80 protein-coding genes, 1 tRNA gene and 1 pseudogene are annotated in these 83417 nt (G+C 49.1%); 42 read left to right on the top strand and 40 right to left on the bottom strand.

The features are described 5' to 3' along the window. The first annotated feature begins 459 nt into the window (after window positions 1–459). Entirely contained in the window at window positions 460–2478 is a 2019-nt protein-coding gene (locus BN102_RS06485; RefSeq protein ID WP_156810946.1) for a fimbrillin family protein, read from the top strand. A gap of 754 nt (window positions 2479–3232) precedes the next feature. Here the strand turns inward: BN102_RS06485 and BN102_RS06475 are convergent. After that, window positions 3233–4444: an acetate kinase gene (locus tag BN102_RS06475; RefSeq protein ID WP_019208301.1), complete on the bottom strand. Its 1212-nt coding sequence runs from the start codon at window positions 4442–4444 to the stop codon at window positions 3233–3235. A gap of 67 nt (window positions 4445–4511) precedes the next feature. Next, the gene (pta, locus tag BN102_RS06470) at window positions 4512–5525 is read right to left on the bottom strand and encodes a phosphate acetyltransferase (RefSeq protein WP_019208300.1); all 1014 of its coding nucleotides are present in this window, start codon (window positions 5523–5525) and stop codon (window positions 4512–4514) included. A gap of 166 nt (window positions 5526–5691) precedes the next feature. Here pta and BN102_RS06465 point away from each other — a divergent pair, with 166 nt between their 5' ends. Continuing rightward, the gene (locus BN102_RS06465; RefSeq protein ID WP_019208299.1) at window positions 5692–6594 is read left to right on the top strand and encodes a DUF2156 domain-containing protein; all 903 of its coding nucleotides are present in this window, start codon (window positions 5692–5694) and stop codon (window positions 6592–6594) included. Next, window positions 6578–7600, top strand: coding sequence for a GNAT family N-acetyltransferase (locus BN102_RS06460; RefSeq protein WP_019208298.1), 1023 nt, complete (start codon window positions 6578–6580; stop codon window positions 7598–7600). Before BN102_RS06465 ends, BN102_RS06460 begins: the two co-directional genes overlap by 17 nt. Here the strand turns inward: BN102_RS06460 and cdaA are convergent. Both cdaA and folP read right to left on the bottom strand, forming a co-directional pair. After that, entirely contained in the window at window positions 7597–8358 is a 762-nt protein-coding gene (gene cdaA / locus BN102_RS06455) for a diadenylate cyclase CdaA (protein WP_019208297.1), read from the bottom strand. The two genes, BN102_RS06460 and cdaA, sit on opposite strands and share 4 nt — an antisense overlap. A gap of 10 nt (window positions 8359–8368) precedes the next feature. Further along, window positions 8369–9205 (bottom strand): dihydropteroate synthase, encoded by an 837-nt coding sequence (gene folP / locus BN102_RS06450; protein WP_019208296.1) that lies wholly within the window; start codon window positions 9203–9205, stop codon window positions 8369–8371. A 132-nt stretch (window positions 9206–9337) separates the two neighbouring features. On the opposite strand from folP, the gene BN102_RS06445 reads away from it, so the two are divergent. The 6 genes from BN102_RS06445 (at window position 9338) to BN102_RS06415 (ending at window position 20209) form a co-directional block, all read left to right on the top strand. Further along, a complete protein-coding gene (locus BN102_RS06445) occupies window positions 9338–10633 on the top strand; it encodes a UDP-N-acetylmuramoyl-tripeptide--D-alanyl-D-alanine ligase (protein ID WP_019208295.1) in 1296 nt (431 codons plus the stop codon). A gap of 215 nt (window positions 10634–10848) precedes the next feature. Next, window positions 10849–16614, top strand: coding sequence for an alpha-2-macroglobulin family protein (locus BN102_RS06440; protein WP_036787398.1), 5766 nt, complete (start codon window positions 10849–10851; stop codon window positions 16612–16614). 6 nt (window positions 16615–16620) lie between these two features. After that, window positions 16621–17181 carry an NUDIX hydrolase gene (locus BN102_RS06435; protein ID WP_019208293.1) on the top strand — a complete coding sequence of 187 codons (561 nt, stop codon included), beginning with the start codon at window positions 16621–16623 and terminating at the stop codon, window positions 17179–17181. 87 nt (window positions 17182–17268) lie between these two features. Further along, window positions 17269–17712, top strand: coding sequence for a Fur family transcriptional regulator (locus BN102_RS06430; protein ID WP_021311578.1), 444 nt, complete (start codon window positions 17269–17271; stop codon window positions 17710–17712). A 21-nt stretch (window positions 17713–17733) separates the two neighbouring features. After that, window positions 17734–18675 (top strand): cation diffusion facilitator family transporter, encoded by a 942-nt coding sequence (locus BN102_RS06425; protein ID WP_019208291.1) that lies wholly within the window; start codon window positions 17734–17736, stop codon window positions 18673–18675. A 787-nt stretch (window positions 18676–19462) separates the two neighbouring features. Next, window positions 19463–20209 (top strand): DUF6261 family protein, encoded by a 747-nt coding sequence (locus BN102_RS06415; protein WP_019208289.1) that lies wholly within the window; start codon window positions 19463–19465, stop codon window positions 20207–20209. A 158-nt stretch (window positions 20210–20367) separates the two neighbouring features. On the opposite strand, the gene BN102_RS11025 is transcribed toward BN102_RS06415, so the two are convergent. Then, on the bottom strand, window positions 20368–20844 hold the full coding sequence (locus tag BN102_RS11025; RefSeq protein ID WP_198006549.1) for a carbohydrate kinase family protein: 477 nt from the start codon (window positions 20842–20844) through the stop codon (window positions 20368–20370). Between the two features lie 171 nt (window positions 20845–21015). On the opposite strand from BN102_RS11025, the pseudogene BN102_RS11165 reads away from it, so the two are divergent. Further along, window positions 21016–21271 (top strand): annotated as a pseudogene (locus BN102_RS11165) (hypothetical protein); the annotation flags it as partial. Between the two features lie 113 nt (window positions 21272–21384). On the opposite strand, the gene BN102_RS06405 reads toward BN102_RS11165, so the two are convergent. After that, window positions 21385–21753, bottom strand: coding sequence for a winged helix-turn-helix transcriptional regulator (locus tag BN102_RS06405; RefSeq protein ID WP_019208287.1), 369 nt, complete (start codon window positions 21751–21753; stop codon window positions 21385–21387). Between the two features lie 240 nt (window positions 21754–21993). Here BN102_RS06405 and BN102_RS06400 point away from each other — a divergent pair, with 240 nt between their 5' ends. Beyond that, complete coding sequence (locus BN102_RS06400) at window positions 21994–22653, top strand: NAD(P)-dependent oxidoreductase (protein WP_019208286.1); 660 nt, start codon at window positions 21994–21996, stop codon at window positions 22651–22653. Window positions 22654–22861: 208 nt separating this feature from the next. Continuing rightward, entirely contained in the window at window positions 22862–23290 is a 429-nt protein-coding gene (locus BN102_RS06395; protein WP_019208285.1) for a cytidylate kinase family protein, read from the top strand. Here the strand turns inward: BN102_RS06395 and BN102_RS06390 are convergent. After that, window positions 23287–24195, bottom strand: a complete 909-nt coding sequence (locus BN102_RS06390) for a helix-turn-helix domain-containing protein (RefSeq protein WP_019208284.1) — start codon at window positions 24193–24195, stop codon at window positions 23287–23289. The two genes, BN102_RS06395 and BN102_RS06390, sit on opposite strands and share 4 nt — an antisense overlap. Before the next feature lie 199 nt (window positions 24196–24394). Between BN102_RS06390 and BN102_RS06385 the strand changes: the two genes are divergently transcribed. From BN102_RS06385 to BN102_RS06365, 5 genes are read left to right on the top strand one after another with little or no spacing between them, the layout of a single operon-like run. After that, entirely contained in the window at window positions 24395–25603 is a 1209-nt protein-coding gene (locus tag BN102_RS06385) for a TolC family protein (RefSeq protein WP_021311555.1), read from the top strand. A 32-nt stretch (window positions 25604–25635) separates the two neighbouring features. Beyond that, on the top strand, window positions 25636–26541 hold the full coding sequence (locus tag BN102_RS06380) for an HlyD family secretion protein (RefSeq protein WP_021311599.1): 906 nt from the start codon (window positions 25636–25638) through the stop codon (window positions 26539–26541). 36 nt (window positions 26542–26577) lie between these two features. After that, entirely contained in the window at window positions 26578–28053 is a 1476-nt protein-coding gene (locus BN102_RS06375; protein ID WP_019208281.1) for an ATP-binding cassette domain-containing protein, read from the top strand. A 3-nt stretch (window positions 28054–28056) separates the two neighbouring features. Next, a complete protein-coding gene (locus BN102_RS06370; protein WP_019208280.1) occupies window positions 28057–29118 on the top strand; it encodes an ABC transporter permease in 1062 nt (353 codons plus the stop codon). 2 nt (window positions 29119–29120) lie between these two features. After that, window positions 29121–30215 carry an ABC transporter permease gene (locus BN102_RS06365; RefSeq protein ID WP_019208279.1) on the top strand — a complete coding sequence of 365 codons (1095 nt, stop codon included), beginning with the start codon at window positions 29121–29123 and terminating at the stop codon, window positions 30213–30215. Here the strand turns inward: BN102_RS06365 and BN102_RS11285 are convergent. The 10 genes from BN102_RS11285 to BN102_RS06315 form a co-directional block, all read right to left on the bottom strand. After that, the gene (locus BN102_RS11285; RefSeq protein ID WP_390940156.1) at window positions 30177–30353 is read right to left on the bottom strand and encodes a heavy metal-binding domain-containing protein; all 177 of its coding nucleotides are present in this window, start codon (window positions 30351–30353) and stop codon (window positions 30177–30179) included. The genes BN102_RS06365 and BN102_RS11285 overlap by 39 nt on opposite strands. Before the next feature lie 149 nt (window positions 30354–30502). Continuing rightward, a complete protein-coding gene (locus BN102_RS06355; RefSeq protein WP_019208278.1) occupies window positions 30503–31270 on the bottom strand; it encodes an ABC transporter permease subunit in 768 nt (255 codons plus the stop codon). Beyond that, the gene (locus tag BN102_RS06350; RefSeq protein ID WP_019208277.1) at window positions 31254–31970 is read right to left on the bottom strand and encodes an ABC transporter ATP-binding protein; all 717 of its coding nucleotides are present in this window, start codon (window positions 31968–31970) and stop codon (window positions 31254–31256) included. Before BN102_RS06350 ends, BN102_RS06355 begins: the two co-directional genes overlap by 17 nt. Beyond that, on the bottom strand, window positions 31967–33163 hold the full coding sequence (gene nosD / locus BN102_RS06345; protein WP_198006551.1) for a nitrous oxide reductase family maturation protein NosD: 1197 nt from the start codon (window positions 33161–33163) through the stop codon (window positions 31967–31969). Before nosD ends, BN102_RS06350 begins: the two co-directional genes overlap by 4 nt. Window positions 33164–33279: 116 nt before the next feature. Then, on the bottom strand, window positions 33280–33822 hold the full coding sequence (locus BN102_RS06340; protein ID WP_019208275.1) for a nitrous oxide reductase accessory protein NosL: 543 nt from the start codon (window positions 33820–33822) through the stop codon (window positions 33280–33282). Between the two features lie 3 nt (window positions 33823–33825). Continuing rightward, window positions 33826–34431, bottom strand: a complete 606-nt coding sequence (locus BN102_RS06335; protein WP_019208274.1) for a hypothetical protein — start codon at window positions 34429–34431, stop codon at window positions 33826–33828. A 26-nt stretch (window positions 34432–34457) separates the two neighbouring features. Next, window positions 34458–36437 (bottom strand): Sec-dependent nitrous-oxide reductase, encoded by a 1980-nt coding sequence (nosZ, locus tag BN102_RS06330; protein WP_019208273.1) that lies wholly within the window; start codon window positions 36435–36437, stop codon window positions 34458–34460. Between the two features lie 558 nt (window positions 36438–36995). After that, on the bottom strand, window positions 36996–37511 hold the full coding sequence (locus BN102_RS06325; protein WP_019208272.1) for a metallophosphoesterase family protein: 516 nt from the start codon (window positions 37509–37511) through the stop codon (window positions 36996–36998). 22 nt (window positions 37512–37533) lie between these two features. Next, on the bottom strand, window positions 37534–38613 hold the full coding sequence (locus BN102_RS06320; RefSeq protein ID WP_019208271.1) for a metallophosphoesterase family protein: 1080 nt from the start codon (window positions 38611–38613) through the stop codon (window positions 37534–37536). A 310-nt stretch (window positions 38614–38923) separates the two neighbouring features. Beyond that, complete coding sequence (locus BN102_RS06315) at window positions 38924–39415, bottom strand: SPOR domain-containing protein (protein ID WP_021311538.1); 492 nt, start codon at window positions 39413–39415, stop codon at window positions 38924–38926. A gap of 217 nt (window positions 39416–39632) precedes the next feature. On the opposite strand from BN102_RS06315, the gene BN102_RS06310 reads away from it, so the two are divergent. From BN102_RS06310 to BN102_RS06255, 12 genes are all read left to right on the top strand, one after another. Next, a complete protein-coding gene (locus BN102_RS06310; RefSeq protein ID WP_019208269.1) occupies window positions 39633–39833 on the top strand; it encodes a YtxH domain-containing protein in 201 nt (66 codons plus the stop codon). Window positions 39834–39921: 88 nt separating this feature from the next. Next, the gene (locus BN102_RS06305; protein WP_035456183.1) at window positions 39922–40287 is read left to right on the top strand and encodes a phage holin family protein; all 366 of its coding nucleotides are present in this window, start codon (window positions 39922–39924) and stop codon (window positions 40285–40287) included. Continuing rightward, window positions 40280–40525, top strand: a complete 246-nt coding sequence (locus BN102_RS06300) for a hypothetical protein (RefSeq protein ID WP_019208267.1) — start codon at window positions 40280–40282, stop codon at window positions 40523–40525. Before BN102_RS06305 ends, BN102_RS06300 begins: the two co-directional genes overlap by 8 nt. Before the next feature lie 154 nt (window positions 40526–40679). Next, complete coding sequence (gene rlmN / locus BN102_RS06295) at window positions 40680–41720, top strand: dual-specificity RNA methyltransferase RlmN (RefSeq protein WP_019208266.1); 1041 nt, start codon at window positions 40680–40682, stop codon at window positions 41718–41720. 4 nt (window positions 41721–41724) lie between these two features. Further along, window positions 41725–42795 carry a DUF4837 family protein gene (locus tag BN102_RS06290; RefSeq protein WP_035456180.1) on the top strand — a complete coding sequence of 357 codons (1071 nt, stop codon included), beginning with the start codon at window positions 41725–41727 and terminating at the stop codon, window positions 42793–42795. A 28-nt stretch (window positions 42796–42823) separates the two neighbouring features. Continuing rightward, window positions 42824–43930, top strand: coding sequence for a PdxA family dehydrogenase (locus BN102_RS06285; protein WP_019208264.1), 1107 nt, complete (start codon window positions 42824–42826; stop codon window positions 43928–43930). 4 nt (window positions 43931–43934) lie between these two features. Beyond that, on the top strand, window positions 43935–44645 hold the full coding sequence (locus BN102_RS06280; RefSeq protein ID WP_036787505.1) for a nucleotidyltransferase family protein: 711 nt from the start codon (window positions 43935–43937) through the stop codon (window positions 44643–44645). Between the two features lie 6 nt (window positions 44646–44651). Beyond that, complete coding sequence (locus BN102_RS06275; RefSeq protein ID WP_019208262.1) at window positions 44652–45521, top strand: ATP-grasp domain-containing protein; 870 nt, start codon at window positions 44652–44654, stop codon at window positions 45519–45521. Continuing rightward, on the top strand, window positions 45505–46461 hold the full coding sequence (locus tag BN102_RS06270) for a CDP-alcohol phosphatidyltransferase family protein (RefSeq protein ID WP_019208261.1): 957 nt from the start codon (window positions 45505–45507) through the stop codon (window positions 46459–46461). Before BN102_RS06275 ends, BN102_RS06270 begins: the two co-directional genes overlap by 17 nt. Further along, on the top strand, window positions 46451–47524 hold the full coding sequence (locus BN102_RS06265) for a lysylphosphatidylglycerol synthase transmembrane domain-containing protein (RefSeq protein ID WP_021311605.1): 1074 nt from the start codon (window positions 46451–46453) through the stop codon (window positions 47522–47524). Before BN102_RS06270 ends, BN102_RS06265 begins: the two co-directional genes overlap by 11 nt. Further along, window positions 47514–48230: an HAD family hydrolase gene (locus tag BN102_RS06260; protein WP_021311594.1), complete on the top strand. Its 717-nt coding sequence runs from the start codon at window positions 47514–47516 to the stop codon at window positions 48228–48230. The genes BN102_RS06265 and BN102_RS06260 overlap by 11 nt, the downstream gene beginning before the upstream one ends. Window positions 48231–48234: 4 nt before the next feature. Then, a complete protein-coding gene (locus BN102_RS06255) occupies window positions 48235–49440 on the top strand; it encodes an MFS transporter (RefSeq protein WP_035456145.1) in 1206 nt (401 codons plus the stop codon). A 22-nt stretch (window positions 49441–49462) separates the two neighbouring features. Here BN102_RS06255 and BN102_RS06250 read toward each other — a convergent pair whose 3' ends face one another. Continuing rightward, window positions 49463–50359, bottom strand: coding sequence for a PfkB family carbohydrate kinase (locus BN102_RS06250; RefSeq protein WP_019208257.1), 897 nt, complete (start codon window positions 50357–50359; stop codon window positions 49463–49465). Window positions 50360–50730: 371 nt separating this feature from the next. Here BN102_RS06250 and BN102_RS06240 point away from each other — a divergent pair, with 371 nt between their 5' ends. From BN102_RS06240 to secG, 4 genes are read left to right on the top strand one after another with little or no spacing between them, the layout of a single operon-like run. Further along, window positions 50731–51987, top strand: a complete 1257-nt coding sequence (locus BN102_RS06240; RefSeq protein ID WP_019208255.1) for a sigma-54 interaction domain-containing protein — start codon at window positions 50731–50733, stop codon at window positions 51985–51987. A 28-nt stretch (window positions 51988–52015) separates the two neighbouring features. Beyond that, entirely contained in the window at window positions 52016–52489 is a 474-nt protein-coding gene (locus BN102_RS06235) for an LptE family protein (RefSeq protein ID WP_019208254.1), read from the top strand. Window positions 52490–52502: 13 nt separating this feature from the next. Next, on the top strand, window positions 52503–53330 hold the full coding sequence (locus BN102_RS06230) for a DUF8458 domain-containing protein (RefSeq protein WP_019208253.1): 828 nt from the start codon (window positions 52503–52505) through the stop codon (window positions 53328–53330). A gap of 8 nt (window positions 53331–53338) precedes the next feature. Continuing rightward, complete coding sequence (gene secG / locus BN102_RS06225) at window positions 53339–53743, top strand: preprotein translocase subunit SecG (RefSeq protein WP_035456171.1); 405 nt, start codon at window positions 53339–53341, stop codon at window positions 53741–53743. Between the two features lie 7 nt (window positions 53744–53750). Here secG and BN102_RS06220 read toward each other — a convergent pair whose 3' ends face one another. The 3 genes from BN102_RS06220 to BN102_RS06210 all read right to left on the bottom strand — a co-directional run bounded on the left by BN102_RS06220 (window position 53751) and on the right by BN102_RS06210 (window position 56133). Next, window positions 53751–54503 (bottom strand): exodeoxyribonuclease III, encoded by a 753-nt coding sequence (locus BN102_RS06220; RefSeq protein ID WP_036787502.1) that lies wholly within the window; start codon window positions 54501–54503, stop codon window positions 53751–53753. A 201-nt stretch (window positions 54504–54704) separates the two neighbouring features. Then, a complete protein-coding gene (ribH, locus tag BN102_RS06215; protein WP_019208250.1) occupies window positions 54705–55202 on the bottom strand; it encodes a 6,7-dimethyl-8-ribityllumazine synthase in 498 nt (165 codons plus the stop codon). A gap of 253 nt (window positions 55203–55455) precedes the next feature. Then, a complete protein-coding gene (locus tag BN102_RS06210) occupies window positions 55456–56133 on the bottom strand; it encodes a tetratricopeptide repeat protein (protein ID WP_019208249.1) in 678 nt (225 codons plus the stop codon). Between the two features lie 146 nt (window positions 56134–56279). On the opposite strand from BN102_RS06210, the gene recF reads away from it, so the two are divergent. Continuing rightward, window positions 56280–57401 (top strand): DNA replication/repair protein RecF, encoded by a 1122-nt coding sequence (recF, locus tag BN102_RS06205; protein WP_019208248.1) that lies wholly within the window; start codon window positions 56280–56282, stop codon window positions 57399–57401. Next, window positions 57388–57684 (top strand): DciA family protein, encoded by a 297-nt coding sequence (locus BN102_RS06200; RefSeq protein ID WP_019208247.1) that lies wholly within the window; start codon window positions 57388–57390, stop codon window positions 57682–57684. Before recF ends, BN102_RS06200 begins: the two co-directional genes overlap by 14 nt. Before the next feature lie 247 nt (window positions 57685–57931). On the opposite strand, the gene BN102_RS06195 is transcribed toward BN102_RS06200, so the two are convergent. From BN102_RS06195 to BN102_RS06175, 5 genes are read right to left on the bottom strand one after another with little or no spacing between them, the layout of a single operon-like run. Then, window positions 57932–59575: a S41 family peptidase gene (locus tag BN102_RS06195; protein WP_036787391.1), complete on the bottom strand. Its 1644-nt coding sequence runs from the start codon at window positions 59573–59575 to the stop codon at window positions 57932–57934. Window positions 59576–59577: 2 nt separating this feature from the next. Beyond that, window positions 59578–60030 (bottom strand): dCMP deaminase family protein, encoded by a 453-nt coding sequence (locus tag BN102_RS06190; RefSeq protein ID WP_019208245.1) that lies wholly within the window; start codon window positions 60028–60030, stop codon window positions 59578–59580. A 3-nt stretch (window positions 60031–60033) separates the two neighbouring features. Next, entirely contained in the window at window positions 60034–60498 is a 465-nt protein-coding gene (locus tag BN102_RS06185) for a DUF4847 family protein (protein ID WP_019208244.1), read from the bottom strand. Window positions 60499–60511: 13 nt separating this feature from the next. After that, the gene (locus BN102_RS06180; protein WP_019208243.1) at window positions 60512–62551 is read right to left on the bottom strand and encodes a M3 family metallopeptidase; all 2040 of its coding nucleotides are present in this window, start codon (window positions 62549–62551) and stop codon (window positions 60512–60514) included. A 28-nt stretch (window positions 62552–62579) separates the two neighbouring features. Beyond that, window positions 62580–63257, bottom strand: a complete 678-nt coding sequence (locus tag BN102_RS06175; RefSeq protein ID WP_019208242.1) for a Crp/Fnr family transcriptional regulator — start codon at window positions 63255–63257, stop codon at window positions 62580–62582. A 442-nt stretch (window positions 63258–63699) separates the two neighbouring features. Here BN102_RS06175 and BN102_RS06170 point away from each other — a divergent pair, with 442 nt between their 5' ends. Next, a complete protein-coding gene (locus tag BN102_RS06170) occupies window positions 63700–65115 on the top strand; it encodes a Gfo/Idh/MocA family oxidoreductase (protein ID WP_036787499.1) in 1416 nt (471 codons plus the stop codon). 326 nt (window positions 65116–65441) lie between these two features. On the opposite strand, the gene BN102_RS06160 is transcribed toward BN102_RS06170, so the two are convergent. Continuing rightward, window positions 65442–66842, bottom strand: a complete 1401-nt coding sequence (locus BN102_RS06160) for a putative oxidoreductase C-terminal domain-containing protein (RefSeq protein WP_019208239.1) — start codon at window positions 66840–66842, stop codon at window positions 65442–65444. A gap of 180 nt (window positions 66843–67022) precedes the next feature. On the opposite strand from BN102_RS06160, the gene BN102_RS06155 reads away from it, so the two are divergent. Next, window positions 67023–67943 (top strand): TolB family protein, encoded by a 921-nt coding sequence (locus BN102_RS06155; RefSeq protein WP_036787496.1) that lies wholly within the window; start codon window positions 67023–67025, stop codon window positions 67941–67943. A 147-nt stretch (window positions 67944–68090) separates the two neighbouring features. Here BN102_RS06155 and BN102_RS06150 read toward each other — a convergent pair whose 3' ends face one another. From BN102_RS06150 to BN102_RS06125, 6 genes are read right to left on the bottom strand one after another with little or no spacing between them, the layout of a single operon-like run. After that, the gene (locus BN102_RS06150; RefSeq protein ID WP_019208237.1) at window positions 68091–69113 is read right to left on the bottom strand and encodes an FAD:protein FMN transferase; all 1023 of its coding nucleotides are present in this window, start codon (window positions 69111–69113) and stop codon (window positions 68091–68093) included. Window positions 69114–69117: 4 nt separating this feature from the next. Continuing rightward, window positions 69118–69684: a manganese efflux pump MntP gene (locus tag BN102_RS06145; RefSeq protein WP_019208236.1), complete on the bottom strand. Its 567-nt coding sequence runs from the start codon at window positions 69682–69684 to the stop codon at window positions 69118–69120. A gap of 12 nt (window positions 69685–69696) precedes the next feature. Then, window positions 69697–70371 (bottom strand): DUF6048 family protein, encoded by a 675-nt coding sequence (locus BN102_RS06140; RefSeq protein WP_035456133.1) that lies wholly within the window; start codon window positions 70369–70371, stop codon window positions 69697–69699. Beyond that, on the bottom strand, window positions 70325–70876 hold the full coding sequence (locus BN102_RS06135; RefSeq protein ID WP_019208234.1) for a DUF6452 family protein: 552 nt from the start codon (window positions 70874–70876) through the stop codon (window positions 70325–70327). The genes BN102_RS06140 and BN102_RS06135 overlap by 47 nt, the downstream gene beginning before the upstream one ends. A 2-nt stretch (window positions 70877–70878) precedes the next feature. Then, window positions 70879–71832: a glycosyltransferase family 2 protein gene (locus BN102_RS06130; protein ID WP_019208233.1), complete on the bottom strand. Its 954-nt coding sequence runs from the start codon at window positions 71830–71832 to the stop codon at window positions 70879–70881. Window position 71833: 1 nt separating this feature from the next. Then, window positions 71834–72370 (bottom strand): DUF4199 domain-containing protein, encoded by a 537-nt coding sequence (locus BN102_RS06125; protein ID WP_019208232.1) that lies wholly within the window; start codon window positions 72368–72370, stop codon window positions 71834–71836. A gap of 256 nt (window positions 72371–72626) precedes the next feature. Between BN102_RS06125 and BN102_RS06120 the strand changes: the two genes are divergently transcribed. The 5 genes from BN102_RS06120 to BN102_RS06100 all read left to right on the top strand — a co-directional run bounded on the left by BN102_RS06120 (window position 72627) and on the right by BN102_RS06100 (window position 78107). Further along, window positions 72627–72700: transfer RNA gene (locus tag BN102_RS06120), tRNA-Thr, on the top strand. A 171-nt stretch (window positions 72701–72871) separates the two neighbouring features. Beyond that, window positions 72872–74278 carry an amidophosphoribosyltransferase gene (locus tag BN102_RS06115; protein WP_019208230.1) on the top strand — a complete coding sequence of 469 codons (1407 nt, stop codon included), beginning with the start codon at window positions 72872–72874 and terminating at the stop codon, window positions 74276–74278. A 99-nt stretch (window positions 74279–74377) separates the two neighbouring features. Then, window positions 74378–75598, top strand: coding sequence for a peptidase T (gene pepT, locus BN102_RS06110; protein WP_019208229.1), 1221 nt, complete (start codon window positions 74378–74380; stop codon window positions 75596–75598). Window positions 75599–75619: 21 nt separating this feature from the next. Then, entirely contained in the window at window positions 75620–76717 is a 1098-nt protein-coding gene (gene gcvT, locus BN102_RS06105; protein ID WP_021311570.1) for a glycine cleavage system aminomethyltransferase GcvT, read from the top strand. Between the two features lie 94 nt (window positions 76718–76811). Further along, window positions 76812–78107, top strand: a complete 1296-nt coding sequence (locus BN102_RS06100) for a S28 family serine protease (protein WP_019208227.1) — start codon at window positions 76812–76814, stop codon at window positions 78105–78107. Between the two features lie 131 nt (window positions 78108–78238). On the opposite strand, the gene BN102_RS10920 is transcribed toward BN102_RS06100, so the two are convergent. The 7 genes from BN102_RS10920 to BN102_RS11020 form a co-directional block, all read right to left on the bottom strand. Continuing rightward, a complete protein-coding gene (locus BN102_RS10920) occupies window positions 78239–78496 on the bottom strand; it encodes a hypothetical protein (protein WP_156810943.1) in 258 nt (85 codons plus the stop codon). 154 nt (window positions 78497–78650) lie between these two features. After that, on the bottom strand, window positions 78651–78923 hold the full coding sequence (locus tag BN102_RS06095; protein ID WP_019208226.1) for a type II toxin-antitoxin system RelE/ParE family toxin: 273 nt from the start codon (window positions 78921–78923) through the stop codon (window positions 78651–78653). A 13-nt stretch (window positions 78924–78936) separates the two neighbouring features. Next, a complete protein-coding gene (locus tag BN102_RS06090) occupies window positions 78937–79149 on the bottom strand; it encodes a hypothetical protein (protein ID WP_019208225.1) in 213 nt (70 codons plus the stop codon). A 186-nt stretch (window positions 79150–79335) separates the two neighbouring features. After that, a complete protein-coding gene (locus BN102_RS06085; protein ID WP_019208224.1) occupies window positions 79336–79632 on the bottom strand; it encodes a nucleotidyltransferase family protein in 297 nt (98 codons plus the stop codon). Further along, complete coding sequence (locus tag BN102_RS06080) at window positions 79611–80000, bottom strand: HEPN domain-containing protein (protein WP_019208223.1); 390 nt, start codon at window positions 79998–80000, stop codon at window positions 79611–79613. The genes BN102_RS06085 and BN102_RS06080 overlap by 22 nt, the downstream gene beginning before the upstream one ends. A gap of 169 nt (window positions 80001–80169) precedes the next feature. Further along, window positions 80170–82959: a fimbrillin family protein gene (locus tag BN102_RS06075; RefSeq protein ID WP_019208221.1), complete on the bottom strand. Its 2790-nt coding sequence runs from the start codon at window positions 82957–82959 to the stop codon at window positions 80170–80172. A 57-nt stretch (window positions 82960–83016) separates the two neighbouring features. Beyond that, window positions 83017–83181, bottom strand: coding sequence for a hypothetical protein (locus BN102_RS11020; RefSeq protein ID WP_021311567.1), 165 nt, complete (start codon window positions 83179–83181; stop codon window positions 83017–83019). Window positions 83182–83417 lie beyond the last annotated feature (236 nt).

The following is an 83417-nucleotide window of genomic DNA, read 5'->3' as shown; positions in this document are numbered from 1 at the left end:
CAGCTGTACCTGCATGCACTGATAACCGACGGCATCGGGCAGGGTACGCCTGCCCACTACGAAAATGGACCCACCACCAAGGCGGCGCCGGTGACTACCGCCACCATGTACGCCGACGCCACAGTGTTCGCCGCCGTGTACCCATCCACCGACACGTGGAACAACACCGTTGCGCCCTCTTACTTCTTCGACACACAGGTGAAGAAGACGGAGAATTGGGCGACGACCTACTACTGGCCGGGCACGAACAAGCGGGTGGCATTCTTCGCCTATGCCCCGCACCACTGTGCGGGCGTGACGCTCACCACAAGCGCCACCACGCCGGGAGCGCCTGTGTTCAGCTATACCGTACCGGCGGCCGTGGCCGACCAGACCGACCTGCTCACCGCCTCGTCGGTGGACGTGGCGGGCATACAGCACGCGCCGGCGCCGCTGACGTTCAAGCATGCGCTGACCGCTGTGCGCTTTGAGACAGGGACGGACTTACTGCCGGGAACGGTGACCAAGATAACGCTCAAGGGGGTGTATGGCACGGCGACGCATCGAATAGGTGAGACGGTCTGGAGCGCATACTCCAACGTGCGTAACTTCGAGCAGACATTCACGACGGTGACGCCTGACCCAAATGTGCCGGGCTCGCCCATAACGCAGCCTGCCGCCACCTTCATGATGCTGCCGCAGACGCTGCCCGCGGGGGCGCAGATAGAGGTGAAATACACCGACAAGCTGACCAACACGCAGCGCACGCTCACGGCGAACATCGCCGGAAAGACGTGGCCCATGGGCAAGACCGTGGTCTACCGCATCAGCACCAGCAGCATATCGGTGACCTCCACGCTGGAGGTAACGCCACCTGCGGAGTACACCTGTCAAGGAGGAAACAATACCTACACCGTGAAGAGCTACGCCTCCGTATCCGGAGGAGGAGCAACGGCCAACGTGCCCATAGCCTGGGAAGTGGAATACTCCACCGATGGAGGATCAAACTGGAGCAACACCAAGCCCACATGGCTCACGACCTTCACCGAAAGCGGAGCGGGAGGTACTTCGGCTGCATACTATACCGCCACCGTGGCGGCGCAGGTGAACAGCGCACCGGCCAATCCACACACCGAGGCATTGAAGAACGCAACACCGGTGACCAATTACGACCTCTCCACGCACAACTATCAGGGAAACACCGCACCCATGCGTACGGCCAACTGCTACATCGTGAACGCGGCGGGGAGGTACAGGTTGCCGTTAGTATATGGCAATGCGGTGGATTACGTCAAGGTGCCGGCAACGGGAAACAATACCTCCGCCTACACCTCCACCGCAGGCGGGGGCAATGTGCTGACACCTCTCATCAACCACCGCGGAGCACCCATTAGCAATCCTTATATCTACAACAACGCCGGCTGCGTGCCCGCCAACTGCACGCTCATCTGGCAGGACGCGCAGAACTTGGTGACGAACGTAGCACTATCTTCCGACCGCCATTTCCTCCAGTTTACCGTGGGGCAGGCCACCATCCGCCAAGGTAACGCCGTGGTGGCGGTGCGCGACGCCTCGAACACCGTGCTGTGGAGCTGGCATATCTGGGTGACGGACTACAGGCCGGGAACCATAGGAACAACCACACCCGACAAGGAAATCACCAACTACCAGAACCGGAAGTACAAGATTATGACTGTCAACCTCGGCTGGTGCGACGAAAAAGAGGTGATATATGCCGAGCGCACCGTGCAGGTACGCTTCAAGCAGAGACCTACAGCGGGGTACACATCGGCTGCCACAAAGACGTTTACTGTAAAGCAGAAAGCGCATACCATTACAGAGATTGGGAATAGCACTTATTACCAGTGGGGACGGAAAGACCCGTTCGTGGGGGCATTGGAAGGGCCGGGCGGAAGCAGCGAAGGCATTAACAAGACATGGTATGATGCCGGCGGGAACGTCAAAACCAACCAGATTCCTACAACAAGCAACTTCCCACACAATAATGCCTGCATCACTACCGGTATCACGAACCCCGGCACGTTCTCTACCAACTCTTACATGGACAACCAATATTATAACTTGTGGAGTGCAAACAACAACACTATCTCATTCAACGACAATCTCGTAGTAAAGACTATCTACGACCCTTGCCCCGCAGGATACAAGCTCCCGCCAAGCAACGCCTATACCGGCTTTACCACAACGGGAAACAACACAACTAATGTTAGCCAGTTCAATGTACAAGGAGCTTGGGCCAAAGGTTGGAACTTCTATTGCGACCCAAGCAAGACTACCTCCGTCTTTTTCCCTGCGTCGGGCTCGCGGTTCTACACTACCGCAGTGCCCTACTACGTGGGGAGCGGCGCCTACTACTGGACAGCGAGGCCGTACAGCCCGAGCATTGGGTGGTATCTGAGCTTCGGCTCGGGCGGCGTGTACCCGATAAACTACTACTATCGGAGCTACTGCTTCGTGGTGCGGGCGGCTCAAGAATAAGAGGGAGCGAGCCATGGAAGTACCGAAGACGACATAGGCATGCCACTACTCGTGAGATAGCATCTCGGCGAGAGGATGAGATGAACGGCTTTCGACCTCCCGGTAACTCGGGATCGGTGCGATCCGCCGTCGGTGTTCGATGAGTATCGTTCGGTGGTTAGCGTGGGTATGAAGGTCAGCGCGCCTGGACATTAGTTAATGAATCGTGAAAAGAAAAACAGTCGGCGCGTGAGCCTGACGAATGTATGCCCACTGCTAATCACCGAACGATGCTTTGCCGCTTTATTTTTCGATCTTCCTCGGGAGGGGCATTTCGGTTCTGCGAACGTGTCCGTCTACGTCCCGAACTCCGTCGGCGCGGTTGTTTATCCCGTCGGATAGGTTGTACAACGTATCCAGCGCGGTCCGGGACGTCGAATTTGAGGTTGTCTAACGTGTCTGGCGGGATTCGGGACGTAGATGGACAGATTACCCAACGTATCCGGTGGGGTTCGTGACGTCAAATTTGAGGTTGTCTAACGTGTCCGGCGGGATTCGGAACGTAGACGGACAGGTTACCCAACGTATCCGGCGGGATCCCTGTCCTGTAAAAGGCATATCTGCGTAGCGGATAAGCGCGTTGTCAGCGAAAATCTGGCAACGTAAAAGAGGCTGTACCATAAACTTAATTCTGACACGGCCTCTCCTGAACTGATCCGCTCCTGCAAATTTTTATTTTGACGCACCCTTTGAGTATGTCGTCTTATTTTTGCATTTACTTGTGCCCGAGAATGTGCATCGTATCGGTAGCGATCATCAATTCTTCGTCCGTAGGGATGACGACCACCTTTACCTTGGAGTCGGTGGCGGAGACGAGGCATTCTCGCAGTGTGCTCCGTTGGATGCTTCGGTTGAGCGCCTTGTCGAGTTTAACGCCCAAGTATTCCATCCCCTCGCAACTGTATTCGCGGGAGTTCCATTGGTTTTCGCCCACTCCGCCCGCGAATGCGATCACGTCGACTCCTCCCAATGCAGCAGCATAGGCGCCGATGTACTTGCGTATTCGATAGAAGTAAATTTTCTCGGCGAGTATCGCCCGTTGGTTTCCTTGGGCGATGGCCGTTTCGATTTCGCGCATGTCCGAAGAGATGCCCGTGATGCCCAACATGCCCGATTGCTTGTTCAGCAGGTTCGAAACGCCTTTGGCGTCCAAGCCTTCTTTCTCCATGATATAGGTTACCGCTCCCGCGTCGATATCACCGCTACGAGTTCCCATGACGCAGCCTTCCAACGGAGTCAGTCCCATCGTGGTATCGATGCATTGGCCGTCTTTGACGGCTGCGATGGAGACCCCGTTGCCGATGTGGCAGGTGATCAGACGGGTGCCTTTCGCCCGGATATCCAGGAATTCGCAGACACGCTGTGCGATATACCGATGGGATGTTCCGTGGAAACCGTAACGGCGGATGCCGTATCTCTCATACAGTTCGTAGGGGATGGCGTAGAGGTAGGCATAGTCGGGCATGGTTTGGTGAAATGCCGTATCGAACACGCCGACTTGCGGCACGTTCGGCATGGTCTCGGCAATGGCGGCGACACCTTTCAGGTTGGCCGGGTTGTGAAGCGGGGCAAGGTCGTTGCATGATTCGATGACTTTCAATGCCTGTTCGTCCAATAACACCGATCGGTTGAAATGTTCGCCTCCATGAACGATACGGTGCCCGACCGCGTCGATTTCGGTCAACGAGGCGATAGCTCCGTATTGCGGGTCGACCAAGGTCTTTAAAATGAATTCCACTCCTGCCGTATGTTCGGCCATTTCTCTTTTCAGCGTCTTCTTCTCGCCGCCGGGTAATTTGACTTGCAGAAAAGATCCCGGAAGTCCCAGCTTCTCTACGCCTCCGCTCGCTATCACTTCACCGGACGTCATATCGAACAGTTTGTATTTGATCGAGGAACTTCCACAGTTCAGAACTAAAATTTTCATAAGTTTCTTTCTATAAAAAGATGAAAGGAGTCGGTCTGCCGATTTCTTCCATCACCATGAGTATCGATTATTTGTTTTCTTTTGCAGCGATTGCCTGATTGGCGGTAATGGCGATCATCTTGTAGATATCGTCGACACAGCAGCCGCGCGAGAGGTCGTTGACCGGACGGGCGATGCCTTGAAGGATCGGACCTACGGCTATTGCATGCCCTAAACGTTCGACTAATTTGTAAGCGATGTTACCGACTTCCAGATTGGGAACGATCAAGACATTGGCTTTACCGGCCACGGGCGAGCCCGGTGCTTTTGTCGCACCCACTTTCGGGACCAGCGCCGCATCGGCCTGCAATTCTCCGTCGATCGACAAGTCCGGATCCATCTGTTTGGCAATGCTCAAGGCTTCCACTACTTTGTCGACGACCTCGTGCTTCGCAGAGCCTTTCGTGGAGAAGCTCAGGAGGGCGACACGCGGCTCGATGCCTGCGATGGATTTTGCCGTTTTTGCCGTACAAACGGCTATTTGTGCCAATTGGTCGACATCTGGAACCGGGGTCACGGCTACGTCCCCGATGACGACCAGGCCGTTTTCGCCGTATTCCTTGGCTTCGGTCACGAGGATCATACCTCCCGATACGCAGGTAATGCCGGGGACGGTCTTGATGATTTGCAGTGCGGGACGGAGCACATTACTCGTCGTGTTGCGAGCACCGGCCAGCTGTCCGTCGGCAGCGCCGGTCTTAATAATCATACAACCCAGGTAGAGCGGGTCGAGCATCTTCTGACGAGCCTCTTCGAGAGTCATTCCCTTGCTTTTGCGAAGTTCGGTCAGCAGTTGCGCGTATTCCTCTTTCTTCGGGTTCGTTTCGGGATCGATGATCGTCGCTTTGTCGATATGTTTCAGCTCCCATTGTTCCGCCAAACCTCTGATCGCCGTTTCGTTGCCGAGCAGGAACAGATCGGCGAGACCATCGGCCAAAGCGCGATCAGCGGCTTTCAAGGTCCGTTCTTCCGTCCCTTCCGGGAGAACGATACGTTGTTTGTCGGCCCTCGCGCATTCGATAAGTTGAGTAAATAAGTCCATGACAGGATATTTTTATATAACGGTTATACTTTTATACACGTACAAAAGTACGCAAATTTGTCATATACACCTTGCAAAACAAGGATTATTTTTCTTTTATTTATGTGAGTTCGTACGGTTATGAGAAATCTTTCGCTAACTTTACGCCCGTATTCAAGTCATCTGTATGCTAAGTTTTAAAGAGATCACTTTAGCTGATAAGGAAACGATTCAGCATTTCACCCTCCATAGCCCGCGGAGAAATTGCGATCTGCAATTTGCCAATCTCTGTAGTTGGACCTTTCTGTATCAGACCGAATTTGCCGTAATGAACGACTATCTGTTACTTCGCTTCTATTCGGGAGAAGTGCTTGCCTATATGTTGCCCGTCGGTACGGGCGACATACGTCCCGTGCTAAAGGCAATGGTTGAAGATGCCGAAGACCTCGGTTCTCCTTTCCGTTTGTTAGGCGTCTGCACGAATATGCGCGCGGATTTGGAGGCTGCCATGCCCGGGAAGTTTACTTTTACGGAAGATCGCGATTACTTCGATTACATCTATCTCCGCGAAGAATTGGCCTCCTTGAAGGGGAAGAAGCTGCAAGCGAAGCGAAACCATGTGAACAAGTTCAAACGCACCTATCCGGATTACGAATACAAAGAGCTGACTCCTGCGCTGGTATCCGAATGTCTGAAGTTGGAAGAAGAATGGTACAAAGACAGTCCGGAAGAAAACCGGATGGCCTTGCGGGCGGAACGCCGCTCGATGACGTATGCCTTGAAACATATCGACGCGTTGGGCATTAGCGGAGGAGTATTGCATGTGAATGGTCGGATTTGTGCTTTTACCTATGGAGGTGCCATTAACTACGAAACATGGGATACCTGCGTGGAAAAAGCTGATACGAACATCGAAGGAGCCTATGCAATGATTAACTATGAATACGCTAATCACATTCCCGAACAGTATGTTTATGTGAACCGAGAAGAAGATTTGGGCATAGATGGACTGCGGAAGGCGAAGCTGTCTTATAAACCCGTTATTTTGTTGGAGAAATACATAGCAGAGTACAATGACCATAAAAGATGAAGTCAGGGCGCTTTGGGAAGCATGTTTCGAGGATCCCGAAGCGTTTGTCGACCTGTACTTCGATCGTCGTTATTCAGACGATGCCAACATTGCTATCCGTAAGGATGGACGCCTTGTTGCCGCGTTACAGACGATTCCGTACGAAATGACGTTCTGCCATGCCGTCGTCCCGGTTTCGTATGTCTCGGGAGCGTGTACCCATCCTGCCTATCGCAAGCAGGGGTTGATGAGAAAACTGCTGAAGGAAGCTCATCGGAAAATGCGGGAGAATGAGGCATGGTTCAGCGTGCTCATACCGGCGGAAGAATGGCTCTTTCGCTATTATCGGGCTTCGGGCTATGCTTCCGTTTTCCGTTTCGATGCGGAAAAATTGGATCTGAATGTCTTCCTGAACGATGATGCGTGTTCGGATAGAAAGAACGATTATCGGATGGAATGTGCGAGAGGCAACCGAGAAGTATATGCTTATTTGAATAGAGGTTGGAGAAGTCGGAACTGTTGGGTTCAGCATTCGTATGAAGATTTTTTAGACATTACGGCAGATTTGTTTTTGGATAAGGGAGTATTACTCGTGGCGAAGCGTGATGAACGGATCGTCGGAGCGGCTATAGCCGTGCATAAGGGAGACGACTTGGTGTTGAAGGAATTGCTTTTCGACGATGAAAGGACAAAAACTGTTTTGTTGAGTGGCATCGCCCTTCATTTCGAAACGTTCTCCGCCCTATGGATCAAACCGGGCGCTTCTTATCGCCACGGAATGGCCCGGTTGTTGGATGTGGAAAAGGCGTATTCCGCCTATGCGGAGAACCATCCTGAGGAGCATCTGACCTTTTTTATCGACGACGATCAGGACTTGCCCGAAAACAACGGACTTTATGAAATACACGACGGAAAACTTTCCCATGACCGGAATATAGGGCGGGAGGCTTTTCCGTTTACGATAGAGAAAGCGACCGCCTACCTGTTCAGAGCGTATCTTCCCTATATGAGTTTGATGATGGATTAATCCGCTTTCGTCAACATCCTTTCCAGTTCCTCCGCATTCAACTGCAAATGGAATTGCCCCTTATAGGCGACGGAGATCCCTCCTGTTTCTTCGGAAACGATTACGGCCATTGCGTCGGTCTCCTGCGAGATGCCCATCGCCGCCCGATGGCGTAGCCCTAACTCCTTGGGAATATCCATATCGTGCGAAACGGGGAGAATGCATCCGGCGGCTTCGATCCGTTTATTGCGGATAACCATGGCTCCGTCGTGAAGCGGACTGTTTTTGAAGAATATATTTTCGATCAGGCGTTGATTGACATTGGCGTCGATTATATCCCCCGTTCGGATGATATCGTTGAGGGGCATTGACTTTTCGATGACGATCAGCGCTCCTACTTTCCCCTTGCTCATGCTCAGACAGGCCATGACGATGGGCATGATTGCAGAACGGTCGGTTTTCTCATGCCGATTCCCGGAGAGGTATCGGAAAAAGCTTCCCAATTTTTTATGGGAGCCTAACTGCACTAAAAACTTTCGGATGTCATCCTGAAACAGCACGATCAGGGCTAATGCGCCCACGCTGATCAGCTTGTCGAGAATAGCTCCTACCAAACGCATTTCTACGACTTGGGAGACGATCACCCAAATGCCTAACAAGATCAATATGCCGGTGAAGATATTGATGGAGCCGGAATCTTTCATGAGCCGGTAGGTCTGATATAGCAGATAGGCTACCAGCAGAATATCGATCAGGTCTTTAATGCTGAATGCAAACATAGTTCGTTATTTATGCGTCAATCATCTTCTTCACAAGCTTGACCGCTTCCGTCGCCTCCTTTACGTCGTGCACGCGTAGGATATTTGCTCCTTTCATGAGCGAGATGGCATGGATGACGGTAGTGCCGTTTAATGCTTCTTCCGGCGAGGTTCCCAGCAATTTATAGATCATGGATTTCCGGGAAACGCCGACCAGGAGAGGCAGTTCAAAGATGCTGAATGCTTCCAGATGTCGGAGGATCCGGTAGTTATCGTCCACGGATTTGCCGAACCCGAAGCCCGGATCGAGGATGATGTCTTTGACTCCTAAATCGTGCAGTTTAGCGGTCTTCTTCGAGAAATAATAGCCGATTTCCTGCAGCAGGTTATCGTAATGCGGATCGGCTTGCATCGTCTGCGGGGTGCCTTTCATGTGCATAATGATATAAGGTACGCCCAATCGCGCTACCGTGGCGAACATGTCTTTGTCTAACTCACCGGCCGAGATATCGTTGACAATGGCTGCACCGTATTCTTCTACGCACATTTGGGCGACGTCGGCGCGAAATGTATCGACCGAGACGATGGCTTCCGGTTGTTCTCTCCGAACGATAGCCAACCCTTTGCGTAATCGATTCATCTCTTCTTCCTGACTGACGTCGGTAGCGAAGGGACGGGAAGAATACGCTCCAATATCGATGATCGTCCCGCCTTCAGCAATGATTTGACGCACGCGGCGGGCGATTCCCGCTTCCGTCTCCTGTCGGCTTCCGGCATAAAAAGAGTCTGGCGTTACGTTCAATATGCCCATCACTTGCGGGGTGCTTACATCCATTAGCCTGCCGTTGACATTGATAAACTTCTTCATTTTTCTCTGATATAGTAATGCAAAATTACGATAATAATTGATTTTCTTTTATTTCGGCGTGCAATTTTAGCTGTTTGCCGTATATTTGTCGTGCAATTTACTCGGAAAGAAGTGAAATAACAGTTTGCTGAAATGGACATTTCTACGTTATACAGATACTTTACGGAGTGCGGACGAGTGACGACCGATACGCGCGATTGCCCGCAAGGCGCTATGTTCATTGCGTTGAAGGGGCGTCGTTTCGATGGGAACGAATTCGCTGCGTCGGCCTTGGAGAAGGGTTGTCGGTATGCGGTGGTCGACGACGCTTCGGCGGCGGGAAGGAATCCTCGCATCCTTTTAGTAGAGGACGGCTTGAAAGCGTTGCAGGAATTGGCCAATTATCATCGTAAGAAGGTGAAGACTCGGATTATTGCCGTTACGGGTACGAACGGAAAGACGACGACCAAGGAGTTGATTGCTGCCGTACTCGGAAAACAATATCGCGTATTGGCCACGGAGGGGAACCAGAATAATCAGATCGGTGTGCCGCTTACGCTGCTCCGCCTGACTGCAGAGCGGGAACTGGCTGTCATCGAGATGGGAGCCAACCATCCCGGAGACATTGCGGAATTGGCGAAGATTGCTGAGCCCGATTACGGACTCATCACCAATGTGGGGCTGGCTCATCTGGAAGGTTTCGGTTCGTTCGAGGGGGTGCTTCGCGCCAAGGGCGAGCTCTACGATTACCTGCGTCATGCCGGTGCGCACACCGTTTTTATCGATAAGGACAACGAGGCCTTGACTGTTATTTCGCACGGCCTCACTCGAATTACCTACGGGACGGATGATATCGACGAGCCATATATCGGTGGGAAGTTGGGAGCGTGCGATCCTTTCCTTGCTTTCGAATGGACGCATGATAAACGGGTATATGCAGTGCGAACGCAGTTAGTAGGGGGGTATAATTTGAAGAATGCGTTGGCTGCCCTTGCCGTCGGACGTTTCTTCGGCGTACCGGAATCGCAGCTGTGCGAGGCTTTGGAAGCATATGTTCCGGATAATAACCGCTCTCAGCTGATGGAAACTCGCCGCAATCACCTGATTCTGGATGCTTATAATGCGAATCCCACCAGCATGCTGTCGGCTTTGGAGAACTTTTGCAATATGAATGTTCCGTGCAAGATGGCCATAGTAGGGGATATGAAAGAGTTGGGAGCAAGCAGTGGCACGGAACACCGAAGGATGGTCGATTACTTGAAGACCTGCGGCTTTGAGAAAGTGATTCTGGTCGGAGAGGAGTTTGGTAAGGTGAAGGGCGACTTCGAACATTACGCCAATGTGGAAGCGTTGAAGGAAGTTATCCGGAAGAGTTGCCCGCAGGGCAAATATATCCTGATAAAGGGATCCCATAGCATGCGACTGGTGCAGTTGAAAGAACTGCTTTAAGTCTGATTTTTACTTCTTCGGATGCAGGGGAGGGGGAATGTTATCGGCGCAGCGGGAATAATAAACCTCGTCCCCCGATACCGATTCTACCTGTCGGAAGGAGGAAAGTGAAGTTCCCGTCGCGAAAGGGCGCATTGGGGCATTTTTGTTATTTTAACGGACGGGAATGCAGTTTCTTCCAAATGTTTTGTTTCTTTAGAAAAAATAGATCGATCATGACAAGGCAAGCATGCTTATTCTTATTCTTATGCATAAGTATTTTAACTTCGCCCTTAGAAGCGCAGACTTACGATGCCATGTGGAAAAACGTGGAAATGTGGCAGAAAAAAGATCTGCCCAAGTCGGCATGGATGGAAGCGCGAAAAGTTTATGAAAAGGCCGAAAGAGAACGGAATGTTCCGCAGATGATAAAAGCGTTTTGGATGTCCATGGAATTGAGGGCCACCTTTTCGGACGACAGCTTGACTATCGATAAAAAGAAGTTGTTGGAATGGGCGGAACATACGGAGAACATTGTCGATCAATCCGTGCTTTATGCGCTGTGGAGCAGCATCATTATCGCCGAAGACGTACGATCGGGGTTCGAGAAGGCGATGTTGGCCCTTAAGCATGCGGACGCGTTGAAAGCTGTTTCGGCAGCGAGTTATGCCCCGTTGACGAAATCCGGTAAGACTAGCGAGGCATACTTCCGTAACAACCTGTACGACCTGCTGGCACGCTATCTTTTGGACCAATTGAAAAACAGGGCTTGGACGGCCTCGCAAGATGGAAATCAAACGGAGAGATTACCCACCAATATACACAACCTGCGGGATTTTATGAATGCACCCTTTCCGCTTGCCAGTCCCTGCGACGTGAAAGCCGGTATTCTGCACATCTATCAATCGTTACTGAAGATGTACGATAACGAGGAGGAGCGGGCTGCTTGGATATTGACCGCCTTGGACGCCATGGCGTATTTGCAGGAAACCTATCGCTCGTTCATGACGGACGAGGAACGCGATGCGCAATATAAGACCTGGATACGTCAGTACCTGGCGATAAAAACCGTTCCGGAGGTGTATATCGCCTATGGTAGGGACGGGCGGTTCCGGGAAGACAACCCTGCGGAATGTTTGGCGATGGTTCGGGAAGGCATAAGGAAATACCCTGATTATACCAATGTCAACGAACTGAAGAATATCGAGAAAGAGATTCTGAATCCGGCTCTCTCGATCCGGATTTCTTCGGCTTGTCCCGGAGAGATGCGGAAATTAAACATCCGCTACAAGAATCTGACAGGAGTTACCATTCAGACTTATCGAATAAACTTGTCTCCTGATTCTCCCGTTTGGAGAAAAGGGCAGAAAGAGGTCTTGTCGAAACATGCGCACTTGGTCAAAGAAACGCCTGTCGCTTTGAAAGCCACCAACGATTATCGATTCCACAATGCGGATGTCCACTTTCGGATGCCCGAATGCGGTATTTATTATTTAAAAGCCCTTCCCGACGGAAAGCGACGGGCGGAATTGGACGGCACTTTTCTTTACATTACCGGCATGCGGATCATCTCCCGCCCGTTGCCCAACGGGGAGCAGGAATTGGTGGTGTTGGACGCAAAGTCGGGACATCCCGTGAAGGATGCCCTCGTCTCTATCTACGAAAACGATTATGCGAAAGGATTTGTTCGTCTGAAAGACTATCCGACAGATGAGCAAGGAACCGTCCGCTTGTCCGACCTCGACGGTCAAAGCTGGTTCCATGCGCGTAGAGTCGGCGACGAATGGATGGAGATCGCTTCGCTGTGGAGCGCCCGGTATGAGAGACCGGCAGACGAAGAGCGTGCTTGCCTCGCACAACTCTTCACGGACCGAGCTCTCTATCGTCCCGGACAAACCGTTTTCGTTTCTGGTATCTGTTATACGCAGCTGAAGGATGAGACGAAGGCGGTGGAAAACGCATCCGTGACGTTGACGTTGAGGGATGCGAACGGGAAAGAAGTACGGAAAGCAAAGGCGACGACCAACGTGTTCGGGAGCTTTGGCGAACAGTTTATCTTGCCGGTCGGCGGGTTTACCGGACGATTTACAATTGAAGCGGAATTGGAAAAGACAAGAGCTTCGACCGATTTTCAAGTAGAAGCATACAAGCGGCCTACTTTCGAGGTCGCTTTCGAAAAAGTAAAATCGTCCTACGGAGTCAACGATTCCATTCGGGTGGAAGGCGTAGCGAGAACCTTCGTAGGCTTTCCCTTGCAACGGGCGGAAGTTCGTTACACCGTTGAGCGGCGTACCGCTGCTTTCTGGGCGAGGAGGCATTCGGAAGTCACTGCTCGCTGGGAAGGAGATACGGAAACAGACGGGGAAGGAAAGTTCTTCGTACCGGTCGAATTGTCGGTAGAGGACGAGGATGTCGACAGGTTTTATTACAATTACGAGGTAACTGCTGAGATTACCTCCGTGACGGGAGAAACCCGTCGAGGCTCGATACGCATTCCGCTATGGAGCTCCTCGATGCGCTTGCGTATCGAAGGATTGGATACCGACGAAGTGTATAAGGAGAAGCTGCCAGAGCGCATCGTTTTTACCGCAAGGAATTTGCTGAACGAACCCGTGGCGACAAATGTCCGCTACGAACTGATACGAATAGAGGAGCTGTCGGAAGAAGAGAAAGTGCAGCGGGCGCGGAAGCCGATTGATCCGTCGGCTGAAGAGCCGGAACAATTTAAAGAAGTGTGGACGATATGGGACGGCGAATGGCCGGCGAACGAACCGATCGGCTTGGAAAACCGGACGGACGAGATGTCGTGTGGATGGTATAGGTTGCGGATAACGGCCAAGGACGATAAAGGCAGGGAGTGTACGGCCACGAGAGATTTCCTCTTGCTATCTCTGAACGATGAGAAATTGCCGGTCGCTCGTACCGACTGGTACTACATGGACGGCGCCGAGTTCGGGGAAAAGAATCCGACTTTATACGTCGGTACTACGGAGAAGGAGGTATATCTCCTTTACGATGTCTTCGCTGAGAATCGGCGGGTCGAGTCCCGCCGGTTGATGCTCTCCGACCAAATCGTGAAGTTTTCTTATCCGTATAAGGAAGTGTACGGCGAGGGTATTTTCATTTCGTGGGCTTTCGTCAGAAACGGCGATTTGTATCGACATCAGTCGATCCTTGTCCGTCCTAAGCCCGATAAGGAACTGAAACTGAAATGGACCTCCTTTCGCGATAAGCTGACGCCCGGTCAGCGCGAAGAATGGCGTTTGCGCGTCGTCGCTCCCGATGGGAAGCCTGCTCATGCCGAACTCTTGGCCATGATGTACGATGCGTCACTGGATCGATTGAAAACCAATCGAGTGCATTTTGATCTGCGATTCAACCGTCCGGTTCCTTTTACCAGTTGGAGGATGAAGCAGGAACACGGAGGAGCGATGGAGGCTTACTATGCATATCGGACATTGTCTTATCCGGGCTTGGAATATTCGTCATTCTTCCATGCCTCGTTCGGATCTTTCCAGGGGGCAGAGATGGAATTGAAAGCGGTCGCCGTGGGGCAACTGAACAGGCACGATAGTGGGAAAACGTCTCGTCCGGGACGGAGCCTGCAAGCCCTTTCTATGGATGTCGCTTCGGATGAGGTGCCCGAAAGCCGGGGAGCGGCTTCCGGCGGAGAAGAGACTGAAGCGAAGGAGGTACGGCTGGATGCCTCCGTTTCGATGAGAGAGAACTTTGATGAGACGGCTTTTTTTTACCCGCAACTGCGAACGGATGAAAATGGAGAGGTGAGCATTGCTTTCACACTTCCGGAAAGTTTGACGGAGTGGAAATTCGTGGGGCTGGCTCATACGGCGGATATGAATTACGGCATGTTGTATTCGAGCGTTACGGCCGCCAAGGATTTTATGCTGCAGGTGCACATGCCTCGTTTCGTCCGTATCGGCGACAGGGTTCATATCACAGCTCAAGTGACGAATACGGGCGGGAAACCCGCCGATGGGAAAGTTAGGTTGGAACTGTTCGATCCACAAACGGATAACACGTTTTATACTGATTCCAAACCTTTCGGTGTGAAAACGGAGAAATCCGTTCCGGTGGACTTTTTCTTCGAGGTAACGGACAAACATCCCATCATGGCCGTCCGGATATTTGCCGAAGGAAACGGATTCAGCGACGGAGAACAACATCTTCTTCCCGTTTTGATGGATAAAGAACGGATGACGGAGACCATCCCATTGCATATCCACGGCAAGGGAACGAAGACTTTTTCATTAACGAACCTGTTTAATCGACACAGCAAATCCGTGACGCAGAAGAAGATGACGGTCGAATTGACTGCCGACCCTATGTGGTATGCCGTACTGGCCTTGCCCGCCCTGAGCAACCCGCAGAACGAAAGCGCTGTTTCGTGGGCGGCGGCCTACTATGCGAACACATTGGCCAAGCACATCGTCGATACGCACCCACGCATCAGACAGGTATTCGATGGCTGGAAAGTGCAGGGAGGCGGCGCCGGTCACTTCATGGGTCGACTACAACAGAATCAAGATTTGAAAAACCTACTTTTGGAAGAAACACCTTGGGTGGCGACGGCGGAGAATGAGGTCGAACAACGTCGTTGCCTGACTGCGCTCTTCGATATCAATCAGATGGCGGATAAATTGGCTGCCGACGAGGAGAAACTGAAAGCCTTACAAAAGTCGGACGGAGGTTGGAGCTGGTTCGAAGGGATGGAAAGTAATCGGTATATCACCACGGAGGTGATGGAGATGTTATCCCGCCTCCAGACGATGACCGGCCGGCCTTATTCCGATTCGATGAAACGATTGACGGATCGGGCGCTGGCGTATCTGGATAAGGAAGCACACGAAGAATATCGAAGTATGCTGAAACAGGAAAGAGAATATCCGAAGACGGATCGAATCCCTTCCGAGACCACCGTTCGGTATCTCTATATCCGTGCTTTGTGTCGTCGGAGTTCGACGCTGTTGCAACCGGACGAGGAGACGATGACCGGATATTTCCTCGATCGGATAGCATCTCACTCTGCGTCGTTTTCCGTTTACGGAAAGGCCGTCGGTGCCGTCGTGCTTTACGATTACGGGCGTGTGGCCGAGGCGGAGGTGTTTCTGCAATCGCTGATGGAATATGCTGTGGCGACCGACGAGATGGGACGTTATTACGATGCGCGCAAAGCGTATTATTCCTGGTGCAGCTATCGCATGCCGACCGAAGTGGCTGCCATCGAAGCCATCGATCGGATCTCGAAAGACCGACAGGCGATCCAGGAGATGCAACGCTGGATTCTGAAGCAGAAACAGACGCAGTGTTGGGCGACCCCGATCGCTTCGGTCAATGCGATTTATGCCTTGTTGAACAGAGAGGAGAACGATTGGCCGACTTATGCCGGTGATGTGAAAGTGAAAATCGGGGAAACCGTTGTCAGAACTCCGACGGATGATGCCCTCGGATATGTAAGGCGGGAAGTGGCGACAAACGACGTCGATGCGGATCGGGCCGTGATCGAGAAGAACGATGAGGGAATTTCGTGGGGAGCCGTCTATGCGCAATACGTGGCGGATATGCGCGAGGTACGAAGCCAAGGCGAAGCGTTGACCGTCCGTCGGGAACTCGTAAAGGACGGGCGACCGGTTGATGGGGCGACGGATTTGCACGTCGGTGACAGGTTGACCGTTCGCCTGACGGTTACGGCCGATCGGGATATGGATTTCGTCCAGATAAAGGATGGTCGCGCCGCCTGCATGGAGCCGCTCGATGTGCTGTCTGGCTATCGTTGGAACAACGGATGGGGGGTATATCAAAGCACGAAGGACGCCTCTACGCTCTTCTACGCGGATAAGATGCCCAAAGGCACCTATACGCTGGAATATCAGGTTTATCTCACGCGGGCAGGAAAATACCTTGCGGGCGTAGCTGCGATTCAGTCGGCTTACGCTCCCGAATTCGGCGGACATGGAGATGCTTTGACAATCGAAGTAAAATAATGCAATATGGATCATCGTGACATGAAATGGGAAACGTTAGCAAGCGAATACCTGATTGAACGGCCTTGGCTGACCGCCCGACGGGATCGCGTCCGGCTTCCTACCGGCATCGTCAATAACGAATATTATGTACTGGAATATCCAGATTGGGTGAATGTGATAGCCATTACCAAGGACGGTGAATTTGTTTTTGTGCGCCAGTACCGTTATGCCATCGGCGAAACATTGTACGAAATTTGCGCCGGAGTAGTGGAGAACGGAGAAGAACCACTCGAAGCTGCACAGCGAGAGTTGAGCGAAGAAACGGGGTATGCGGGGGGCGAGTGGGAAACCTGGCTGACTGTCTCTGCCAATGCGAGTGCGCAAACCAATCTCACTCATTGCTTTTTGGCGAGAGGGGTGGAAAAAGTTTCCGCACAGCGGTTGGATGCGACGGAAGATATTGAAGTTTGTCTGTTCAGCGAGGAAGAAATGCTCCGATTGTTGAGAAATAACGAGATCAAACAAGCCCTGATGGCGGCTCCGCTCTGGAAATACGTTGCGGAGAAGAGCGTCCGGTGTTTTTAACAAGGAAAACAGTTTTCTTCGTCCGCTTTGCAACCCGATTGCAATTTATTTTCCATATTTTTGCGAATCGAAGGAAAGAACGAAGCAATGGAAATAGCGAGCAACGTGGAACGATTGACGAGGAAAGGCATTCATCCGACGGCCATCCGCCTGCTGGTGCTGGATGAGATGCTACGGGCACAACGGGCGATCTCCATTTCGGAGTTGGAGGAGAGGTTGGATACGGTGGATAAGTCGACGATTTTCCGCTCGCTGACGCTCTTCCTCAAACACCGCCTGATTCACGCCATCGAGGACGGGAGTGGGGTGCTGAAATACGAGATCTGCGGCGGCGAAGACGAATGTTCGCTGGACGACATGCACATCCACTTCTATTGCGAGATCTGTCATCGTACCTTCTGCCTGAAAAATACGCCCATCCCAGCGGTGACATTGCCGAAAAACTTCGAGATGCATTTCATCAACTACATGGTGAAGGGTATTTGTCGGGACTGTTCGGCAGCGCACCGGTTGCATGAAATGACGGAATAAAATGAATTCACATATACGCTTATGAAAGAGAAAGAACATGCACACGAACATCACCACCACCATTCCGCCGGAGCGCTGACATCGCTGAGTCATATCTTTATCGTTTGCATAGCCCTGAACCTCGTCTACGTGTTTATCGAGGCGGGCGTGGGGGTTTACGAGCATTCGCTGGGGCTGCTTTCGGACGCCGGGCACAATTTGGGCGACGTGTTCAGCCTATTGCTGGCGCTGATCGCTTTTCATCTGGCGAAACTCGGCAATAACAAACGGTTTACTTACGGGTACAAGAAGAGCACGATCCTCATTTCATTGCTGAATGCGGTCATCCTGCTGGTGGCCGTGGGCGCCATCGTCATCGAAAGCGTGTATAAGTTTCGTCATCCCGAACCTGTAGACGGTCTGGCCATCAGCTGGACGGCCGGAGCGGGGATCGTGGTTAACGGCCTGACCACCCTGCTCTTGCTGAAAAACCAAAAGACCGATTTGAATGTGCGGGGGGCCTTTCTGCATATGCTGGCCGATACGCTCGTCTCCGTAGGAGTAGTGATCTCGGGAATCGTCATCGCCTTTACCGGCTTTTATTTGATCGACCCGATCATCAGTTTGGTGATTGCCGGAGTCATCCTCGTGTCGACCACCCGGCTGCTGACCGAAAGCATCCGCCTTTCGCTCGATGCCGTTCCTGAAAACATAAAGATCGACGAGGTCGAGACCCTGCTCGGATCCTTATCTCACGTGGTGGATGTGCATCACCTGCACGTCTGGGCGATCAGCACGACGGAGGTGGCACTGACCGCCCATATTGTCATGGATGAGTCGGGCGATATGGAGCAGATGAAAATCATGCTGAAGCAAAGATTAAAAGCGGCTGGCATTGCCCATTCCACCTTGGAGATGGAGTCGATGCACTCGCCTTGTCACGACTCCGGCCTGATTGCGGTTTCCGAACCGGCAGTTGATTGATGTTTGGCACTTCTAATTAGAAGTTATGCTTTTCATTCATGGAAAAATCCTTCCGAATAGTTGTTTTTTTAAGTTTTTTATCTATATTTGTCAGCGTATTCCGATCATAAAGGCAGAAAAACCATGGATGCGATGACCCAAAAGTGCTATTTTAGCACAACTTCCCCGGCCGAACCCCATATGCGCTACCGGCGTAGCGTCTCCTTGGCTTTTTTCGCCTGCGTGCGCGGCACAGCGCGCAACCTCTGTAAACAAAGGGATCGGCAGAGTTCCCTGCGTTTCGCCTTTCGTTCCCTTCGCCCCGAGCGGGCAACGGGAATAAGCATGCATGCAACAGCTATATTTTTATCCATTTAATTCTTTTGATCTATGAACAGAACCGTGAAACATCCCTACATCGCCCTCACCCGTGCGAAGCGATCGAATTAAAAAGCGAACAGGTCCTGGCCAGTAGGACACCCCCCCCGTGTTTTTTGCGTCGACGACGAGAGGGAAATGCTCCTGGCTCAAACCGACGGAAAGTGAACATTGTAGGGCTACGACGAGCCCAAACCGACGGAAAGTGAACATTGTAGGGCTACGACGAGCCCAAACCGACGGAAAGTGAACGTTGTAGGGCTACGACGAGTCCAAACCGACGGAAAGTGAACGTTGTAGGCCGACGACGAGTCCAAACCGACGGAAAGCGAACGTTGTAGGCCGACGACGAACCCACACTGAGAAAATCGGCTTTTGAAGCTGGTTTTATTATCTGACCGATGAATCGATTAACCCAAACAAAAAACTTATGACACAGAAAATTGAAACGATTGCACTGACGCGCATCAACAACGGCGCACATTACAATTTTATGAACAACGTGGCCCAGAAAGCCAAGGACGAGGCGAAGGTGTACGAAAAGGCGAAGGCTTTGGTCGACGCGCTCATCGCGGCCGTGGCGCGTGAAAACGAGGATCTGGTGCTGACGCGCAAAAATGTGCTGAGCGATACGATCAGTGCGGCCGACCGGCAGCGCGACGCTTATTACAGCGGCTATCGCAGCGGCGTGAAGAGTTTTCGCGCCTTCCCGGCCGGGGCGGAAAAAGAGGCTGCCGAGAAACTCTGGCAACACCTTACGGACTACGGCATCCAACCGAAAATGCAGTTGGATCGCGAAACAGGTTTGCTGACAAATTTCATCGAAGATCTCGAAGGAAAATTCTCTGCCGAAGTGGCGCAATTGCAGCTTGTACCCTTCGTGCAGGGGATGAAACTGACCAACGAGCAGGTGCGCCTGGCGCTTTTGGCTCGCGACGCGGAACAGGCGGCGCTGGTGCTGGGGGCATTGAAAGCCTCGCGCTCCAATACCGACGAGGCCTATCATGCGTTGGTTCGGCGCTTGAATGCCTATGCCGAAATCGAAGGGCAGGCCGATTACCGCGACTTCATCGCCTACGTCAATGAACTCATCAAGCGTTTCAAACAAGAGGTGCTTCCGCAAGGTAAAAAGCCCTCGAAGGACGATATGCCCGATGGGCCGGGTGGGGGGAAATAAAAAACCGTCCTCGGCATCACTCTGCCCGGCGAGGCTTATCCCCGGCTACCGCGCGAGCGTTACCCAGTAGCTGGCGGTATTGATGATTGCAATTCTATTAATGTTTAAATTGTAATTTCAATTAAGTTTCCTTCGATACCTTCTATACAGGCTTCATGCTACCGCCGGATGTCGGGTAGCGTAAACTCGCGATCACCCAGCTGCGGATCGGGGTAGAAGGTGTAACGGGCGTTGTTGGCCTCATCGAGGTAGGCCGTCGAGACGGTCGTCTTCATGCCCGGGCGGAGCCGGAGGTGGTGCGTATCCACCTGATTCGCTTCGAGGAAAGCCCGGATGTGCGCCCCGGTCGTGTCCGCCCCTGCCTCGCCGATGAAGACGACGTTCAACCCCGCGCGCGCCATCGACACGGCCGCGTTGAGCGCCGATCCGCCCGCGTTGGCGCCGATGGGACGATCCCCGCGAAACAGGATGTCGAGTACCGTCTCGCCCATGCAGATCACCTTGCGCGCCGGCGCCTCGGCGGGGGTGTCACCCACCGACTTCATCGGCAGACAAAGCGCAACCGCCATGAAGACATTTCGCAAGAGCTTCGCCGCCCCGAGCACGCTCTTCTGTTCATACCTGTTTGTTTGCATCTCTTTGTTCTCCTTTACCTTACGGCCCGACACAATCAGCAGCGCCGCAATGGCACAAATACTTACGGTTATCGATACAAAGATACGAATATTCCCCGCAGCCCGCATTATAAAAAATACCGAATGAATTATACATATTACAGTTTCTTCCCACACGCGAAAAGAACCCCCATGAAAGACTTCCTTTTTACCCGGCACTACCGCACAAATAACAAAAAGAAAGAAAAGACAATCCGCCTGATCTACCCGCAATGGCAGGGTGGACACGTGGCAGCATTGATCAAGGAAGTGAAAGACACCACCACGGCCTCGCAGGGCTACAGCCGTCGGCATTCTAACGTCGGTCAGTCCCGACCGCATCGTGACCTTGAGGGGCGGATGTTCGGTCAGCGTGGCGCCCTTTACCTATCTCGCCAAGAAATACAAGTCATTGCAATAAAGTTCCGGAACACTGCAAATACCTTTGTCCGGCCGATGAAAAGTCAACGGCTCAGTTTCATAAAAGCCTCGCTCTCCGGCCCCTGTAGGCAAGATGTATGTCTATTGCTTTCTGTTTTTCTTACGATCATCGATAATGTCCGTCATATTCTCTTTCGCCCACATGATCAACGACTGAATGTGGGGGAGCAGGGAATGCGCCCGTGCCGTAAGTCGGTATTCTACCCGGGGAGGCACCTCCGGATAAATCGTTCGGGTGATAAATCCGTCTTCTTCCAATATCCTCAACGTCGTGGTAAGCATTTTTTGCGAGATATCCGGAATTGCTCGTCGCAGGTCGCCGAAACGCATCTTCTCTGCCTGCGTCAGTGTGTAGATAACCAAAAGCGACCATTTATCGCTCATGCGAGCCAAAATGTTGCGAATGGGACATTGCGGATCGTAGGCGTCCAATATTGTCGTTCTATTCATATTCTTTGCTTCTTTAGAATATGCAAAAGTAACCAATCCATCAATGATTGCAAGCAAAAAAAATACGAAAAAAAATATCGTTGTAAAGGACTCATACCCAACAATCGTTACCTTGGGGTAACTATTTGCGTATCGAGTGCCTACTTGTTTTGTATTTATTTTTCCTATACTTTTGCCGCATAAAAAACAGATGAAAAGATTGTTTCGTCGACTAATGTTTAATTTCAAAATTTTATATGTATGAAAAACATAGTTTTAATCGGAGCGAGCGGATTCGTAGGTTCCGCAATCCTGAATGAAGCATTGAACCGCGGTCATAAGGTTACCGCGGTCGTTCTCAACCCTCAAAAAGTTTCGATCAATAATCCGAACCTGACCGTTGTTAAAGCAGACGCAACCAATCCAGACACTTTGGCGGAATTGGCAAAAGGCAAAGATGCCATTATCAGTGCCTATAACCCGGGCTGGACAAATCCTCGTCAGTACGAAGAGACGCTTGAAAATTACCCGAAAATCGTCGAAGGGGCGAAACGTGCGGGAGTAAAGCGTCTGCTGATCGTAGGCGGAGCCGGTACTCTTTTCGTAAAACCCGGGGTGCGGTTGGTCGATACCGGCACTCTTCCCGAAGCGTGGTTGCCGGGCGTGAAATCGTTGGGAGAGTTTTATCTCAATACGCTGATGAAAGAGAAAGCAATCGATTGGGTCTTCTTCTCTCCCGCCGGCAATCTCGGTAATATGGGACCGGGCGTCCGCACCGGAAAATATCGCTTGGGTAAAGACGATATGCTCTTCGACGAAAAAGGCGAGAGCTTCATCTCGGTCGAAGATTATGCGGTAGCGATGATCGACGAACTGGAGCAGGAAAATCACCATTGCGAACGCTTTACCGCAGCCTACTGAATCGATAAGCAGGACGATGAAACAGGAGACGGCCCGTGCAAACGGATTCTTGGGATCGTCCTGTCGGAGGGGGGGGAATTTCCCGTTCCGGGAGCCGAAGTCAAAAAGAGGAAAATGATAACTTTCCGGTTCGGTTCCTTGTCTGGTAACTTTTGCATTTTTTCGTCAATTTCCATGCGTTGCTGCCCACGTTTCCCTTTTTCGTCACATGGTTGGGAGGCGACGCGGTGACTATCGGGCTGGCAACCGCCCTGTTCAGCGTGGCCTCTATCGTGTCGAGGCCTTTCGTGGGATGGCTTATCGATACGCGGGGGCAGCGGCGCAAGAGACAGTCGTGCTTACCGACAGGACGCAGCCGTTTGTCATCACCATCTCAGACGAATACGGCAGTGGAGACCACCGCATAGGTGAACTGTTGGCGCAGCGTCTGGGCGTGAAGTTCTATGACCGTGAGTTGATTTCGCTGACTGCTCATATTGTCATGGATGAGTCGGGGCGATATGGAACAGATGAAAACATGCTGAAGCGAAGATTAAAAGCGGCTGGCATTGCCCATTCCACCTTGGAGATGGAGTCGATGCACTCGCTTTGTCACGACTCCGGCCTGATTGCGGTTTCCGATTCGTTTGCCGACTAATCGTCCGAGCGGCGGTATTGCTGGGGAGTCAGCCCCGTCATCCGTTTGAAGAATTTGCAGAAGAAGCTGGACGTGGGGAAGTTGAGCTCGTCGGCTATCTGCGCCACATTCCTGCTGCTGTAGCTAAGCATCACCTTGGCCTGTGTAACTAAAGCCCGGTCGAGCCATTCCTTCGCGGTAACGCCACTCGCCTTGCGAATCATCGTGCTCAGATAGCGCACCGTAATGCACATTTTACCGGCATAGAAGTCGAGGTGATGCTCCCGGCTGCTATAGTTGTTGACCAGATAGATAAACCGTTCGAAGAGGAACCGCTCGTTGGCATTGCGGCCGACCGACATCTCCGTGCCTTCGGCAAATTGCTGGTCGAAGAAGTTAAGGTAGGCCGCAACGAGATTCAGTACCATCTGATTGTCGTGGCGGGCCTTGTGAGAGACATCGAAAAGCAGGCGCAACATACGGTCGACTATGTCGCAGGTCTCCTCGGATACCCGCATCCGCCCGTCGGTCTTGTGTCCGTTGAAGATTCTCGGCAGATGGTTGTTGAGAGACAGATGCACCAACTCGGCCGACACGGCCATGCCCTCTAAGGCGAAGTCAGCACTGTATTCAAGAGGCTCCACGATGCTCCCGGGGGTAAGAAAGGCCAGGGTCCCAATACCGATGGTATATTCCACGAGATTGATTTTCGCCCGCACCCAACCCCGTCTGATGAATCCGCAGCGATAGTCGAGCATCTGCAGCAGCATGCCTTCTTGCAACACACGCCGCACACCCACTCCGACATCGAAGATAATCGACATTTCCTTGCCCAACAACACTTTCTCGGACTGACCGGCAGAGTCGTTGTAGAACAATTCGGTCATGCGCTCGAAGGTGAGCGTCTCTGGTTTTTTTGTCTTCATTTTCCCATATAAATATGACGCAAAGATAATAAAAATCCCATAAATTGCACTCTTTTCCAGCATATAATGTACAAAAAGAGCATCTTCTTCCACTTGTAGATAACGGCGTATAAGGAATTCGAGCGTATCTTTGCAGACAGATTTACAATACAGAATAAACCCCAATACAATGAGGAAGAGTATCTATATTATAATATGTATGCTGCCGATGCTGGCACAGGCACAGTCTCTCACGCTCGAGGAATGCAAGCAGATGGCCCACGACAACTATCCCGCCGTGAAGCAGTATGACCTCATCGAGCTGTCGCGCGACTACACCCTCGAGAACGCGCAGAAAGCCTGGCTGCCGCAAATCAGCGTGTCGGCCAACGCAATGGCATTCACCAATGTACTCGGCGCAAGCCCTGCGATGCGGCAGATGGGATTGAATATGAAGAACTGGATGGCCTCCGGCTCGGTGGTCGTCAGCCAGAACCTCTACGATGGGGGACAAATCAAGTCACAGAAGGAGGTGGCAAGCGCAGAAGCGAATGTGCGGAACCAGCAACTCAGGGTGTCGCTCTACGAGCTCAACCAGCGTGTCGAACAGCTCTACTTTGGCGTGCTCATGCTCGACGAGCGGCTCAAGCAGACCCTGTTGCTGCAAAGCGACCTCGACATAGCCCGCAAAGGCATCGAGAGCATGATGCGAGGAGGAGTGGCCAACCAAAGCGATTGGGACGCCGTAAGGGTGGAAGAGGTCAAGGCACGGCAGGCCTTCGATGCCCAGCAAGCCTCGAGAGCAGCCTATCTGAAAATGCTCGGCATCTTTGTCGGGCGGCAGTTTTGGGAAAAAACCCTGCTTGCCATTCCTCCTGTCAAGGATGCCCAACAGGAGAATACACGACCTGAACTTCAATACTATACCGCCCAAGGCAGGCTTATCGAGGCACAGCGGAGGCTGTTGAACACGAGGCTCATGCCTACCCTGAAAGTTTTCGGGATGGGCACTTATCACACGAAGGTAATCGACATGATGAAAAATGGCCTGCTGGCGGGCGGTCTGACTCTGAGCTGGAACATCGGCTCGCTCTACACGCGCAGGAATGACATCCGGCTGCTGGAGGCCCAAAGCCGACAGATAGACAGCCAGCGGGAGACCTTCCTCTTCAATAACTCGCTTCAGGAAGAAAATGGCAGCGGAAACATCGACATCCTGCGGAGACAGATCGAGCAAGATGAAGAAATCGTCAGACTACGGGAAAACATCCGCTCAAAGAGCGAGAGCAAGGTAAGGCTGGGCACGGAGAGCGTCAACGAGATGCTCCGCGACATCAACGCCGTCGCCCAGGCGCGCCAGCAGAAAGCGCTCCACGAGATTGAATTGCTAAGGGAACTCTATGCCCTGAATACCATCAAGGGAGAATGAAAGTGAGACTCCAAAATAAAAACAACAGAAATATGAAGACTTTGAAGAGTACCATCGTCGTTTTAGCCGCGGCGATCATTCCCGCCTCTTGCGGCAACAAGGAGGAAGAAAACTTTGCTTCCGGAATCTTCGAGGCTACCGAAATCACCGTCTCGGCCGAGCAAACGGGCAAGCTGCTGCAGTTTGACATCACCGAGGGAGACAGGGTGAAGGGCGGAACTCAAGTGGGGCTTGTAGACACCGTGCAGCTCTACCTGAAGGCGCGGCAGATCGGCGCGACGAAATTCGTCTATGAAAGCCAAAAGCCGGAGACGCAGAAGCAGATAGCGGCCACCACCCAGCAAATCCAAAAAGCCCAAGAAGATGTGAACCGCTATGCGCAACTCGTAAAGGACGGGGCGGCTAACCACAAGCTGCTCGACGACGCGAGCAGCCAGCTGCGGGTGCTACAGAAGCAGCTTGAGGCCCAGACCTCGACCCTCAACACTTCCACCAAAAGCCTCAACGCGCAAATGGGAACGGCGGACATACAAAGCCTCCAGATAGCCGACCAGCTCCGGAAGTGCCATCTCTATGCGCCCATTACAGGCCTCGTGCTTGAGAAATATGCCGAGGAGGGGGAGTTTGCCACTACAGGAAAACCGCTCTTCAAGATGGCGGATATCGACCACATGTATCTTCGCGCCTACATCACGACCGCACAGCTAGAGCAAGTCAAGCTCGGGCAGAGGGTAAAAGTGCTCGCCGACTACGGCAACGACCACCTCAAAGAATATCAGGGCACGGTAACATGGATATCCGCGAAGAGCGAGTTTACACCCAAAACCATCCTCACCGACGACGAGCGGGCCGACTTGGTGTATGCCATGAAGGTGGCTGTAAAGAACGATGGCTACATCAAAATTGGCATGTATGGCTCGGTGAGGCTAGAATACTAAGAGCAAGGAGTAAAGATCAAAGATGAAGGTGTGAACATGGTACATGCCATAGAGATAACGAACTTATCGAAAAACTATGGAAGGATACAGGCTCTGAAAGATGTTTCGCTCTCCATAGACGAAGGAGAAGTCTTTGGGCTTATCGGTCCCGACGGAGCGGGCAAGACCACGCTTTTCCGCATCCTGGCGACCCTTATTCTGCCAGATGCGGGCATAGCTACGGTCGACGGATACGATGTGATGCGACAGATGTCGCAGATACGCAGTCGGGTGGGATATATGCCGGGCAAGTTTTCGCTCTACCAAGATCTCTCGGTGCAGGAAAACCTTGAGTTTTTCGCCACCTTGTTCGGCACTACCGTCGACGAGGGCTACAACCTCATCAGGCCCATCTACTCGCAGATAGAGCCTTTCAGGAACCGCAGGGCCGGCGCGCTGTCGGGCGGCATGAAGCAAAAGCTTGCCCTCTCGTGCGCCCTCGTGCACCAACCGAGCGTGCTTTTCCTCGACGAGCCCACCACCGGAGTCGACCCCGTCAGCCGTAAGGAGCTGTGGGATATGCTCACGGGGCTCAAAGAAAAGGGCATCACGATCGTTGCCGCAACACCTTATCTGGACGAGGTGAGGATGTGCGGACGCGTGGCATTCCTTAACAGAGGGTCCGTTGCGGGCATCGGAGTTCCCGACGAAATACTCACCCACTTCAAGGAAATATTCAACCCCGAGCCCCCTATAAGGGACGAGGCGCCCTCCAATTCCATGAAGCAAGAAGCGAAAACAGTCATTGAGGTCTCCCATCTCGTGAAGGCTTTCGGGAGCTTCCATGCCGTGGACGACATCTCGTTTACGGTAAAGAGGGGCGAGATCTTCGGCTTCCTCGGCGCAAACGGGGCCGGTAAGACTACCGCCATGCACATGCTTACGGGACTTAACCGGCCTACCAGCGGCAAGGGTAGCGTCATGGGCTTCGACATCTCGCGGGAGCATGAGCAGATAAAGAGGCACATCGGTTACATGAGCCAGAGATTCTCGCTCTATGAAGACTTGACCGTAGCCGAGAACATACGCCTCTTCGGGGGAATCTACGGTATGAGCGATCAGGGTATCAGGATGAAGACCGATTCGATGCTGACCTATTTAGGCATGGACGGACGGCACGACAGCATCGTCAAGTCGCTCCCCTTAGGATGGAAGCAGAAGCTCGCCTTCTCGGTAAGCATCTTCCACGAACCCGGCATCGTCTTCCTTGATGAGCCCACGGGAGGTGTGGACCCCGCCACGCGGAAGCAGTTCTGGCAACTCATCTACGATGCCGCCGATCGGGGCATCACGGTTTTCGTAACCACCCACTATATGGACGAGGCGGAATACTGCGATCGAATCTCTATCATGGTGGATGGGAAGATAAGCGCCATGGGCAGCCCCGAGGAACTCAAGAGGCAGTTCGCCCTGCCCGACATGAATGCCGTATTCACCCATTTAGCCCGCCAGGCAACCCGTAAATCAGACTGACCCATGAAGGAATTTATCGCATTCGTCATCAAGGAGGGCCGCCACATCCTGCGCGACAAGCGCACGATGCTGATACTCTTCGCCATGCCCATCGTGCTGATGCTGCTCTTCGGCTTTGCCATCAGCACCGATGTGAGGAATGTGCGGACCGTCGTCGTTACCTCGAAAATGAGCTATCTGACCCAACAGAAAGTGCTACAGCTCAGCCAATCGGAGTATTTCAGCATAATCCGCCATGTACATACGCCTGCCGAGGCAGAGCAACTCATCCGAAGCCAGAAAGCAGATATGGCTATTGTTTTCAGCAACGAATTTGGCAGTAGACAGGGAAGCATACAACTGATTACCGACGGAGCCGACCCCAACATGGCCCAGCAGTATGCCAACTATGCCTCGCTCGTCCTTCAAAACGCCCCCTTGCACAACCCGATAACCATGCAGTTGCTCTATAATCCGCAAATGAAGAGCAGCTACAATTTCGTGCCCGGCATCATGGGAATGCTGCTGATGCTCATCTGCGCCATGATGACGAGCATCAGTATCGTCAAGGAGAAGGAGCGCGGAACGATGGAGATACTGCTTGTGTCGCCCGTAAGACCGCTCCTGATTATCATCGCAAAGGCCGTTCCCTACTTGCTCTTGGCCTTCACCGTGCTCATCTGCATCCTGCTCATGTCGCACTTCGTGCTCAATGTCCCACTGGCAGGAAGCTTGCTGGCCATCATTCTCATATCCTCGCTTTATATCCTGCTGGCTCTCTCGCTGGGACTACTCATCAGCACGATGGCTAAGACCCAGCTCGCAGCTCTCATCGTTTCGGCCGTGATATTGCTAATGCCCAGCGCTTTGCTCAGCGGCATGATGTTTCCCGTGGAGAGCATGCCGAAGATACTGCAATGGCTCTCGGCCATCATGCCGCCCACTTATTACATTGCCGCCATGCGCAAACTGATGATCATGGGAGTTCCCGTGGAGAACGCAATACAGGAGGTTCTCGTGCTCGCAGGCATGACAGCCATCTTCCTGCTCGTGGCCCTCAAGAAGTTTAACACAAGACTCGAGTAACTATGTCGACCATCAAACATCTCATTCGGAAGGAATTTCTGCAGATCCGGCGCAATCCATTTTTGCCGAAATTCATCGTCATATTCCCCGTCGTCATTATGTGCGTGATGCCCTGGGTGATGAACATGGAGGTGAAAAACATTGTCGTGGATGTGGTGGACAACGACCGCTCGCCCTTCTCACAGCAGTTGGTACATCGCATCGAGGCCAGTCGCTACTTCATCTTCCACGGCCAAAAGCCCAACTACAAGGCCGCCTTGAAAGATGTGGAACGGTCGGAAGCCGACCTTATCGTGGAGATTCCCGCGGGCTTCAGTCGCGACAGACAAAACGGACGCAATGCGCAGATTCTCATTGCAGCCAATGCCGTGAACGGCACCAAGGGCATGATGGGCAGCAGATACATGTCGCAAATCGTGGCGCAACACCTTGCTATTCCCGCCTTTATCAAGTCGGAAGATGCGGTGAGCGTGCTCTATCTCTATAATAAGCACCTCAACTACAAGCTTTTCATGATACCCGCCCTCATGGCCATCCTCGTCATGCTCATCTGCGGAACTCTTCCGGCCCTCAACATCGTGAGTGAAAAGGAAGCCGGAACCATAGAGGCCATTAATGTAACGCCGGTAAGTAAGCTTTCGTTTATCCTTGCGAAGCTCATCCCCTACTGGCTCATCGTGGTCATCGTGATGACCATCTGCTTCCTACTTTCATGGCTCGTCTATGGCATCACGAGTGCTGGAAGCCTGGTCCTGATTTACCTGCTGGCCCTGCTGCTGGCCTTCGTCATCAGTGGGTTCGGGCTCGTCATCTCCAACTATAACGACACCATGCAGCAAGCTATGTTCGTACTGTGGTTCTTCGTGATGATATTCCTGCTGATGAGCGGTCTCTTTACTCCTGTTCGATCCATGCCCGAGTGGGCGCAAATGACCACCGTCATCAACCCTATACATTATTTCATCGACGGGATCCGGACGGTATTTGTCAGAGGAGGCAACCTTCAAAGTATCGCCCGCGAAGTCGGGGCACTCGCCCTCATTGCGCTCCTGATGGACCTATGGGCTGTAGCCAGCTATAAGAAGAACCGGCGATGAAAGCCCTCCTATAAAGTTCTCGCCATCCGCAAACAAGTCTTTCGGGGTATTGACACCCATCATGGGCTCACTGATAACTACATCTTTATACTCCTTGATGGGCCGGTTTTCGAAGGCAGGAGTGGTTGAAAACCTCACATCTTCCTGTTTTTGAAATGACGATTCATTCTTTAGACGAACAATGGCGGACAACAATTGCAAGAATTATCCATGTTAACGGCATTGCAAAGAACGCTAAGCAGGCTTTTCACCCATCGCCTTGTGGTTGGCCCGAAACACGAGAATAGCTATAAATCCTTTCGCTTAAATACCCTCAAGGACAGTAGATAAGGCACTGCCACCCATGCAATGAGTAGCAGGGATGAGACCATAATACCTGTTGTTTTTCCCAGAAGATTTTTGAATATCGTACCAGAGTATCCCATCATAGCCGATGCCTCTGTTTTCAGAATTACTAGGAAGCGAGCCAGATCCAACGGATTAAGCATGAGCAGGACAGCCGTAGGCTTTTCTATGGGATAGTCTGAGAATACCATGATGACATACATCATCACCGCATCGTAGATCATCGTGAGGAATAACCACAGCAGGATAGCCGCTCCGATGCCGCGCGTCTTGTCTGAAGAGAGAACCGTAGTGAGGAAGGCCAGTGCCACGAAAATGAGCGTGATGGCGACGCCTGTCATAATCATTATGAACGCCGTACCTGGCTTTGTATACAACACAACCGGTATCCCTGCCCCCAAGAGGAACGCGATGGTAAGGCTTCCCGCTACTCCACCATAGAGCGAGTGCCATATCTGACCGCGCTTGAGCGGCTGGCTGAGTAGCAATACCACGAAGTCCCGTGAATTATAAAGATATATCGTGCTGTAGAGCAATGACATCAGCGGGATCACAAAAAGGACGATATTGAGCATCGTGAGAGTTCCCTTGCTCTCACTGTCCTCAAGAAGGAGTGATGTCCATGCCATAAGTGCCAGCATCACGAAGTAGATAATGACGACTTTGCTCTTAATGTTATCAAGGAATAGGATCTTAACGATTGATTTCATTGTCATTCAGAATTCTCATAATGGATTGGGTAACTGTGCTTTCTCCTGTCTCTTTTTGGAGTTCCTCGACCGACTTATACAGTATAATCCTTCCTTCCTCCATGAAGACGATGTGCGTGGCGAGGTCTTCAAGTTCGCTAAGAATATGGGATGTGATGAAGATAAGCTTGCCTTTTTGCTTCTCCTTGCGTATCTTTTCCTTTAATATCTCTGCCGCCAAGGGGTCTAACGAAGCAGCAGGCTCGTCGAGAATAAATATCATGGGATCGAACAGAAATGCCACGGCGGCATTCACCTTCTGGCCCGTACCTCCTGAAAGGGTATTCATACGCTTGCCGGCAATCGAAGGAATTGCAAACCTGTGATAGAGTTCCTCATCTAATCTGCCTTTATATCCTCGCACGGTGCATAGGGTTTCGATGGTCTGTCCTACTGTCATGTTTTCAGGAAAACTGCTTTTCTGAGGCATAAAACCAATTTCGGAACGGCTCTGAGGATTATCCTGCACATCCTGTCCATTGACAACCACATGCCCCGATGTAGGGGTAACGAGGCCGAGTATACATTTCATGAGCGTGGTCTTGCCACATCCATTAGGACCGATGAAAGCTATACACTCTCCGTCGTTAAGTTCGAGATTCACCTCTTGCAGTACCTGCAAACGCCCGTAATACTTATTTAGATTCTGAATAGAAATCATACATTGAAAGGTTTGAGGCTCGGCTCGTTGTCGACATAATTGTCCGGCGTGATTGACGGAAGCAGTTTCTCACTTTGTTCCATCAATGTCATCAAAAAGCTACGGAAGAACAGAAGCAAAGTTTGATTCTTCTCGGCAAGCATGGAGAACAGGCTGAGCATATGGTAGGGTGCATCGGCGATTCCGTCTTTGTCTAAGTCATAGCCGCTGTTCTTGTCCCAATAGTTATTGTCAAAGACATTACCATTGAAAGAACCATTTGTCGATACATCAAAGGTGTTCCCGATAAAGTTATTGTGAGTGATGGTATCGTTCGTGGAACTTGCCACCACGCGCATCCCCCAACCGTTTTTATGGAAGAGATTATGCTGCAAATTGAGCTCCACACCACCGTCCATAAGGATGCCAACGGTATTGTCGCGGAACTGATTATTATGGATATAGCCTCGTTGTATTTCCTTCAGGAGAAGTCCATAAGAGGCTCCTCCACGACTTTGCTCGAATATATTGTTATACATTTCGACATCGTGGGTATACATCACGGCTACTCCCGCCTTGCTGCCCACGAAATGATTGTCATGATATTTATTGTAATGCGAGAACATAAAATGAAGGCCATAACGCTCACAAGCTGCGACGAAGTTGTGTCCGATGTCTGAATTATATACGAATTCGAGATAGATGCCATCACGATTGTGTCCCACCCTATTATCATAGATATACATCCGTTCGCATTTCCAGCAATGGACGGCATTGCCCATTACCTGCATTTCATAGATATCACTTTCCACATCATTCCCAACAACCTTACTGTCCCTACAGTTTTGGAACATGATGCTAAATTGGTTGGACCTCATCTTATTGCCACGGATCACAACATGGCTCACATCTTCGACATGGATGCCGCAATAGTCGCGCAAGGAAGAGCGGGCCGAATTAATAATCTGAAACCCCTCTACGACGACATGATCACTTCTCACATCAATTACTGTCCCCTTCTGTTCGCCATCCACAACAGGAGCTCCTTCGCCTCTCAAGACGATTGGCTTACGGATGACAAAGCGCTCCTTGTAGATGCCTTTGGTAACGAGAACGACATCACCCGCCCTGGCTTTACTCAAAGCACTGGCAATGGTGGCATAAGCCTGACCTTTGCCAACCTTCAGCGTAGCCGCCATGACCATCGATGTCATTCCCGATATAAGTAATAAAACGAATAATCTGGTTTTATACATAACTCTGATTCAAGAATACCGTTAACGCAAAGGCATGCTTCCTATCCCGTGTTCCTATTGCACAAAGTTTCGGGCTACTGCCTCTTCTCTACGGCATTCACGCCCTGCATTTCTTTCATGTTATGACTATCTTGATCTTCCAAGCGGCCTGATTTTCTCAGGAAAGTCCACGAAGCGAGCACCGTCGACTTGGTAGCTTCCGCGAATTTGATGCCTGCCGCACGATCTGAAAAAGCTGCCACTCCGCCACCCATCGGGCTTTGAATGCCTACACCGAGTACTAAAGTGGCGGTTTTCAGGTCAATGAGATTCTCCGGGTGTTGATAGTCTCCCACATAAATCTTAAGGATAGTCTCCTCCGCGATTTCGTTCCTCGCCATATAATTGAACAGGCACGAGAGATCGTCGAACTTAAGACACTTGCCTTTGTCCGTGATAAACTCACAGGCAAACTGTCCCTTCACGATGGTCATCTGGCACGCTATGCAGTCATCCGTTCCAAGCTTTATCGGTTGTGGCCTGTCATCTACGCCGCATGAAAGGAAGAATACACAGAAAATCAGCACCAACAAGAAGGCTGGCGCTGATTTTATATAGTTTTTCGTAGGTCGCCTCATCTATCAAACAGCTTTATTGGTCTTACCTGAGAATCTCCTGAAGATACCAAACTCATAGCAGACGACGACAAAAACCAGAATTCCCGCAATAATCAGTAACCATCCGCCGACACCCGGCTGAGAGAATACCTCAAAGTTCGCAAGCTTCTTGTAGCCGATCAATGGAGGCTGGAAATCGCCTCCTGGAATCTTGATAGGCGCGTCGGAAGAAAGATTATGTCCATAATTATACTCCCATCGATAGAAATCGACAAAGCCAAGGACACCGAAGATAGCAAACAGAAGCAGGTCTACGATTGTCATCTTCTTACTTCTGAGGAAGCCAGTAATCAGGAAAAGCACTCCATAAGCCATCAGAATCCATGGCAATGCCTTGAACTCCCAGAAGTCTTCCGGGTTCAGTTTAGCCATACCTACATAGTGATTCAGGTCGTTCACCGAATCCAGGTTGCCCGTAAGACCGGCAAAACCGCCAATAACCAGCTTCAGTCCTTCTGGGTACTGAGGAGCATCCAGGTCGATAACCCAAAGAGAAACGAAAGCCGTGATGAAAGTGAGCACGCCTGCCGCGATCATCAGCCACATTCCACATTTCGATAATTTGTTCATTTTATTCTTTCCTCATTTTTAAAATTCTATTTCAAATCCTTAACATCCTTGTCATCAATAGAGAATTTTAAAGGCGTGGCACTTTCTGCCGGCGACACACGGAAGTATCCTTGCATCTCCTGATGGAGGGCTGAGCAGAAGTCTGTACAATAGAACGGGATGATGCCCACACGATTAGGAACCCACTTCAAGGTGTTTGTCTCACCCGGCATAACCAGCACCTCGGCGTTATTGTTCCCCTTAATAGCAAAGCCATGAGGAATATCCCACTCTTGCTCAAGATTGGTTACATGAACATAAACCTCATCGCCCATCTTGATTCCTTCTATGTTATCAGGAACAAGACGAGAACGAATCGCGCCAATATATACATCCACCCGATTGCCTTTGCGCTCTACACGGGCCTCTTTCATGCTGCTTATCTTATAAGGATTCGTATTGTCTGCCAATTGAGTGAACTTCAGTATATTCGGAGTCAGCAGCTTTGCCTCGCAAGCTACGGCATAGTGCGGTTCGCCGATAGTCGGGAATTCCAGGATCAGTTTCATCTTATCCCCCGTGATATCATAGAGCTGCGCCGCCTGACAGAGCTCCGGGCCAGTGGGCAAGAAGCGGTCTTTGGTAATCTTATTGTATGCTATCATATACTTTCCATAAGGCTTCCTGGTGTCTCCACCGAACACGGAGAGGTGTCCGATTGAATAATAAGTGGGGATGCGATCAAGTATTTCGAGGCTCTTTATCTTCCATTTGACGATCTCCGAGCTTACGAAGAAGCTGGTGTAGGCATTGCCGTCTGCGTCAAACTCCGTGTGGAGCGAACCGATACCCGGTGCCTGGACCTCTCCGTGAAGCGCAGCCTCATACTTGATGATATTGATACCGTCGACCTTACCATCGAAAGCCTTGTCCTCAATGGCCTTCTGAATCTTGCTGAAACTGAATACCGGGAGATTGGTAGACAGCTTGCCGTTACCCACAATATACTCACCCGTAGGATCAACATCACATCCGTGAGGCGACTTGGGGCATGGGATGAAATACAAGAAGTCGCTCACCTCACGAGTCTCGATGACCTTCACCTTGTCAAGAATCTCCGACTTAGCGATGCCAGACTTCTCATCGAGCAAATTGTGCGCATACTTGGCTGTCTGGATCTTGCAGTCGCCTTTGGCAACATGCTCGGCAGCCTTCTTCCAGTTAACGGCCAGGATATAGTCCTTGTCGTTCTTTGCGGAGTTGATTTCGAGCAAGGTATGGGCTTCCTCCGAGTTATAACAGGTGAAGAAAGACCAGTCAGAAGACGCGCCTTTGCCGCTGTGGCTCAGATCATAGTTGAACGGAGGCAGCGCAAGCTGGAAGTCCAGGCTCATGTTTCCGCTCTCCTTGTCAATCTTCACATAACTGATATGCCCGCGAAACTTATCCTTGTATTCCGAGATAGGCACATCGCCATTCTCATAGTCGGCAGGAACGCCGAAACGGGTACCGGCAACCAGATACTCTGAATTTGAGGTCAGGAAAGGAGAGGCGTGGTTACCCGCGGAGTTAGGCAGCTCGATGATCTCTGAGGTTCTGAAGGTCTTCAGGTCGATACGGGCCACGCGCGGGGTATTGTTAGCGTTGATGAATGCCCACTTACCATCATACATGGCATCCGTAAGAGAGAGCTGCATGTGGTGGGAGTCGTCCCAAGGCACAAATCCGAAAGAGGTTTCAAGCATGGGCTTGGTTTCTTCGTCATAGCCATAACCGTTCTCGCCATTCTGGGAGAAAACGGGAATCACCTTCAGCAACCGACCCGACGGGATGCCATAGACAGCTACTTGTCCGCTGAAACCGCCAGATACGAAATCGTAGAATTCATCATACGATCCTGGAGCAACATAAACTTTCTGAGCAGCATCCGCGTCAACTGCCGGCCTTGACTTGCCCGGACGGCACGACTGCAAGGAAAAAACCAGAAAGTGGGTTGCTGCCGTCGCCAATACTAAATACTTTTTCATACCATTCGCATTTTAAACTGTTAATATAATCTGTATGTTTGCAGGAATCATAAACCACAATCGACAGGAAGGGGGGCTTACAAAACAAAAAACCAGCTCATTCCGAAATTTTCTCTTTTTATATTTTGTAGTAAATATAGCAATCAAATCGCAAAGTTGAAGTATCAAATCAGTGAAAAACAGGTTAAACTTAGTTAAATCACAATTGATGGAAAATTGTGTGCGTTTACACCAAACAGAGGGATAGAATTTCTCACTATCGTCTCACAAAATAAAAGACCGGAGTGTACTTTGCTGTATTTTCAAAGAGGTGAGATTGCCTTTGGCACAATTGCCGGTTGCCAGCGAAAGGACAAGAGTACCGGTATCGCCCGGGAAGAGATATGATTCTACAAAGTAAAACAGGCAGTTTCGCAAGGTAACTTTTTCGAAGGAGGTGATAATTTTGTAGCGAATTTGCTTGCCGCACTCATTGCATATAGTCTAACGCTCAAGAAGGTGGCTATGAATATGGAAATTATTGATGAAGCCGGATTAATTGCACGGATTATACCGAACTCAAGTAGTAGATTTTATTTCCCGACTTTTTGTCAGCTCGATCACTTCCAAGTCCGAGAAGTTTCCGGTTTCGATGCTGAATCGAACGAGGGTTCTTACTTGGTGAAAGCCATAGATGCCTGCCGCTCCAGGATTGATGTGTAAGAGACTCAACGTCCGGTCGAATTTGATTTTCAGGATATGCGAATGCCCGCTGACGAAGAGTTGGGGTGGATGCGCGAAAATAGCTGTACGGATTGAGGCGTCGTAGTTGCCCGGATAACCGCCGATGTGCTTGATTAGCACATCGGCGCCTTCGATCTCGAACCGGTTGATCAAGGGGTAACGAGAGCGTATTTCTTGGCTGTCTATGTTTCCGTATACGGCTCTGAAAGGGCGGAAGTCAGCCAAACGATCGGCTACTTCGAGGGAACCGATGTCTCCGGCGTGCCAAATCTCGTCGCATTCTTCCAAGTACTTCAGATAGGCATCGTCCCAATAGGCGTGGGTATCCGATAACAGTCCTATTCTTTTCATCTTCCTTTCTTATGGGGATTGATCAGTAGGTTCGATAAGCGTCCGGGAACAGCAGGTCTTGCGTAATCTCTCCGCCCGATAAACGGATCCAGGAGCGGAAACCTTCCTCACCTTCGGTCAGCTCGAACAAGCGGGCGCCGTTGGGTTTCAGATCGTTGTATACCGTATCGCAACCACTGAAACGACCGTATATCAGGAACATACCTCGCCACTTCATGGCGTAGTCGTTGTTATGGTCGTGCCCGCAGATGATGGCTTTCACGTCACCCCTCTCTTTCATAGAGACGAACAGACCGGAGTTCACGCTCGGCGGACAGGGATCTTCACCTAAATTCCCTTTGAAGATCCGATGAGTTTCGTAGCGGAGCGCATATGTGAATTCGGGAACGGGGATGTGGAAGAAGGCTAATGCCGGGAGCGGCTTGTCGTTATTCCGGTACCGGAATGTCTCACTTTGTTTTCTGTACCATTCGATTTGGTCGAAATGAATGTAATCGTATCCTTGCATGTCAAGATCACTGCACGTATCGCCTGAGTCAAACAGATATAGCACATAATGGGTCTTTCCGTCCGAAGAGTTGACGGTGAAGAGGTCGTTGGAATCTCCGTAGATACCTTCGACGCCTTTGTTGATATTGTAAGGGATTGTTTTGACGATATCGAAGACTTCTTTTCGATTCTTGTCGTATTGACCGTCGTGGTTACCTAAGGCTACGGCGAAGGGAATTTTCCGTTCGCTCATGGGTGAAAGAATCTCGCACAGCGATGCTTCGGCAGGTTCCCCGAAGATGATGTCGCCTGTATGTATCACCACGTCCGGCTTCTCCCAATCCAGTATTTCACAGACATTCTTCAATGCCTGTTCCGAGCGGGGATCGCCGGATATATAGTGCGTATCTGTGAATTGGAGGATTTTGAACTTGCCCCGGCTGTCGAAGCGGAAGTTTTTCGTCGCTTCGACGGTGGTGTTTACTCTACTCGCGGACGCTCTTATCCTTTCGGGGAAAGAGGCGGCTATTCCTGTCAGGCCCATTAAAGCGGAATTTTTAAGGAACGTTCTTCTGTTCATGGGCTTTTTACTGTTGTTTCTGTTATTTTTCATGGTGTTGATAGTTAGTTCCGTACCACAAATGTACGGAAAGTCGTAGGAAAAAACGTATCGTTTTCCGGAAAATGTATTCTGTTCTGGCTATTTTCGATGCAGAGAAGAAGTTTTTTAATAGCTGTCGTTCTTTCTGCAAGCAGCCTTTTAAGGTAATTGGCTCCTTCTTTATGGGAAAAATAGTCTTGTTCGTTACTGCCTATAATCAAAGAAAACCGGCTTTTTGCCGATTCTCTTTATTTCTAAATTGCGCGCTATTTATACTATAGATATGGATACACGATAACGCGTTTTGTTCCCCTAAAGTAAATTATTTGTTATACAATAACCAAGCTCCCTGAAAGTCTTGCCGGTTAGGATATTTCGCCTTAAAGTCTTCTTTCAGTCGCGCAGCAGTTGCACGGTCGTCGTAGGAACCACAAATAACACGGTACATATTGCGATCGGAATTATAGACAATCCGCGCGTTATACCCCTGACCGTCCAGATATTCTTTTAAACCTTCGGCATTGGCCTTAACTCCAAAGCTGCCGCAAACTACACTATATGCTTTCAAATCGCTTCCCGAAACCAAAGATACTTTTTCCTGACGAAAAGTAGCATCTACTGCAGAAACGGTTTGTTGTACAGGGGCTGCAGCCATAGGTTCTACCGATGGGGTCGTTTCCTGTGCGGACGCTTCGGTCAATTCCTGAGCTTTTGCCTTTTCATAAGCTTTTTTGTAAGCACTTTCACTGGATTTGCATGAGGTGAATGCGAGAGTTATGCCAAGCCCCATACATAAAACTAAAATCTTTTTCATTTTTCTCTATTTTAAATAATCATTGTTCAACATGACGGCGGTTGTCCAATACATAAGTCTACAAAAGTAGTAATATCTACATAGCTTTTACCATACTTGACCGGTTAAATTAGGTTAACAGACTCTTTTTATTTCTTTATAGAAAGAAAAAAAGTAAAAGTAAGGCTTCTGCTTAATTTTTATTTTATAGATTTGTAGAAATTAATTTTCAAACATTATGAGAGGATTAAGTATTTTAGCAGCATTTATTGGCGGAGCCGTCGTTGGCATAGCAGCGGGCATTTTGTTTGCTCCGGAAAAAGGGGAAGAAACGCGTAACAAAATAGTAGAAGCTTTACGGAAGAAAGGCATTAAACTGAGTCGTACAGAGATGGATGACTTAGTTGATGAGATTACCGATGCTCAAGAAGAAGCATGATTTTGTTTTGAAGCATGGACACTTACTGTGGAAAATTGTATTTTCATAGGGCATGTCGACGATGTCGTTCTATAAATTTTTCCCTATGATGTTCTCAAGTGATAAAAATATAGAAAACTTGCAACAGCTGTATCAACAACTGAAACGGTATGTTAATATTCAGAGAGATTATGTCAAGTTGCAACTGGTCGAAAAATTGACCGTTCTTATTTCAACGCTTTTATTAGTATTAATATTGATTGTCCTTGGTATCATCGCTTTATTTTATTTGTCGTTTACTTTTGCCTATATTCTTGAACCTTTAGTGGGCAGCTTGACGGGGAGCTTTGCTATTATTACATGCTTAATTATTTTGTTGATAATTCTCATAGCTTGTTTTCGTAAACGATTGATTATCCATCCCTTAGTTAATTTTCTTGCCAATCTGTTTTTAAACGACGAAGATCATGAGTAAAAAGATGATAACGCTAAACGATATTCGTCAACAAAAAAAAGATAAATTGGCGGAGGTGCGCGAAACAGGAAATAAGATCAGAAAGACCATTCACGAAATATTCATGCCTGAGGAGAGACAACCGGGGATGGGTGGGCTTATGCAACACGTTAGTATGGGAATAGCTATCTATGACGGGGTAATGACGGGATTGAAGGTTATGCGTCGAATCCGCCGGTTTTTTAGTCGTAGGAAATGAGAGTTTCTCAAGAGCATGAATGTATTATTTTTTTGAATGGATAGGGAAAGATATCTATATCCGCTATTAGTAGTTGAGTCCATATTTATTTCTTAAATACATCTTCGGTTATAAATTATTTTGTTTACCTTTGGAAGTCCAATATGTAATTTGTATGGAAACCCCAAAGATGCCTTTGTTAGGCAGGACACTATATGAAATTCAACAAATTGTGCAACAGCTTGGCATGCCCCGTTTCGCAGCTAAGCAGATTGCTTCTTGGATTTATGAGAAGAAGGTGAATTCGATAGATGAAATGACCAATCTTTCTTTAAGATATCGCGAATGGTTGCACGATAAGTATGAAATCGGAGCATCTCGCCCGGTGGAAGCGCAATGTTCTGTTGATGGAACTGTAAAGTATTTATTCCGTACTATCGGGGGTAATTTCATTGAAACTGTTTATATTCCTGAAGAAGACAGGGCTACCTTGTGTGTTTCTTCCCAAGTAGGGTGTAAGATGGATTGCCTGTTTTGTATGACAGGGAAACAAGGGCATGCCGCTGACCTCACCACCAATCAGATTATCAATCAGATCTATTCTGTCCCTGAACGCGATAAGCTCACGAATGTGGTTTTTATGGGAATGGGCGAACCAATGGATAATTTGGATAATGTGCTTAAAGCATTGGAAATTCTGACCTCGGAGTATGGATATAAATGGAGTCCGAAACGTATTACCGTATCTTCTGTGGGATTAAAAAAGGGAATCGAACGTTTCTTGAAAGAAAGTACGTGTCATTTGGCAATCAGTTTGCATACGCCATTTCCCGCGCAGCGTCGGAAACTGATGCCGGTAGAAAAGATATTTAGTATTGTCGATTTGGTGGAGACGCTCCGGAAGTATGATTTTTCTCATCAACGCCGTCTCTCTTTCGAATACATTGTGTTTAGGAACTTGAACGATTCTTTAATCTATGCAAAAGAATTGGTACGTTTATTACATGGATTGGAATGTCGGGTGAATTTGATACGATTCCATACCGTACCGGGTGTGTTGTTAGAGGGGGCGAGTATGGATGCAATCGTAGCTTTTAGAGATTATCTGACGAAGCACGGTGTGTTTGCTACCATTCGTACTTCGCGCGGAGAAGATATTTTTGCGGCTTGCGGAATGTTGTCGACAGCCGAAAAACAGAAATTAAAAAAACTGTAACATGATGAAAAAGACCATTACTTTTCTTTCGTTTGTATGTTTTATGATGATTTTGTCTGCCTGTGGCAACAAAAGCGTATTTACTCCGACGTCCAGTGGCAGACCTTATGAAGTCTTAGTCGTTGTGAATGCGGATATGTGGGAGAGTCCTGCAGGCAGAGCCTTGTTTGACGTATTGGATACGAATGTTCCTGGACTGCCTCAACCCGAACGTTCGTTCCGCATTTCGAATACTGATCCGAAACATTTCAATCAGATATTGCGAATATTTCGCAATATCATTATTGTGGATATCAGTCCGAACTATACGCAGTCGAAGATGAAATATTCTCGCGATGTCTATGCAGTTCCTCAAATGATCATGACCATCCAATCGCCTGATGAACAGTCTTTTGTTGATTTCGTCCATCAGCACAGCCAGACGATTGTAAACTTCTTTACTCGCGTTGAAATGAATCGCGAAATAGAGCTTTTAAAGAAAAAGCACAATGAAATGGTCTCCAATTATGTGGACAGTATCTTTGGTTGTGATATTTGGATACCTACTGAATTGCAAAGTAAAAAGGTTGGAAAAGATTTCTTCTGGACTTCGACCAATCGGGTCAATGCTGATTTGAACTTCGTCATGTACGCCTATCCTTATGTGGACAAGAACACTTTTACATTGAATTATTTTATCCATAAACGCGATTCTGTCATGAAAATCAATATTCCGGGAGAACGGGAAGGCATGTATATGGAAACGGATTCATTACATGTGTCTTCCAAAGATATTTCCGTCCGTGGTGATTATGCGATGGAAGTTCGTGGACTTTGGGATGTGAAGAATGATATCATGGGCGGCCCCTTTGTCTCACATGCAAGGGTAGATCAGGTTAATGGCCGGGTGGTCGTTGTGGAGGCCTTTGTTTTTTCTCCGGATAAACTGAAAAGAGATTATATGCGTAAAATGGAAGCTGCTCTTTATACCTTGAAATTACCCAAGGAAGAAGAGTTGCCGGAAATTGTCATCAATGCCGATGACGACATCCAAGAAGAAAAAATAGATACCGCGAGGATATCGGATAACAAGTAGAGATGCTTTTGAATAAATATTAAGTGAAATGGGAAATAATAAAATAAAAGTAGGCATTACGCATGGAGATGTGAACGGTATCGGGTACGAAATAATATTAAAGACATTTGCTGAACCGACGATGTTCGATTTTTGCACTCCTATCGTTTACGGATCTCCGAAAGTTGCGACCTATCATCGGAAAGCTATGGATATCGATATGGTTTTCAGTATTATAAATAATGCGAAGGAGGCTGATGCGGAAAGATTGAATATTTTGCCCTGTGTGAACGATGAACTCAAGGTGGAGATGGGGCGTCCGTCGATCGAATCTGGACAAGCCGCTTTGGATGCACTCCGTCGAGCCGTTTCGGATTATAAAGAAGGATTTGTCGATGTGTTGGTCACCACTCCGATTAATATGGGAACTATTCAGAGCGCTGATTTTCATTTTACAGATCAATCTGCATACATGGTAAGAGAACTCCGAACGGAGCAGACGCCTATTAACATCTATGTGAAGGATGAGTTAAGGGTCGCCTTAATTACAGACTGTATAGCCTTGCGTGAAATTCCTTCTATGTTGACCAAGAAATTGTTGAAGGAAAAAATATCCGCGTTTCACCACGCCTTGGTCAATGATTTTGGCGTATATAATCCTCGTATCGCCATACTTTCTTTGAATCCGTATGCTGGTCTGGAAGGGTTATTAGGAAAAGAAGAAGGAGAACTTATTGTTCCTGCGATAAAAGAGATGATGGAAGAAGATATCTTGTGTTTTGGACCTTATGCTGTTGATAGTTTGGTCGGATCGGGCAATTATGCTCTTTACGATGGTATTTTGGCCATGTATCATGATCAGGGGCTTGCTTTGTTCAAGGCTTTGACTGCTGTCGGCGGTGTAGAATATACCGCGGGGTTGCCGATTGTCTATGCCTCACCGACTCATGGCGTTGCTTACGATATCGCAGGGAAAGGAGAAGCGGATGAGAGTGCAATGCGTAACGCCGTTTATTTGACTTTGGATATTTTTCGACATCGCAATCATGAAGAAGCGATTCATGCCAATCCGTTGAAGAAGCAATATTTTGATAAACGTGATGACAGTTACAGACTGAAGTTAGACAGTTCTGACGATGCGAGAGAAACCTTATAAGGGAATGAAATTTGCAATCATAGCGGCAGGAGAGGGAGCCCGTCTTTCACGGGAAGGTGTTATCTTACCCAAACCTATGGTCAGGATCGATGGAACAGCAATGATCGATAGGCTCGTTCGAATTTTTACGGAATGCGGAGCTACGGAAATCGCTCTCATTATCAACGATGAACAACCGTTGACGAAATTACATTCGATTGAATTGCAAAAGACTTCGGTTGTGCCTATCCGGTTGGTAATTCGATCAACGCCCAGTTCAATGCATAGTTTTTATGAATTGAGCCGATATCTGCATGATGAAAAATTTTGCCTCACTACGGTGGATACAATTTTCCGAGAATCGGAATTTAAAACTTACATTGCCAACTTCATCGATTCCGACGACGAAGGATGGATGGCCGTAACCGATTATATTGACGATGAGAAGCCCTTGTATGTAGCTACGGACGATCGATGGAATATTACGGGCTTTTATGATACCTTGCAGGCGAATACAAAGTATGTTTCAGGCGGGATTTATTGTCTGAAACCTTCTGTCATTGAAACGTTGCAGCAATGCATGGAGAAGGGAATGGTGCGCATGAGAAATTTTCAACGGCAGTTGATTGAGGATGGACGTCGATTGAAAGCTTATCCTTTTAGTAAGATATTGGATGTAGATCATGCCGGAGATATCGGAAAGGCCGAAGTTTTTTTGAAAGAAACGATGGAATAGAAAGTGATGAAAGAATTACACGTGATAGGTATTAGTCGAGGAAGTCGCTATTCCCCTCATAGAACGGAGAGCGATGCCGCTATCTTTGCCAAGGTAACGAAGGAACTTGAAAAGAAAGGATGGATTATCGATCTCTTTTCGGAAGATGAGTTCTTGAGGCAGCCTGCTATCCACGTTGATGTGATTTATAATATGGCCCGCAGTCCGGAGACCGTTTCTCTTCTCTGCAAGATGGAGGAGGCAGGAACGTTAATCATTAATTCCGGGTATGGCATAGCTAATTGTATCCGTCAACCGCTTACGGAACTCTTGATTAAAAACGGCATCCCTTATCCGAGAAGTATGATTATTCCGACGGATACTCCCATTGCCATCGATTTTTATCCTTGTTGGTTGAAAAGAGGAGATTCTCATACCGTAGTGAAGGATGATGTCTGTTTGGCTACCTGTCCGCAGGAGGCACAACACATATTGTCTGAGTTCTATCGTAGGGGAATAAAGACAGCTGTTGTCAACGAACATTTGATGGGAGATCTGATTAAATTTTACGGTGTTCGGCATACTGACTTTTGGGATTGGTATCGATTTTCTGCATCCGCTCACAGTAAGTTCGACTTGGAGAAAATCAACGGAGAACCTACAGGGTATGACTTTGACGTGAAGGTGCTGAAGAAATGGGCTGATAAAGCTGCGCGGATATTGAATGTCCATATTTATGGGGGAGATGGTATTATTGCGGCTGATGGAACAATGAAGATCATCGACTTTAATGATTGGCCAAGCTTTTTACATTGTCGTGAAGAAGGTGGAATAGCCATTGCGAATTGCATCGCTTATTTGACCGAAATGAAATACAACTATGAATCAAGAAGCTAATAAGAGAGGGATTGCAGCATCTTTAAAATCGCAGGATACGGAAGAGTTCCTCGATATTTATTTTAATAGGCCTATCGGTTACGCCTGGGCCATGTTCTTCGAAAAGTTGAACGTACATCCTAACGTGGTAACTATCTTGTCTATTTTCTTGGGAGTAACTGCCGGTATCATGTTTTATTATCCCGATTTAAAGCATACGTGGATAGGTATATTCCTTTTGGTATGGGCTAATCATTATGACAGTTGCGATGGGCAGCTTGCTCGGTTGACCGGAAAGAAAACCCGTTGGGGAAGAATGCTCGACGGTTTTGCCGGCGACTTGTGGTTTACTGCGATTTACATAGCGATAGCACTTCGTTTAATGAATCAACCGCTGCCGTTTGATATCGGTAGCGGCATGCTGTGGGGTGTATGGATATGGATACTTTGCATTATTTCGGGAATGTTCTTCCACAGTAAGCAAAGCACGTTGGCTGATTATTACCGCAATATTCATCTCTATTTTCTGAAAGGTAAGGACGGAAGCGAATTGGACAATTTTAAACAGCAGCGCGAACTGTTTCATAATCTGCCGTGGAAAAAAAATTTTTGGTGGAAGGTATTTTTATATTTCTATGGAAACTATACCCGTAATCAAGAGAAAATGACACCGAACTTTCAGAAGTTCTACACGGTTGTCCGTCGTAAGTACGGAGATCATATCCCGCAGGACTTACGCGACGAATTCAGAAAAGAAAGCCTGCCGTTAATGAAATATGCGAATATCTTAACCTTTAATACACGGGCTATTGTCTTATATGTTAGTTTGCTGATCGGAGCACCCTGGCTGTTTTTGGTATTCGAGATTATAGTCATGACTTTGCTGTTTTTGTATATGTGGCATCGTCATGAAACATTATCGTTAAGATTTTACCAAAAGTTGAAAAGCAGTGAAGAGTAAATATCGCAATATATTTTTATTTTTCGGTATTGCCGCTATTGTTATTATGCTTCTTTCGTTCGATATGGAGTATGACGAACTGTGGCATAACTTGAAACGGGCAGGATATTGGTTTCCGGCTATTATTCTGTTATGGGTTTTTATTTATTTGATCAATGCGCTGTCTTGGTATATTATTATCCGAGACGGGAAGAAAGGTACACCTATTCCTTTTTGGAAAGTTTATAAACTCACTGTTACTGGATTCGCATTAAACTATGCGACTCCTGGCGGATTGATGGGAGGTGAACCTTATCGTATCCTGGAACTGACTCCTTATGTGGGTACGAGCAAGGCGACGTCGTCTGTAATATTATACGTCATGATGCATATCTTTTCGCATATATGCTTTTGGTTTGCTTCTATCTTTTTGTACGTCGTTTTGTATCCAGTCGATTTTTTCTTAGGTATTTTCTTTACCGTCGCAGGTTTGGCCTTGTTGATCTCGATTTATTTCTTTTTACGGGGTTATAGAAAAGGTATGGCGGTAAAGACACTGAAAATGTTGGGATACGTTCCTTTTGCTAAGAAATGGGCAAAGCGTTTTTCTGAAGAGAAAAGAGATGTTTTGCAGCGTATTGACGATCAGATCGCCGAATTGCATAAACAGCGCAAAACGACGTTTTACGCTTCTCTGGGCTTGGAATTCCTTGCAAGGGTATTAGGGTGTATGGAGGTTTACTTTATTTTGAATATCTTGGCCACGGATGTGAGTTTCCCCGCTTGCATCCTGATCATGGCATTCACTTCATTGTTTGCCAATATTTTTTTCTTCTCTCCCATGCAATTGGGAGCTCGAGAGGGCGGGTTCGCTTTGGCGGTAGGGAAATTATCCATTCCGGGAGCTTATGGCGTTTATACAGGATTGATCACCCGCATCAGGGAATTGATATGGATCGTGATCGGGGTTGCCTTGATGAAGGTGGGAACGAATGTGTCGGAGAATAAGGAAAGAACAAATTTATTCGTAGCAGAAGAGCGTAACGGCAGGAATCAACAAAAAGATGAAAGAAATGTGGACTGATATAAAAGGTATTATTTTTGATTATGGTGGAACCATTGATACGAACGGGCATCATTGGGTGGAAGTGCTTTGGAGGCAATATGTAAAGTTCCGCATTCCGGTAGATAGAGAAAGTTTTCGGGAAGCATATATGTTCGGAGAGCGTTCACTGGCGAAATATCCTTATGTACGCCCCGACGATGATTTTCGCCGAGTCTTGGCCTATAAAACGAAACTGCAAGTCGAATATTTGGCATCGAAAGGGAAGTTGCCGATGGACGAGGATTTCCTTCAGCGTTATGCCGATCAGGTAACGGATGGCAGCTATAACTATGTGTCTGACGTGTTGAGCGTAACTCGTCCGGTGGTAGAGGAGCTTTCTCGCCGGTATACATTGGCTCTGGTCTCCAATTTCTACGGAAATATTCAAACGATATTGGAAGATTTTAACCTCGATCGGTTTTTCACTGCGGTCGTTGAGTCGTCGGTTGTCGGCATTCGGAAGCCCAATCCTGCTATCTATCGCTTGGGTGTGGAAGCGCTCGGGGGCGATCCCGCTCGAGTGCTCGTGATCGGAGATTCTTTCTCGAAAGATATGGTTCCGGCGAAAGCTCTCGGTTGCAAGACCGTTTGGTTGAAAGGCGAAGGCTGGGGGAACGAGCCCGTCGACGAAGCTTTGCCCGATATGATAATTGCTAATTTGGCAACCTTGCCTGATTATTTATGAAACGATGAGTATGAATAGATATGAATTGGTAAAGAGAGAATACGTAGTGCCGTTTGTTTTGGTAACTTCTCTATTTTTTCTGTGGGGGTTCGCACATGCTTTTTTGGATGTATTGAATAAGCATTTCCAGGATTCGATGAACATGTCAAAGATGAATTCGGCTATGGTTCAGGTCATGTTTTATCTCGGATATTTTATCATGGCCATTCCCGCCGGTTTATACATACATCGACATGGGTATCGGTCGGGGGTGGTTTTCGGTTTAATCCTTTACGGCATAGGATCTTTGCTTTTTATCCCCGGTGAGTTTATCGGGTCGTTCAACTTCTTCCTGTTTTCTCTGTTTGTCATTGCCTGCGGCTTGGTCTTTTTGGAAACGGCGGCAAACCCTTATATGACGAAGTTAGGCGAGCGGCAGACGGCGGCCAGCCGGTTAAATTTGGCGCAATCATTTAACGGATTAGGGTGTATTTGTGCTCCTCTGATCGGAGGGATGGCTTTATTCTCGGGAGAAGATTCGATCGGTGTCTCCGTCCCTTACATGGTCATGGGATTTATCGTGCTGGGCGTGGCTCTCTTGTTCAGTCGAGTGAAGTTGCCGGAGATAGACGACGGCGTAGAGGAGCGGTCGAAAGAGTTGAAAGTCATCGGATTGTGGAAGAATCGCCTGTTCGTTTTCGGGTTGTTCGCCTTGTTTTGTTATGAGATTTCCGAAATATCGATAAACAGCTTCTTCATCAATTATGTGAACGAAGGATGGTTGACGGCCAAAGAGGCTTCGTTCATGCTTTCTATCTGTGGGTTGGGATTGTTTATGACGGGGCGTTTCGGCGGTAGCTGGATTATGCGCAGCGTTTCTGCCGAACGGATGCTGTTTGTCTGTGCAATAGGTACTGTCTGTACCACCGCTTTGGTGGTGCTTCAGGTAGGAGTTGTCTCGTTGGTCGCCCTCTGTTTAGGATATTTGTTGGAAGCGATTATGTTCCCGACCATCTTTGCCTTGTCTGTTCAGAATATGGGAAGTTATTATACGAAACGGGCTGCATCCTTTTTAATGATGACGCCTATCGGCGGAGCCGTCGGTCCGTTGTGGATGGGATACGTAGCCGATATGACCTCGATGTCTTTCGCATTCGTCGTGCCGCTGGTCGGGTTTGTCGTGGTCTTGCTGTATGCTTGGAAGCAGGTTTCTTTGAAGAGGGAAGCTTGATTGAATGCTCGGACGATTGGGATCATAACCTTTCGGGTTTCAGATTGCTGTTCCTAATGATATTCAGGACATCTTGTTCGGTTCCGCAGAAAGGGCCGGAGACTTCTTGGTTTAAGGTCGACATGGCGGCGGCGAAACAACCGGCCTCTTCGTACGAAGCGCCTTTGTTACGCATGTAGAGGTAGCCTGTCGCGTAAGTGTCGCCGCAGCCGGTGGCATCCACGATCTTCTCGGGGGGATAAGCCGGTATCTTGTATATTTGTCCGTTTACGTAAATGATTGACCCCAGACTTCCCAAAGTCACCAGGACTTCTTTCACACCCCAACCGCTTAGTTGTTTGGCGGCGTCGATCGGATCGGAATGTCCGGTCAAGACATCCATTTCGAATTCGTTGACTTTCAGAATATCGATATAGGGAAAGGCTTTCATCTTCTCCGGCCAGTCGACGGCATATACCCGATCTCCCTGCACTTGACGAAGATACCCTTGTACATCCACGCAGAGGATACCTTTTCCTGACAGGTATTTGATTACATCCAGCGGAAAGTCGTCGCTGAGCAAACTCCCCAGATGGAAAATGCGGGCTTCCACATCCTGCAGATCCTCCACCTTGAAAGGATCGGCCTTTGCCAAAACTCTTTGCGTGCGGTTATTTTGGTCGATGCCGTAGGTGTTTTCGAAATATACCGTCTCCTTGCTCGGTATTACTTTCACCTTGATGCCTTTGGCGCGGATATCCTCGACCGCTTGCATCTCGGAGAGGGCCAGCGAGGTGACCAACTTGTAATTTTTATACTCGTCTAACCGACTTATTCCGTGAGAGAAGTAGTAGGAGGTGCCGCCAGGCAGATAGGTGATATGTAGAGGCGTAACGATCTTGTCTAAGGTGATATGGCCGATGCAACAGATGTCGTTCATTTTATGAATGATTGATACGAATTTCGGCAAATTTACGCAAAAAAAATGGATAGTAAAATGGATCGGACATTTTCTATCCGTCGATTGCTACCGAAAAACGAAAAAAGGCGTATTTGTCGATCCGACATCGGTTTCCCTTTCGTCGCTTCGGTCGGCGGTCGTGAAAACGGATTTTTTCTTCCGCCGAGTGGCTCGAAGGCAGTAAAAACGGATTTTTTCTTCCGCCGAGTGGCTCGGGGCAGTAAAAACGAATTTTCGCTTGCGATGCTTTATACGTATCATAAAGGATTGTAATTCGTAATTAAATCTAAATTTACTTGTTTAATGCGCTCTTATTTGTAATTTTGTCAATCACATCAATAGGAGTCAATATGAAAAACGATATACAGCAGGTGAAGTTGCGCTTCGGTATTATCGGCAACGATGAACGTCTCTTGCGCGATATCGATATTGCTATGCAAGTCGCTCCGACAGACCTGTCCGTCCTCATTACGGGCGAGAGTGGTGTAGGCAAGGAAAGCTTCCCTCAAATCATCCATCAGTACAGTCGACGCAAGCACGGGCAGTACATTGCGGTCAACTGTGGCGCCATCCCCGACGGGACCATCGATTCCGAGCTCTTCGGACATGAGAAAGGCGCCTTTACCGGAGCTATCAGCGAACGGAACGGTTATTTTGCCGAAGCGAACGGAGGTACGATCTTTTTGGACGAGGTGGGAGAGTTGCCCTTGGCCACACAAGCTCGTTTGCTGCGTGTATTGGAGAGCGGGGAATATATCAAGGTCGGTTCCTCGAAAGTGGAGAAGACCGATGTTCGCATTATCGCCGCCACAAACATAAACCTCACGGAAGCGATCTCGGAGGGACATTTCCGGGAAGACTTGTATTACCGATTGAATACCGTTCCTATCAGGATTCCCGCACTGCGGGAACGGGGGGATGACATGATTTTGCTGTTCCGCAAATTCGCGTCCGACTTTGCCGAGAAGTATCAAATGCCACCTATCCAATTGACGGACGAGGCTAAACAGGCCCTGAAAAGTTATGCTTGGCCGGGGAATGTCCGTCAGTTGAAGAATGTTACGGAACAGATCTCCATCATTGAAACTCACCGGGACATCACGTCGGAGATTCTCCATCATTATTTGCAAGAGACTCCTGTCCATTCGGGTTTGCCGATGCTCCTGAACGAGAAACAACGATTGCAGAACTTCAGTAACGAAAGGGAAATACTTTATCATGTTCTTTTCGATTTGCGGCAAGATGTGACTGACCTGAAAAAACTGGTCAATACGTTGATGACGGAACGCGATCAACGAGTGGTAGATACGCAGCCCAAGGCCACTCCCTTCTCTTACATTTCTGCCGAACAGCCGACTTTGCATGTTCCGACCTCGGTTTCGGGTATCAATATTTCGCCTATGACCTCCCGATCGATGGAGATTCCCGATCCGGAAGAGTATGTGGAAGAGGCGCCGATGTCGCTGGAAGATGTGGAGAAAGAGATGATAAAGAAAGCATTGGAACGTCATCACGGCAAGCGTAAGAGTGCTGCTAAAGATTTGAGCATCTCGGAGCGGACCTTGTACAGAAAAATAAAAGAATATGGATTGGAGAACATTGCTTGAAAAGATAAGTCTGTTGCCGTTAGTAGTCATGCTTACGGTTTCGTGTTCTATCTCCTACAGCTTCAACGGATCGAGTATTGACTACACGAAGATAAAAACGATTTCTTTCGAAAACTTTCCCAACCGTTCTTCCGGTTTTGTCTGGGGACCGATGGAAAGCATGTTTAACACGGCTTTGCAGGATATTTATATCCAGCAAACTCGGTTGCGGCAAGTTTCTCGATCGGGAGATCTGCACCTGAAGGGAGAGATCACCAATTACGATGCTATTAACAAGGGTATCGGCGCCGATGGCTACTCGAACATGGCCGAACTTCGGATGACGGTCCGTGTAGAATTTACCAACAGTGTAAACCATCACGAAGACTTTAAACAACAGTTTACGGCCAGCCGCGAATATAATTCTTCGCAGCAACTGTCGACCGTTCAGGAGGAGTTGGTCAATCAGATGATCAAGGAAATTGTAGAGCAAATCTTTAATGCGACGGTGGCGAACTGGTAACGACTTTTTCTCTATGGACCATCAACTTTTGAATCATTGGATGAAGCATCCTGAGCAATTGAATCGGGAAACATTGTACGAACTTCGAACGTTGCTCGCCCGCTATCCCTATTTTCAGACCGCACGCTTGCTTTATCTGAAGAATTTGTTTTTGCTCCACGATGCTTCTTTCACCGAAGCGCTTCGGAAAGCGGTTGCCTTTGTCCCTGATCGAAAAGTGCTGTTCTATCTGATCGAAGGTGACCGGTATGTGATCCGCTCTCAAGTTCAAAGTCCGACTGTCGATGAAGATGTTTCCGTTGACCGTACGTTGACTTTGATCAACGCCTTTCTGTCGGAACAGCCAAGTACGGAAGAACCGATCGATGCGATTCCGATGAGTACAGCGACGGATTATGTGTCCTGTCTGATGCATGATCGGGAGGAGAAACCGTTCTCGGCTCTGACAGTTCCTGCTACGAAAAGCGAGAACCTGATCGACGACTTCCTCACGAGGAAGGGAAGCGAAGAGGGATTTCCACAGACGCTGGAAGAGTTGGAAGCCGAGGCGAGAGGAGATATCCCTTTAGCGCCGGTAAAAGCAGAGCCTGTCTTGAATGTCGGAACGGCATCAGTAGTTAAAAAACAGGTGGAAATTGAAACGGCAGAAGAGGACGAAGAGGTTCTGGACGAGAGTTATTTTACGGAAACGTTGGCCAAAATCTATGTTAGGCAAGGACGATATTCGAAGGCATTGGAAATAATTAAAAAATTAAGTTTGAAATATCCGAAAAAAAATAGTTATTTTGCAGACCAAATCAGGTTTTTGGAAAAATTGATTATTAACGATAAAAACAAATAAAGGAAATGTTGTATTTACTATTGATTGGATTCATTGTTTTTGCATCCATCTTAATGTGTTTCATCGTATTGGTCCAGAATTCGAAAGGCGGAGGCTTGGCTTCCAGCTTCGCTTCGTCGAATCAAATCATGGGCGTGCGTAAGACGACCGATTTCATCGAGAAGATGACGTGGGGATTGGCTATCGCAATGGTGGTGTTGAGTATCGCCTCTTCGTATGTGTTACCCAAGGTGGTAGCCAATAATTCTGTCATGGAACAAAATGCGTTGCAAGAGCAGACGACGAATCCGCTGAATACTCCTTCCGGTTTCGCAGCTCCGTCGGCAAGTGACAGCGAAACGCCTTCCGCTACGGAAGCTCCTGCCGCTACTGATGAGCATTCGAATAACGATAGTTCGGAAAAAACCGAATAAATCCGGTTTAAATCTCCATATCCAATTCCACAGGGCAATGATCGCTGCCGAAGATGTCGGTATGTATCTTGGCATCTTTCAGTTGACGTCCCAATGCTTGGGATATCAAAAAGTAGTCGATGCGCCACCCTGCATTCTTCTCTCGAGCACGGAAACGATAGGACCACCAGGAATAAGTAACTTGGCGGGGATAGAGATACCGAAAAGTATCGATAAATCCGGCATGTAGCAATGCAGTCATCTTCGCTCGTTCCTGATCTGTGAATCCGGCATTGTTGCGATTGCTCTTCGGGTTCTTGAGGTCGATCTCTTCATGAGCCACATTCATATCGCCGCAGACGATCACCGGTTTCTGCTTTTCTAAATCCTGCAAATAATGGAGGAAATCGTCTTCCCAAGTCATGCGGTATGCGAGCCGCCTGAGTTCATTTTGAGAATTGGGCGTATAGACCACCACTAAGAAGAACCTTTCCATCTCCAAGGTAATGATTCTGCCTTCCGTGTCGTGTTTTTCCATGCCCATTCCATAAGAAACGTTTAAGGGCGTATGGCGGGTAAAGACGGCCGTTCCGGAATATCCTTTCTTCGCGGCGTAGTTCCAATAAGATTCGTATCCGTCGAAGTGTACATCCAACTGACCGGCTTGCATTTTGGTTTCCTGTATGCAGAAAAAGTCGGCATTCAACGATTCGAACACTTTGCCGAATCCTTTTGTATAAACGGCGCGCAGGCCGTTCACATTCCATGAGATAAATTTCACGTTGTCATCTTTTTGTGCGAAGATAATGGTTTTGCTTTTAATAGCCAAACGGCATGCACTTATTTGCATGAACTTGCTGAGTGGACAGGAGTAACCTTCTCCTGCCCATTTGACTACGCTGGTATTTGTCCATAGAATTCTTTTCGATGCATTGCAGAGATAGCGCTATTTTTAAATCCGGCAAAAGGTGAAAAGGAATTTTTATCGCTGCTCTAACTTTCGTTGAAAGTGAATCATTTTAATGGCCGTAACGGCTCCTTCCGTCCCTTTGTTTCCCAACTTGCCGCCGGATCGTTCTTTCGCTTGTTGCATCGTGTTTGTGGTAAGCAAGCAGAAGATCACGGGGATACGACTGTTTGCATTCAGATAACTGAGGCCATTTGTGACGCCTTCGCAGATGTAATCGAAATGGGGAGTCTCGCCGCGGACGACGCATCCGATCGCGATGACGGCGTCTACTTTCCCCGATTTGATCATTCGAGCTGCTCCGTAAGTCAGTTCGTAGCTTCCGGGAACGGTCTGTACGATGATGTTTTCTTCTTTGGCACCGTTCTTTTTCAAAGTATCGAGTGCTCCTTTCAATAGCGAGGAAGTGATGTTTTCGTTCCATTCCGCAACGACGATCCCGAAGCGCATGTCAGTGGCTTTGGGTATTGTCGTGGAATCGTAATCCGACAAATGATGATAAACTGTTGACATCTTTTTTTTTCGTAAAACAAATTAAAGGACGTATCGTAATAAAAAGTCTGGAAGAGATGCCCTCAAGAGCTATTCCTCTAAGTTAGAGGGAAGTTGTATGAAAACATCGAAAGTATGGAGGATCACTTTTCATGCCTTTTCGACCTGCACCCCCTCCCCGTCTTTGGGTGAGGAACTGCTTACTTCAAAAAACTGTTCGCCACATTAATGGCAAAACTTTCATTTTGGCACATCCTCTATGTCGGTTCGTCAATTATTTTATGGAAGCGCGTTCGATATATTTATCGATTTCCATTGCTTGGTATGAATTAAAGTATTTGTCTTTAATCAGTTTGTACGCTTTGATGGCTTCGCTGTTCTTGCCTAACTTCTCATAGAGTTCACCCGCTTGGATGAGATAGATCGGACTTAAGGCTTGGCTGTCCGCCTGGTCGGCTGCTTTGGCCAAGAGATCGGCGGCCTTGTCCAATTTGCCGAGTTGAGCGTAACAATTGCCCGTAGCGGCCATGATGGCTGGATTGACCAACAAGTCTTTCGCACTGAACTTATCGAGGCATATAAGCGCTTCGTTATATTGGCCTAATTGAGCGTAGCAGATGCCGGCGTAAGCATTGGCCAAGTTTCCAGCTTTGGTGCCGCTATAGTCTTTTATTACGGATAGGAAGCCTTTTGCACCCAAGCTATCGCCTTTTAATGCAGCCTCGTAGTTGTTCGCTCGGAATAACGCTTCTGCTTTAAATAGGGTTTCCGAAGCATGGAGTTCGCGAGGTTCGGAGATGAAATGCTTGTAGCCCATGAAAGCCAAAATAATTACCGCAATACTGATAATGACACCTAAAATCGTATTTTTATACTTCAAGAGAAAGGCTTCGGAGGCGCCGATCGCTTCGTCCATGTTCAATGGATCTTTGATGTTTTCTTTCTTTGCCATTTTATATGTTTTTTTATTATTATCGATTGATCGAGATTCGGACGCAAAAGTAACTCATTTATGCGTATTAATAAAATTTGCAAGCTGTTTTTTTATGTTTCCCATCGATTTGAGTTATTTTTGTATCGTTAAAACGAGATGATGTTATGCTATTGAATCGCATTTCGATATTGAATTATAAAAATATAGCGCAGGAGGATATAAACTTTTCTTCCAAGATGAATTGTTTTATCGGTCGCAATGGAATGGGAAAGACGAATCTTTTAGATGCCGTATATTATCTTTCGTTTTGTAAAAGTGCGTCGAATCCGATCGATTCGCAGAATATCACGCATGGTCAGGAATTCTTTGTCATCCAGGGGGAGTATTGTTCCGAGAGCGGAGAAAAGGAAGAAATCTATTGCGGATTGAAACGTCGGACAAAGAAACGGTTCAAAAGGAATAAGAAAGAATATGACCGGTTGGCCGATCATATCGGATTGATTCCTTTGGTGATGGTTTCTCCCACCGATTCCGAACTGATTTTGGGCGGGAGCGACGAGCGGCGCCGGTTTATGGATGTGGTTATTGCGCAATACGATCGCACTTATTTAGAGGCGTTGATTCGTTATAACCGCGCTTTAGCGCAACGGAATACGTTGCTGAAAGAGGAAGAACTGGACGAGGCGTTGGTCGATGTGTGCGAAGGGATGATGGCACAGGCCGGAGAAATGGTCTACCGGAAGCGCAATGAGTTTATCCGGGAATTTATTCCGATCTTTCAAGACTTTTACAGCCATATTTCTGCTGACAGAGAGGCGGTGAACTTGCATTATGAATCGCATGCGGCAGAAGGTCCTCTCTTAGAGCAAATTCGTGGAAGCCGTCCGAAAGATCGGATACTCGGCTTTTCGTTAAGAGGCGTTCATAAAGACGATCTGGTGATGCAATTGGGAGACTTTCCCATACGGAGGGAAGGTTCTCAAGGGCAGAACAAAACATATCTGATCGCTTTGAAATTAGCTCAGTTTGAGTTCCTTAAACGAACCGGCAGTCGGACTATTCCGATTCTTTTATTGGACGACGTCTTCGATAAATTGGATGCCGACAGGGTGGAGCAAATCGTCAAATTGGTGGCGAGCGATCGGTTCGGACAAATTTTCATGACGGATACCAATCGGGATCATCTGGACGACATCCTCCGAAAGGTGGAAGGTGATTATAAAGTGTTTGACGTCGTCGACGGACGAATCTTAGAAAGGAATCATTTGTCCAGTGGAAAGGAATAAGGTTCGGAATATCGGGGATCTGGTGATGAAATTCTTGCGGATGCAAGGATTGGAAGCGCCATTGAACGAATACAGACTCATTCGTTCGTGGAGTGAGGTGGTGGGGCCGATCGTCGCTAAATATACGGAGACGGATCGATTGTTTATCAAAAATCAAACCTTGCATGTGCATGTGACCTCCGCTCCCCTCAGGCAGGAATTGATGATGGCCCGGGAATTGCTGGTGAAGAATCTGAACGAGCGGGTCGGCTCGCAGGTAATCGTAGATATCGTTTTTCATTGACCGTCGAATCGACTGCCATCGACGTCCGAGATCGATCCGTTGACGTCAGGTAACCTAAAAAATGACGTTCTGAACGTCAACGACGGGATAAAAGACCTCAACGTTGGGATTCCGAACCTCATCGGATAGGTTGGTCGACGTATCCGGCGGGATAAAAGACCTCAACGGAGGTATAAACAACCGTGCCGGTTCTATTCCGAACCTCACCGGATAGGTGGGGGGACGTAAACGGTTAGGTTATTGGACGTCAATTGAAAGATATTCCATCCGATGCTTTGGGGAAAGCTTCCTTCCTCTCCAGAATTTCGACAGCTTTCTTCACCGCAGTATCGGATTGGTTCAGGTATTCGATATAAGCCTCCATATCTATCATGTTATAGATGATATTGCCGTAGAGATTCAGCTGGAACAGCTCCTTGCTTTTGTACATCAGGATGTTGCGCCGTTTCAACCCTTTCTCTTCTGCAAATCGGGCGAATTGTTCGAGCAGGTTTTGCGATTTCAGATGCTGCAGCAGGGAAGGCCAATCTTTGTATTGCTGTAATGCCGGGCGGTGTTTATCAGTGTAATTGAAGCTGAATTGAATGATCAGGCGTCGGTTTCGAGCCATTTGGAAATAGGAAGTCATACCCGTCGTATCCACCGGGATGAAATAGTCGGGCATGATACCGCCACCGCCGTAAACAGGTCGGCCGATTGCGGTGTGATAAACCTTGCTTTCATCCTGCTTGATGCTGTCTTGCGAGAAAAACTCACCGTGTTCGAACCGATTCATGATGTCCATTTCATATTCCTCGTCGTTCCCTTTGTTATAGGGCTTTTGAATGCATCTGCCCGACGGGGTGTAATAGCGTGCGATGGTTAATCGGATGGCGGAGCCATCGCTGAATTCGATCGGTTGCTGCACCAAACCTTTACCGAAGGAACGGCGACCGACAATGGTACCGCGGTCGTTGTCCTGAATGGCTCCGGAGAAGATTTCACTCGAAGAGGCGGAGCTTTCGTTGATCAGGACGACTAGCGGCATCTCCTGATTACTTCCCGTCCCGTTCGAATAGTAATTCTTTCTGGGCGATTTGCGACCCTCGGTATAAACAATCAAGCGCTCTTTGGGCAAAAATTCGTTGATCATCTGGATGGCTGGCCCCATGAAGCCGCCGGTATTGTCGCGCAAATCGATGATCAGGCCCTGGCAGTCTTTCTTATTCAGTTGGGCGAGGGCGAACAACAATTCTCCGTAGGTGTTTTCTCCGAACTTCTCAATTTTAATGTAGCCGTATTTATCGTTAATCAGGTAACAGGCGTCGATGCTTTTGACAGGAATGTCGCCGCGGACGACTGTAAAGGGAAGAATCTCCTTTTCTCCCAGGCGATAGATGCCTAATTTGACGGAACTGCCTTTCGGTCCCTTCAATTTGCGTTGCACGGAGTTGTTCGTTATTTCTTTCCCTACGAAAGCGGTATCGTTGACGGAAATGATGCGGTCGCCTGCCAGAATACCAACTTTTTCGGAGGGCCCTCCGTGAATCACATTGTTTACATGGATGGTATCGTTGTTGATGGTGAATTGTACGCCGATGCCGCTAAAGCTGCCGGCCAAATCGTCGTTGACCGCTTTCAGATCTTTTGCGGGAATATAGGCCGAGTGGGGATCCAATTCTCCCAATATCTGAGGCATGGCGCTTTCCACCAGGTCGGCCATCTTGACTGTGTCCACGTATTGATCTTCGATGATGCGCAGCAATGCATTCAATTTATTGGACGAGGTGTTTATAATTCCCAATCGGTTACCGGAAAAATGATGGGCATAAAATGTCCCGATAAGGATTCCCAGCACCATACATACTGCTGTTATAATAGGGATGAAATGTGATTTCTTCTTGTTGTCCATATCTATTTGCTTTCTTTAATTACTTCCTCATAATCGATGTAGACGACTTCGATGTTCGCCCGTTTTAAAAGGTTCGCCCCCTCGTCCAACCGGTATTTCTTGCAGAAGACCACTCGTTTGATGCCCGACTGTATGATTAGCTTGGCACATTCTATGCAGGGGGAATCGGTAATGTACATGGTTGCTCCGTCGCTGCCGTTGCTTGAACGGGCGATTTTCGTAATGGCATTGGCTTCGGCATGCAGGACGTAGGGTTTCGTCACGTTGTTTTCATCCTCGCAAATGTTTTCGAACCCGGATGGCGTACCGTTGTAACCGTCGGAAATGATCATTTTGTTCTTGACGATCAACGCGCCGACTTTCCGCCGTCGACAATAGGAGTTCTCCGACCAGATCTCCGCCATTCGGAGGTATCGCTTATCCAGTACGAATTGTTTTTCTTCCGCTACATCCATCTTTTAATAATGTGTGAGTTGAACATAAAATGTTTTGGTCTCTATGCCGAATAAAAGATTGCTTGCATCGCCTTGATAAAATTTAGCCTCTTTCAAGAGCGTTACAAATTCCACGTCCTTTGCATTCAACATGCCGTTGGTTTGAATGTCGTTCATCGGAAAGAGCACGGTATGGTGCTTTCCGTCGGCTTGCCATGTCCCTGTGACTGTTTCGCCGTTTGTAAGCGAGCCGATGAAGGTGCCGTTATTGTTGAAGGTAATCGTTAACTTTTTCAGGTCGGTTACATCGGCTACTGTCGTATACTGAGGTTTCGAGTTCTTGGTATCCTTCCAGTTGGTGGTAGTGAAATAATTGACGACAGTCCACTTGCCCGAAACGAAAATTTCATCTATATCATCTTTACTGCTGCATCCGCTTATAAAGAGAAACGTTGAAAGTAATAAAAATATTTGTTTTATCTTCGTCATGGTGTCTGGTGGATTATCGAATGATTCCGTTACGTTTTAATAAGGCTTTGATGGAAGGAGCCTGTCCTCGGAATCGCTTGTACAATTCCATCGGCGGTTCCGTTCCGCCTTTCGAAAGTATATGCTCGCGGAAAGAGGCGGCCGCTTCCGGATTGAATATCCCTTTTTCTTTGAATAGGGAGAAGGCGTCGGCGTCCAATACCTCAGCCCATTTATAGCTATAGTATCCGGCGGCATAGCCTCCCGCCATGATATGGGAGAATTGTACGGACATGCATGTCCCGTCGACGTTGGGTAGCAGCTGAGCCTGTTCCCAGGCTTCTTTTTCATACGCCATGATATCTCCATCGAAAGGAACGGTACGGGTATACCAGGCCATATCCAGCAGGCCGAAGCCTACTTGGCGAAGGCACGCATAGGCAATGTTGAAGTTGGCCGTATCCTTGATTTTCTGGATGTACTCCTCCGGAATCGGTTCGCCTGTTTTATAATGGCGGGCGAAAGTGTTGAGGAATTCCTTTTCATAGGCGAAGTTTTCCATAAATTGGGAAGGAAGTTCCACGAAATCCCAATAAACATTGGTTCCGCTCAGGCTTTGGTAGGTGGTATCGGCAAATATTTCGTGCAAGGAATGCCCGAACTCGTGCAAAAAAGTTTCTACTTCGGCGAAAGTCAATAAGGCGGGGGTATCCGCTTGCGGTTTGGTAAAGTTCATGGTCAACGAGACGTGGGGGCGACTGTCTTCTCCTCGTTCTTTCCATTGGCCTTTATAACTGGTCATCCAAGCGCCGGCATGTTTCCCTTTGCGGGGATGGAAGTCTGTATACAGTACAGCTAAGAACTTGCCGTCTTTATCGTAGACTTCATAAGCTCTCACTTCCGGATGATATACGGGAATACTTTTATTCTCTTCGAAGGTAATGCCGTACAGGCGGGTAGCCAAATTAAACACTCCTTGCTTTACCCGACTCAATTCGAAATAAGGACGAAGCAGCTCGTCGTTCAGGCTGTATTTCCTGTCTTTTAACAGGTTGGAATAAAATGTCCAGTCCCAGGGCATGAGGCGGAAGTCGGTTCCCTCCGCTTCTTTGGCCACGGATGCTACGTGAGCGACTTCTCGCTTGGCGGTGGGCGTGTAGGCTTCAAGCAGCTGACCGAACAATCGGTATACATGCTCTTTGGTCTCTGCCATCCGTTTCTTCAGTACGTAGTCCGCAAATGTCGGAAAGCCTAACAATTGCGCCAATGCGAGGCGCAAATTGATCAGTTGCCTGACTGTTTCGATGTTGTTATATGCGTTATCATGCGTACATTGCGTGCTGAAAGCCATATAAAGTTCTTTTCGTAAGGTGCGGTCTTTGTCATATTTCATAAACGGACCGTAGCTGGGGGCATCGAGTGTGACGATATATCCTTCTTTCCCTCGTTCTTTGGCATTTTGGGCGTAGCTCTCGACGATGTTTTCCGGAACGCCTTCCAATTGTTCGAGAGTGACGGGCAATTCATAGCGATGCGTCTCTTTCAATAAGTTCTGAGAGAATTTCAAGGTAAGCATGCTCAACTGCGTATGCAGTTTGCGGAAGGTCTGTTTGTCTTCGTCCGACAAGTTGGCTCCGCTGCGGATGAAACCGTCGTAGGTTTTTTCTAACAACATTTGCTGTTCTGCATCGAGTTGCAGGTTATTCCGCTGTTCGTATACTTTTTTGATTCGGTTGAACAACGCTTTATTCAACGTGATGTTGTTGCTGTGCTCGGTGAGTTTGGGCGTCATCTTTTCGGCGATAGCCTCGAGTTCGTCATTGGTGTCGGCATTCATCAGGTTACCGAAAACGGTTGTGACATGGTCGAGCAGTCGGCCTGAGCATTCCAACGCTTCAATGGTATTTGAAAAACTCGGTTCTTCCGGGTTATGAATAATCGCCTCGACCTCTGCAATCTGTCGTTTCATCCCTTCTTCCATCGCCGGCTCGTAATGTGCCGTCTTTATCCGTTGAAAGGGAATGGTCTCGTGCGGGGTATCATAGGGTGTTAAAAAAGGATTCGGTTCGTTCATGCTCGGTGATGTTAATCGGGGCGGTTTGTCAATCGGTGGAGGTCGCCAGTTTTTCCAATGCCGGAATAGAGATCGATTTCCTCTTTAATACGATCCATCCGTTGGCTTGCATCTCGTTTAATTCTCTCGATACGTTGATGCGGGTCTCGTCGATAATTGCCGCCAAGTCCTCCATCTTAATGCGGACGGATTTTTCACCTTCCGGCTTCAGGGCCTGAAGATTAAAAAAATTGATGATCTTTTTTCGGACGCCGGTCGTATAGACTTTGCGCAACTTCTCATGTTCCACTTGCACTTGATTGCTGACGATATTCAGGTAGTTGATGCGGAAGATCTCATAGAGATTCAGTTCGGCCAGCATATAGGTTTTCCGAATGGCCAACAGCTGGACTTCCGTACGGGCTTTGTAGGTAGCATGATAATTGGGATGAAGTCCAAAGAGCGAGTACGGTTCGATAACCATCGGCTTTTTAAATACTTCTGAAAAGGTGTAATTGGCTTCCGAATGTTCCGTTTCGGCCACCAGCTGTCCGTTCAGGAAGAATATCAGTTGTTCACACTTGTCGCCTTGTTTCACTATGGTTTCTCCCGGACTGTATTTATGAAAGGAAAGTTTGACCTTACTCAAAATATTTGTCAAGTCTGCCTTGCCTAATCCTTGAAAGAGCGGAAGTTGAAGCAACGTATCGTACATCGAAGATTCCATCAATAATTTACTCTTTAAGTTAATAATTTAACATGCAAATATAACGATTACATGACATTAACCGATTAAAAGAGGAAGGAATTTATCTTTTTTTATATTTCATATGAACGTAGTCGATTCGTTGAAGTGTATTTTTAATGGAGAACGGTTTTCTTTGTTGTTAAAGTTTTATTCAACGATTTCGACGAATTGTCGATAACTCGTTCTTGACACATCGTTTACGTGACCAAATTTACTACGGGAATGGAAGTACGTATCGCAGTGGATAGTCGAATATGCGTGCGGATTATTTTCTACTTCGATTTCTTCTTATTTTCGAGAATTATTATCTTTGCCGATGGGAGGAGTGACAGAAAACAGCGGTGACATATTCACGCATATAGAGCACAGGGCCGATGCGCAAAGAATTTATTCTATTAACCAATATATCATTGAAAAACTTATGATTACGAGACGGAATTTTTTGAAATCGATGGCGGTAGCCTCAGCCGGGTTAACATTGACGCCCGGTGAATTCGTGCATGCGCAAGCGACAAAACAAACTCACAAAGCCGGTAAAGTTAAGATGGCTTATGTGGGCATCGGTAATCGGGGAGAACAGATTGTCGACGATTTTGCTAAAACCGAAATGGTGGAAGTGGTAGCCCTTTGCGATGTCGATATGGGAAACAAGCAGACGCAGAAGGTGATGGACAGGTATCCGAAAGCAAAACGATTCCGGGATTTTCGAGAGATGTTTGATCAATGCGGAAATGAATTCGAAGCCGTAGCCGCCGCCGTACCCGATCATTTCCATTTTCCGATTGCGATGTTGGCCCTTTCCGAAGGGAAGCATATTTATATCGAGAAACCCATGTGTCGCACCTTCCATGAGGGCGAATTGATGATTCAGGCTGCCAGAAAGCACCCGAATCTGGTCACGCAGGTAGGTAATCAAGGGCATTCGGAAGCGAATTATTTCCAGTTTAAAGCCTGGCTGGATGCAGGTATTATCAAAGATGTGACGGCTGTAGCAGCCCACATGAATAATGCACGGCGTTGGCATAACTACGATGCGAATATTTACCGTTTCCCGGAAGCAGACCCGATGCCCGCTACAATGGATTGGGATACCTGGTTGGGGGCGACGGCTTACCACGATTACAGTGAAAAATTTCATCAGGGCAATTGGCGGTGTTGGTACGATTTCGGCATGGGAGCTTTGGGAGACTGGGGCGCTCATCTGCTCGATACCGTACACGAGTTCCTCGAACTGGGTTTGCCCTATGAAATAACCTTGAAATACGGCAAAGGGCATAATGATTACTTCTATCCGTTCTCTTCCACGATTCTCTTCCGTTTCGGGGCGCGTAAGGATATGCCGCCGGTAGATGTTGTATGGTATGACGGTTTGGATAATCTTCCTCCCTTACCCGAAGGATACGGAGTATCCGAATTCAATGCCGACGTGCCTTCCACCAACCAGGGAAATACTCCTCGAATGCGGTTGAATCCGGGAAAGATCATCTATTCGAGGGAGCTGACTTTCAAGGGAGGAAGCCATGGAAGTACGTTACGGATCATACCGGAAGCGAAGGCGAAGGAAATGGCTCCCAAGTTGCCGGAAGTGCCGAAGAGCCCGTCGAATCATTTTGAAAATTTCTTATTGGCTTGTCAGGGGATCGAAAAGGCACGTTCTCCGTTCGAAATCTGTGGCGAGCTGTGCGAAGTTTTCTGTTTGGGAGTCATCGCTCAGCGGCTGAATACGCAATTATTCTTTGACCCGCGTACGAAACAGTTTACGAACAATGCATTTGCCAATGCCATGCTGGTAGGTGTACCGCCGCGCAAGGGGTGGGAGCAATTCTATCAGATGTAAGCCACCGGGAGACAGGCCACAAGAAAGAATTTACGCAAGACATAGCTGCGTGGGAGGAGGCGTCTGGCCTTCCAGGTTGGAAAGGCCTACCTGAACACGGGCGCTTAGGCAAGCCTTTCAAGACTTCTGGACTGTTTGGATATGATCCACGCTTGTTTCTTGAAGAAACGAGGGTAAAGAAGGAAGGATTGGGAAAGGTCAGCTTTTCCGAAATCCGTGCAGCGGTCAAGTAGTCGATGGTCGCAAGCAGTGTCTCGATGTGGATAACGAAATCGGTCGATAAATAATAAGTTGACCGCTTATCGGAAATCGAGTTCTGACGAGGCTTACTCTCCTTTAGCCATTTTCAGCGCCTGAGTGGTGACGAAATACTTGGCAATCATATTCGGTACTTCCCAATCTGGCAGTTTGCCGTCGACAAGATATCGGAGAAAATTTTGAGTGACCTGGCCGAAATGAGCTTCGTGTCCGACGCGATAACTCTCGGGAATCAGCACGTGCCAGCCCTTGGGATCGTCGGTCTTCTCCAGCTCTATGCCGGGATATTTGCTTTGAAGTGCTTGGAAGTTCCGTTCCAGTGCTTTTTCGTAATTCGGGGCGTCGGCCTCCTTGCCCGAATAAATATAAAGTTCCGGCTTGTAGTGTTGCGCTTTATCCTGTAAAATGACCAAGTCGGCCTTCGAACCGCTCATTCTGGAATAGTGAACGTCTCCCGTACCTGCAGGGGCTTCGAAATTCCAGAGGATGGTCAATTTGGCATGGATACCTTTCAGCTGGTAATTGATCTCACCGTTCTGATACTCGTACAGGGAGTCGTTTTTTATATCTTTCCGTAAGTATTCGGGGAATTTGTCCAGACCGGTGGATGCTTTGAACTGTTCTTTGCTCATCACCGTTGGCCAGTGGCGTGCCGAAAGCATCTTTATATCTTTCCTGTAGTCCAATGCGATTTCGGGGAAGCATTCCCATTGCACGAGGTCGACCAAGTGGGTTGATACGTCGACCAACGCTTCTCCCTGCTGTTCGGTATCGTAATACCAGGCGGGGCGAGTCAGCGCTTTGCCGGAGACGAGTTTATAAAAGTGATGAACGCTTTTCATTTCGATGGCGGGATCTTCTGCTGTCCCCGTCTCCTGACGGCCGTAAATGTCGGGCAGGAGCGAGAGCTCGCGTTGCAGGATATTCGTGATTTCGTAACGTTCGGTCATAATATCGTAAAGTAATATTCCCTTTTGCTGGGCGATCTCGAAACATGCTTTCAATTCTTCGAACTTATCGAAGTTGATAACCATCGGTTTGTCGGCCAGTACATGGATGCCGGTCTCTAAGGTTTTCTCAATGTAATCGGTTTTCAATCGGTTATTTCCCGACGTCACCATGACGTTGCCTTTCTGTTCGGTCAGCATCTTTTCGAGGAAATCCGCCCCCACGTAGACGATCTCGTTCCAATCGGTGGGAGTGTTGGGGCGGGCGTTGTACGCATCGATTCTGGCCAGATGCTCTTTTAAGTCTTCGCCGCCGGGAGAATAGACATATACGTTTTTACTGATCTGATTGTAGGAGGTTTTCTGTATTAAAGCCGCATGGAAGTGGCCCGGATCGAGCGTGATGAGTTTGACTTCGCCTGCAGCGCCCGTGAATGTCGGCGGGGTATGTTGCGCTTGTTTTTTCTGCGTGCAGGAAGTGATGGTAAGGATGGACAAGACGATGAGTATAAAATTTTTCATGACTGTTGAGTTATTATTTCGCACAAATTTACGAATAAAAACGATAATCCGTCATCCCCGCCTCGTCTTTTTCGAGTAAGTTCGGGTAATGGTGTGGTTACGTAGGAGAATTCTTCGTGTCTCTTCTTGCCGTTGTCCGAAGTTTGTCTATCTTTGCCGTAAGCTTGAATGGAAATCATGATGAAACGTTTTATGTTTACGCTTCTGTTGATGGGAGCTGTTACCGCACGGGCGCAAGATGGAGAGAGAAAGATCACGAGCCTGTTAGAGGTGCTTGACGTGATCACCGGACAGCGTTCGACGATCCGCGAATTCGACTGCCGGATAGAAGCACCCAACTGGACGAAAGACGGCAGGTGGTTGGTATTTAATAGTCATGGATTGCTTTACAGGATCGATGCCTCGGGAAGGGGAAACGTTCGCTTGATCGATACCGCCTATCTGGAAAACTGCAATAACGATCATCTGCTTTCTCCCGACGGGAAAACCATAGCGGTCAGTGCTTCGCCCGATCACGAGAAGCGCAGTTCGTATATCTATATCTTGCCGATTGAGGGAGGAAATCCTCGATTGATCACCCCTTACGGACCGAGCTACCTGCACGGCTGGAGTCCTGACGGGAAAACGTTGGCCTATTGCGCATTCCGTACCGGAGGAATGGATATCTATACAATCGACATAGGAGGAGGAGAGGAAGTGCGGTTGACGGATGCGGAAGGATTGGACGACGGCCCGGAATATTCGCCCGACGGGGAATACATTTGGTTTAACTCGGCGCGGACCGGACTGATGCAGGTTTGGAGAATGCGCCCCGACGGGAGCGAACAGACCCAGATCACGTTTGACGATACCCGGAATGCATGGTTCCCGCACGTTTCGCCCGACGGGCAGTGGGTAGTCTATCTCGCTTATCGTAAAGGAGACGTCGAAGCCGGTCAGCACTTGGCTGACAAACATGTAGAATTGCGTCTCATGCCTTCGGCCGGAGGAGAACCGAAGACGATAGCCGAACTCTTCGGTGGGCAAGGTTCCATCAATGTCAATTCGTGGGCTCCCGACAGCAAGAGAGTCGCCTTTGTCAGCTATCGAATGGAGGAGTGAAAGCAGGGGAGGGCCGAACTTCCCGAGCTATCTCTCGAAAGATCCTAATCTATCTCTCAGAAGTTCCTAATCTTTTTCTCGAAAGATCCTAATCTTTTTCTCGAAAGTTCCCGATCTGTTGTCGAAAAGGGATTGATCGATTTCGGGCTACTCTTTTTTCCCTTCGACGAGATATTTCCTCATACCGTCGGTAAAGTGCAAGTCGAACCGATCGTCGCGCCCGGAGCAGATGAAATAAGCTTCTATTTCGGGATGCTCTTGGCAGAAGGCCATGGCGGCGTCGAACCCCATCACCATGAACGAAGTGGCGTATGCGTCGGCCGTAGCGCAATCTTTTGCCAAGACGGTGGCGGACAGGAGGCTGTGTTGGACGGGGTAACCCGTACGCGGATCGATGGTATGGGCGTACCGTTTGTCCCCTTTGTAATAGAAGTTCCGATAGTTGCCCGAGGTCGCCATGCCGATGTTGGTCAATGCGAGCATCGCCTCGATGTCTCGATTCGTCGAGAGCGAATCGTCTTCCGGTTTATTGATGCCGATATGCCATTTGTTCATTTTCGGGTTCTTGCCTTTCATCGCAATTTCGCCTCCGATATTGATCAGGTAGTTCCGTATGCCTTTGTGTTCGAGGAAACGGGCGACGAGATCCACGCCGTAGCCTTTGGCGATGGCACTGCAGTCGAGCATGATTCGGGGATCGTCCTTGACTATCTGCCGGTTCTCCAAGCGGATTTTCCGATAGCCGATGAACGATTTCAGGCTGTCGATGACTGCTGAGTCCGGCACAATATCGTGTTTAAATCCGAATCCCCAAGCGTTTACCAACGGGGCGACGGTAATGTCGAAGGCGCCGTTCGTTTCTCGGGCGATTTTTTTAGACAACGTGAATACGTACGTGAACATCGTGTCCAGCACCACCGGTTCGTTCCGATTGACTTTGGCGATTATCGACTCTCGATTGAACGGCGATAGCGAGAAATCGACCTTTCGCAGTTCCTCTTCGATTTCGTTCTTCCATTCGTCATGGCTCTGATAGGTGATTTGATAAAACGTTCCGAAGATCACTCCGTGATCGGTTCGGAACGGTGGCTGTCTTTTTAGAATCGCGACTGTCCCGCCGATCAGCAATGCGAGGAATCCTATTTGTCCTAATAATTTCTTCTTACTCATAGATTTACAGAAGGTGTTCGATTAATATTTTGATGCCGATGCCTATCAGGATCATGCCGCCCCACAGTTCCATGTGCAGGTCGCACCGCTTGCCGAAGTATACGCCAGTCATGTTGCCTGTCACGGAGAAAAGGAAGGAGACCAGCCCGAAGAGGAGAATCGGGTGCAACATCGACGCAGGAGAAGTCTTTCCCGTAAAGGCGAAAGTGATCCCTACGGCCATTGCATCGATGCTTGTGGCGATGGCTAAGGGGATGATGGTCTTTAAGCAGAACGGATTGATCGGATGCGCTTCCTTCTGGCGGAAGTTTTCTTTGATCATCTTGCCGCCCACGAGGGCTAGCAATGCGAATGCGATCCAGTGGTCGTAAGCTTCGATATAGTCGCTGAACCGGCTGGCTCCGAACCAGCCGATTAGGGACATCAAACTCTGAAAGAATCCGAAGAAGACGGCCATGGTGAGAAAAGTTTTCCATCGAATCTTCTTCAGGATAGCGCCTGAGGTGACGGAAACGGAAAAACAATCGATGGCCAAGCTGATGGCGATTAACCAGATTTCAAGGATAGTCATGGCTCTCGTTCGTTAAAACGGTAAGTGATAAGTCAGGTGGTAGGTAAGCCCGAAGTTGGACTTCCCGTTTTTACCGAAACCGGGAACGTAATAGGGGGCAGAATTTTCGTTCTCTTTCATGTTCAGGCGCGACCGGTACCGCATCGACCATCCCATGTGGAAACCTTTCAGGATGTGCGTTTTTACGCCGACGACGATTTCGATCCACGTCACGTTCGTCTTGACGTTGCGATGTGCGAAGGGAATGCTCAGCCCCTTCCAGATCGGATCTTGGAGGTCGGGGGCGTCGACGTCGTACGCGAAGGAAGTATGCCCGATTCGGCCGCCCACGAAGATGTATCCCGGCAGGTGAGGCTTTTTATGCATGGTATTGTAATCCATGCCGATGCGGACGTAAGGGGAAGCTGCTTTGTAGTGAATGTTCGTTTTGTCGTTGGTTACGTCGGTCGTTCCGTAACCGATTTCCGCCACGGGCATATAGCGGTTCTTCAGATTTATTTGGACGATCGCTTCGGCACTTTTAAAGTCGCTTCCCAACGCTTTATTCATCAGACCGAACACTTCCGCGCCGACCGATGTTCCTTGGTAGAACGCGGCGCGTTTCTTTTCCTGGGCCTCGACTGGAGGCAGGAGGAACAAGCTACTTAGGAACAGTATAATAGATATGGAAATTAGTGGTCTTTTCATTATTGATATTCGGATTTACGAGTGCAATCGAGTCCAGTGCATTCGTGGTATATTTGAGATCTTCGATTTCGTAAAACATGAGCACGCCGCATGCAATATCGCTTACGAATGGGATGGGACGATGCGTGAGTTCGATCACATCGCGCATCAGGTCGGTATATTGAATCGTATAGGTGGTCTTCGTAGAGTAACTTAGCGGGAGCGAGAGGTTGCTGAGCTTGCTTTCAGCATTGTACACCGTATCGTTGACGATGGAATCTTTTACTATCCGTTCGACGATCGTGCCGTTGCTCAGAGTGTCCTTGACGATGACATCCATCATCTTCGAGGCGGTGACGGTGACGGTCGAAGTCAGCGAAAGGGGAGAATGGGTGTCGCTGTTGAGGAAGTCGAAATAGGCCACAGAAGTCGTCGTCGTAGGGCAATTATCTTCGCTGCAACTGTTCAGGCCGCCTATCGCTGCCACCGACCATAGAACGATCAAGATGGGTATAATCTTTTTCATTATCAAATCTCTTCTTCAATGTTATAATTGTTACGATCCGGCGCATGGCGGACTATCAACTCTCCTAAGAACCCGGCTACAAAGAGTTGAGTCCCTACTATCATCAGGGTCAACGACAGATAGAAATAAGGAGAATCGGTGATTAGTATCGCAGGGATATCGTTTGCCAACGCGTAAAGTTTATGAATGCCGATACCCGCTGTCAGGATAAAGCCGAGAAGGAACATTAACGACCCCAGAAAGCCGAAGATGTGCATGGGCTTCACGCCGAATGTCGATAAGAACCACAGGGTAATCAGGTCTAAATATCCGTTGAAGAAGCGGTTCCACCCGCCGAATTTGGTCTTTCCGTATTTCCTTGCCCGGTGGTGAACCACTTTTTCTCCTATTCGGGTGAATCCGGCGTTCTTCGCCAGGTACGGGATGTATCGGTGCATTTCGCCGAATACCTCAATATGCTTGATCACCTCTTTTTTGTAAGCCTTCAGGCCGCAGTTGAAATCGTGCAGGTTATGGATTCCGGAAACTTTTCGGGCGGTGGCGTTGAATAATTTAGTGGGGAGCGTCTTGGATAGCGGGTCGTATCGCTTTTGTTTGTAACCGGACACTAAATCATAGTCGTCTTCGGTGATCATCCGGTAGAGTTCGGGTATTTCGTCCGGATTGTCTTGCAAGTCGGCATCCATCGTAATGACGACGTTCCCTTCCGCCTTTCTGAATCCGCAGTACAAAGCCGGCGATTTTCCGTAGTTACGGCGGAACTTAATGCCTCTTACTTCCGGGTAATCCTTATGCAGCTTTTCGATGCATGTCCACGACTGATCGGTACTTCCATCGTTTATGAAGATGACTTCGTAAGAGAAACGATGGTTATCCATCACGCGTTTTATCCATAGAAACAATTCCTTGAGGGAATCCGCTTCGTTATATAAAGGTATGACTACAGAAATATCCATGTTAATATCGATTTGTTTTTTTACGCATCACGAATAGAGCGGTAACGGCCGTTAGAATGAAGCAATAGAATATATTGTTAGATAGAAAGGAAAAGGTGATTTCTATGGAAGAAAGGTTGCCGAACGTATCGAACGCTTCTTCCATTTGGTGGATGGATTGCAGCAGGAAGCCGTCGGCCATGTTCTTAAATTCGAGAAAGCTATCCTTATAGAACGTGAGAAGGGCACCCTTATCCATGAATTGAAAATAAACGTAATGAGCTGCGGCAACGAGTATCGAAGCGTATATGTACATGAGAAGCAGGAAACTGAAAGCTCGTCCGTAGCTAAGGGTATTGTCGCAATTCCGGATACGGAAACGGCGTGCGAAAATAAAACCGATAAATGGCACGCAGAGCGTGAGCAGGAAAAAGAGAATATGCAAAGAGGGGATTCGAATGCCTAAAGGTATAAAGGTAAATTTGATGATCCAGAATAATCCCATCATCGTTCCGTATTGCATTGCTGCATGCTGTAATATCGCTCTGTTCTGCGTCATGGCAAATAGATTAACGTTACAAAACTACTTCTTTTTAACGGAATAGTTAGTTACTTTATGAGGTAAAAAATAAATTTTATGTTAAAAGGGGAAAAATCCCCCGTATTCATTGCCGGTTCGGAAAATATGCCTACCTTTGCACACGCTATTGACACGGGTAAGTCCTATACGGCCAGCTCCTTGTGAATTCCTCCAGGGCTTGACCGCAGCAAAGGTAGCAGGTTGTAGCGGCGCGATATAGTCAGCTTACCCACCCGCCTCTTTAGCTCAGTTGGCCAGAGCACGTGATTTGTAATCTCGGGGTCGTTGGTTCGAATCCGACAAGAGGCTCGATAAGGGATAAGGAATGGGGGCAGTACTTCATTCCTTTTTTTATTTAAGATATGAGCGCTATCAGAGGTAGAAAGAAGAGTAGATCGGTGCTAATTCTTCCTTTCCCGTGCGGTTTAAGCCGAAGATTTTATTAATTTTGCGCCATTCATTTTTTTAATTGCATAATTAATGGGAGGCTTTTTCGGAACGGTTTCAAAAACTGCATGTATTGCTGACGTCTTTTACGGTACGGATTATCATTCACATTTAGGAACAAAAAGAGGTGGTATGGCTACCTATGTTCGAGGAAAAGGATTCATACGCTCTATCCATAATCTCGAAAGTTCTTATTTCAGAACGAAGTTCGAGGATGAACTTTCTCAGTTTCAAGGAAACTCGGGCATAGGTGTTATCAGCGATACGGACCCGCAACCCATCGTTATCAATTCCCGTCTGGGTAAGTTCGCCATCGTCACGGTTGCGAAGATTGCGAACATTAAGGGATTGGAAAACGACTTGCTTCGGCAGAACCGACATTTTTCGGAGATGAGTTTGAATGTGACCAACCAGACGGAGTTGGTCGCATTGCTTATTACCATGGGGAAAACATTTGTGGAGGGGATAGAGAATGTTTTCAATTCTATCAAAGGATCGTGTTCGATGCTCCTGCTTACGGAAGAGGGAATTATTGCCGCACGCGATAAATGGGGACGTACTCCCATCGTCATAGGGAAGAAAGAGAATGCCTATGCGGTGACGAGTGAATCGACCAGTCTTCCCAATTTGGATTTTCATATAGATACGTACGTTGGGCCGGGAGAAATCGTGTACATTCGCGAAGATGGCATCGAGCAGTTGCGAAAGGCCAATGAACGTATGCAGATCTGTTCGTTTTTATGGATTTACTACGGATTTCCCACTTCCGATTACGAGCGCATCAATGTGGAAAAGGTTCGCAACAATATCGGCATCCGAGTCGGGCGGAGCGACGAAACGACAGTCGATGCCGTGTGCGGGATTCCGGATTCGGGAGTCGGAATGGCGTTCGGTTATGCCGAAGGGAAAGGCGTGCCTTATCATCGTGCCGTTTCGAAGTACACGCCGACCTGGCCGCGGAGTTTTATGCCTTCTAATCAGGAGATGCGTTCGTTGGTAGCGAAGATGAAATTGATTCCGAACAAAGAGATGTTGAAAGGGAAACGGTTTGTCTTTTGCGATGATTCTATCGTTCGCGGGACACAATTGCGCGATAATGTGAGAATGTTGTACGAATGCGGAGCAAAGGAGGTGCATATTCGTATATCTTGTCCACCCCTGATTTACGGCTGTCCGTTTATCGGTTTTACGTCGCAGAAAACCCCGTTGGAATTGATTACTCGTCGAATCATTAAAGAATTTGAAGGAGACGAACATTCGAATCTCGACCGGTATGCGAAGACAGGCTCACGGGAATATCATGCATTGATTGATACGATCCGAAAACATTTCGGCGTTGACTCGTTGAAGTTCAATACGATCGAGCATCTGGTAGATGCTATCGGTTTGCCCAAGTGCAAGCTTTGTACCCATTGTTTTGACGGATCGAGCTGTTTTTAGTAACTGCCTGTACATGACGGATGGAAAAAGAGCCGTGTTTTTCTTTGGAAATTCACCGCCCTTTTTCTATTTTTGAACCCTAACATAATCTTATTAAGTATGACGCTATTAGAACGTTTCTTGAAGTATGTCAGCTTTGATACGCAATCTGACGAACATTCGGAGACTACTCCGAGTACGGCGAAACAAGTGGAGCTGGCTCGTTATTTGGAAAACGAATTGAAAGAATTGGGATTCGATGACGTGGATTTGGATGCGAACGGCTACCTTTACGCTACCTTGCCGGCCAATACGGAGGAGAAATTGCCGACCGTCGGCTTCATCGCTCATTTGGATACTTCTCCGGATGCCAGCGGTTGGGAGGTGAAGCCTCGTGTTGTTGCTGCTTATCAGGGCGGAGATATCGTGCTCAACGAAGCCGAAAAGGTGGTGCTCTCGCCTGCCCAATTCCCTGAGCTGACGGCGCATAAAGGAGAAGATTTGGTAGTAACGGACGGGACTACGTTACTGGGCGCCGACGATAAGGCAGGAATTGCAGAGATCGTTTCGGCGATGGTCTATTTGAAAGAACATCCTGAGATAAAGCACGGAAAAATCCGCATGGGATTCAATCCGGATGAAGAAATCGGGCTCGGAGCGCACAAGTTCGATGTGGAAAAATTCGGCTGCGATTTCGCCTATACCATCGACGGAGGAGAAGTGGGAGAATTGGAGTATGAAAATTTCAACGCGGCTTCGGCTAAAATTCGCGTAAAAGGCGTGAATGTTCATCCCGGAACAGCGAAACGCAAGATGCTCAATGCGATCCGAGTAGCCAACGAGTTTGTGACCTTGCTCCCCACGGACGAAGTTCCCGAATGTACGGAAGGATATGAAGGGTTTTACCATCTGATCGGCATGCAGGGAACGGTGGAGCATACGACGATCAGCTACATTATTCGCGACCACGATCGCACCCTCTTCGAAAACAGAAAGAAAAACATGACAGCTTGGGCGGAGAAACTGAACGAGAAGTATGGCGAAGGGACGGTCACGGTGGAATTGAAAGATCAATACTATAACATGCGCGAGAAGATAGAGCCTGTGAAGCATATTGTCGATTTGGCTTTTAAAGCGATGGAAGAGGCGGGAGTGAAACCTGTCATCCATGCTATCCGCGGCGGTACCGACGGCGCTCAACTCTCTTTCCGGGGCTTGCCCTGCCCCAACATCTTTGCCGGAGGCATGAATATGCACGGACGCTTTGAATATGTTCCGGTGCAGTCGATGGAAAAAGCGATGAACGTGATAGTCAAAATATGCGAATTGGTTGCAAGATAAAACAATTAAAATAGGTGCAGTATGGAATTAAAAACAACTCCTTTTACAGCGGCGCACATCGCGTTAGGTGCGAAGATGCATGAATTTGCCGGCTACAACATGCCCATTCAGTACACGAGTATCCTCGAAGAGCATCTGGCGGTGTGTCGAGGCGTAGGCGTATTCGATGTCTCCCACATGGGCGAGTTTTGGGTCAAAGGGCCGAAAGCGTTGGATTTTCTGCAGCGTGTCACATCCAACAACGTGGCGGCCATCCCCGTGGGTAAGGCTCAGTATTCGTGCTTGCCGAACGAGCGGGGCGGTATTGTCGATGATATCATCGTCTATCATTTTGAACCGGAGAAATACTTGATGGTGGTCAATGCGGCCAATATCGAGAAGGATTGGAACTGGTGCCGCGCATACAATACGGTCGGAGCGGAACTGGAAAACGCTTCCGACCGGATGGCACAATTGGCTGTTCAGGGACCGAAGGCTCAGGAGGTGATTCAGCGGATAACCGCTGTCGATCTGGCTGAGATCCCTTTCTACGGCTTTGCGGTAGGCGAGGTAGCAGGCGTGAAACAGGTCCTTATCTCGGCCACCGGTTATACCGGCGCTGGAGGGTTCGAATTGTATTTTTATCCCGAGGATGCAATGACTATCTGGAACGCTCTTTTCAAGGCCGGCGAGGCGGAAGGCATCCGGCCTGTCGGGTTGGGGGCTCGAGATACGTTGCGCTTGGAAGCGGGCTTCTGTCTGTACGGTAACGACCTGACCGACACGACCTCCCCCTTAGAGGCCGGATTGGGTTGGATTACGAAGTTCGTGGAAGGCAAGAACTTCACGAGCCGGGCCTTCCTGGAGAAACAGAAAGCGGAAGGGGTAACCCGGAAGTTGATTCATTTCAAGATGCTGGAGCGGGGCATCCCGCGCGAACGGTACGACTTGCTGAATACGGAGGGCGAGATCGTCGGACAGGTGACCAGCGGGACGGTTTCTCCCACCCTGAAGATCGGCATCGGTATGGGGTATGTACAGACAGCCTGTGCAAAGCTGGATACGGAACTTTATATCGACGTTCGCGGGCGCAGGTTGAAAGCCGTCGTGGCCAAACCGCCTTTCCGCAGTTTGGATTGATCTCTTCGCGTTCGATAAAACTGCGGCTGGATTCTCGGAGTTCGGCCGCTTTTATTGGCTTTGACGTCTGGAATATCAACGATTGAATTTACTTATGAAAAGGATTGGTTTTATTTGCTTTGAAATCTTGCTGACAGGCTACTGCGCGTTGTCGGCACAGACAGTGTTGAAGGAAAAGTTGGAGGAGATGCCGGCCGTCGAACAGGTCAAGCCCTTGGAGGCGGTCGACTTCGCGGAGAAGTACGTCGCTTACTTTGTGCAACCTCTCGACCATGCGCATCCGGAAAGGGGAACCTTCGTGCAACGGGTGTTCGTTTTTCATGAGGGCTTCGACCGTCCTACGGTCATCGTCACCGAGGGCTATGGCGCTGCGTATGCTGAAGCTCCGAAATATCGGGAGGAACTTTCGCGCCTCTATAAGACGAATCTGATAGTCGTCGAACATCGGTATTTTCTCGAATCCGCTCCCCGACCGAAAGATTGGCGATATCTGACTGCGAAAAATTCGGCAGACGACCTCCATGCCGTCCGTACGGCATTTAATGCGATTTATCCGGGCAAGTGGATCGCTACGGGCATCAGTAAAGGCGGGCAGACTGCCTTGCTGTACCGCGCCTTTTATCCCGACGATGTCGACATTTCGGTTCCTTATGTGACGCCCTTGAATTACAGCGTGGAAGACGGACGGCATGAACCGTTCATTCGCAGCGTTTCTACGGCCGACGATCGCAGGAAAGTGCAGGATTTTCAACTGGAGATACTGAAGCGTAGGACACGTCTTCAACCCTTGTTCGATCAGTATTGCGAAGATCGGCGTCTGACCTTCCCCGTCCCCTTGAACGAAGTCTATGACTATTGTGTGCTCGAATATTCGTTTGCCGTCTGGCAATGGGGTATCCCGACGGACGAGATTCCTTCCTCGAACACCCCGGATCAAGTGATGTTCGACCATTGGATGAAGCAGTGCGACCCGACGAACTTCGACCGAGAAGGCTATTTCAAACCGTTCTTCGTGCAGGCCGCGCGCGAATTGGGTTACTACGGTTACGATACCCGACCGTTCGAGAAGTATTTGACGCTGAAATCGGCTGAAGGTTGGGTAAACCGTTTGATGCTGCCCGACGAACTGAAGGGCATAACGTTCGATAAAACGTTGTGTGATAAGGTGACGGACTTCTTGAAAAGAGCCGATCCGAAGATGATCTTTCTTTACGGCGGTTCCGACCCGTGGTCGGCCTCCGGCGTTTGCCAATGGCTGAATACGGAGGATAAAAAGAATCTGCATGTCTTCGTTCAACAAGGAGGTAGCCATAAGACCCGGATCGGTACGATGCCCGAAGAGCAGCAACGGGAAATAAGGGCGCTTATTCGGCAGTGGTTGGATGAATGAATGCCGGGGACTCTTTCTCTGCAAGAAGCTGGTGTCGAAATAACTGTTCGCAGACGGCGTGCCGACCGCGCGCGAGTTCGGAGTCCCATGTCTCGTCGATGGCTTTACATGTTTTTATTTTCGGTTCTGTTTTATAGGTTGGTCGATAAAAACCTCCCGACAGAGTCTCCGCCGAGGCAGTCTGTCTGCCGCGTGTTGACGGCGGAGACTCTTTCCTTCACATTTGTCTGCCGTGTGTTAACGGCGGAGACTCTTTCCTTCACATTTGTCTGCCGCGTGTTAACGGCGGAGACTCTTTCCTTCACATTTGTCTGCCGCGTGTTGACGGCGGAGATTCTTTCCTTCACATTTGTCTGCCGCGTGTTGACGGCGGAGATTCTTTCCTTCACATTTGTCTGCCGTGTGTTAACGGCGGAGATTCCGTCGGGGATTTTCGTTTCCCACTGTGCGTGCGCCTCCGCGTACGGAAGCGTGCGGGAAACGATCGTCCCACGTGCTCGAACGGCGGAACGTGGGACGGGAATATATCTACAAAGAGAAATGTCAGAACAAATCCGAGTGCGTACCGGTATCGATGAGATGCAACACAAGCCGATGGTTATCTTGCAACCAAATCAGCAGCCAATCGGGTTGCAGGTGGCATTCCCAATAATTTGCGTATTTACCCGATAGTTTGTGCGAACGGTATTCTGCCGGTAATGTACCTGATGCCTGCAACAATGTAACGGCACGCTCGAAAATGGCTGCGTCCAGTCCCCGCTTAATACATTTTCGGAACGAGCGGCGAAAGCGTGTGGTATATGCTATCTCATACATACTCCACCGTTTTTCATTTTAGAAGTTGCGCCATCAGGTCATCCACATCTTTGGCCTTATGTACGCGACCTGCCTTCAAATCTTCTATTGCCTCATCAAGTCCAGTGCGGCGTTCGTATTCGAACGTCCATCCCATGCGTTTGGCGAGGTTTTTAAGGAACTTAATGTCGGAAATGCTGGAAACTCCCATCTTTACCATTTCTTTATGAACTGTTGTCGTATTCATATCTTGCCTCCTTATTCTTTGATTGTTTCAGTGCAAATATACCGATTTTTGCCGGCAGTTCCAAATCTCGTCGGGGATTTTCGTTTCCCACTGTGCGTGCGCCTCCGCGTACGGAAGCGTACGGGAAAACGCTCGTCCCACGCTGCAAAAGTGAAGCGTGGGACGGAAAGAGGTATGAGGGTTTTATCAGACAGCGACACCGTCTCGCATCACGACTTCGTAGAGCGGTGAGGGATCAGCCTCGCTGATGAGCACCGGTTCTATCAGACTGTTCACTTTCCAGCCGGCTTTCCACAGTTGCGGCATGACGACCAGCCAGTCGGCTTTCAGGTCGCTTACCACCACAGCCACGTCGATGTCGCTGTCTTCGCGTGCCTCGTTGCGGCTGTGCGAACCGTAAAGGTATACTGCCGTGGGATTTATCCACGGTTCGATTTCCGCCTTGTAGCGTTTCACGATTTCTATAGCCTGTTGTCTATCCATAGCTTCATTTCTTTGGTTTTACGGATCATTTCCCTGCAACGTTCGGGCGAGAGAGCCTTGGCAAGTTGTTCTTTGTGCGAAGGGTAGCGAACCTCGATGTTCAGGGGCATCATCTCTGCGAGAAAATCAATTTGTACCTCTGTCATCTCGTTGTCCAGACCGCATCCCTCTGCCAGCCGCTTCAGGTTGTGAATGTAGGGAGGGTCGTTGGGTCGCGTGGCACACCAATAGGCTTTCAGTGTCTTTTCTACGACCTGATGGCACATGAAACCCACATACAGCCACCGCCGGGTCTGGAACATGGCCTCGGCTGTTTCCAAGTCGTATTCTGCCATTTCCTGCCAATACTGAGTCTTGTCTGTTATCATGGTCTTGCTTCCTTATCCTTTGATTGTTCCGGTACAAATATACCGATTTTCGCCGACAATTCCAAATCTCCGCCGCGGATTTTCGCGTCTTCCGTCGTGTGTGCCAGCATGTCAAAGAGCGAGGGGGATTGCGGGGCGGCATCGGCGGCGGCCCGCAATCAAATGGTTATTACTCCTCCGCCACGGGACGGATGCCTAAGGCGCCGGTTTCCGAGAAGAATTTATTCGGAGTTACCCAGCTGTTGTAGATCTGAAAACAGCAGTTTCCGATTTGGTCATCCGGCGGGGTGGCCGTCCTGTAGTATTGGTTGCTCGTACCAATGTATAGATGTATCGACTTACGGAGTGTCGCCCAATAAGATATCTTTGGGAAATAGATGGTGGCGTCGGGATTGTTCAGTTTGTTGTTGAAAGTCCAGTCGCCTCTCCTGTCGACTTTTCCATTGACTTGTTCGCCTTGCGCTTGCCCTCCGGTGCGGGTAAAGCCGGTGAAAGCGTTCGGGGCGGGTATGTGGAAGCCCACGGGGCAGGGGTCGTAGATGGTCTTCACGACGGGGTTGTCGTTGTAGCCCGTGGTATGGTTGTCGGCCGACCACAGGTTGCGGTACGCGATCTTGAGAAAATTCTTGTGCCAGTAGTTGTCAAGCTTATAGGTATTCGGATTCCGGATGACATCCCCGATGGTGATCCCCACAAAAGGCTTCCATTGGGGATGGTTGGCAATACTAGGTATACCGACCGCTCCCTCAACATGGTTGCCTCCCGGCAGACCTACGGAGTGCCCCCACTGATAGAGGGTGGCGCAGCCCGCTTTGTCGTCGCCCGAGTTCTGGGTGAGGGTGATGATGGCCTCTTTCTTCTGCCCGCCGTTGGCAACGGTTTGTCTGAACTTGATGCGCACGCTCCGCGGGGCATTGAACACGGAGGAGCTCCACCGCGTGTATTTCCATCCTAAGTTTTCGGCGGTGAGGTTGTAGGTTACGCCCTGGAAGTTGGTGCAGGCAATGGTTTCGAGTGCGCTTGTCGGGGCGAACCACAGGTGCCACGACCAGCCGGTGTAAGCGGTGGGATATTTCGGGCCTTTCAGCTTGACGGCTACCACGGCGTTGCCCTGCCGCATGTCGGCCGGCGTAACTTCGAACTGCAGATAGGCCTCTCCGCCCTCGCGTGCCAGGGCGAGGTTGCGCACCAGGTTCTTCTCGTCGGCCCACACGATGTAGGGAGTTTCGGCCGTATAGATACCGCCCTTGCTCTTCTCGATCCAGGGGTCGGTGATTTCTTCATCCATATAGTCGACGAAGCGGTGCAGCACAACGTCTTTGCCATCGACCATCGTAGCCGGAGCCTGACTGGTGTAGGCCGACTCGTTGGTGGCGCCGTTCTTGATGGCGTTGCCGTACACCAGCGGCAGCTTGTAGAAGCCCGGGGCCGAAATCAGGTAGCAGTTGGCGGTGTTGCGCGGCGTGGCGTTGCCGTGGATGTCGTGCATGGAGAGGTCGTAACGGTCGCCGGCGCTGCCTCGGGGCGTGGCCTCGCGCAGGGGCTTGTTGCGTTTCAGGTCGAGCGTATCGACGATATCGATGCGGCAGTTGGCCCAGATGTTCTCGTACGACGGGTGCCCTGGCCCCTCGGTCCGGCTCAGCGAGGTGAGCCAGTCGGGCTTCTCGGCCGTGGTGAATATGTCGTCGCCGTTGGCATCGTAGCCTGCCACTTCCCATCCTACGAGCCTTTGGGTGCCGTCGGGCGCCTGGCGGTAGCTCTGGATCTTGATTTCGTTACTCTTGATCTGGTCGTACTCCATGGGGCCTGCAGGGATTACGCTGAACACATAGTTCCAGTTGCTCTGAGTGTTGCTCAGCTTGTAGGTCTTCGTTGTTCCGGGCTTCCATCGGCCTTTCAGAGTGACGGTAATGCGCGTGTTGTCGGTAAAATGGACGTCGACCTTCACGCCTTTGCCCTCGAGCTGCTGCGGAATCATGTAGAAGGTGTAGTTGTCGCCATTGTTGCCCGTGAGGATGTTGTTGGGCGCCTGTTTGGTATTTACGCCCGTGGGGCCGAGATCGAGCACGAACGTTCGGCGATCGGTAAGGTCGGTCCATTCGGCGCCCTGTCCGTCGGCCCTATCCGAGAACTTGTATCGGCCCCGGCTGCAGGCTCCCTGAATCTCTATTCGGTCGATGTTCTTGTTCCACGAGAGGTTCTGCCCCACGGCAAACTTGATGGCCGTCAGCGTGTGGCGGAAGTCGAGCCGGCTCTCGGGGGCCGTGCCCTTTGTCTGGTAGTGCACCGTACCCGAGCAGGCCGTCAGCAGATCTACCTGTTTCTTCACATCCTGCTCAGCCTCGAACTCCACGTAAGGCCGTTCGAGAGGATTCGGGGCCGATAGTTTGAGTTTGTTGTAATCGTCGGTTACGAGTGGGAAAACGGCATAAAATCGGGCGTAGGGTATTTCCCAGACCCACTTCACAGGCTCGTAGAGCGTACCGTTACGTTGGGTCCTGGCGTTGTGAAACCAGGTGTCGCTCATTCCGTCGGCCGTCGTTCCGCGATAGCCCAGCGAGGTGAAGTCGTCATCGATCTGTGTTTTAATGTTCGCCCGGGTCTCGGGAGCGGGCTTCTCTGGGTTCACGCCCTCTACGGTGGTCTCGATGAGGCAGGCGTCGAGCCCGGCTGACGATTCGGCCTGTAGCTGGCGTATCTCGAGGTCTTCGCGAGTCAGGCCTTGTGCCCGCAGACGGGCGTCGAAGTCGGTGCTCATAGGCGGGGCGTCGGTTTGCTGCAGGAGCATTTCTTCCTGCACGTTGTTCACTCTGAAAGCCACAGTGGCTCCCTTGTCGCCTTGTGTGCTGCGGTCTACAAGGTCTTCGTCGGCGCACGAGCCGGCCGCCAACACGGATGTCAGCAGCAGGATCAGGCGAAATTCGGACGAAGAAAACGGAAAAATCTTTTTCATCATCATTTTTTGAGGAATTTCGGATTAATTACATGGTTTTTTCTCCTGAGGGCGGGTGGGGTTTCACCCTTCCAGTTCGTTGTCGTCATCGTCGTCGTCAGGGGGGGAAATGCCGGGATTTCCCGGATTGACGTTCGGGCTACCTGCTAGTAGGTAGCACTCGTTCTCTACTTCGATTATCCAGCACAGGGGGCTGATGTACGCATGTTTTTTTTGAGTTTTGTCCATAATACTGTCGTTTATAGTGAATGAATATATAGGGTCGGAAAGAGTGAATGAAAGCATACGAAAAACGAGACAAAGGAACTCTCGGGAGTCCTTTGTCTAATTAGATTGCGACACGCTTCGCGCGCGCGTAAGCGAAAGCATTTTAAAGAAAAATTACGCCGGTAGCGAATGTGTGTGTGTGTGTGTGTGTGTGTGTGTGTGTGTGTGTGTGTGTGTGTGTGTGTGTGTGTGTAGTA

Origin of the sequence: Phocaeicola abscessus CCUG 55929, from assembly GCF_000312445.1 — a bacterium.
GTDB classification, from domain to species: domain Bacteria; phylum Bacteroidota; class Bacteroidia; order Bacteroidales; family Bacteroidaceae; genus Phocaeicola; species Phocaeicola abscessus.
This window is presented reverse-complemented; position numbering and strand designations above follow the sequence as displayed.

Coding starts and splice junctions, on each gene's coding strand:
- BN102_RS06290 (WP_035456180.1), top strand. CDS start 41,725: ATGAAAAAGACCATTACTTTTCTTTCGTTTGTATGTTTTATGATGATT.
- BN102_RS06115 (WP_019208230.1), top strand. CDS start 72,872: ATGGGAGGCTTTTTCGGAACGGTTTCAAAAACTGCATGTATTGCTGAC.
- BN102_RS06260 (WP_021311594.1), top strand. CDS start 47,514: ATGTGGACTGATATAAAAGGTATTATTTTTGATTATGGTGGAACCATT.
- BN102_RS06080 (WP_019208223.1), bottom strand. CDS start 80,000: ATGATAACAGACAAGACTCAGTATTGGCAGGAAATGGCAGAATACGAC.
- BN102_RS06325 (WP_019208272.1), bottom strand. CDS start 37,511: ATGAAAAGAATAGGACTGTTATCGGATACCCACGCCTATTGGGACGAT.
- BN102_RS06445 (WP_019208295.1), top strand. CDS start 9,338: ATGGACATTTCTACGTTATACAGATACTTTACGGAGTGCGGACGAGTG.
- BN102_RS06425 (WP_019208291.1), top strand. CDS start 17,734: ATGAAAGAGAAAGAACATGCACACGAACATCACCACCACCATTCCGCC.
- BN102_RS06240 (WP_019208255.1), top strand. CDS start 50,731: ATGAAAAACGATATACAGCAGGTGAAGTTGCGCTTCGGTATTATCGGC.
- BN102_RS06280 (WP_036787505.1), top strand. CDS start 43,935: ATGAAATTTGCAATCATAGCGGCAGGAGAGGGAGCCCGTCTTTCACGG.
- folP (WP_019208296.1), bottom strand. CDS start 9,205: ATGAAGAAGTTTATCAATGTCAACGGCAGGCTAATGGATGTAAGCACC.
- gcvT (WP_021311570.1), top strand. CDS start 75,620: ATGGAATTAAAAACAACTCCTTTTACAGCGGCGCACATCGCGTTAGGT.
- BN102_RS06250 (WP_019208257.1), bottom strand. CDS start 50,359: ATGAACGACATCTGTTGCATCGGCCATATCACCTTAGACAAGATCGTT.
- pta (WP_019208300.1), bottom strand. CDS start 5,525: ATGGACTTATTTACTCAACTTATCGAATGCGCGAGGGCCGACAAACAA.
- BN102_RS06430 (WP_021311578.1), top strand. CDS start 17,269: ATGGAAATAGCGAGCAACGTGGAACGATTGACGAGGAAAGGCATTCAT.
- BN102_RS06365 (WP_019208279.1), top strand. CDS start 29,121: ATGTCGACCATCAAACATCTCATTCGGAAGGAATTTCTGCAGATCCGG.
- recF (WP_019208248.1), top strand. CDS start 56,280: ATGCTATTGAATCGCATTTCGATATTGAATTATAAAAATATAGCGCAG.
- BN102_RS06315 (WP_021311538.1), bottom strand. CDS start 39,415: ATGAAAAAGATTTTAGTTTTATGTATGGGGCTTGGCATAACTCTCGCA.
- BN102_RS06150 (WP_019208237.1), bottom strand. CDS start 69,113: ATGAGTAAGAAGAAATTATTAGGACAAATAGGATTCCTCGCATTGCTG.
- BN102_RS11025 (WP_198006549.1), bottom strand. CDS start 20,844: ATGCAAACAAACAGGTATGAACAGAAGAGCGTGCTCGGGGCGGCGAAG.
- BN102_RS06100 (WP_019208227.1), top strand. CDS start 76,812: ATGAAAAGGATTGGTTTTATTTGCTTTGAAATCTTGCTGACAGGCTAC.
- nosD (WP_198006551.1), bottom strand. CDS start 33,163: ATGACATCGATGGTCATGGCGGCTACGCTGAAGGTTGGCAAAGGTCAG.
- BN102_RS06285 (WP_019208264.1), top strand. CDS start 42,824: ATGGGAAATAATAAAATAAAAGTAGGCATTACGCATGGAGATGTGAAC.
- BN102_RS06125 (WP_019208232.1), bottom strand. CDS start 72,370: ATGACGCAGAACAGAGCGATATTACAGCATGCAGCAATGCAATACGGA.
- BN102_RS06440 (WP_036787398.1), top strand. CDS start 10,849: ATGACAAGGCAAGCATGCTTATTCTTATTCTTATGCATAAGTATTTTA.
- BN102_RS11020 (WP_021311567.1), bottom strand. CDS start 83,181: ATGGACAAAACTCAAAAAAAACATGCGTACATCAGCCCCCTGTGCTGG.
- BN102_RS06135 (WP_019208234.1), bottom strand. CDS start 70,876: ATGAAAAAGATTATACCCATCTTGATCGTTCTATGGTCGGTGGCAGCG.
- BN102_RS06185 (WP_019208244.1), bottom strand. CDS start 60,498: ATGACGAAGATAAAACAAATATTTTTATTACTTTCAACGTTTCTCTTT.
- BN102_RS06400 (WP_019208286.1), top strand. CDS start 21,994: ATGAAAAACATAGTTTTAATCGGAGCGAGCGGATTCGTAGGTTCCGCA.
- BN102_RS06380 (WP_021311599.1), top strand. CDS start 25,636: ATGAAGACTTTGAAGAGTACCATCGTCGTTTTAGCCGCGGCGATCATT.
- BN102_RS06460 (WP_019208298.1), top strand. CDS start 6,578: ATGACCATAAAAGATGAAGTCAGGGCGCTTTGGGAAGCATGTTTCGAG.
- BN102_RS06170 (WP_036787499.1), top strand. CDS start 63,700: ATGATTACGAGACGGAATTTTTTGAAATCGATGGCGGTAGCCTCAGCC.
- BN102_RS06145 (WP_019208236.1), bottom strand. CDS start 69,684: ATGACTATCCTTGAAATCTGGTTAATCGCCATCAGCTTGGCCATCGAT.
- BN102_RS06270 (WP_019208261.1), top strand. CDS start 45,505: ATGAATCAAGAAGCTAATAAGAGAGGGATTGCAGCATCTTTAAAATCG.
- BN102_RS06180 (WP_019208243.1), bottom strand. CDS start 62,551: ATGAACGAACCGAATCCTTTTTTAACACCCTATGATACCCCGCACGAG.
- BN102_RS06335 (WP_019208274.1), bottom strand. CDS start 34,431: ATGAACAAATTATCGAAATGTGGAATGTGGCTGATGATCGCGGCAGGC.
- nosZ (WP_019208273.1), bottom strand. CDS start 36,437: ATGAAAAAGTATTTAGTATTGGCGACGGCAGCAACCCACTTTCTGGTT.
- BN102_RS06340 (WP_019208275.1), bottom strand. CDS start 33,822: ATGAGGCGACCTACGAAAAACTATATAAAATCAGCGCCAGCCTTCTTG.
- BN102_RS06415 (WP_019208289.1), top strand. CDS start 19,463: ATGACACAGAAAATTGAAACGATTGCACTGACGCGCATCAACAACGGC.
- BN102_RS06210 (WP_019208249.1), bottom strand. CDS start 56,133: ATGGCAAAGAAAGAAAACATCAAAGATCCATTGAACATGGACGAAGCG.
- BN102_RS06190 (WP_019208245.1), bottom strand. CDS start 60,030: ATGGATGTAGCGGAAGAAAAACAATTCGTACTGGATAAGCGATACCTC.
- BN102_RS06255 (WP_035456145.1), top strand. CDS start 48,235: ATGAGTATGAATAGATATGAATTGGTAAAGAGAGAATACGTAGTGCCG.
- ribH (WP_019208250.1), bottom strand. CDS start 55,202: ATGTCAACAGTTTATCATCATTTGTCGGATTACGATTCCACGACAATA.
- BN102_RS06140 (WP_035456133.1), bottom strand. CDS start 70,371: ATGAAAAGACCACTAATTTCCATATCTATTATACTGTTCCTAAGTAGC.
- rlmN (WP_019208266.1), top strand. CDS start 40,680: ATGGAAACCCCAAAGATGCCTTTGTTAGGCAGGACACTATATGAAATT.
- BN102_RS06090 (WP_019208225.1), bottom strand. CDS start 79,149: ATGAATACGACAACAGTTCATAAAGAAATGGTAAAGATGGGAGTTTCC.
- BN102_RS06300 (WP_019208267.1), top strand. CDS start 40,280: ATGAGTAAAAAGATGATAACGCTAAACGATATTCGTCAACAAAAAAAA.
- BN102_RS06375 (WP_019208281.1), top strand. CDS start 26,578: ATGGTACATGCCATAGAGATAACGAACTTATCGAAAAACTATGGAAGG.
- cdaA (WP_019208297.1), bottom strand. CDS start 8,358: ATGTTTGCATTCAGCATTAAAGACCTGATCGATATTCTGCTGGTAGCC.
- BN102_RS06230 (WP_019208253.1), top strand. CDS start 52,503: ATGGACCATCAACTTTTGAATCATTGGATGAAGCATCCTGAGCAATTG.
- BN102_RS06385 (WP_021311555.1), top strand. CDS start 24,395: ATGCTGCCGATGCTGGCACAGGCACAGTCTCTCACGCTCGAGGAATGC.
- BN102_RS06390 (WP_019208284.1), bottom strand. CDS start 24,195: ATGAAGACAAAAAAACCAGAGACGCTCACCTTCGAGCGCATGACCGAA.
- BN102_RS06405 (WP_019208287.1), bottom strand. CDS start 21,753: ATGAATAGAACGACAATATTGGACGCCTACGATCCGCAATGTCCCATT.
- BN102_RS06095 (WP_019208226.1), bottom strand. CDS start 78,923: ATGTATGAGATAGCATATACCACACGCTTTCGCCGCTCGTTCCGAAAA.
- BN102_RS06395 (WP_019208285.1), top strand. CDS start 22,862: ATGGTTGGGAGGCGACGCGGTGACTATCGGGCTGGCAACCGCCCTGTT.
- BN102_RS06305 (WP_035456183.1), top strand. CDS start 39,922: ATGTTCTCAAGTGATAAAAATATAGAAAACTTGCAACAGCTGTATCAA.
- BN102_RS06320 (WP_019208271.1), bottom strand. CDS start 38,613: ATGAAAAATAACAGAAACAACAGTAAAAAGCCCATGAACAGAAGAACG.
- BN102_RS06275 (WP_019208262.1), top strand. CDS start 44,652: ATGAAAGAATTACACGTGATAGGTATTAGTCGAGGAAGTCGCTATTCC.
- BN102_RS06235 (WP_019208254.1), top strand. CDS start 52,016: ATGCTTACGGTTTCGTGTTCTATCTCCTACAGCTTCAACGGATCGAGT.
- BN102_RS06465 (WP_019208299.1), top strand. CDS start 5,692: ATGCTAAGTTTTAAAGAGATCACTTTAGCTGATAAGGAAACGATTCAG.
- BN102_RS06130 (WP_019208233.1), bottom strand. CDS start 71,832: ATGGATATTTCTGTAGTCATACCTTTATATAACGAAGCGGATTCCCTC.
- BN102_RS06155 (WP_036787496.1), top strand. CDS start 67,023: ATGAAACGTTTTATGTTTACGCTTCTGTTGATGGGAGCTGTTACCGCA.
- BN102_RS06085 (WP_019208224.1), bottom strand. CDS start 79,632: ATGGATAGACAACAGGCTATAGAAATCGTGAAACGCTACAAGGCGGAA.
- BN102_RS06310 (WP_019208269.1), top strand. CDS start 39,633: ATGAGAGGATTAAGTATTTTAGCAGCATTTATTGGCGGAGCCGTCGTT.
- BN102_RS06370 (WP_019208280.1), top strand. CDS start 28,057: ATGAAGGAATTTATCGCATTCGTCATCAAGGAGGGCCGCCACATCCTG.
- BN102_RS06075 (WP_019208221.1), bottom strand. CDS start 82,959: ATGATGATGAAAAAGATTTTTCCGTTTTCTTCGTCCGAATTTCGCCTG.
- pepT (WP_019208229.1), top strand. CDS start 74,378: ATGACGCTATTAGAACGTTTCTTGAAGTATGTCAGCTTTGATACGCAA.
- BN102_RS06350 (WP_019208277.1), bottom strand. CDS start 31,970: ATGATTTCTATTCAGAATCTAAATAAGTATTACGGGCGTTTGCAGGTA.
- BN102_RS06475 (WP_019208301.1), bottom strand. CDS start 4,444: ATGAAAATTTTAGTTCTGAACTGTGGAAGTTCCTCGATCAAATACAAA.
- BN102_RS06175 (WP_019208242.1), bottom strand. CDS start 63,257: ATGGAATCTTCGATGTACGATACGTTGCTTCAACTTCCGCTCTTTCAA.
- BN102_RS06160 (WP_019208239.1), bottom strand. CDS start 66,842: ATGAAAAATTTTATACTCATCGTCTTGTCCATCCTTACCATCACTTCC.
- BN102_RS06355 (WP_019208278.1), bottom strand. CDS start 31,270: ATGAAATCAATCGTTAAGATCCTATTCCTTGATAACATTAAGAGCAAA.
- BN102_RS06435 (WP_019208293.1), top strand. CDS start 16,621: ATGGATCATCGTGACATGAAATGGGAAACGTTAGCAAGCGAATACCTG.
- BN102_RS06195 (WP_036787391.1), bottom strand. CDS start 59,575: ATGGACAACAAGAAGAAATCACATTTCATCCCTATTATAACAGCAGTA.